Annotated in this window: 93 protein-coding genes and 1 tRNA gene (1 of these 94 running past the window's edge); 48 read left to right on the forward strand and 46 right to left on the reverse strand. The window is 44.0% G+C overall.

Annotated elements, in window-relative coordinates; genetic code table 11:
• Positions 1-385: 385 nt before the first annotated feature.
• Together EGI32_RS02155 and EGI32_RS02160 are read right to left on the reverse strand one after the other, a co-directional pair.
• Positions 386-853, reverse strand: a complete 468-nt coding sequence (locus EGI32_RS02155; protein WP_255153716.1) for a hypothetical protein — start codon at positions 851-853, stop codon at positions 386-388.
• A 378-nt stretch (positions 854-1,231) separates the two neighbouring features.
• On the reverse strand, positions 1,232-1,846 hold the full coding sequence (locus tag EGI32_RS02160) for a hypothetical protein (protein WP_255153717.1): 615 nt from the start codon (positions 1,844-1,846) through the stop codon (positions 1,232-1,234).
• A 121-nt stretch (positions 1,847-1,967) separates the two neighbouring features.
• Between EGI32_RS02160 and EGI32_RS02165 the strand changes: the two genes are divergently transcribed.
• Positions 1,968-2,246: a helix-turn-helix domain-containing protein gene (locus EGI32_RS02165; RefSeq protein ID WP_255153718.1), complete on the forward strand. Its 279-nt coding sequence runs from the start codon at positions 1,968-1,970 to the stop codon at positions 2,244-2,246.
• A gap of 41 nt (positions 2,247-2,287) precedes the next feature.
• Here EGI32_RS02165 and EGI32_RS02170 read toward each other — a convergent pair whose 3' ends face one another.
• The 10 genes from EGI32_RS02170 to EGI32_RS02215 all read right to left on the reverse strand — a co-directional run bounded on the left by EGI32_RS02170 (position 2,288) and on the right by EGI32_RS02215 (position 14,417).
• Positions 2,288-2,719, reverse strand: a complete 432-nt coding sequence (locus EGI32_RS02170; RefSeq protein ID WP_255153719.1) for a hypothetical protein — start codon at positions 2,717-2,719, stop codon at positions 2,288-2,290.
• Between the two features lie 10 nt (positions 2,720-2,729).
• Positions 2,730-7,055 (reverse strand): DUF6443 domain-containing protein, encoded by a 4,326-nt coding sequence (locus EGI32_RS02175; protein WP_255153720.1) that lies wholly within the window; start codon positions 7,053-7,055, stop codon positions 2,730-2,732.
• An 18-nt stretch (positions 7,056-7,073) separates the two neighbouring features.
• Entirely contained in the window at positions 7,074-9,746 is a 2,673-nt protein-coding gene (locus EGI32_RS02180) for a hypothetical protein (protein ID WP_255153721.1), read from the reverse strand.
• Positions 9,629-10,936 carry a hypothetical protein gene (locus tag EGI32_RS02185; protein ID WP_255153722.1) on the reverse strand — a complete coding sequence of 436 codons (1,308 nt, stop codon included), beginning with the start codon at positions 10,934-10,936 and terminating at the stop codon, positions 9,629-9,631. The genes EGI32_RS02180 and EGI32_RS02185 overlap by 118 nt, the downstream gene beginning before the upstream one ends.
• A gap of 22 nt (positions 10,937-10,958) precedes the next feature.
• Positions 10,959-11,678 carry a hypothetical protein gene (locus EGI32_RS02190; RefSeq protein ID WP_255153723.1) on the reverse strand — a complete coding sequence of 240 codons (720 nt, stop codon included), beginning with the start codon at positions 11,676-11,678 and terminating at the stop codon, positions 10,959-10,961.
• A gap of 9 nt (positions 11,679-11,687) precedes the next feature.
• Positions 11,688-12,392 (reverse strand): hypothetical protein, encoded by a 705-nt coding sequence (locus EGI32_RS02195; RefSeq protein WP_255153724.1) that lies wholly within the window; start codon positions 12,390-12,392, stop codon positions 11,688-11,690.
• Between the two features lie 220 nt (positions 12,393-12,612).
• Positions 12,613-13,005: a hypothetical protein gene (locus tag EGI32_RS02200; protein ID WP_255153725.1), complete on the reverse strand. Its 393-nt coding sequence runs from the start codon at positions 13,003-13,005 to the stop codon at positions 12,613-12,615.
• A 55-nt stretch (positions 13,006-13,060) separates the two neighbouring features.
• Complete coding sequence (locus EGI32_RS02205) at positions 13,061-13,249, reverse strand: hypothetical protein (protein ID WP_255153726.1); 189 nt, start codon at positions 13,247-13,249, stop codon at positions 13,061-13,063.
• Complete coding sequence (locus EGI32_RS02210; RefSeq protein ID WP_255153727.1) at positions 13,249-13,440, reverse strand: hypothetical protein; 192 nt, start codon at positions 13,438-13,440, stop codon at positions 13,249-13,251. Before EGI32_RS02210 ends, EGI32_RS02205 begins: the two co-directional genes overlap by 1 nt.
• Before the next feature lie 230 nt (positions 13,441-13,670).
• On the reverse strand, positions 13,671-14,417 hold the full coding sequence (locus EGI32_RS02215) for a hypothetical protein (protein WP_255153728.1): 747 nt from the start codon (positions 14,415-14,417) through the stop codon (positions 13,671-13,673).
• A 192-nt stretch (positions 14,418-14,609) separates the two neighbouring features.
• Here EGI32_RS02215 and EGI32_RS02220 point away from each other — a divergent pair, with 192 nt between their 5' ends.
• The 6 genes from EGI32_RS02220 (at position 14,610) to EGI32_RS02245 (ending at position 18,437) form a co-directional block, all read left to right on the forward strand.
• Positions 14,610-15,395, forward strand: a complete 786-nt coding sequence (locus EGI32_RS02220) for a nucleoside 2-deoxyribosyltransferase (protein ID WP_255153729.1) — start codon at positions 14,610-14,612, stop codon at positions 15,393-15,395.
• 16 nt (positions 15,396-15,411) lie between these two features.
• A complete protein-coding gene (locus EGI32_RS02225; RefSeq protein WP_255153730.1) occupies positions 15,412-16,257 on the forward strand; it encodes a nucleoside 2-deoxyribosyltransferase in 846 nt (281 codons plus the stop codon).
• Positions 16,258-16,549: 292 nt separating this feature from the next.
• Complete coding sequence (locus EGI32_RS02230) at positions 16,550-16,846, forward strand: GNAT family N-acetyltransferase (RefSeq protein WP_255153731.1); 297 nt, start codon at positions 16,550-16,552, stop codon at positions 16,844-16,846.
• Positions 16,847-16,864: 18 nt separating this feature from the next.
• Positions 16,865-17,122, forward strand: coding sequence for a VOC family protein (locus tag EGI32_RS02235; RefSeq protein ID WP_255153732.1), 258 nt, complete (start codon positions 16,865-16,867; stop codon positions 17,120-17,122).
• Entirely contained in the window at positions 17,095-17,817 is a 723-nt protein-coding gene (locus EGI32_RS02240) for a ring-cleaving dioxygenase (RefSeq protein WP_255153733.1), read from the forward strand. The genes EGI32_RS02235 and EGI32_RS02240 overlap by 28 nt, the downstream gene beginning before the upstream one ends.
• Positions 17,818-17,819: 2 nt before the next feature.
• Positions 17,820-18,437 (forward strand): alpha/beta hydrolase, encoded by a 618-nt coding sequence (locus EGI32_RS02245; RefSeq protein ID WP_255153734.1) that lies wholly within the window; start codon positions 17,820-17,822, stop codon positions 18,435-18,437.
• Positions 18,438-18,508: 71 nt separating this feature from the next.
• Here EGI32_RS02245 and EGI32_RS02250 read toward each other — a convergent pair whose 3' ends face one another.
• The 10 genes from EGI32_RS02250 to EGI32_RS02295 all read right to left on the reverse strand — a co-directional run bounded on the left by EGI32_RS02250 (position 18,509) and on the right by EGI32_RS02295 (position 42,763).
• The gene (locus EGI32_RS02250) at positions 18,509-20,929 is read right to left on the reverse strand and encodes a TonB-dependent receptor (RefSeq protein WP_255153735.1); all 2,421 of its coding nucleotides are present in this window, start codon (positions 20,927-20,929) and stop codon (positions 18,509-18,511) included.
• 162 nt (positions 20,930-21,091) lie between these two features.
• On the reverse strand, positions 21,092-29,776 hold the full coding sequence (locus EGI32_RS02255) for a glycoside hydrolase family 94 protein (RefSeq protein WP_255153736.1): 8,685 nt from the start codon (positions 29,774-29,776) through the stop codon (positions 21,092-21,094).
• 321 nt (positions 29,777-30,097) lie between these two features.
• The gene (locus tag EGI32_RS02260; protein WP_255153737.1) at positions 30,098-32,452 is read right to left on the reverse strand and encodes a GAF domain-containing protein; all 2,355 of its coding nucleotides are present in this window, start codon (positions 32,450-32,452) and stop codon (positions 30,098-30,100) included.
• 2 nt (positions 32,453-32,454) lie between these two features.
• Complete coding sequence (locus EGI32_RS02265; RefSeq protein ID WP_255153738.1) at positions 32,455-36,075, reverse strand: metallophosphoesterase; 3,621 nt, start codon at positions 36,073-36,075, stop codon at positions 32,455-32,457.
• 6 nt (positions 36,076-36,081) lie between these two features.
• Positions 36,082-36,939, reverse strand: coding sequence for an SdiA-regulated domain-containing protein (locus EGI32_RS02270; protein ID WP_255153739.1), 858 nt, complete (start codon positions 36,937-36,939; stop codon positions 36,082-36,084).
• 6 nt (positions 36,940-36,945) lie between these two features.
• Positions 36,946-38,964, reverse strand: a complete 2,019-nt coding sequence (gene ppk1, locus EGI32_RS02275) for a polyphosphate kinase 1 (protein WP_255153740.1) — start codon at positions 38,962-38,964, stop codon at positions 36,946-36,948.
• 12 nt (positions 38,965-38,976) lie between these two features.
• Entirely contained in the window at positions 38,977-40,188 is a 1,212-nt protein-coding gene (locus tag EGI32_RS02280; protein ID WP_255153741.1) for a Pycsar system effector family protein, read from the reverse strand.
• A gap of 311 nt (positions 40,189-40,499) precedes the next feature.
• Positions 40,500-41,033: a YceI family protein gene (locus tag EGI32_RS02285; protein WP_255153742.1), complete on the reverse strand. Its 534-nt coding sequence runs from the start codon at positions 41,031-41,033 to the stop codon at positions 40,500-40,502.
• 18 nt (positions 41,034-41,051) lie between these two features.
• Positions 41,052-41,942 carry a pirin family protein gene (locus EGI32_RS02290; RefSeq protein WP_255153743.1) on the reverse strand — a complete coding sequence of 297 codons (891 nt, stop codon included), beginning with the start codon at positions 41,940-41,942 and terminating at the stop codon, positions 41,052-41,054.
• Between the two features lie 239 nt (positions 41,943-42,181).
• Positions 42,182-42,763: a Crp/Fnr family transcriptional regulator gene (locus EGI32_RS02295; RefSeq protein ID WP_255153744.1), complete on the reverse strand. Its 582-nt coding sequence runs from the start codon at positions 42,761-42,763 to the stop codon at positions 42,182-42,184.
• Positions 42,764-43,002: 239 nt separating this feature from the next.
• Here EGI32_RS02295 and EGI32_RS02300 point away from each other — a divergent pair, with 239 nt between their 5' ends.
• The 5 genes from EGI32_RS02300 (at position 43,003) to EGI32_RS02320 (ending at position 46,634) form a co-directional block, all read left to right on the forward strand.
• Complete coding sequence (locus tag EGI32_RS02300; RefSeq protein ID WP_255153745.1) at positions 43,003-43,806, forward strand: DUF5668 domain-containing protein; 804 nt, start codon at positions 43,003-43,005, stop codon at positions 43,804-43,806.
• A 111-nt stretch (positions 43,807-43,917) separates the two neighbouring features.
• The gene (locus tag EGI32_RS02305; RefSeq protein ID WP_255153746.1) at positions 43,918-44,277 is read left to right on the forward strand and encodes a DUF4288 domain-containing protein; all 360 of its coding nucleotides are present in this window, start codon (positions 43,918-43,920) and stop codon (positions 44,275-44,277) included.
• 164 nt (positions 44,278-44,441) lie between these two features.
• Entirely contained in the window at positions 44,442-45,500 is a 1,059-nt protein-coding gene (locus EGI32_RS02310; RefSeq protein ID WP_255153747.1) for a sensor histidine kinase, read from the forward strand.
• The gene (locus tag EGI32_RS02315; RefSeq protein ID WP_255153748.1) at positions 45,481-46,218 is read left to right on the forward strand and encodes a LytTR family DNA-binding domain-containing protein; all 738 of its coding nucleotides are present in this window, start codon (positions 45,481-45,483) and stop codon (positions 46,216-46,218) included. Before EGI32_RS02310 ends, EGI32_RS02315 begins: the two co-directional genes overlap by 20 nt.
• Before the next feature lie 119 nt (positions 46,219-46,337).
• Positions 46,338-46,634 carry a carboxypeptidase-like regulatory domain-containing protein gene (locus EGI32_RS02320; RefSeq protein WP_255153749.1) on the forward strand — a complete coding sequence of 99 codons (297 nt, stop codon included), beginning with the start codon at positions 46,338-46,340 and terminating at the stop codon, positions 46,632-46,634.
• Positions 46,635-46,921: 287 nt separating this feature from the next.
• Here the strand turns inward: EGI32_RS02320 and EGI32_RS02325 are convergent, their stop codons facing one another.
• Entirely contained in the window at positions 46,922-48,265 is a 1,344-nt protein-coding gene (locus tag EGI32_RS02325) for a PAS domain-containing sensor histidine kinase (protein ID WP_255153750.1), read from the reverse strand.
• Positions 48,255-49,613 carry a sigma-54 dependent transcriptional regulator gene (locus EGI32_RS02330; RefSeq protein ID WP_255153751.1) on the reverse strand — a complete coding sequence of 453 codons (1,359 nt, stop codon included), beginning with the start codon at positions 49,611-49,613 and terminating at the stop codon, positions 48,255-48,257. Before EGI32_RS02330 ends, EGI32_RS02325 begins: the two co-directional genes overlap by 11 nt.
• Before the next feature lie 229 nt (positions 49,614-49,842).
• Here EGI32_RS02330 and EGI32_RS02335 point away from each other — a divergent pair, with 229 nt between their 5' ends.
• From EGI32_RS02335 to EGI32_RS02370, 8 genes are all read left to right on the forward strand, one after another.
• Positions 49,843-51,099 (forward strand): HlyD family efflux transporter periplasmic adaptor subunit, encoded by a 1,257-nt coding sequence (locus EGI32_RS02335; RefSeq protein WP_255153752.1) that lies wholly within the window; start codon positions 49,843-49,845, stop codon positions 51,097-51,099.
• Positions 51,100-51,144: 45 nt separating this feature from the next.
• Entirely contained in the window at positions 51,145-51,336 is a 192-nt protein-coding gene (locus EGI32_RS02340; protein WP_255153753.1) for a hypothetical protein, read from the forward strand.
• Positions 51,337-51,380: 44 nt separating this feature from the next.
• On the forward strand, positions 51,381-52,058 hold the full coding sequence (locus tag EGI32_RS02345; RefSeq protein WP_255153754.1) for an ABC transporter ATP-binding protein: 678 nt from the start codon (positions 51,381-51,383) through the stop codon (positions 52,056-52,058).
• A gap of 79 nt (positions 52,059-52,137) precedes the next feature.
• On the forward strand, positions 52,138-54,552 hold the full coding sequence (locus tag EGI32_RS02350; RefSeq protein WP_255153755.1) for an ABC transporter permease: 2,415 nt from the start codon (positions 52,138-52,140) through the stop codon (positions 54,550-54,552).
• Between the two features lie 27 nt (positions 54,553-54,579).
• Positions 54,580-57,009, forward strand: a complete 2,430-nt coding sequence (locus EGI32_RS02355) for an ABC transporter permease (RefSeq protein ID WP_255153756.1) — start codon at positions 54,580-54,582, stop codon at positions 57,007-57,009.
• A gap of 25 nt (positions 57,010-57,034) precedes the next feature.
• A complete protein-coding gene (locus EGI32_RS02360; RefSeq protein WP_255153757.1) occupies positions 57,035-59,461 on the forward strand; it encodes an ABC transporter permease in 2,427 nt (808 codons plus the stop codon).
• A gap of 23 nt (positions 59,462-59,484) precedes the next feature.
• Complete coding sequence (locus EGI32_RS02365) at positions 59,485-60,147, forward strand: ABC transporter ATP-binding protein (RefSeq protein ID WP_255153758.1); 663 nt, start codon at positions 59,485-59,487, stop codon at positions 60,145-60,147.
• 19 nt (positions 60,148-60,166) lie between these two features.
• Entirely contained in the window at positions 60,167-61,594 is a 1,428-nt protein-coding gene (locus EGI32_RS02370) for a TolC family protein (RefSeq protein ID WP_255153759.1), read from the forward strand.
• Between the two features lie 331 nt (positions 61,595-61,925).
• On the opposite strand, the gene EGI32_RS02375 is transcribed toward EGI32_RS02370, so the two are convergent.
• On the reverse strand, positions 61,926-62,981 hold the full coding sequence (locus EGI32_RS02375; protein WP_255153760.1) for a nucleoid-associated protein: 1,056 nt from the start codon (positions 62,979-62,981) through the stop codon (positions 61,926-61,928).
• 219 nt (positions 62,982-63,200) lie between these two features.
• Between EGI32_RS02375 and EGI32_RS02380 the strand changes: the two genes are divergently transcribed.
• Positions 63,201-63,464 carry a hypothetical protein gene (locus tag EGI32_RS02380; protein WP_255153761.1) on the forward strand — a complete coding sequence of 88 codons (264 nt, stop codon included), beginning with the start codon at positions 63,201-63,203 and terminating at the stop codon, positions 63,462-63,464.
• Positions 63,465-63,519: 55 nt separating this feature from the next.
• Here the strand turns inward: EGI32_RS02380 and EGI32_RS02385 are convergent, their stop codons facing one another.
• Positions 63,520-64,260, reverse strand: a complete 741-nt coding sequence (locus EGI32_RS02385; protein WP_255153762.1) for a rhomboid family intramembrane serine protease — start codon at positions 64,258-64,260, stop codon at positions 63,520-63,522.
• Between the two features lie 167 nt (positions 64,261-64,427).
• Positions 64,428-64,688, reverse strand: coding sequence for a hypothetical protein (locus EGI32_RS02390; RefSeq protein ID WP_255153763.1), 261 nt, complete (start codon positions 64,686-64,688; stop codon positions 64,428-64,430).
• A 130-nt stretch (positions 64,689-64,818) separates the two neighbouring features.
• Between EGI32_RS02390 and EGI32_RS02395 the strand changes: the two genes are divergently transcribed.
• Positions 64,819-64,891: transfer RNA gene (locus EGI32_RS02395), tRNA-Met, on the forward strand.
• Between the two features lie 268 nt (positions 64,892-65,159).
• Here the strand turns inward: EGI32_RS02395 and EGI32_RS02400 are convergent.
• Positions 65,160-65,531: a hypothetical protein gene (locus tag EGI32_RS02400; RefSeq protein ID WP_255153764.1), complete on the reverse strand. Its 372-nt coding sequence runs from the start codon at positions 65,529-65,531 to the stop codon at positions 65,160-65,162.
• A 156-nt stretch (positions 65,532-65,687) separates the two neighbouring features.
• Here EGI32_RS02400 and EGI32_RS02405 point away from each other — a divergent pair, with 156 nt between their 5' ends.
• The 6 genes from EGI32_RS02405 (at position 65,688) to EGI32_RS02430 (ending at position 72,906) form a co-directional block, all read left to right on the forward strand.
• A complete protein-coding gene (locus EGI32_RS02405; protein ID WP_255153765.1) occupies positions 65,688-66,308 on the forward strand; it encodes a hypothetical protein in 621 nt (206 codons plus the stop codon).
• 46 nt (positions 66,309-66,354) lie between these two features.
• Positions 66,355-67,671, forward strand: coding sequence for a cytochrome ubiquinol oxidase subunit I (locus tag EGI32_RS02410; RefSeq protein WP_255153766.1), 1,317 nt, complete (start codon positions 66,355-66,357; stop codon positions 67,669-67,671).
• A gap of 170 nt (positions 67,672-67,841) precedes the next feature.
• A complete protein-coding gene (locus EGI32_RS02415; protein WP_255153767.1) occupies positions 67,842-68,852 on the forward strand; it encodes a cytochrome d ubiquinol oxidase subunit II in 1,011 nt (336 codons plus the stop codon).
• Positions 68,853-68,975: 123 nt separating this feature from the next.
• On the forward strand, positions 68,976-70,760 hold the full coding sequence (locus EGI32_RS02420) for a carboxypeptidase-like regulatory domain-containing protein (protein ID WP_255153768.1): 1,785 nt from the start codon (positions 68,976-68,978) through the stop codon (positions 70,758-70,760).
• Between the two features lie 74 nt (positions 70,761-70,834).
• Positions 70,835-71,374, forward strand: a complete 540-nt coding sequence (locus tag EGI32_RS02425) for an RNA polymerase sigma factor (protein ID WP_255153769.1) — start codon at positions 70,835-70,837, stop codon at positions 71,372-71,374.
• Positions 71,371-72,906, forward strand: a complete 1,536-nt coding sequence (locus EGI32_RS02430) for a hypothetical protein (RefSeq protein WP_255153770.1) — start codon at positions 71,371-71,373, stop codon at positions 72,904-72,906. The genes EGI32_RS02425 and EGI32_RS02430 overlap by 4 nt, the downstream gene beginning before the upstream one ends.
• Before the next feature lie 46 nt (positions 72,907-72,952).
• Here the strand turns inward: EGI32_RS02430 and EGI32_RS02435 are convergent, their stop codons facing one another.
• Positions 72,953-73,435: a hypothetical protein gene (locus tag EGI32_RS02435; RefSeq protein WP_255153771.1), complete on the reverse strand. Its 483-nt coding sequence runs from the start codon at positions 73,433-73,435 to the stop codon at positions 72,953-72,955.
• Between the two features lie 154 nt (positions 73,436-73,589).
• Between EGI32_RS02435 and EGI32_RS02440 the strand changes: the two genes are divergently transcribed.
• Entirely contained in the window at positions 73,590-74,870 is a 1,281-nt protein-coding gene (locus tag EGI32_RS02440; RefSeq protein WP_255153772.1) for a hypothetical protein, read from the forward strand.
• Positions 74,871-75,105: 235 nt separating this feature from the next.
• Here the strand turns inward: EGI32_RS02440 and EGI32_RS02445 are convergent, their stop codons facing one another.
• Entirely contained in the window at positions 75,106-75,705 is a 600-nt protein-coding gene (locus EGI32_RS02445) for an LURP-one-related/scramblase family protein (RefSeq protein WP_255153773.1), read from the reverse strand.
• Positions 75,706-75,794: 89 nt separating this feature from the next.
• Here EGI32_RS02445 and EGI32_RS02450 point away from each other — a divergent pair, with 89 nt between their 5' ends.
• Together EGI32_RS02450 and EGI32_RS02455 are read left to right on the forward strand one after the other, a co-directional pair.
• A complete protein-coding gene (locus EGI32_RS02450) occupies positions 75,795-76,883 on the forward strand; it encodes a transglutaminase domain-containing protein (RefSeq protein ID WP_255153774.1) in 1,089 nt (362 codons plus the stop codon).
• 354 nt (positions 76,884-77,237) lie between these two features.
• On the forward strand, positions 77,238-78,431 hold the full coding sequence (locus EGI32_RS02455) for a glycoside hydrolase family 88 protein (protein ID WP_255153775.1): 1,194 nt from the start codon (positions 77,238-77,240) through the stop codon (positions 78,429-78,431).
• Positions 78,432-78,512: 81 nt separating this feature from the next.
• On the opposite strand, the gene msrA is transcribed toward EGI32_RS02455, so the two are convergent.
• The 6 genes from msrA to EGI32_RS02485 all read right to left on the reverse strand — a co-directional run bounded on the left by msrA (position 78,513) and on the right by EGI32_RS02485 (position 88,618).
• On the reverse strand, positions 78,513-78,998 hold the full coding sequence (gene msrA / locus EGI32_RS02460) for a peptide-methionine (S)-S-oxide reductase MsrA (RefSeq protein ID WP_255153776.1): 486 nt from the start codon (positions 78,996-78,998) through the stop codon (positions 78,513-78,515).
• Positions 78,999-79,010: 12 nt separating this feature from the next.
• Entirely contained in the window at positions 79,011-79,370 is a 360-nt protein-coding gene (locus EGI32_RS02465) for a methionine-R-sulfoxide reductase (RefSeq protein WP_255153777.1), read from the reverse strand.
• 430 nt (positions 79,371-79,800) lie between these two features.
• On the reverse strand, positions 79,801-82,995 hold the full coding sequence (locus EGI32_RS02470) for an efflux RND transporter permease subunit (RefSeq protein ID WP_255153778.1): 3,195 nt from the start codon (positions 82,993-82,995) through the stop codon (positions 79,801-79,803).
• Between the two features lie 39 nt (positions 82,996-83,034).
• Positions 83,035-84,180: an efflux RND transporter periplasmic adaptor subunit gene (locus EGI32_RS02475; protein WP_255153779.1), complete on the reverse strand. Its 1,146-nt coding sequence runs from the start codon at positions 84,178-84,180 to the stop codon at positions 83,035-83,037.
• 38 nt (positions 84,181-84,218) lie between these two features.
• The gene (locus EGI32_RS02480; protein WP_255153780.1) at positions 84,219-85,595 is read right to left on the reverse strand and encodes a TolC family protein; all 1,377 of its coding nucleotides are present in this window, start codon (positions 85,593-85,595) and stop codon (positions 84,219-84,221) included.
• A 548-nt stretch (positions 85,596-86,143) separates the two neighbouring features.
• Complete coding sequence (locus tag EGI32_RS02485; protein WP_255153781.1) at positions 86,144-88,618, reverse strand: DUF3971 domain-containing protein; 2,475 nt, start codon at positions 88,616-88,618, stop codon at positions 86,144-86,146.
• A 94-nt stretch (positions 88,619-88,712) separates the two neighbouring features.
• On the opposite strand from EGI32_RS02485, the gene EGI32_RS02490 reads away from it, so the two are divergent.
• Both EGI32_RS02490 and EGI32_RS02495 read left to right on the forward strand, forming a co-directional pair.
• Positions 88,713-89,186, forward strand: coding sequence for a 23S rRNA (pseudouridine(1915)-N(3))-methyltransferase RlmH (locus EGI32_RS02490; protein ID WP_255153782.1), 474 nt, complete (start codon positions 88,713-88,715; stop codon positions 89,184-89,186).
• A gap of 119 nt (positions 89,187-89,305) precedes the next feature.
• The gene (locus EGI32_RS02495; protein WP_255153783.1) at positions 89,306-89,956 is read left to right on the forward strand and encodes a rhomboid family intramembrane serine protease; all 651 of its coding nucleotides are present in this window, start codon (positions 89,306-89,308) and stop codon (positions 89,954-89,956) included.
• Here the strand turns inward: EGI32_RS02495 and tilS are convergent.
• Complete coding sequence (tilS, locus tag EGI32_RS02500) at positions 89,945-91,321, reverse strand: tRNA lysidine(34) synthetase TilS (RefSeq protein ID WP_255153784.1); 1,377 nt, start codon at positions 91,319-91,321, stop codon at positions 89,945-89,947. The two genes, EGI32_RS02495 and tilS, sit on opposite strands and share 12 nt — an antisense overlap.
• Positions 91,322-91,442: 121 nt before the next feature.
• A complete protein-coding gene (locus EGI32_RS02505) occupies positions 91,443-91,757 on the reverse strand; it encodes a lipopolysaccharide assembly protein LapB (RefSeq protein WP_255153785.1) in 315 nt (104 codons plus the stop codon).
• 232 nt (positions 91,758-91,989) lie between these two features.
• On the opposite strand from EGI32_RS02505, the gene EGI32_RS02510 reads away from it, so the two are divergent.
• From EGI32_RS02510 to EGI32_RS02545, 8 genes are all read left to right on the forward strand, one after another.
• Positions 91,990-92,733 carry an electron transfer flavoprotein subunit beta/FixA family protein gene (locus EGI32_RS02510; RefSeq protein ID WP_255153786.1) on the forward strand — a complete coding sequence of 248 codons (744 nt, stop codon included), beginning with the start codon at positions 91,990-91,992 and terminating at the stop codon, positions 92,731-92,733.
• Between the two features lie 6 nt (positions 92,734-92,739).
• Positions 92,740-93,222, forward strand: coding sequence for a four helix bundle protein (locus tag EGI32_RS02515; protein WP_255153787.1), 483 nt, complete (start codon positions 92,740-92,742; stop codon positions 93,220-93,222).
• Between the two features lie 67 nt (positions 93,223-93,289).
• Entirely contained in the window at positions 93,290-94,252 is a 963-nt protein-coding gene (locus EGI32_RS02520) for an electron transfer flavoprotein subunit alpha/FixB family protein (RefSeq protein ID WP_255153788.1), read from the forward strand.
• A 249-nt stretch (positions 94,253-94,501) separates the two neighbouring features.
• Positions 94,502-95,095 carry a bifunctional nuclease family protein gene (locus tag EGI32_RS02525; RefSeq protein WP_255153789.1) on the forward strand — a complete coding sequence of 198 codons (594 nt, stop codon included), beginning with the start codon at positions 94,502-94,504 and terminating at the stop codon, positions 95,093-95,095.
• Positions 95,096-95,099: 4 nt separating this feature from the next.
• The gene (locus tag EGI32_RS02530) at positions 95,100-96,209 is read left to right on the forward strand and encodes a carboxypeptidase-like regulatory domain-containing protein (RefSeq protein ID WP_255153790.1); all 1,110 of its coding nucleotides are present in this window, start codon (positions 95,100-95,102) and stop codon (positions 96,207-96,209) included.
• A 116-nt stretch (positions 96,210-96,325) separates the two neighbouring features.
• Entirely contained in the window at positions 96,326-97,147 is an 822-nt protein-coding gene (ispE, locus tag EGI32_RS02535) for a 4-(cytidine 5'-diphospho)-2-C-methyl-D-erythritol kinase (protein ID WP_255153791.1), read from the forward strand.
• Between the two features lie 207 nt (positions 97,148-97,354).
• The gene (gene rocD / locus EGI32_RS02540; protein ID WP_255153792.1) at positions 97,355-98,587 is read left to right on the forward strand and encodes an ornithine--oxo-acid transaminase; all 1,233 of its coding nucleotides are present in this window, start codon (positions 97,355-97,357) and stop codon (positions 98,585-98,587) included.
• Positions 98,588-98,708: 121 nt separating this feature from the next.
• The gene (locus EGI32_RS02545; protein ID WP_255153793.1) at positions 98,709-99,416 is read left to right on the forward strand and encodes a VIT1/CCC1 transporter family protein; all 708 of its coding nucleotides are present in this window, start codon (positions 98,709-98,711) and stop codon (positions 99,414-99,416) included.
• A 32-nt stretch (positions 99,417-99,448) separates the two neighbouring features.
• Here EGI32_RS02545 and EGI32_RS02550 read toward each other — a convergent pair whose 3' ends face one another.
• Complete coding sequence (locus EGI32_RS02550) at positions 99,449-100,030, reverse strand: methyltransferase domain-containing protein (RefSeq protein WP_255153794.1); 582 nt, start codon at positions 100,028-100,030, stop codon at positions 99,449-99,451.
• A gap of 105 nt (positions 100,031-100,135) precedes the next feature.
• On the reverse strand, positions 100,136-101,125 hold the full coding sequence (locus EGI32_RS02555; RefSeq protein ID WP_255153795.1) for a cation diffusion facilitator family transporter: 990 nt from the start codon (positions 101,123-101,125) through the stop codon (positions 100,136-100,138).
• Positions 101,126-101,333: 208 nt separating this feature from the next.
• On the opposite strand from EGI32_RS02555, the gene EGI32_RS02560 reads away from it, so the two are divergent.
• From EGI32_RS02560 to EGI32_RS02580, 5 genes are all read left to right on the forward strand, one after another.
• Entirely contained in the window at positions 101,334-102,488 is a 1,155-nt protein-coding gene (locus EGI32_RS02560) for an acyl-CoA dehydrogenase family protein (RefSeq protein WP_255153796.1), read from the forward strand.
• A gap of 142 nt (positions 102,489-102,630) precedes the next feature.
• Positions 102,631-103,404 carry an ABC transporter ATP-binding protein gene (locus tag EGI32_RS02565; protein ID WP_255153797.1) on the forward strand — a complete coding sequence of 258 codons (774 nt, stop codon included), beginning with the start codon at positions 102,631-102,633 and terminating at the stop codon, positions 103,402-103,404.
• A 1-nt stretch (position 103,405) separates the two neighbouring features.
• Positions 103,406-105,070, forward strand: coding sequence for a hypothetical protein (locus tag EGI32_RS02570; protein WP_255153798.1), 1,665 nt, complete (start codon positions 103,406-103,408; stop codon positions 105,068-105,070).
• A 1-nt stretch (position 105,071) separates the two neighbouring features.
• Complete coding sequence (locus tag EGI32_RS02575) at positions 105,072-105,743, forward strand: YggS family pyridoxal phosphate-dependent enzyme (protein ID WP_255153799.1); 672 nt, start codon at positions 105,072-105,074, stop codon at positions 105,741-105,743.
• The gene (locus EGI32_RS02580) at positions 105,740-106,504 is read left to right on the forward strand and encodes a TSUP family transporter (protein WP_255153800.1); all 765 of its coding nucleotides are present in this window, start codon (positions 105,740-105,742) and stop codon (positions 106,502-106,504) included. Before EGI32_RS02575 ends, EGI32_RS02580 begins: the two co-directional genes overlap by 4 nt.
• Positions 106,505-106,743: 239 nt before the next feature.
• On the opposite strand, the gene EGI32_RS02585 is transcribed toward EGI32_RS02580, so the two are convergent.
• Together EGI32_RS02585 and EGI32_RS02590 are read right to left on the reverse strand one after the other, a co-directional pair.
• Positions 106,744-107,892, reverse strand: a complete 1,149-nt coding sequence (locus EGI32_RS02585) for a hypothetical protein (RefSeq protein WP_255153801.1) — start codon at positions 107,890-107,892, stop codon at positions 106,744-106,746.
• An 18-nt stretch (positions 107,893-107,910) separates the two neighbouring features.
• Positions 107,911-108,471, reverse strand: coding sequence for a helix-turn-helix domain-containing protein (locus EGI32_RS02590; protein ID WP_255153802.1), 561 nt, complete (start codon positions 108,469-108,471; stop codon positions 107,911-107,913).
• Between the two features lie 241 nt (positions 108,472-108,712).
• Between EGI32_RS02590 and EGI32_RS02595 the strand changes: the two genes are divergently transcribed.
• Positions 108,713-109,534 (forward strand): hypothetical protein, encoded by an 822-nt coding sequence (locus tag EGI32_RS02595; RefSeq protein WP_255153803.1) that lies wholly within the window; start codon positions 108,713-108,715, stop codon positions 109,532-109,534.
• A gap of 146 nt (positions 109,535-109,680) precedes the next feature.
• Here the strand turns inward: EGI32_RS02595 and EGI32_RS02600 are convergent, their stop codons facing one another.
• From EGI32_RS02600 to EGI32_RS02615, 4 genes are all read right to left on the reverse strand, one after another.
• Positions 109,681-110,133, reverse strand: a complete 453-nt coding sequence (locus EGI32_RS02600; RefSeq protein ID WP_255153804.1) for a YciI family protein — start codon at positions 110,131-110,133, stop codon at positions 109,681-109,683.
• Positions 110,134-110,270: 137 nt separating this feature from the next.
• Positions 110,271-113,246, reverse strand: a complete 2,976-nt coding sequence (locus EGI32_RS02605) for a prolyl oligopeptidase family serine peptidase (protein ID WP_255153805.1) — start codon at positions 113,244-113,246, stop codon at positions 110,271-110,273.
• 115 nt (positions 113,247-113,361) lie between these two features.
• Positions 113,362-113,856 (reverse strand): phosphatase PAP2 family protein, encoded by a 495-nt coding sequence (locus tag EGI32_RS02610; protein ID WP_255153806.1) that lies wholly within the window; start codon positions 113,854-113,856, stop codon positions 113,362-113,364.
• Positions 113,857-114,157: 301 nt separating this feature from the next.
• The gene (locus EGI32_RS02615; protein ID WP_255153807.1) at positions 114,158-114,745 is read right to left on the reverse strand and encodes an RNA methyltransferase; all 588 of its coding nucleotides are present in this window, start codon (positions 114,743-114,745) and stop codon (positions 114,158-114,160) included.
• A gap of 89 nt (positions 114,746-114,834) precedes the next feature.
• Between EGI32_RS02615 and EGI32_RS02620 the strand changes: the two genes are divergently transcribed.
• Positions 114,835-115,343: the beginning of a M13 family metallopeptidase gene (locus EGI32_RS02620; protein WP_255153808.1), read on the forward strand. The gene runs 1,522 nt beyond the window's last position; 509 of the gene's 2,031 nt are visible here — the first part of the coding sequence; the start codon lies at positions 114,835-114,837; its stop codon lies beyond the right edge, outside the window.

The raw sequence follows: 115,343 nt of genomic DNA on the forward strand, positions 1-115,343 counted from the left end.
CATTGATAATAAATAGTTATCCTTTATTTGAAGTAAAATACTATAAATTATTGAAATAACGTATAATCAGAATATGAATCGGAGCGTAACTATGAGGAATATGCAATGATTTTTTTAAATCAAATCTGCTGACTCTATGAAACCTTCGACAGGTCCATATCGGACTTGTTATAAAAAACTAAGCCATTCAGAATCAATGCTTTTATTTTTTCGGTCTATTTTTTAGTCTATCAATGCGGAAATTATTCAAGAAATCTTACCCTACTGACGTAAAATAGAAAAAGGGACTATTTGTATTGATAGTCCCTTTCGGAAGTCCATATTAGCCTCAACAAATAAACATGCGCAAATTTCTTGTCGGGACCTGCTAAAAAATAGTGAAAAATTACTTGCAGATTTCTAATGTAATATTTCGATTATCCCGTCGCACTAAAACAGCTTTTCGAATTTCCCCATTTTCAATTGATACATTAAAACCGACTTCAGTTTTTTTATTACTGTTCCATCGGGTGTTTTCTAACAACCTGGAAATATCCTGCACAAAACCAGGAAGTTGATTTTTATTCAAGCTCTTTGATAGTATACGAGACGCATGACCATTCGCGTCGATCAATACCCAAAATCGAATATTTTTCCATTGGAGATTATTGGCAGGCCATGTTTTTTGCTCTTGTTCAGCCAACTTAATTTTTCCAAGTTTTGTACAAAAAAGAGAATCGTTTATTAAAGGAATTGATTTTATACTTTTTAAGTTTACTGTAAACAATTCGCCTTCGGGATTAAAATCTATTAATTCTGCGCTTGTAAATTTATTTTCAAAATTAAAGTCCCAGGAAATATTGGTGTTCTTCAACGAAATAACTTTTACCCTTTGTCTCCCCGTATTGATACCCAATCGTCTTTCCGGCTGTAAAATGATACAAGCAAATATTTTTCTTTCAATACTTCATAATAAGCAGATGAGTCGACGGGAAGATTTGCAATTATTTTTTATTTTTTAATAATTGGCCAGTCGAATCCAAGTAAAAATTATCTCCTTTTAAAAGGAAAAAAATACTTTGCGCTTTGGGTATCCTGAACAAAAAATTGTGATAGTGATTTTATTGTTTGCGAGCAAACGGAGTTAATTGAAAACGCACATATTAATAACAACAGATTTTTCATACGCATTTATGACTTGCCGAATTCCTCATATAGCATTCAAGAAGGCAGTATTTAATTCTCTAAAAAACTAATGAATACTTGCCGTAATAATATTTTCCCGCACAAGTTTAATCTTTGACCTTTTCGGATCGAACCAGCGCAGCGCCTGGCTGGTATGCCATAGGAAATGAAAATCCCAGTGTTTACCATAATGATTTAAATCATATACAACCACACGCTCTTTTTGCTGGCGTTCAACAGGAAGAGGAGAATATTGCTTTTGAAATGGATACATACTGAGAAAAACATACCTATCTGCATAAACTTCAATTTCAAATACCGAATCCTTGGGAACTATAAGCAGTAAAGAATCATTCAAGTAAAGTCTGTTATGCTGATCATAGGCAAATTTTTGCTTAACAATTTTGAAATCTTCCCGATAATTCTCTTCGTCGTAACTCACATAGTATTTTCCAATTGAAACTAATTTTTGGCCAATGGCCCAAAGACCCGCTATTTGAAAGGCCAGAATACAAATGACATAACGTAACATAAAATATTTATTTATTTTGAGGTGTGTAATATGGACTTCCCCCACCAATTCCTGTTGGCGGCCCATAATTAAAAATTGGTGTAGGCACCCCTGATGCTGCTCCTGCTTCAAATCTACCTTTTGGGCCATATCCATTTTTGCTACAAACATAAACGGTACCTGTTTTATATCTTAGCAAAAACGTAGCATAGTGTGAAGTTCCTCCGGATTTAGTTCCGTCTGTGGGAAGTTTATTATTATAACTTTCCTGCATGTCCTTAGTTTGTTTATCTTGACTGCCATAGGTGTGCATCACTCACAGATCGGCAGGTATGAAAAAGGAGAAGCAAGCCCCGCCGCAAACGTACTCAAAAAAATGGCCAATACCCTGGATGTTTCCACTGATTATTTAATCAACGGAACCACCGCCGACCTGGCAGCAGAGAACATTAACGATAAAACACTCATTAACCAGTTCAACAAAATCAGTGAACTGACAGAAGAAAATAAAACAATAGTTTCTAAATTAATTGATGCTTTTCTTTTCAACAGGAGATCAAGCAAAAACTGACGCAATAAATAAAGCCACTCGATTGAGTGGCTTTATTCGTTTTATTTGTAAATAACTTCGCTATAGAATTGCTTTTTAACCACTGTATCCTTATCTAAAGTATAGCCATTGTAGCTATCACCTTTCTTAAAAAGAACTTCGTTAAGATTCACATGAACCGTCGTATTTTTTTTTATACTATCTCTTACAATACTACAGGACGCTGTGTCCAGTCCGCCATTTACAAAAAATGTCAACTTGATTTCATCCCATTTTACAGGTTGGGTTATTTTAAACTCTGTATAACTAATTTGCTCCTTATTTCGTTTTACGATGTGTTTCGCATACAATGTATCACTTACATTTGTAACGATTTCAATAGCAGGTCTTGTGTCACTATTATTTTCCAATAGCACAGTAATATAACCCGAACTATTATTACAGGAAGAACCAACCAATATCAGTATAGAGTATAAAAAAAATTTGTATCGCATAATATTTAGTTTAGTTATTAACTATTAATGGCATCCTTGCTCCTTTAGATATATTTTTATAATACGGCTCTTGGTTCGAAGAAGTGTTGTAAAACCAATTATTAGTACTCTTGATGCTGTGTTGACTATTAGCCCCCTTGTTAAGTGCGCCATTCTTAGATCTATTGAACATCTGCATTATCTGTAGTCCATCAAATTTAGAGCCGCCGCCGTTAGAATAATCATAACTCATTGCATTACCAGTTCCTTTTGGCTCATGTGACAAGCCCATATTGTGTCCAATCTCATGAACACTGGAGTTAATCAACCAGTTCATATTGCTTGAGTTTTCGGTATATGCAATTTTACCATTTAAGGCTGATACTCCTCCGGCACTTCCTCCCCCTAAAGATGGGTCTGCCTTTCCTGTTACATCATCAACAACAACTAACAAATGGTCAGATGACGAGACATCATCCATACTATTTGCCACCGTATATTGTGCATCAAAATTGTAAACGTCAGTGACATTTCCGTTTACGGACATTGTTGTACTTGAGTTAAGTTTGTTATTAATACCCGACACAAGGTCGCCTACAGCGTTTCGGGGACTAGAACAGCCGCCGCCGCCTTGTTTAACACCTGCCAAGTCTAAAACCTTTCCTGTGATATGGGTCGTGTGTGTGATTATAGTGCTACCGTCCTTTTGTTTTACGGTAGTAGTGGTTGTCCAAGTACTATCTCCATTAACATCAATATTTTTTATTGGGTCATTCGCAGCATACTGATAAGGAGACATCGAAGCATATTTATCTGCAAACCTATCTTGTGTGAAAAAACGCCCTACTTGTGCATCGTACATCCTTGCCCCATAATCCATCCAATCCAACCCACTACCCTCGCTGAATTCATTACGCTGCTCTTCCTTACCATTATACTTAGACTTATTTTCCATCCTACCCGCTGCTTTGCTGCTGATAGCAGTCATAATTAGTCCAAAAGGATAATAATGCGTTTCCTCAAGGAGCGGGCCAGCAAGATGATCCACTTTCAGGTCGTCAAAATAAACCTGACCCTGGCTTTCATTACTTACATATACATAAAGATATCCATTCTTATTTACAGTAATGTAGTCGCCATTATTAGCCAGCAGTGTTTTTTTACTGTCACCGCTATTAACGGTCGGTATCGTCATAGCACCACAATTGCCGCTCACCATTTTGAACTGCTCTTCATCGAGCACCAGCCAGGTTAAGTAGGCTTTGGGCTGATTAAGTGCTGGTGTGGGTTGTATCCGCCAAAGCTCATTAAGAGGAGTATTTAGCATGTTACTATTGCCCAATGACGTCCCGCTTATTTTTCCTACCCCCGCAATACCTTCACTCAAAATACTTACCAGGCTGGTTACAATGGACGAAGCCCCTCCAAGCTCCTGTGTATTTGTAGCACCGGGTTGGTACCACCCAAATACACTCGCTTTAAATTTGTCCCCGGCCATCACCTTCAGCAATACTCCAGGACCAATCCGCCGGTCAGCACTTGCAGAATTGTTTACCATACTCACTTTTGCATTGCCCCCATCAGCGTCAAATCCTGATGGTTTGTTATATTCAGTCGCGGTTACTTTTGTAAATAACTGATCTTCAAAACTACGGGTAACTGTTTCCATAGTAGCTTTATATAATGCTGCTGGTTTAACTTCATCAGTAAGAGTCATTCGCACATTACCCAAATGATCCTTTATAAAATAATCGTATTGCCAGGAGGCTGTTGTGGCACCTTCTGCGGGGACGTAACGGATGCGCCCTTCCTCATGACTGATGTATTGCTGAATATCCTGTAACGGCGCAATTGGACCAGAGCCGTTAAAATACTGTAGGGATTGATAAACAATGTTGTTGAGGTAAGTAGTGGTGGTTACTTTCCAGGTTGTTCGGCCTGAACTTTCTGTAACAATTTTACGCAGCTTATTTCCGGCAGCATCGTATACGTATTGTATGGTTCCTCCACCAATATAGACTGATTGAGGTGATACAGAAATCTCTATTTGTTCGGGTAAATTGAGATAATTATACGTGGTCGAATAGATACGTTTGTTGGCATCGGTTAGCATATTCCCGTTATCGTCGTAGGTGTAATCGGTACTGGTTTTTGTTGACGGACTATATTTAAAATCTCCCAGCTTACTATCGTTGTCATTCTTAGCATCTGTCACTAATTTTAGGCGGTTGGATAATCCGTTGGGATCCGTGTAAGTGTATGATAACTGATCAATCCAGTCACTTGCGCCGAGCAATAAACTTTTTTGCCACATTGATTTTATATTACCGTTGGCATCATAGGCAGAAGAGGCTGTTTCACCATCGCCCATCTTCACGCTGAAATCTACATTTTGTGAGTTTACCCATGTTCCGTTATGTTGTGTGAAGTCTGCTTTTAACAGGCGGTTCGCCATATCATAATCATAGCCAAAGGCACGTAGTTCATTATCCCCCATACTGCGCCAGGTGGTACCACTGATATTACCGTTGTATTGATTTTTTGTAAAGCCGAAATCGTAGCTAAGGGTAAAACCAAATTTACTAGTAGTGTTGACCGCATTTACATAATCTTTATTAACTCCGGAGAGCCAACCGCGAAGATTATAATTGTAGGTAAGAGTTTCCAAGCCTGCGCCGCTATTATAGGCAGGCGAAAGATTTTTTGTTTTTAGCTGCCCTAATTCCGTGTAGGTATTTGCTGCAATTACTTTTGTAATACCATCGTCATTCAACTGTTTTGTAACCTGTTGTAAAGTACCATTGCTATTGTAGGCCATTTTTGTAAGTATGCGGGTCAACGGGTTCGAAGTCGATATTGGATTTGTCTGTTTTTGATACGAAGCTAATAGTTTACCGCTGAAATCATACCGGGAACTGGCTATATCCATTCCACCATTGATATTGTCGGCAAGCACCTGGATCACCCGGTTCTTTTCATCATAATAAGTGGTAGTAATAAGATATTGGTTGGCGGTTCCCAGCACTTTTGTTTTTGTGCCGGTCACTTTTCCTGTAGCCATCACCGCTTTCTGCACCGTTTCAGCAAAAGGGTTGCTGCCTGCATCCAACTTACTGATATCGGTATTGTCGAAGGATTTTGCTCCACTGTAACTATAATTATCGTAAAAAGTTTCAGTCAATACTTCACTGAGTGCCGGATAAGTAGTAAGCGATTGAAAATAGACCCGGTCATTACTACTGTTGACGAAGCCTGTTGCTACTGGACGGTCAATTTCGTCGTATTGTGTGAGCAGCCATTTTTGCCCACGCATATTGGCATCCTGTGTCATTACAACACGGTCACGTTTATCATACACCATCCACACTTCGCCCGCTCCAGGCACTTTCTTGATGATCATGCGGTTACGGTTATCATACTCGTAGCGAAAGCATTGTTCGTTTAACAATGTAGTAGTGAGAGTCCAATTAAGTTGGCTATGCATATACTCTACTCCACGAGGCTGGATAACGCAACGCAGGTTGCCAAAATCATCGTATATGTAGTAGGTACTCAACCATCCATCGTAGTCGGCACCCGGCGAATTGCCCAGCGCTACCTTTTTCAACAATATCTTGCCTTCCTTATCCTTAAATTCAACTACTTTCCCATTTTGTTCATCACGGGAAATCGTCTTGTAAAGTCGCCCGGCCGGATATTCACCTGAGTTGGATGGTATGCTTCCGATGGCTTCAGCTATTGACCATATTTTTACTTTATCCGCAACCGTATTTAATTCATAGGTCATCAAGACACCACGATTGCTTCCTGCCCATGTGTTACCCGCTGGCATTGTTTCCTTTACCCGGCCGAGTGGAGCTTGTTCAAAAACCGTTTTACTGTAATATGCTTTTTCATTTACATATTGCGGATCGGTACTATAAAAAGACTTTTGCTCGGCGTAAGGATTAGTTTTAAAATATCCATCAGTTGCAGTACCCGGATAAGAAAGGTATTGGACTGATTCGCGACCATATTGATCGAATACTTTATAGCTGACCATATCTTTTCCCTGCGGAGAGGCTTGTTTGATAACTGTCTGTACGGTACGGCCAAGCCCATCAGCATACATGGTGGTTACTTTTACATCGCTTAAGGGCTGCGAAGCGACTAACAAAGGGTCGGTGATCGGTTTCCAGGGCTCCCATTGTCGCACATAGTTGATCTTGGCATCGCCGTTATTGGCTACAGGCATACTTAGTAAAAACTCCGCAGGGTATACTGTCCATGTGCTGGGAACATTTTGCGCAGCGGCATTTATAGAGATCACAGTCCCCAATAAACAAAAAATTGATTTATGCATTCTGCTTTTATACATTGCTAAACTTTTAAAGATTTATAGCTCAACGAGACCGCCTAAACATTTTGTCGAGCCGGTTGTTAAGAATGTAGCACTTTCATATCCATCGCTCCACACATATTTCCACGTACAATACCAGGTGTTACCTGATTTTACCGAACTCACCAGTGTCTTCACACCAGTTTCGCAGACACCGTTGACTAACCGCTTATCTGCACCGGTGCAAGTAACTGTATTTACACATTCCCCTACACCTGTTGTAGTGGCTGTCCATCTGAGGCTCAGATATGTAGGACTGCAATTATTTTCATCCCGCTCTTCTTTTTCTTTTGCTCCTGTGTACACGTTATTAGAGTTGGTTAGGCAACGGGTATTACCTGTAGGCAACCAGTTGGCAATTTTATTGGCACATGGTGTTATTGCCTGGTTATACTGGTAATCGTATTGCTTTAAGATATTTCTGTCAATATCACGTACCCTCAAGAGCCTGTTTAAACCATCATATTCATAGTATTGGATATTGTTTACAGGATCCGTTATCGTTAAAGTTCCAACAAAAGGAATATAGGTGTAACTGGTCATAAAAGCACCTGCGGGATGCAATCTTACTTCATCCATCTGGTTACATTGAACCGCAACGCTACTCACTCCGGTTACATTCCATTTGTATAAGTTCCAGCTACCCTTAGTTAATAGTAATGTTCCGGCGAGGTTGTTGACAGTGGGTGTATTAGAACCGGATTTGGCCCACAGCGTGATTGTATAATTCTTGCCTGGCGAAACAGTTTTGGTAATTTTCCCTCCAAACGAACGTTTGCCTGTAAGTGCATCGGTGTATGTTGTCCAGTAGTTATTGAGGTCGCTGCTTCCTGCAGGTAAAAGGGTGCCCGTCAAAGTCCAGTTGCCCGTACCGGCAGGGGTTTCAAAACTGCTATATGCGATATCAGTTACCTGTGCATTTTTCACTTCTGCGATGGCCATCGTATTTTCATAATCCCACACATAAGACATCCGTATACCATCTTCTTTAGCAACCTCAAGTGCATTACCGTTGGATGTCATAGCATAATAATGAAGACGCGGCTCTTTATTTGCAGGATTGCTGCCTTTCTGCATATTTACTATTTCGGGTCGATAGATCTTACCACTCCAGTTCTTGTAGTCCGTTTTAACGATTGCCATAACATTTCCTGCCTTGGAAGATTTTGATTCGATCACAGGACTTATTATGTAGTCCGCTACCATAGCTGTGTAAGGTAGAGTTGCATAATCTGCCGGATAAGTGGATTCCTGAACCAATATTTCATTTTTACTATTAGTAGTGGTAATTTTGGTAGGTTGGGTATGTTGAATGTTATTGTATTCATAGCTGGTGCTGGTGACCATAGGATTTTGCCCGTCCTGATCATATTCGGTTATAGAAATGTTATCGAGATGAAACCATATGCTATTATATTTATACTCCCCACAATCGAATGCAAGCAGTTTTTCATTGTTTGGTAAAGTGCCGATTGGCTCCCATTTTTGTCTATTAACATAGCTCGTGAAAGAATAAGATACTCGATTGTCAACACTGTAGGTGCTTTCACTTTTTTTGAGGGTAGTGAACCCTGTTCCATTCTTTTTAAACCAAATTGTTTTTTCTTCTATTCCATTTCTATCCGCATATAGATTTCGGGGCGCTGAGGGCATGATGCTTCCTAACTTTGGCAATGGCCTGCTATCATTTAATTCTGTATAAAAGGAATGCTGAATGCCTCCGTTGACAAACGCCGCATCATCAGACTCGATTACATCTGTATATGCGACTGATGACCCACCAAAACTGATGGTGCCGGAAATGCTGCTGGAGCTAAATTGGGCCAGGTTATTACATAAGATCTGTGAATAAATTACGCTGCTACCTGTTGTATAAGATGCACAAGTACCCCCGCCTTCATAATGTTGAGACAGATCAGGAACCAACATACCCATACCGGTACTTTTCTGCAGATTGGTAAGGCCTGCATATTTGTAATATCGGGTTGTTTGTTTATTACTGACTGGATCAAATGAAACGATGTTATTCACGCGTAAGCCGCAGGCAGGATTATTTTGCCAACGAGCGGTGAGCACCGGACTATGTTCAATAGTAAGAGTGGCCTTGGTATTAATCAAAAATATTTTTATTTCGGCCCGATATTCGGTAAACGGCTGAAGATAGAAACTTGAATAGTTTTGCTTGAACTCTCCATACTCTTTCTTTTTAAGGATGGGGCCAATTGCAGTAGTGCCTTGATATAGCTGAAATTCAAACAGCATATGATTATCCTCGGGAATATTCGAAGTGTATCCAGGGTTTATCTCTGACTTGATGGTCGTTTTTGCAAATGGTATCGCACCTGTGGTGAAAGTGATAGTCTTCATAGTATACTGAGTGATATTCGAGTTTGGTCCCGTTCCCTCAGTGCTAACTACTGTAAAACTGCTGTCGTATACCTGCTCGGGCAAAGTATGTTGCTCGTAATTGAATTCTTCGGAACCTCCTGTCGGATAAATTACTTTTTTAAGCACCCCCTTTTGCATGCTGGTAAATTCCGGGGTACGGTTCGTCACTTCTCCAGGACTTCCATACATCCAACCGTTATCCACCGGCGCAAATCCAGTATTGTTGGTAGCTCCGTTGAAGTAACCATAATAATCCTGGGCATACGACTTTTGGGAAGGCAATGAACGGTCGTTGTATTCAAACTGATGTACAAGCGTTGCATCTGGTATCCCCCTACGAGGTTGGTAGAATAGGTATACAGTTTTTTCAGGTAAAAACGCTGATTTTTGTCATTTGCTATGTTGAAACTTTCATATTCAAAATGATATCGTTTTAGTGCCGTGGCAACACTGGTAGCCCCCTGCGAAATAGAAATATCATCAAGCCGTTTATCCCCACCAAGGTCACCGCGTGAACTATAAGTAAGGGAAAGCATCAGTCCACTGGAAGTAGTAATACCAGTTAGATAAGAGGTGGTATATTTAACCTCATTCATCATAGGCGCTGTCCATCTTCCTACGCAAGGATTGCCTGCATTACAGATTGCGTTATAGGAATTACCTGCCGATGGAGTTACTATCATAGATTGGCTGGGGCCCTGGATAGTTTCAATAGTAACCGGCAGATAACTGAAGTTAATTAAATCACCTTCCGGTGTTTCTACTTTCCGAAGAAACCACCCTGTCTGGCTCGCTTTATTATTACGTCCTATACCGTTGGTCGTATAACTAACTGTGTATTCCTCAAAGCTGTTTGGAGACGTTGCAGCATCTCCGAAAATATAACGTGTTCCCCTTCCATCGGTTAGTGTGAACACTTTTCCGCTTTTTTCTATTTTGATGTTGCTATGGCTCATCATCCTGGGAATATTATTTTCATCCATAAAAAATTTCCCTGACATACCATTTACAGAAAATGAATATTCATCACGTTCTGTATCATAATTATCCTTATTGGCATAAAAAGCATAATCATATGTTGCAGCAGCATTTCCGAAGTCCGGAGGACTTTTCCAGGTCACTGATGGGTCACCATCGGCCTCATCGTGGATGGTACGGGTTATACTTCCTCCGGCAATGAGGTTCCAACCAAGTCCTACCCGGCTTGCGATATCGTTCACTTTTACCCCATTGGTGGAATACGAAAGTGCAAGCGACATTTTTACGCCACCAGCCGCAACGTCGAAAAGCGGGATACTTACATTGGCTGCACCGGTATGTAACCCAGCGCTCAACTCACCTATCTTTGCAAGCGATGCTAGTTCCGGAGATGGAGGTACTATGACGGGGAGGTCGTTGGGTGCCTGGCCCTGGGTCATCGTTGCTGCTAGCCCCATTGCTGCGCAGCAAAATAATCGTTTGAAAATTCTCATGTTACACTTTACATTTAGTCTGTTAGAATCCGTATCCTACCCTGAATAGTATTGGCTGACTCACCGGTTTGTGGGTACGATATAAAAAATCGTATAATATTTGAAATCGGGTTGTTTTTGTAAACTTTGATTTTAGTGGTAATTTTTTCATCAGGCCTACCAGCCCGGCTACTTGCCAGTTCGCTTCATTTTGTAATTGGCTGAATTTCCTGAATTCACTATTATGGTTTAGTTCGCCACCACCACTTACAAAAAGATTCTTCTTTATCTTCCAATCAACGTAACTTCTCAAACCTATCCCCTGATGGCTAAAACGGATATGTTGGAATGATCCCATACCTAATTTGTAGCTTATCCCAAGGCCTGCGCTGCTATTATCATTTATTTTATACCCGGCTGTCACCGCGATATCTGCTATGGAAGGCAATAGGTTACTCTTTGCAAATTGTATGTTCAATCCATATTCCATTCGCTGGGCAAAAGTTTTTGAACGTTGGTTGTTTGGCTTAAAATCCGGGAACTCATCATCTGTACTGGTACCACCTTTCGTTAGTTTTTGTTTCATTTTTGATAGCTCTGCCTGTGCGGCCTGCAGTTGCTGTTTCATCATATCTTGTGCATTTGGTCCACCGGCGGCGATACGGCTTTGCAGTAGTGTATTTACGCTTGATCGCGTCTGTAATCCGGCAAGGCTCTCGGGTGAGCCATAATTTTCGGGCACGCCAAAAATTGAAGCCAACATGCTATTCTGTTATAGAAACTTCTTAAAGGCCGGTATTTTATTCAGCAGTTCTTTAGCCGTGGCTTCTGCTTTTTTTGAATCGGAAAATATCTCCTTGTAATTTTTAAGTGTCTCGGTATAGTAATAACCTTCTTTATTGATTTTAGCCAGGTATTTGCTATTGCCGATATATTTCAGCGATTCCTTAATGAGCTGCTTTTTTCTTTCACGAATGAATTTTTGCACCGCTTCGCTTTGCTGTACATCTTTTTCCAGCGACTCCATTTTTTGAGCAGCTTTATTCACAGGTTGATTCAAAGAAGAATCGAGCAACTGCTTTTGCTGCATCACAAATTGCAGGCTCATGGTGAGATTATCGCGATATTCATTATACTGGGCGGTATAGCCTTCAGCGACTACTTTTCCCTGTTGCAATTTTTTCTGTAAACCAGCGAAGGTCATTTCTTCGTTCGCAAACAGACGTTGTTCTGTTTCCGGACTTGGCTTGTGCAGTAATGAGCGGATTTTAGTTTCCCATCGCGTAAGTTTTGCTACTGTTTTTTCAGTTTTGGAAGTGAGGCGGGTACTGTACTTGGTAATTTTTTTATCAGCCTGAGCAAAATATTTAGAAGATAACTGCTGTAAAGATTTTAATGAAGAGTCTGCCTGAGCATTGATTTGCAGTGTACAGACCGTTGTTATCAGGATTAAAAGACTGAGCTTAGGGCGGCTCATAAAGTTAGTTTTTAGTTATCGAAGGGCAAAGCAAACCTAAGTATTTAATTTAAAAGAAAAACATGAATTGGGCTATTTAGAAGAATAATAATTTACACTTGCACTGAAAAACAACAACGACAAGACTTATTAAAAATAAAAATATCTGAAGATAGGCCCAGATGAAGAAGATCTGATAAGCAAAAGCTATTTTAACTGTTCGAAAAGTGGGTGCTTGTTTTTATCGCCTATCTTCTTTAAAAAGCAACATATTCAACTGTATCGCTACATCGATCTGAGCTTCTAGAGCATTACGCAAAAACTCGAGTTTTACAATTTCTACACCGCTATACAATTCCCTATCGGATCGGCGTACTCTCTTAGCAGGAACCGACTTTCCCGCAGGAAGATCTTCGGTATCGGATGCAATAACGAACGGTACTGCTGGCGGCTTTGATTTTGGGCAAGATTTCTCTTTCTGCACTTTTGCCTTTCGATTTTTTTCCAGAGCGTATTCCAGCTTTTCTACAAGAGTATTATGTTGCGAGCAGAGTCGGGATAATAAAGTATCCATGCAGTGCCTGATCTCACTATACTCGTCTACTGTATTAATTTGTTCCAGATCAAAATTCATACTATTGATTTTTTAAAAAAAAGGCCGCACACTTGTATGCGGCCTTAATATTCATTCAGCGTTTCCACCACCGAACAAACGCACGCAAACTCAACGAGATTACAAAACTTACTACAGCACCAATAGCTGCCAGTAGTATAGTTTTGAGAATATCATTGGTAGCGATGTTGATCAGCAAGATGGTGAGAAAACCTCCTGCCGTTCCGGCTTTTGTGGAAGCGCAGAAGAAGGATTCGTTCAACATCAATTATCGCGTTTTACTGCGGTTTGACTTACCGCGGTGGCTACACCTCCCGCTACGGCCAGGTATCCCGCTATTTTGATGATCACGGCTGGAAGCGCTACAGGTCCCGCCATAATAGTGGCGCTTACTGCTGCAAGCCCAAGCCCGATGTTGCGGAGCTTTTTGAAAAAGACAGGTGTCTTTTTGTTCATTCGTTTTATAACTGTGTTAATTTTTTTTTTGAATGTAAAAAAATGAAGTTGCCTGAGGTATTTCTTTGGATATGTTGATGAATAGATCTGATTGGCATGGCAAGAATCATGTGCCTTAGAATTTGTGAAGTCTGTAAGCAAAAGAAAGTTTGTTGATGATGCAGACGACCCAACAAGTGCAATAAATTTTAATGTTCAGATTTCAACTGTGAGAAGCCAAACTGTTTATGCTATCCCTTTGCAGGATCAGACTGTTCAGGTGCAAAAAATCCACTATCAATTAAATGCTTGCTAACTAACTGATAATATGATATCCCCAATTTGTGATGTTTATTATTTCCATAGACTTCAGCATGAAAGTTTAAAGCTTGTTTAAGAATTTCTAACTTTATAGTGCAATTGAAAGACATCAACACCCCTGTTAAATCTTTATTGAACTTTTTGTGAGGTGAAATGTTTATAGAACTACCATCAACAGCTTTTAACGCTATGTACATTTGCTTCCTTTTTGTCGGATGTGCCAGGTCATTGAAAAAGCCATACATCATACGATAACCTGCCGAGCCGTTTTTTGGGTTAGGAGTTTCGCCATCTTTATCCTTCCCATCTGTGATTTCCTGCAACCGCACCATCATTTCATAGTCCTGTTTTAAAGTTGCAGCAGCCTTAATGTAACCACCTTCAAAAATAAGTTGTGATGCCATATCGATGCCCTGCAAATACGCAGCCATCTGCAACATTTTCAACTTTTGCCTCCTATTAACCAGTCGGTCATTTTCAATCATATCCGTAACTAGAAAAATGATGGTTGCATCTAAAATATGCAACGGTTGAAGTAATTTTTCTTGTTTCGAAAACTCGATTGACTGCTTTAAAGTTTCATTTCCTTTTTGATTGTATTGCTTTTTGATGTTATTGTGATGGGCAATGAACTCATTGATTTCTTTTGAAAATAAGTCAGTTGACTTTTCACTCATAAGGGTTTTTTATTCTAAGATAGACAATTTCCCATTTGAACATTTTTAAAGGATAAAGCCTTTAATGAGTTCACGAAGCCCAATACTCTATACTGAACATTCTTGGGAACTATTCCATATACGCCGAACTTAGACCAGAGAAGATTTTATATTGAAAGTAAACAGTATATTAGCGAAATTTAATTTCGTACCATGGAAAGATGCTTTGTTATTCAACCCTTTGATAGGGCAAAGTTTGATAAAAGATATGTCGATATTTTTAAACCTGCGATCGAAAAGGCTGGTTATGAACCTTATCGTATTGACAATGATTTAAGTGTTAGGGTGCCCATAGATGATATCGAAAAGGGTATTTCAGAAAGTGATATCTGTTTTGCGGAAATCAGCATTGACAATCCAAATGTTTGGTATGAATTGGGGTTCGCTGTTGCCTGTGGTAAAGACGTAATTATGGTATGTTCGGACGAGCGGGCGGGCAAATTTCCATTTGACATTCAACATAGGCACATAATTACTTATCAGACAAGTTCATCTAGTGATTTTGCAGTGTTAGGCGATACGATAACAAGAAAAATATTAGCATTTAGAGAAAGAGCGAAAACTGTTAAAAAACTACAATCCACTCCGGTTTTAGAAACTGAAGGTCTGACTAGTCATCAAATCGCATTGCTGATTTTGATTATGGAAAGTCAATTGACTTCTGACTACGGTGTAGCTATACATGACTTGCAAAATGAAATGAATAAAGCAGGTTACACAAACATTGCTACAACCGTTGGTATCTTAACGCTCACGAAAAATGGAATGGTTGAAACATTCAAACAATCTGACGATTATAGCAATAATCAAGAATACGCCGCATGTCGTTTAACCTCTCTGGGACAGGACTGGATTTTATCAAATCAGAACTTATTACAGTTTAGGCAACCACCAGGGCAAACTAGTCCCGTGGATTTAACTGATGATTTACCTTTTTAAAACTCAATATAATTTAATGCAAACTAATACTTCAACAAAACCTTTTGTTTTTACTTTGATGCCTTTTCATACTGACTTTAATGACACATGGAAGTTGGGAATTAAAGCTGCGTGTGAAGATGCAGGTACTTATGGAGAAAGAGTAGATGAACAAATTTATGAAGAAAGAATGCTTGACCGGATTTACAATCAAATCAATAAAGCTGACATTATTGTAGCTGATATGACAGGTAAAAATCCAAATGTTTTTTATGAAGTTGGATATGCACATGCACTTAATAAACGTGTAATACTTATTATTCAAGAAGCTGCTGACATCCCCTTTGATTTAAAACATCATCCTTTTATCGTGTATAACAAAAGTATAAGCACTTTAAAAAGTGAGTTAACAAAAAAGCTTCTATACTTTATTCAAAATCCAGAAGTGCCGGCTATCCCCGATAACACTGAATTAGTATTTTCTGTAAATGGCACTCGAATTACAGAAGACAGTGTTCTTGAAGTGAAAGGGAATTTTTATGGTCTTACTGAAATTCCGCTACCCATAGACATTTTAAACAAATCACAAAATGTTGTTTCTAATATCAAGTTAGGTCTTCTAACAGACGAAGGATTTGTGGGTGATGATAGTCCTAACAAAAGATTAATTCCTACTGAAGAAGGTTATATTCTACATTTTGATACTGAGTCAATCATTGACCTTTATCCTTCATCATATCATAGGATAGACTTCATACCACATAACAATCGCACAGAAAAACTCGAAGGGCAGTATAAAATGGTTTTGCAAGTATTCACTGCTTATGGAGTAAATTCAGTTAATTTCATAGTTGATGCAGTGCAGCCAATTAACCCGTTTTAAAAAGCAATGAATGAACATTCCAAATGAGTTACTAGTAACCCTGCGCAAGATTCAGTGATAAACCTTTATCAAAATAACAACAACTGCATTGACATCTCCTTGATATTTTTATCAAAAATTGATTTTAGATGTACTTCAATTGTGCTGCTGCTTTTATGCCACATTGCATAGGAATGAACGATACAGGTGTACCATTCAACTTCAAAAACAGTGATAACAGCCCCTTAATAATCCAGCTTTAAGCACTCAAAAAAATAATGTAACTTGTATTTCTTAAACCATTTTAGAAAGTATGGCTTCAATATCCCTCGATCTCAACGAAAAAAATCACGGTGCTTTCACTGCGCTGGAAGACGGTAAAAAACTAGGTGAAATGGTGATCAGCATCAAAGATGCGCTGCTGACTGTTTACCATACAGAAGTAAACCCTGAAGCCGAAGGCAAGGGCATTGCAAAATTGCTGCTGGCCGAAATGGTGAAACATGCCCGCGAGCATCAACTGAAAGTATTGCCCCTTTGTGCGTTTGTGCATGCCCAGTTTAAAAGGCACCCCGACGAATATGCGGATATCTGGCAAAAAGAATCATAATTCATCAACCCCGTTTATATGGAAAAACTCATCACAGGTATCCATCATGTAACGATCGTTGCGGGTGGCGCCCAGGAAAATATTGATTTTTACGCCGGCTTCCTCGGGCTCAGGCTGGTAAAAAAGACCGTTAATTTCGACGCCGAAGATGTGTATCATTTTTATTACGGTGATGAAACCGGCAGCCCGGGCACCATCCTTACTTTTTTCCCTACAAAGGATTGCAGAGCGGCCGCCACGGTAAGGGAATGCTCAACACCACCAGCTTTTCGGTAGCGGCTTCTTCACTGGATTACTGGCTAAGCCGGTTTGAAAAACATGGCATCACTTACAAAAAACCTTCAGCAAGGTTTGATGACGAAATGGTGGTATACTTTGAAGACACCGATGGCGTGGGGCTTGAGCTTGTATTCAATGACCGCGACAAGCGCCCCGGATTTACCTACGGGCACATACCACCGGAGCATTCCATCAAGGGATTTTACAATGTGGAAATATGGGAAGAAGGTTATGAGCGTACCGCGGGCTTGCTTACCGAGCAACTCGATCATGTATTGATCAGCGAAAAAGGGAACCGTTTCCGCTTTGCGGCAAAAAACGAACCCGGGAATTTTGTAGATATCGTTTGTTCGCCTGATAGTTTGAAAGGCTTGCCTGGCCGTGGTTCTGTGCACCACATCGCTTTTGCCACCCCCGACAAAGCGACACAGGAAAAAGTACGTATCAGGATTTTGCAAAGGATGCTCAACACCACTCCTATCCTCGACCGCAATTATTTTACCTCTATCTATTTTCGCGAGCCGGGCGGGGTATTGTTTGAAGTAGCCACTTCGGGCCCGGGCTTCAGCGTGGATGAAGCGCCCGGTCATCTGGGCGAATCGCTGAAGCTTCCACCGCAATTTGAACCGCAGCGGGACTCGATCGAAAAAGCGCTTACACCCATTACGTTGGATATTACCAAATACGATTGAACATGCATACCAAAGACCTGATCTTTGCGGGGAAAAATATAGATGAAGCTACAAAAGCCCTGATCATGGTGCATGGCCGTGGCGGCAATGCGGAAGACATTTTATCGCTGGCGCAATACTTTCAGGTGAAAGAGTATGCGTTGATTGCGCCACAGGCGAAAAATAACAGCTGGTACCCGAATTCTTTCCTGGCCCCGCCTAAAAACAACGAGCCTTGGTTATCTTCTGCCTTGGAAGTTTTGAAAGAAACGGTAAAGGATATAGAAGAAAAAGGGATAGCTAAACAACATATTTATTTCCTGGGGTTTTCGCAGGGGGCCTGCCTTACACTTGAGTTTGTAACAAGAAATGCTGCAAGATACGGTGGCGTAGTGGCGTTGACGGGAGGATTGATCGGTGATAAAATATATCCCGATCATTATTCCGGCGATTTTGAAAACACGCCTGTATTCATTGGCAGCTCAAATCCCGATCCGCACGTACCGGTAGAAAGAGTGTATGCCAGCAGCAATATTTTGAGAAGCAAACATGCCGATGTTACCGAAAAGATCTACAACAACATGGGCCATACGATCAATGAAGATGAAATTGAAATGGCTAATAAGACCATATTCATATAAAAATTGCCCGGTTATCAACCGGGCAATTTTTATATGAATTATGAATTATGAATTATTAATTATTAATTGATCTAGTTTCCCCCTTTGATCCTTCCCGCTTCCGTTTCCAGCCCCGTCTTACGTTGCCTTGAACTGGCCACCTGGTTGCTACCGAAACGGTAGGTGAAATTCACCCTGAATGTCTGACTTTCCCAGCCGCTGCGCAACTTGATATACAGCCCGGAAAAGTCTGAATTACCTGCCCAGCGTGCCGTGTGGAATATATCGGTGTAGCTGATCTTAACAGTAGCTTTTTTCTTCATGAATTGTTTCTGCAACCCTATATCCGCCGCACCCATCGATTTTGAACGGATGGTACCATCCAGGCTTGGCCCATTGAACCAACCACTGAATTCTGCTGAATAATCTTTGCCCAACTGGAAGGTATTTTGCAGATAACCGCCATACCCCGTTACATCAAGATCAAGATCCGTGTTGGTCAGCTGTCCTTTGAAGCGCTGATAATTGCCATAAAAATTCACATACCCGCTCCACCATTTTGCAATGGGCAATGAAGAACCGATGCTGATGGAATAGATGGCCTGGCTCGCCAGGTTACGCTGTTGAATGAAGGTAGCATTGCTGTTAGTAGTATCCAGTATTTCCGACCGGTAATCTTTTACGTGGCTATACCCTACTGTTGTGGTGATGAGGCTCTTGAACGTATGTGCCAGCTCAATGTTGCCGGTATATTGCGGGCGAAGGAAGGCATTTCCTTTCTGATAGGTGAGCTCATCCAGTTTGTTTTCAAATGGGTTAAGGTCCTGGTAAGAAGGCCTGTCGATACGGCGGCTGTAAGTGAGGTTCAGCGTATGTTTCTCGCTGATATTGTACGTAAGTGCGGCACTTGGAAAGAAATCGAGATAGCTGCGTTTGATATTGTTATCCGCCTGTACGATACCGTCATCACGGGTCAGGTCGCCTTCGCTATTGGTTTGTTCCGCACGTAAGCCTGTCTGCAGGCTGATCTTTTTGGTGAGTTCACGCTGATAATTTACATACAATGCATTTACATTTTCAATGTATTCGAACCGGTTGCTGCGTTGCAGGTTTTTAACGGGCACACCGTTCTGATCGGTAAAAAATTCAAATGCATTGCGTGTTTTTACATAAGCCGCCTTTGCACCGAAACCGAATTTACCTTTCCATTTGTTCATTTCCACATCTACTTTTGCCGTGTAGATATCGATGTCGGTAGGTGTGTTATTGCGGTTGATGATGCTGTAAAGCGGGTTGCCACTCCCGTCGGTGTAATAGTTAGGCTGAAAGCTGCTCCCTGTTCCGCGGAATAACCCGTAATCCGCATCAGCATTGATCTCTGTACCGGTAGTATCTACAAAACGGTAATTGAGGTTACCATTGAAATTGGTTCGCTTACCCGCAATGCTATTGGTTGCATTCAGCGTTTTGGCATATGCTTTAGTTGGATCGTAGCTTACGATCGTCTGACTTTTATTATCCCATACACCATCCCCGATACTCACTGAAGCCATCACACCAAATGTATTTCTTTTGTCGATGAAGAAATCGGCGCCGGCTTTACCGTTGTAATATTTATTGGAAGAAATGCTGTTGCTCTTCTGATCGTAAATAGAATCGCTCTGAATGCGGTAGATATCCTGGTTGTTGTGATAATCCCCGATAAAGAAACCGGCATTACCAAACACGTTTACTTTTTTATCGCGGAAGTTCAGGTTGAGGCTTCCGTTGCCTTTTGGCGTAACACCCTGTACCAGCCCGGCATTCACCGAACCGTTGGTACCGTATTTTTTATTTTTCTTCAGGCGAATGTTGATGATACCGGCATTACCACTGGCATCGTATTTTGCGCTCGGGTTGCTGATCATTTCAATGGCTTCCACATCAGTGCTGTTGATACCTTTCAGGTAAGCCGCCAGGTCTTTGGCATCCAGTTGCGTCATTTTACCATCGATGTAGATCTTAACACCATTCTTACCCTTCATGCTGATGTTCTCATTATTGTCTACACGAACACCCGGGCTTTTCTGCAGGAGTTCCAACGCGTTACTTCCGGTAGCATTGATGCTGCCTTCTACATTGAAGATCGTTTTATCGGCCTTGATCTCGATCATCGGCTTTTTAGACGTAACGGTAACTGTTTCCAGTTTTTTTCCTGAAACTTCCAGCGTTATGTTGCCTTCAGGCTTTTCGCCTGCGGCATACCGCTTACTGTATTTTTCAGAAAAACCTGTCATGCTGAATAGCAGCAGGTAGGAACTGTCGGGTGACTGAAGTTCGTATTTACCATCATTGTCTGTGATGGAAGTCCTTAACAGGCTGCTGTCTTTAGCGTTGAGCAAAGAAACGGTGACTGCCCGGAGGGGCTTGCTGGATGGGTCTGTAACCGTGCCCGTTAATGGTGGATTGTTTTGTGCGGTCGCTTCAAAAAAGAACGAGAGCAACAATAAGGTAACGGTCAATAATTTTCTCATAACAGTTTCTGATTTTCTAGTCTTACGCAAAGAGAATAAGAAATGTTACAGTTAAAATAAAAAAAGATGTAAAAGAAATATTTCGCAGGATAAGCGGCAAACGGCCTCATACAAAAATGTGGTTTGTTAATATTTTTTTAACAAACCACATTTTGATCATTTTCATATTTCCACTTCCACAAGCCCGCCTTTGTTTTCCATTTTGAGCGCATGTTCCTTTTGTTCACCTGCTTTCAGCGAGATCATATAAGTAGTATCCATATACCTGTACTGGATCTTTATAGTTCCCCATTCGGCCGGCATGCAGGGTTTGAACCTTATAGTATCGCCTGTACGTTTCAACCCTATAAATGATTCGAGGATCAACTGGTACATCCATCCGGCTGAGCCCGTGTACCAGGTCCAGCCGCCGCGGCCTTTGTGGCGTGGCTCCGCGTATACATCTGCTGCTATTACATATGGCTCTGATTTATACACAGCTATTTTTTCCGCATCGATCCCGCGGTTGAGCGGGTTGATCATTTTGAGCAACTCCCAGGTACGTTCCGCGTTACCGGCTTCGGCAAAAGCCATTACCAGCCAGATAGCGGCATGGGTATATTGTCCGCCATTTTCACGCACACCCGGCACATATCCTTTTATATAACCGGGGTTCATCGATGATTTATCAAACGGCGGATCAAATAATTGTATCATGCCATCCTCTTTGCGCACCAGGTATTTATCTGCCGATGCCAGCGCCGTGAGCGAACGTTCCTTATCCCCGGCTTTCGACAATACCGACCAGCTTTGTGCGATGGAATCAATTTTACATTCTTCATTTTCTTTGGAACCAAGCGGTGTACCATCATCAAAATATGCACGCCTGAACCATTCGCCATCCCAGGCATTCTTATTGATCGACTGTTTCAACGCCGATGCCTGCGTACGGCATTTATCCGCGAAGGCCTGGTCATGGTGCGCTACAGCCACTATTGAAAAACGCTCCAGTATGTCGTACAGGAAAAATGCCAGCCAAACGCTTTCGCCTTTTCCATGCTGGCCCACTTTATCCATACCATCATTCCAGTCGCCGGATCCCATGAACGGTAAACCATGTTCGCCGAAACGAAGCCCATGCTCTATCGCCCTCACGCAATGCTCGTACAAACTGGCAGTTTTATCGGATCTGATAGGCAGGTCATAATAAGATTCTTCGCCGGCGTTCAATAAACGCCCTTCAATAAAACTCACCTGCTCTTCCAGTATCTGCTGATCGCCGGTAGATTGTATATACCTCGCGGTTACAAATGGCAACCACAGGTAATCATCGGAGCAGGTAGTGCGTACGCCCCTTCCCTTCGGCGGGTGCCACCAGTGCTGTACATCGCCTTCTATGAACTGGCGGGAAGCACATATTAATATCTGGTCTCGCACCAGCCCCGGTTTGGTATGCATCAGCGAAAGTACATCCTGCAGCTGGTCCCGGAACCCGAATGCCCCGCCGGATTGATAGAACCCGCTCCTGGCCCAGATGCGGCAAGATAAAGCCTGGTAATTCAACCAGCCATTGGCTAAAATATTGGTGGCGGTATCCGGCGTGTACACCTGCACGTTAGTTAGGGTTTCTTTCCAGAAATCTTCTACCTTTTTGAAAGCTTCTTTAGCCGCGGCATTCCCTTCATAGCGTTCGATGAGCGCAATGGCTTCATCCATATTTTTTCCGGCGCCGAGGCGGAACGTCACTTGTTTTTCTTCTTCTTCCACCAGGTCGAAAGCTACCTGTAATGCTGCACAGGAATCGAGCGCAGCGCCGGTTTTGCCAGAGAGCCTTACTTTATTCATAGCGTCGGGATTGGCCAATGTTCCGTTGCGGCCTATAAATTCTGTACGGTCGGCAGTAAAGGAACGCCCGGCATCATCCACATCAAAAAAAGCAACGCGGTGCTCAAACTCTGTACTGTAAGCATTTTGCGCCAGCAATGCACCACTGCGTTTATCCATTTCCGTTATGGTATGCATCTGCGCTTTGGAACGCAGGTCGCCCAATACCCATTCCATATAACCCGTGGCAGACACCCGCCTTGGCCGGTTGGAATTATTACGCACTGTAAGTACGATGAATTTAATGGTGGCATCGATGGCCACATATACTTTCATGGATGAATAGATACCATCTTCACTATGTTCGAAAATGCTGTAGCCAAATCCATGGCGGGTGATGTAGGGGGAATTTCCTCTTGCAGGCAAAGCCGATGGCGACCAGAACCGGCCACTTTCTTCATCCCGCAGGTAAAACGCTTCTCCTTTAAGATCCGTTATGGGATCATTGTTCCAGGGTGTAAGCCTTATCCCGTGGGCATTTTCAACCCAGGTATAGGATTGGCCGCTTTCGGATACAACAGTACCGAACTGCGGGTTACCCAATACATTTACCCATGGGGCCGGCGTAGGTTTGCCCGGCATTGTCTTGATGACATATTCTTTTCCATCTGCGGAAAACCCGCCGAACCCATTGAAGAACTGTACGCCTTCCGGAAGCTGCAGATCGTTGATCAGCGTAGAATCTACAGAGGTATGGAATTTACTCGGTTTGAAAACCGGTATGGTATTTTTTGGTTTAGCGCCCCTGTTCACCTGCTCTTCAAGCGTACCCAACCTATCGGAGATAACAATATGCGCCACGGTCTGGAATAAGATCCTGTCTTCATTGGATATCTGTTCGGTAGACCGTATGAATATACCGCCTGGCTGATCTTTAAGATTGGCAGAAGACCCCGGAACGATCAGTGCGTGAATGCGATCGTTCAGTTCCTGGCGATAGCCACCATGATCATCGTTCCAGATGATAAGATCAACGATGAGCCCTTTCAGGCGCCAGTAGGCATGTGCCTGCACCATCTGTTTTACAAGATCGAGGCTCGATGATTCTTCTATCTGCAGCAACACGATGGGAAGGTCACCGGATATGGAATAAGCCCAGAGGGCAGACTGGCCGCGGCGGTTCTTGATGATGTTGGCCGGATCGGTTCGTAAAGCACCGTTACCAAAAATAATGGAGCCTGCCAGCCGGTTGTATAATTGAGCATCCGCTTCTGTGGCATTGATCTGCCGCAGGATCACCTGGCTATGAGTCCATGCCAGTTCCAGTCCGCGGTTAGCGATGTGTTTGTCCTGGTATTTTTCTATCAGGGCATTGCTGCCTTCTTTTGTATCTGCCGCACCGGTGATCACATCTACTATCACTGATTTGTAGGGTTCGATATAAATGCGGTATTGAATAGCGATAACAGGATCCAGCACCGAACCGCTTTCGCCACTCAGCCCTTTTGAATTGTAGATCATGCCCGGCTGATGAATAGTATTTCCTCTTCCGATAAAACGATCCCTGTCTGTTTCATAGGTCACTTGTTGTATTTCCGCTCCATGCGCTTTCATCAGGTGAAAAAGATAAGGAGTGGTTTCATCGGCTGATCGCGGCCTTCTTGTACAGATGATCGCATGGCGCTGTTCATTTATTTCTGTCTGTACAAAAAGATTGCTGAAAGCCGGGTGCGCTTCATCTGAAGCTGCCGATGCCATTACTACTTCCGCATAACTCGTAACTTCTATGAACCTTCTTTTGCGGGAGCGGTTGTTGATATGGATGCGCCGCAATTCAACATCATCTTCGGGAGAAACGATCACTTCCGTATGTGTTTCTATATTATTATCCTTGCGGCGAAACTCGGCCCTGCCCTGTGAAAAAACGGCTTCGTAATTTGTGCCTTCATTGAGTGAAGGCTGGTATGCCGCCGACCAGAAAGCATTATTTTCCAGGTCGCGGATATAACAGAATGTACCCCAGTTGTCGCAGGTGGCATCTTCGCGCCAGCGATTGATGAGCAGGTTTTTCCAACGGCTGTAGCCGCCACCAGAATTGGTAAGCATCACATGGTACCGGCCATTGGAAAGCAGCTGTACTTCGGGAATGGCCGTATGCGGCGTGTTGATCACACGCATGGATTCATTGCCCCCGGCAAAAACCGTAGTATCCGATTCGTGTACCGTTGGTGAATAAAAAGTAGTGATCCTCGGTATCCTTTCCTGCAATAACAACAAGGTGGCCTTTACCTGCACATCCGCTTCAAATCTTTTCTGCATCGGCTGATCAAACATGAGGAAGCCGATAGAAAGAAATGCCATTCCCTGGTGATGGGCCATGAAGGACCGTATCACGTTGTGGGTAGTACGCCGTGGCAATCTTGCAGCCGTGTAATCGATGGCTTCGTAAAATCCATAACGTCCTTCAAAACCATCTTCCTTCATCACCTGCAGGTTGTTATACGCATCCGATGGCGCTACCATCAATGCCATGATGGTGGCATATGGCGCTATCACCAGGTCGGAAGCCAGGCCACGCTTGAATCCCAGTCCGGGAACCCCAAAGGCCCTGTATTGATAATTGAGGTGTGCATCCACATTGCTGTATCCCGATTCGGAAATACCCCATGGGATATTGCGGCTTCGGCAATAGTCCATTTGTTTTTTGATGACCGATTTGTTTGTCTGATCAAGCAATGTATTTTCATACGTTGGCATCACCAGCAATGGCATGAGGTATTCAAACATCGATCCGCTCCAGGATAATAAGATGGGATCGGTACCGAGGTTCGTCAGCTGCCTTCCTAAGGCGAACCAGCTCTGCTGGGGCAATTTGCCTTGCGCAATGGCAACAAATGTCGTTAACCTTGCTTCGGATGCCAGCAGATCGTAATAACTGTTGTCGGCCCTGTGTTCATCGGCATTGTAGCCGATTGTGAGCAAGTGTTGTATTTTATCGTATAAAAAATCATATTCCACGTGGGTGAATTCATCGCATTGCCGGGCCAGCACTTCGGCACGCAACTGTAATTGTTTTGCGAACCTGGCAGAATCTGTAATAGCTGATCGCAGCTGGTTCAGCCATTCATTTTCAGCAGCCGAATTTTCCGGCAGATAACAAGCCACTATCTTATGCAACAAGGATTGTTCGATGCGTGCCAGCTGGTTGATAGTAGGCACAGCAGGAAGATCGGCAACCAGGTGGCTGAATTTTTCTTTCGCCGCAGGTAAACCAAGCCATGGAAAAAATGTGTTCAACTGGTGCTGCATATTTTTGATATGCTCCATGGTTTTTTCGGCCCACCAGTCGTCTTCCATATCAGGGGTGAGGTCGAGTTCGACGAGAATATTTTTCAATTGCGCCTCGATCGCCGAAAGATATGTATTGAGCTGATGCAGGTCATGGATATGCTGTGGCCATGTATTCCGCAGGGAATCCATGAACCCGGTAAGCGCTTTCTTTTCATTTGTCTTCTCGATCAAAATACCCAAGGCATCTTCGAGCCCTTTGAAATCATTTTCCGAAATTATTTTTTTATCCGGAACCGACATCAGGCCTTGCTTGAGCGTGATCACATGCCCGATGAAATTTCCACTATCTACTGTAGAAACATACCGCGGCGCCAGCGGTGCCAATGAGATCGTATCGTACCAATTGTACAGATGGCCGCGGTATTTTTCCATCGACTGCAGGGTGCGGAGGGTGTTGCCGGTTCGCTCCAATAATGTTTCGTGGGTGATGTAGCCAAAATCCCAGGCAGTGAGGTTCGACAACATCGACAGCCCGATATTGGTAGGCGACGTGCGATGGGCGATGCGTTCTACGGGTTGCTCCTGGTAATTGTCCGGCGGCAGCCAATTGTCTTCCTGGCCTACAAACACTTCAAAGAACGACCATATCTTACGGGCAAGTTTACGCAGGTAAATACTCTCCGATTCGGTGATCTCCGTTTTCTTTTCAGCTCCCGGTTTGCTGATATACCAGGTTACCAGCGGCGCCATCAGCCAGGCAATGATAAACGGGGATGCCGCGATGATGGAGACCGGAGAATATAACGTGAGAAAAATGAATATACCGATAGAGAATACCGGCGTAAACCACATATAGGCATACGTACCCGCGACGGTGCGCTTTAAAACGCTGCTGCCATAAGGGTTCCATTGCAGCAGCTTCCTCCGTGAGATATAGATCCTCCAGAGGGTAAGCAATATTCCCTGTGTGAAAACGAAGGCTTCAAAGGGCAGGCACATAAGGCCAATCACCTGCTGCTTGAGATTATCTTTTAACGAACGGTTGGCATAAATGAGGTGCTGAACAAAAGTGACATCTTCGGGTTTTCTGAATGTTTCCCATAAAAAATTCACGATTGATGGAAGGAATACTATGCCCATCACCACCAACGTCCACGATGCCGGATTATTCAATATGGCCCATCCTGCTATCATCAACGACAGCAAAGCCAGTGGTACCAGGCTTCTGCGGAGGTTGTCGAATATCTTCCATTTGGATAAAGCCGATAATTTATTGACATGTAATTTTTTATCCTGCCCGGGGGCAAATGGTGTAGCCCAGGAAGCTATCTGCCAGTCGCCACGGATCCAGCGGCGGCGGCGTTGTACATCGGTGAGGTAAGCGCCCGGGTATTCTTCATACAGCTGCACATCCGTGATCAATGCCGATCTGGCATAGGATCCTTCCAGCAGATCATGGCTCAAAATCCTGTTCTCCGGAAATTTATCATGGAAGGTGCGCTCAAAACTTTCGATATCATAAATGCCTTTACCGATGAAAGAGCCTTCTTTGAAAAGATCCTGGTACACATCCGAAGTAGCACGGGTGTATGGATCGGTGCCGGGTTCGTTTCCGTGTATCCTGGCGTAGATTGAACTTCCATTACCGGGCAGGCTGTTGGAAACCCTTGGCTGGAGTATGGTGTAACCGGCAGTGACCCGCTGCAGCTTTTCATTATAAATAGGCTGATTGAGCGGATGCGCCATATTACCTGCCATCTTCCAGGCTGTTTCGCGGGGGAGTTCCGTATCGGAATCCAGGGTGATGATGTATTTTACTTTGCTGTAAATTTCTTCTTCACCAATGATGACTGAAAAGTATTCTTTTCCTGTGCCTTTGATCAGTGCATTGAGCGCACCGAGTTTTCCGCGTTTGCGTTCGTAGCCCATCCATACATTTTCTTTCGGGTTCCACCTGCGTGGACGATGAAAGAGAAAGAACACATCATTACCGGCGCGTTCGTATTTTTTGTTGAGGGCAATTATTTTGTCAGAAACAAGCTGTATCAAAGCTGCATCTTCTTCCAGCACTTCCTCGCCGGCATCTTTAAGATCCGTGAGCAAGGCAAATGAAAGATGATCATTCCTGTTGGCGAGGTAATGCACTTCAATGTTCTCTACCAGCGAACTGATGGCAGTGCCGCTGGAAATGATCGTGGGGATCACCACCATCGTGCTGCAATCCTGGGGAATACCTTTTGAAAAATCCATCCTCGGCAGCAGGCAAGGCCTTGCCATCAATGTGATGAACCAGTTGACCACGCTGCCTGCCAGCTGGCTGGAAGCGATGAGGATCATGATACCAAAACCGATGAGCCAGCCATCGCGAAGCCCTTCCAGTCCGGCTTTTTGAAACAGCCACCACGTGAGCAACCCTGAGATGAGGATGATGGCACCAACATAACTTACGAGTGGGATACGATTGGCGAGCCGGCGGCAACTTTCAAACCCCGAGTGTTTCATCGCTGCCTGTTTTTCCAACTGTGCCACCCCATTACCGATCAAAAAATATCCCACGTGTGCACTGTGCCTGTTGAGGGAATCTTTATTGGCCTCAGCCGCGGAGATCGCCATGGTGGCTATTTCCTGTTCTGTATGATCGCTGTGTTTTGAAATACGCTCGATGGTATGCCGGTACATGTCCCTGGTAAAAAAATCCATTTTTTCATACACACCATCTGTATCCTTGCGCAAAATATCTTCTACGATGCTGTTGCTTTCTACAAATGAACGCCAGTTGGTGGTGGCTAAAAAACGAAGACTGCTGATACTGTTGCTGATGGACAACTGATCGGCAGCCTGCTTCTGATTTTCCTGCTGGATCAGGATCGATGTGCTCAACCCTTCTTCCGTCAGCCGTTGTTCGATCCAGTTGAGCGCCAGCGCCAGCATATTTCCTTTTTCCTGCAGCCGCCGGGTGAATTCGGCGATGAAGGCGCTTTCCATCGGGGGTTCGGAACGGGCCATATCCGCGAGCACCAGCACCAGGTTCTTCGGATCGTTTTCCATCGTATCCATCATCAGGTCGGCCCAGTAAGCCGCCAATGTTTTATTCTGTATGTCGAGGGAGATCTGCACGGAAAGCCGGCGCAGATTTTCGAGCAACGCGAGCCTGAGCATGATAGGTGCAGCCCATAATTCACCCAGTTGCAGGTAGCGCACTTTTTGATAACCATTTATGAACCTGTTAAGGCTTCGCAGGTTGACATGCCCGTCACTATGAGAAATTATTTCCACAGCTATATCATAAATACGGGGTAAACCAACCGATGGGCCTTTGGAAAGTTGCGGCAAGCCCTTGCTATATCCTTTGGGTAAATGTTTTTTCCCGATATAGATCTGTTCTTCAATCAAATAAAAATTATCCAGCAGCCATTCACCCGCAGGCACCACCCTGTTATTTTTCCTTACGGTTTCTGTAAGCAATTCGTGTACTTCCAGAAGGATCGCTTCATTGGAAGCCAGGCGTTTCAGCAATTGTTCGGATTGATCTTTCTGTACCAAAACATGCCTTCCGGCAAGGTCTGTAGCATATTGCTCGAGTTGCTCTTCTGTAAACAATTCGGCCCTGAGCGGCGAACGTTCGTCCTTATTTTTTCCATTGGGGCTATCGCCCATGAATGGCTCGATTATATTTTTCTTTAATGCACCTATCGCCTGTGGAAGCATTTCCAAAACACCCGTTTCCTTATCTTTTCTTTGGTTTACTTTCATACTCGTCTCTTGAATTTATTCAGCTATATCCACTAAAAGTGACCGTGGTAATTTTTTCCTGTTGAATACTACCCAAAAATTATGCTGTGTTTTGGTAATGAGGAATATAAGAGGGTTTAAATGAGGATCGGAAGGCGATTGTCATCAGCTATGCCCTTTGGAATTCAGGCAATCATTCAGTTAGTGAATAGTCAATAGTGAATAGTCAAGACTTTGCCGTTTATAACAGTAACGCCCCTTTTTTCAAAGGGGCGTTACTGTTATAAGTGCTTTTAAATTTCGCTTTCGTGTAATTCGCGTAATTCGTTTCAATTCGTGTAATCATATAACCACTCCTACCCTCAATGCCCTCAATCCATTCACACCCTGCATTTCTTCGAGCTCCAGGTCTTCGAGGTCATTTTTCAACAAACCCTGTTCCTGCAGGTAATTGATGTAGCCACGATATTCATCCGCTTCCTGCCTGGTGAAATAAACGATGGCGATCTTGTCGGGTTGCGTCAGGCGTTCCGCAGAAGATTTGATATGTATCTTATCGATCCTTTTCTTTACGATATGATAACGGATATTGTAGGCGCCTTCCACATCAAACCGTTTTTCATCCTTACGGAATTTGATATCGATCGGGTTGGAATGTACGAAGATGAGCTGCGTGGTTTCTACCGGCACCGGCAGGCTGTCGATAAGCGAGTGCGCATATTTTGCGATAGCAGCCATGGAGCTCACCTGCAAAAGCCGGAGATTTTTCAGGTAAATATCGCTGAACGGTTTATCGGGCGCAATCGACTGGCCGATGTAAATATCATACTCCACACCATCCGTCCTGAACTTTTCAAAATAAGAAGGATAAGCCTGCTGGATCTCCCCCTTCATACTTTCCAGGTAAAAATTAACTGCTGATATCACGGTGGTCATCGAAGATTCCAACGACCGGCGGTTGTAATTGGCGATACCGGAGGCTTCATCGATGGCCTCAAAATAACGGGCACTTATTTTTTCATATACCGGGTTCCCTTTTTGAAAATGTAACAGGAAAGGCACGATGTTATTCTCCAGGAATTCATTGAGCCTAACCTCTTCGTAAAACCCATCCGGTTCACTTACTTTTTCCAGCCATTTCTGCGTGAGATAAATTTTTTCATCGATCAATCCAAATCCGGAGCGTTCTTTCAATTCTTTCAATACTTCGATGAGTAAACCAAACTGCACCTGCAGATCCCTGCTAAGTGAGGCATTACGCTCTATGGTGGAATTGCGGATATCCACGGCTCCATACAACGGGTACACCGCTTTGAATTCGATGTCTTCCACTTCGGTGTTGGCGCTGCCAGAATGTTTATCACGCATATAATGCCAGGCGGCTTCGTTGAATTTCCATTGAACGGCCGGTTGTACGGAGGTGAATTTTTCTTTGATCACATGCTCGATCCCATCTTCAAACTGGTGAACGGCATTGTTGAGCAATTGTGACAACAAAGGCATGGCCACATCAAGATTCGTCATCGCCACATCGTCGAGTATGCCTTCTTTTTTGGAATACACTTCCAGCACCCCGCCCAGGGATTTATTAAAATAAACGGGCAGCAGCGCATAACTTTTTACACCAGATTTTTTTAATAACCGCAGGTACCCTTTCCGGTTTTCATCCGCTTTGGTGATCTCTTTATAAAAAATAACTTTAGGTTCGTCCAGGTATTTTTGTGCCAGCGCAAGGTAGGTTTCTTCCCCAAGCCCCTGTTCATGCGTGATACCGATGACCATGCTATTGGAGCACATCGATTTGTCGAACACCAGCTTGTTGTTGATCCTGAGTACCGGCAACACACCAAATTCAATTTCATTGTTGCCTACCAGGGCTTTCAGCGAACGCGTGATAGTATCAAAACATTGTTCCTCATCCATATCATATGTATTGAGGATGGCGTTTTTAATATTTTCAATCGCATATTGAGAAGTGATATCGGCAATCTGTGTTAATCCAAACCCTTCGAAACGAAACATATCCAGGGGCAAAATGCGCTGCAGCAAAGGCAACACATCCTGGTGATCGTAACTGGTACGGGATTTCAATGATTCGATATTGATATCGGGCAGCGGCTTCACGGTATGTACATCAATGAAACGGATATCCATTTTCATCTTGTAAAACCTGTTCATGCCGGTCTTTGCATCCGCCATTGAATGGATGATCTCCCTGTTGAAAAAAGATGGGATACCATAACATTTTTCAAGAATGAGCGAATACCGGAACTTGAGCTGATTGGTAACGATGTCTGCTATTTCTTTCGACTGCAAAACTTCCTTCCTGATGCTGCAGCTGGTGATATCGGCTATCAGGTTAAAAAACGCGTTGGTGCTGTAAAATAATACGGGCGACAGCGGCAGGCTCAGCGACCAGTAATGTTTATTCTCATCTTCTACGATCGGGGAAAGTGTATTGTAGATCAGTTGAAATTCATCGCCGTAGCGGTAAGCATCATTTACATCAATCTTATCGAGTAGTTCAGGTTTTTGTTCAAACTGCTCTATCACATAATTGATGTACCCGTTTTTTACGCCTTCTGTAGCATCGCGGCGTTTTTTCAAAAAATCTATGAAGGGCCTGAAAGTGAGCACAGTTTGTACTGCATCCCCCTGCGGTTTATCTTTTGTAAGATCAAGTATTTTTGTCTGCATAATTAAAAGCGTAAGCCCATTGTAAAGTACGGGTACCAGCCTTCGGTGGAATGTCCCATGACAAAACTGAAGGCAACCAGCGACGCAGGTGCAAAATAGATACCACCTCCTGCACCGTTGTGCCATTTAGCAGAATTGTCATGCTTTTCCCAAACTCTGCCAGCATCCCAGAAGCCGGTAATGCCAAACTGACCCGGCAAAATGTAATTGGCGATATCAGAAACCTTCACCCTCAGCTCGAGGTTATTGTAGAAACTATGTTGTCCGGCAAACCTGTATTGTCTGAATCCCAGCAGGTTTTCCTGTCCGCCGATAAAGGCCGACTGGTAAAAAGCTGGGTTGCCAATAGAAACCGTGCCGCCCATCCTGTTTGCCAGTATCACCGTAGACTTCGCATTCAGGTTTTTATAAAAAGCAAACTCCGGAATGATCTGCGCATATGACCTGGCGAATTTGCCCAGGCCTGCATACCCCTGGATCCGCACATTGAAATAACTTCCATACTGCGGCAATATCTTGTTGTTGCGTTTGTCCTGGGAGTAAATGAAAACCGCACCAAGGTGCATCTTGCTTTCCTGCAAAGTGAGGCTGTCGTATGAGCCGATGTTGGTAGTGCTGGTAATAAACCTTCCATCGTTATCATCTTTTGAATAGCGGTAATACTGCCAGGATGGGCCGATGCTTACGTAGGAAGTCTTGCTTTGTTTATTGCGCCAGCGAATGGCTGGATCCACCTGGAAAGTACTGAAACGCGTGCGGTAGAAACGCCTGTCGTTGCCGGATTTATCATAAGGCGTATTGTTGCCCACTCCAAAGAAATTGATGGTATTATTCGGGGCTCTCGCCAGTGCGTTGATGGTGATATCGGCAGTCTTGAAAACGTGCGTCCATTCGGAAGTGTAGCGTATCCTGTATGCTTTTGTAGAAAACGAATGAGCGGCAGTAAGCTGATGCTGACTGGCGAAAGGATATTTCCTGAACCCTTCCTGGTGGGTATACTTGATGCCACCACCGAGGATGAGCCCATCGTCATAGTTGAGGCCGATGCTGGTAAGTGGCTGCCAGATATTGTATAAATTAACAGGAGTGAAAACGGTACTCAGGCTATCGTTGGATATCCTTGTTTTGAACTTAGTGCTATCGCCGCTGAAAGTACCGTTATGGCGACGCTGGTATAATTTTATTCTGCCTTTGGAAGCAATCACATTGTAGGCTTTTTCATCTGTCTGCCCGATAAGGCGCAGTTTGATATCCGATGTTTTATTATTCACTACAATGCTGTCATTGCCATTACCCGCATATATCCTGATCTCTTTTGTCAATGAACGGTCGTAGGTTTTATTCATCAGTTCATCTTCTATTGCCCCGTTTTTTGAGATCTTATGGACTTTCACATTCAGGTCGCCGTTTTCAACGCCCGTGATCTCGATCAGTTCATTCTTATCACTTGTTTTGATGTCAGCGATCTTCTGTATGAAACGGTAATAAGTTTCCATCGCTTCCGGCATGGCTGAACGTCTTGCTTTTAGTTTTGCCAGAAATTCGTCGTGCCGTAATTTGTAAGACGCTTCCGGTAACCTACGCAAACCCGCTTCCAGCACAGAATCCGTAATAGCGGCTGTAAAGAGTTCCACTTGCTTCGTCCATTCATCGTGGCTCAACTGCGCTTCCGGGAATGAATTGGCAAACCTGGTTTCGTTGATGAGCCATTTTGGTTGTTCGAGTGTATTTCCAAAATCCGCCAGCTCGGGAATGATGTATTCCCTCGAAGCGATCTTCGGCACCACTCCCTGTATCAGGTGAAAAACCTGGTCACGGTCGCGGGGAATGGCGAGATAACTTTTCGATTTTCCATTGGCCGTATCTTTCCAGCGCCATTGGTCTTCGTGCCTGTCCCAGTCGGCAATGTACATATCGAGCATACGTGCCCGCAGAAATTCTTTTGCATCGATGCGGTTATCATTATCCTTTTGGATATTGCGCTGCATTTTGGGGGTGTTGTCCGATTCGCCCAATGGTTCACGCTCTTCGAGCAATACCACTTCATTGGTAAACAACATCCCATATACACCCAAAGCCTTATCGGGCGCCACTACACCTATGATGGGTGTTGAATGCGGAACATTCGCCGCTTTGGCGATCGGCGGCACCACCAATGCGGAAAACGGGTGCTGGGCGCTGGTGGCATCATCGAGCCAATCCCTGGCAAAAGTTTCGCGTAAGGCAGGTGGCAAAATATTCGAAGCATTTTTCTCCACGCTGCGTATCACCCACTCCTTACCGGTTTTATCTTTCAGGCGCAATGATTTCGATTGTTTACCACCTCCCAACTCTGTAGGGGTAAGCCCCCCGTTGAAATCAGAAATTCGTATAACCGGCAACGTTACTTCCTGCGCCCAATCCTTGCGGTAATTTTCGCCAAACATTTTCCGGTGCAGTTTGCTGTGTTTGTCATATTCAGGATGTACCCTTACCGTTATGCTATCCCCGGAAAAAGCCTTGTACATTTCCACCGAATATTCAGGTTGTTTTTTATAAGGCAATGTATAAGTGAATGCCTGCCTGATGGTATCCGGAACATATTCATAGTAGTTGAACTGCATGCTGTTGTCGGGCATCAGATCGGCTGTAACATACCCCTGTGTTGCTTTTGCAAACAATGAGTACTTAGTTTTAACCGCATTGGTATGTTTGGCACCGGCACCGCTTACGATCTGTATCTTGTTCTGTTTTCCTTTGATGAACTGCAATCCATGCTCGTGACCGGCAACATGCACAAGATTGGGAAAGCTGTCAAACACCGCGTCAATGCTGTTGATCATGTTCCTGTAACGTGGATGCTTGATATCTTCCTGGTTGTAAAAAGTGGTGCGCAACAAAGGATACAGTGAACCTACCACGGGTAACGGGATATACAAATGCCTGTTGAGAATGGTAAAGGGAAATACATGGTCTTTAAAAGAATACTTTCCGCCATGCTCGCCATAACTCTGAAAAGGATGATGCGAAGCCAGCAGGATTATTTTATTACGGTGCTTATAGCGCAGCAATGCCAGCTTCTCAAGTATCTCGGTCTGTGTCTGGCATTCACATTCTGGATTTTTTTTATCGAATGGAAAGAGCCACCATTCGCTGTCGAATGCTATCAGCACAAGGTTTTCGTTAATTGGCACCTCTACAGGATCGGGACAACCATTTGCCGGAATAAGTTTTAAAAGGGAATCCCCGCGGCTTTCGATATAGCGCCATTGGCGCTGAATTTTAGCTAACCCATTTACCCCGGTTTTATCCCAGTCGTGGTTGCCGGGAAGAAAAAATACCGGCGCCCCTTTTTTTCGCATAGGCTCGTATTGCGACCGGAGTATCGCATAATCTTCCCGTTTGTCGTCGGCCGTAGCATCGCTTAACCCGATGCCCCTCGGGTAAACATTATCACCCAGGTACATCACCATCGTCTTTCCGGTGATGATGTGGTTGGCGGCATGGGTCAGCGCCTGTTTTTGTGTCGCGTTCATTTCGCCGGCATCGCCAATAAATATGATCCTGTATTTTATGCTGTCCTGTGCGGTAACAGTAAAAGCGGTAACAGAAAGGATCAAAAAAAGAAATAGAGATCTGATCATCGTAAATTATTTTGCCGACCATGTAAATTTTAAAATATTTCCCTGCGTAAGATCATCGCCCTCATTGGAGATGTACAGGTTACCGCTTTTGTCGAATGCGATGCCTTCAGGCTGGTTGAAGCGGTTGCCATTGAGTTCCACACTTTCTATCACCTTCCAGTTGCTATCTGTAACCACCATGAGTTTATTAACTGCTGAAATGATGTACCAGTAGCCATTCACCGGATTTTTCGCTAACGCGGATGGGCGAAAACCGCGTTTAACCTTACCCGTTAGTGCCTTGATCTGGTCCACATCAATGCTGAAATTCCCCGCCGGCGCCAACGAGTCCCCCATGTGGTAGATGTAGCCTGTTACCGCCTGTTTCTTATCATCGCCTGCGCAATTCTTGCAGATGATATAAATATTATCGGTGCTGTCATCGCCATACATACCTTCGTATTCACCTTCGGGTAATATCTTTTTCCATTCCCGGGTGCTGTCTATATCTTCCACAAAACGGTCGGCAAAAGGAAAAATATACAATGAGCCATTGCTTTTTAATACCACTACTTTGTCATTCACAATAGTTACGTCCTCGTAATCACCTTTCTTCCCAAACTTGCTGTGATACTGCTTCTTGACACCCCAGGCCAAACGAAAGAATTTCCCTTCCTCATCCTGTATGGCATACACCGTATCCGGGTTATTTTTATAAAAAGCGATACCCGATATCTCAAACAGGCTTTCAGGCATCAGGAATTTTGAGGGTAATGACAGGTTATAATTTTTCGGTGATTGCTCCTTTTGTCCGGAAGCTTTGCAGGCAGCAAGTACCAATACCATCGCCAGCAAGCCTATCATTAAGTGTATTATTTTTTTCATATCATTTTATTCATTGATCAATGTGCGCAAATATTCCCGGATGGCCTCCTGCGATCTTACCGCCGCATCCTCATTCATTACAGGTTTATTGTCCAGTTCCTTATTGATGTAAACAGCCTGCACATTATCTCTCCATTGCAAGTCCAGGATATGTCTGAGCTGCTCACGGATATTTTCATCATATACCGGAAAACAAACTTCTATGCGCCGGTAGATATTCCTGTTCATCCAGTCTGCAGAGCCCATGAAAACCTCCGGCCGGCCATTATTTCCAAAGACAAACACCCTGCCATGTTCGAGATAGCGGTCTACAATGCGTTTTATTACAATGTTTTCACTCTGCCCTTTTATACCCGGCACCAGCCGGCAAATGCTGCGTACCACCAGGTTTATTTTCACCCCGGCATTGGATGCTTCATACAACTTCGAGATCATCACTTCTTCTTCGAGGTTGTTCATTTTTATCATGATTTCAGCAGGAAGGCCTTGCTCCGCAAAATTTATTTCGCGGTCTATCAGCTCCAAAAATCTTGACTGAAGATTAAACTGTGCTACCAGCAGGTGCCTGAAATCGATCGCGTCTTCTTTGTCGACTTTTTTTCTTTTAGCCAAAAAGCTGAACAGTTTCTGCATTTCAGCCAGCATCGGCTGATGCGCCGTCAGCAGGATATGATCGGTATAAAACCGTGCGGTAGTTTCATTCAGGTTCCCGGTTGCCAGCAAGCCGATGTAAGGCTCTTTTTTATCCTTACGGATCACCAATGCTATTTTAGCATGTACTTTCAAAGCATTGCTGCTGTAACTTATTTTTACCCCGGCCGCTTTCATTTCTTTTGCCCAGTGAATATTATTCGCTTCATCAAACCTTGCTTTCAATTCTACCAGTACCGAAACTTTTTTTCCATTTTTCACCGCACTGATCAAAGCGAACGCGATCCTCGAATCTTTGGCGATGCGGTACATGGTGGTATAGATTTCTTCCACCGAAGGATCGATGGCAGCTTCGTTGAAAAAACGAAGGATCGTGTCATAAGACTGGTATGGGGCATGCACTGCCCGGTCTTTTTTCAAAATGGAATCGAACAGGTTCTCCCCGGGCAATTTATTATCCTGTAATGCCGGCCACGGCGGATAAGAAAGTTCCGCGTTTCTTACCGGTATGGATGAAAGGTCTTTCAGGTTGTGATGCAGTCCGCCTTCCACGATCGATGCTTTGTGCAGATTGAAAAGATGGATGATGGTCTGCTGCAATCTCAGCGGCAATCCCGGTGAATATAAAAATCGCGAGGCAAAACCGAAATCGCGTTTCGCCAGTTGTTTTTCAATTTTATCTGCCAGGTCTTCGGCATATTCGTCCTGTAATTCCAGTTCCGCGTCGCGGGTGATCTTTATGGGATAAGCGCCATTGATCTCCGCTGCAGGAAAAAGCTGTTGGAGGTGCAGGATGATGATGTCTTCCAGGAAAATGATATAATCGCCTTCGGGCTGTGTCGCTTTATAAAAACGCGGCACCTCATTTACAGGAACGTTTACCAGGTACAATTGCTCTGCCTGTTTTTTATTCCGCACCGTTACCGCTATGTACAACTGGTTGTTGGCAGGAAAGAATGCAGTACCCTCTTCCAGCAACACAGGGCTCATGAACCCGGCTATGGCCGTGAAAAAATAATTGCTGACATCCGGCAATAATTTTTCCGGTACAGGATCTTTGTACAGCAGGAATATATTGTGTTGCCGCAAAGACGGGATGATGGAATCAATCAAAATCCCGCCGAAATGTTTTTGCTGAATGTCAATGATATCCACGGCTTCATCATAAACGGAGGAATTATCTTTCTGTATCTTATTCAGCGCCAGCAAAGCGGGTATGCGTACCCGGTAGAACTCATCAAGATTGGAAGAAAATATAGAAAGAAAATTGATACGTTCGAGCAGGGGTACATTTTCCCTGGCTGCCTCTCCCAATACCCGTCCGTTGAAAGAAAGCCAGCTGATATCCCTGTTAAAAAAAAGCAGATCCTCCATGGAGATTATAGATTAGTGGCCGAATATCATCGTACTGACTACGAACGCCAGCACCGCCACGATGATTCCAAACATGAAAACATTATAGCCGATCCTCAGCAGCCGGTATTTTTTCCCCAGCACAAGCCCCTGCGAATACACATCTTTGGTAAGACTGCCATATAAAAACTCCCTGTCTTTCATCATCGCGTTTACCCCCTCGGCATATTCTTCATAACTCATCCGGTAGAAATTACCGAAGAACAACAGGTTTACTTTTTTTTGCGCCACATCGTCGTGGGTGAAACGCCCGTCGGGAATGGCCGGCCTGGTGGCCAGAATGGAAAAAACCATGGTCACTACACAGACTGTGAGCATGATCATGGTGGGGATCACCAGGTGTGGATTGTCTTCCAGCTTACGCAAAAGCACACTCAGCAACACCGAGAGGATGATGGAAGTGGTGGTGATCATGATATGGGCCTTATTATCGGCCATATCGCTCAAACGCTGATGATTGCTGGAACTGATGCGAAACATGGTTTCAATTCCACGGTTGGGGCGATCCTTTTTGGTAGTTTTTGAAAACACTTCCGGATCGGGTGTCTTCTTTTCCTCTTTTAATATTTCTTTTGGTGAGATCAGTTCATCATCATCTTTGGCTTTCAGTTTTTCAATGTTGAAGGCTTTTTTTGCATCCAGCAATTCCTGTGCGTAATCGGTCTGGTAGTGATGCGCCTGCAACAGTTGAACAGTTTTATGCCTCCATTGAGATTTTGGTATCTTATTGCCTGTACGCCATTCGGCTTCCTTACGCATCAGTTTGTTGCGCTCGGCAAAATCATCGGTTCCAAAATGATACAGGTCCGCATCGGCAATGATCTTTTCCAGTAAAGTCTGCGGGCTTTGCGGCAGTACCGTTGCCATGATACAATTGCGTACGGCGAGGATGACATCTTCTTCGGCCCCATTTTCCCTCAGGAAAGTTTCGGCCATTGCCGCTCCCCTTTCCTCATGCCCGGTAGCGCCTCCGTTGAAATAACCGATGTCGTGGTACCAGGCTGCTACCATTACAATGAATGATTCCTTGTCATTCAACTGGTAATGATTGAGCAATTTTACCGCATGCGCCACTACTTCCTGTGTGTGCTGAAGATTGTGATAAGTAAGTCCGGGTTCCTCCCTTTCCTTGTAAAAACGGATCACTTCATGTTTCAAATGCTCCAGTACCTGTGAATAGTTCATAAAAGTAATTTTGTAGCGGGATAAGATGTGCTGATTTTTCCGCTAATTTACTTGTATTTGAAACAAAATCCTTTCCAGTTTTGGAAAAGATACCACGCAACGCTGATTATTATGATGATTATGATAAATTAAGATGAAATCTTTAGATTATCATATGGGATGACCCGAAAGAAATATTTACGATCACCTTAGAGAAAAAACGGAACGCAGATTAGTATGATGATTATGGCAAATCCGGTTATTGGACCAACATCTTAATATATCATCATCATAACCATCTGCGTTCCCTATCAGATCACGCGAAGCGGGATTTACGCTTCTTTCACAAGCTGGATATTCGCAATCACCTTGATGTCTTCTCCCAAAGCCAGGCCGCCGGCGTCGGTAAGTGCATTGTAGGTCAACCCGAATTCTTTGCGGTTTACTTTTCCGGTTACTTCAAAACCGTATTTGATATTGCCGTAATTATCTTTTTCGGATCCGCCGAACTCGACATCCAGTTCTACAGGTTTAGTCACGCCCTTCATAGTAAGGTTACCGGCCAGTTTATACTCATCGCCACCGGCTTTTGCAAAAGAAGTGGACTCAAAACTGATTTGAGGAAACGCGGCAGCATCAAAGAAATCGGTGCCTTTCAGGTGTTCGTCGCGCTGTTCCTGGTTGGTATAAATGCTGTTCACATCTATGTTGAAGCTTATTTTACCATCTTCAAATGAATCGGTAGCGGAAACTACTTCACCACTGAAGGTTTTGAAAGAACCTGTAACGGTAGATATTACCAGGTGTTTCACTTTAAATTGTAATTCGGAATGTGCGGGGTCTATTACCCATTTTGTTGTTGACATTGTATTAGTTTTTAATGTTTATTTTAAAATTGATGTTTTATTATAATCGATCGTTCCATATTTTCCCAGGTGAAAATCGCGGTAGGCTTCGCCGATCTCCTGGCGGGTGTTCATCACAAACGGCCCTTCTGCCACGATAGGCTCTGCATAATATTCTCCGCCGAAAATGATCACGTCCGCAACGGTAATACCGGGGTTGGAAAGGATGATATCTTCGCCATCGGCGCCAAAGGAAATGAATTCGCTTTTCGCGAAGGATTCGTCATTGATCTTTACCGCTTCGTCGGGCACGAGTGCCGCGTATTCCATGCCTGGCTTTGCCCGGAGCACAAAAGTTGATTTTGCATTCAATTTGAGATGGTACAGGAATTGGGGAGAATAGGTCTTTACCGGGGAGAAATGATCGCCAAAACTTCCGATCACCACCCGCAGTTTTCCTGCCTCATCCGGCAGGTGCACTTCAGGAATATCCGCCGCCTGAACTGCCAGGTAATCGGGCAATTCGGCTTTGTTTTCCGCAGGCAGATTGATCCAGAACTGCAGCCCGTGCAAAAGGCCGCCTTTTTCCTGGAATGCAGGACTGTTATGCTCATCATGGATCACTCCATTACCCGCTTTCATCCATTGTGCGCCACCGGCTTCCACGATACCGTGATGGCCATAACTATCGAAATGTTCCAGCGCGCCGCTAAACAAATAACTGAAAGTGGCAATTCCGCGATGCGGATGTGCAAACTCTCCGTTAGGCGCTTTAGGTATTGCAGGCTTGATATTGGCAGGATATAAATGATCGAGAAACACGAATGGGCCCACTGCATCTACATACCGGTTGGGAAGCAACCTGTTTACCAACAGTTCCCCCACCTTTGAATTTGCGCCGCCATAACTTGTGCTGATGATCTTTTCCATCGTATGTTCCTTTTTTTGATAAGGCAAAATTGAAACATTCCCGTACGGATAAAAATGACAAACGACAATAAATCGCGTTGATAAAAGTCAAGAGGCAGAAGGCCGAAGGCCGACGACAGACCACGGACGACAGACTACCGACAGGTCGTAATAGCAGGAGTTCAATCGTATCTGCAACATTGTAATCAGGAGACTTGACCGTGATCGGTCGTCCGTGGTCTGTCGTCTCTCGTTTCTCGTCAGTGGTCTGTCGTCCGTGGTTTCTTCCTGATACGGCTCAATGTTTCGGCAGAGATACCCAGGTAGGAAGCGATCATATTTTGCGGAAAACGCTGAAACAAGGCGGGATTGGATTCCAGCAGGCTGAAATAACGCTCTTCTGCGGTCAGGCTGATGGCGGAATGTATACGCTTCTGGTTGGCGATCGAATTGCGCTGATCCATGGTGCGGATCATGTTATTGATGGCGGGGATCTTATCTACCAATCCCTGAAATGCTTCACTGGTGGTAACGAGGATATCCGAATCTTCTACCGCGTCGATATTGTATCTGGAAGGGGTGAGCATGGTAAAACTTTCCCTGTCGCCTACCCACCAGTTTTCGGTGCACAGAAAAATGATATGTTCTCCCCCTTTTTCATCCACACTATATTGCCGCATGGCGCCTTTTACAATAAAAGCCATATTCTTGCTTACATCACCTTCCTGGAGAAAATATTGTTTTTTGCGCAAATGTCTGGGCCTGAAAGATGCTGTTACCAATGCGAATTCTTCTTCAGTAAGTGTGGAACCTGAATATTGTTCTATGTATTTGCGGAGCATTTCGTGCATTTTGTAAAACTAGGAGATTCCACGCAAAGGTGCAAAGGAAAGCAAAGGCGCAAAGGTGATGATAAAAAAAATGTTTGCTTTGCGACTTTTGCCTTTACGCTTTGCGTCTTTGCGGGAAACCTCCGCTTACCGACCTTTCCCCTCCGTTTACCGGCAATTTCCTTCGCAAAGCCTAAAGGCTCTTGCATGCTGTGTTTTCTCAGAGTAGATTTGTTTAAAATTCAGCAATCATGATACAAGATGAACACATGCGGAACCGCTTTGAAAGAAGAGCGAGACGTTTTGAAAGAAGGAGTGCGAAAGGCCGCGTTTTTACAGGTTTGGTTTTATCGGCCGTAGGTGCCATTTTATTGATACAGAAACTAAGCGCCCCATTTCCCCAATGGTTTTTTACCTGGCCGGTAGTGATGATCGTTTTAGGCCTGTTCATTGGAATCCGCAAAAAATTTCGTGGGCCGGGATGGCTGATGTTCACGCTGATCGGCGGTTTGTTCCTTGTAGCCGACCTGCATCCTGAATGGAATATCAGGGTATATACCTGGCCGATACTGCTGATCTTCATCGGGCTCGCCTTCATTTTTCGCCCAAGGCATAAAAGCTTCAACGAAAAATTCAGTAACTGGGCCGGATGTGATGATTTCGATGAAAAAAAAAATCCCGGTTCGTTCAACAGTAGTGACGATGCAACCCCGGGATCAGAAGCCCCTTTAGAGATTGTAAGCATTTTGGGCGGAACCAAAAAAGTCATCTTATCCAAGGATTTCAAAGGCGGTGAAGTCACCAGTTTTTTAGGGGGCACAGAACTCAACCTCAGCCAGGCCGATATAAACGGAAGGGTCACGCTTGAACTGACGCAGGTGTTGGGCGGCACCAAACTGATCGTGCCTGCTCACTGGGATATACAACCCGAACTGGTGTCATTTCTCGGCGGGCTCGAAGATAAACGCCATACCACCGGTGTGGTAGACCCCACGAAAGTATTGGTATTAAAAGGCACTTCTGTTTTCGGCGGAATTGAGATCCGCAACTACTGAATCAATTACGAATGTCAAATTACGAATTACGAATGAAGATTCGTACAGTCAGTAACTTGAATTCGTGGTTGTCATTCGTCATCCGTAATTCGTAATTTTTAATTGATCTGTATGAAATGGTATCTTGCAAAAATAGTTTTCCGCATCATTTGCGGTGATGGCGACCACAAAGCTCAGTTTGATGAACAGGTAAGGCTGGTGCTGGCGGAGAATGCCGATGAGGCTTTTGAAAAGGCACACCAGATCGGCGAAGATGAACAGGATAGTTTTATGAACCATATTGAGCAACTCGTGCAATGGAAGTTCATCAATGTATCGGAACTGTATCAGCTGCATGATATGATCCACGGGGCTGAAGTCTTTTCACGAATCGAAGAGCATGAGGATGGCGAGAATTATACCAACATCGTGCACAATAAAGCAAGGCACACGAGAGAAAGAAATGCGTTGATGTTATTCGAACAAGTGTAAAGCACAATGAATCATCTGAATGGATAATGTAATAATGGATAATGTTTTCTGTTCCAACTTTATGTTGTTTCAGGAAGTTGATATCGTTCAAGCCTAAAAAATTATCCATTATTCAATTTTCCATTATTAATACCTATTTCAAAATTGTCTTCAATTAACTCCATTTGGCCCGTTCACCACTTTCAGTTGTAAAATTCTTAAAGGTATTCGTTACCTGGTGGCTGGCCTGGTCTGCCCTGCATGCCATTCTCTTATGGTGGCTGGGGCTCTACTGGCAGATAGCGCTCACGGATAGCGGCGTGTACAACGGACTTTCGGCATTCGCCTGCCTCCTGCTTTGTTATGTGATGCAATTTTACCTGCCACAAAAAGAACGTTATTGGTATATCTTTTTTATCAGCCTGTTGCTGAGTTCGCTGATAGTTTTTACAGGTAAATATCTTTTGCAAAATATTTATGAAGGAAATAATGCTTACCTGCTTTCGCTGAAATATTCTTTACCGATACGCTGGGGAATTGCGTTCTTATTGATCGTGTGCATGTCGATGATCTGTGTGCTGTGGTACAGTTTCCAATACCAGCAGGAAACGGAACAAAGAAAAAACGACGCGGAAGCCTTGAGTAAGGAAGCGGAATTGTTTGCCCTCAGGAGACAGCTGCAACCACATTTTTTATTCAACAGCCTCAACTCGATCAGCGCACTGGTGGGCACGAGGCCGCAGGAAGCGAGGAATATGATCCAGCAACTGTCTGACTTTTTGAGGGGGACGATCAAAAAAGATGAAAACAAAACAGTAACGCTTGCTGAAGAATTGCAACATCTGCAATTATACCTGGGCATTGAGCAGGTTCGTTTCGGCCACCGGTTGGATACACAACTGACCAGCAGCGATGAAAGCCTTTCGATGAAGATACCTGCGTTATTATTGCAGCCGATCGTGGAAAATGCCATCAAATTCGGGCTGTATGATACCATAGGACAAGTAACCATTCGTATACAAACGCTTACAAACGAAAACCAACTGATCGTGGTCATCAGCAATCCGTTCGATCCCGATACGGCGCAGCCGCAAAAAGGGGAAGGGTTCGGATTGAGTTCTGTAAAAAGAAGATTGTATCTTTTGTACGCACGCCACGACCTGGTGGAAACAAAAGCCGCCGATAAATTATTCACTACCACCGTTAAAATACCACAACTGATCTATGAAAGTGCTGATAATTGATGACGAACCACTGGCGAGACTCATAGTAACCGAGTACCTGCAGGATTTCCCCTCCCTGGAGATCGTACAGGAGTGCAGCGACGGATTTGAAGGACTGAAAGCAATTCAGCAGCATCACCCCGACCTCGTATTCCTGGATGTACAGATGCCGAAGATCAATGGATTTGAAATGCTCGAACTCGTGGAACATCCGCCTGCGGTGATCTTCACCACTGCATTTGACGAATATGCCATCAAGGCTTTTGAAGCGCACGCAGTTGATTATTTACTCAAGCCATTTAACAAAGAGCGTTTTGCCAAAGCCATACAAAAGTGGATGGATACCACGCAACACTCTGCTGCCGCGAATACAGAAGCTTTGCTGAATGATGCTGCGCAATCGCCTTTGCAAAAAGACAGGATCGTGGTAAAAACCGGCAGCAAGATCAAGATCATTCCCATGAATGATATACTTTACCTGGAAGCTGCCGATGATTATGTTAAGATCCATATTGCCGAAGGCGCTTTTCTGAAGAATAAAACGATGGCCTATTTTGAATCGCTGCTGGATCCGGGTTCCTTTGTCCGCAGCCACCGCTCCTATATTCTGAATGTACAACAGGTGACCAGGATCGATGCTTACGAAAAAGATAATCACCTCGCTATTCTCAAAAACGGGGCAAGAATCCCTGTCAGCAGGAACGGATATACAAGGTTGAAAAAGCTACTGGATATATAATAATGGATAATTGTACAATGGATAATATTACCCACCGTACAATTAACCATCAAATAATAGTCTACTAATTTGGTAGATTAATAAAACTCTCCTACTTTTGATCCGGAAATCGTTACTGTATGTATTTATTATTTCTGACGCTCCAATTATTTATTTCAAAACCGGTATTTGAAGCCAATGAGGTATCGGGTACCATAATCAGTGAAGAAACAAAGTCGCCGATAGATAAAGCATATTTATATGTGGTAAAAGGAGAAGAAGAGGCGACTACAGATGCGAATGGAAACTTTCGTTTTACAACCTGGCAGGATAAGCCTGTAAAGATATTCATATCGCATAAAAATTTTAAAAGCAGGGTGATCACGCTCAATGGCGTCTATCGCAATTTAAGAATAGTATTGGCTAAAAGTCAATGATATATAGTCTCGTGGCCGAGTGGTTAGGTAAAGGTCTGCAAAACCTTCAACGGCGGTTCGAATCCGCCCGGGGCGTCAGTTTATAAAACGGCAATCAATCGAAAAGGGGCGGCATTTCTATGCTGCCTTTTCATTTGAATGTATAGTTATAATGGATAATTGTACAATAGATAATTTCTACAGTGGAAGCATATTAGTGTTCGAACGTACTACAAAGTAATAGTAATTGACCATTATCCATTGTACAATTATCCATTATCCATTATCAATTATCCATTGCATATTCTTTAAAACTGCAATAAAAACACTGTCCCTTCTCCTTCCACCGACTGCACCTGGATATTTCCTTTGTGCAACATCATGATCTGTTTGCAAAGGCTAAGCCCGATCCCGCTCCCACTCTTCTTGGTACTGAAAAAAGGAATGAATATTTTTTCCATCACATCCGGCGCTATGCCGGTCCCGTTATCAGCCACTTTGATCACCGGTTTTTTACTGATATCCCGGTAAGCCGATAAAGTAATGGTAGGTTCCGGGCTATCCCTGATCGCTTCAATGCTGTTTACAACAAGGTTGATCAATACCTGCTCGATAAGGCTGGTATCGATTTCCAACATCATACCCATATCTTTCAGCACTATATCGAGACTGATGTTTTTCTGATCAAATGTAGGCTGCATCAGGCTGTTGATGTCTTCAAAGAGATCACGTACATACACCGTCCTCACACTCGGCGCACTGATCTTGTTGAGGTTGCGATATGTTTCGGCAAATTTCAGCAACCCTTCGCTGCGGCGTTTGATCGTATCTATTCCTAATTCCAGATCATCCACACTGCCGGCATCATTGTTCAAATGGCTCATGGATTCTTTCAGGCGATGCTTTAAAGTATCCGCCAGTGAAGAGATCGGCGCAATGGAATTCATGATCTCATGTGTCATCACATTTAATAATTTTTCCCAGGCTTTCGCTTCCGTTTCATCCAATGCTTCATCCACATTCTGAAAAACAGCCAGGTTATATTTTTCTCCATCCGTCTGAAACGTAGTGCCCGCCAGGATCAGCTTGAATGAACCATTTTCCAGGTGTGCTGTCGCGATCTTGCTGCTGCCACTCTTCAGCGACAAAATATCATTGTACAAGGCTTCGTCCCTGCGCTTGAGCGAACCGATCGTTTTAAGATATGGCAGTTGCAGCATCTTTTTCAATGATTCATTCATCCAGACCACTTCGCCGGTGGATACTTTATAAGAAATGATCCCGGTATCCACGAGCTCCAGTATTTGCTGCAGGTATTGATACTGGGTTTCTTTTTCCTTACTCATCTGTTTGAACGCTTCGATGATATCATTAAAACCTTTTCTCATCGGTTTCATATCTGCCGAAGCGCCCGCCACATCGAAACTGCGGGAGAAATCCCGGTATTGTACCGACTTCACAAACTGGTTGAGTTCGTTGTAGGCCGTACGTTGCAGGCGAATGAATAATATCACCTGGTAAACAATCACCGGCGTAAGGATCACCAGGTACACCCATGCATTCCTGACCGCCAGGAACGCTGCCAGCACCAGTGTTGCGAGCAATAACATCACCCGCCAGATGATCTTCCAGTCTGAATTTTTAAATGTCATATTTATTCAATCTCCTGTAAAGAGCCGTTCTTGTGAGCCCCAGTTCTTTGGCGGCTTTGGAAATATTTCCATGATGTTTTTCAATCACTTTTAATATTGTATTCTTCTCCACCACACTCAGCGTAGTTTCATCTATCTTTTCCGTTTCCGGCGTAAAAGTTTCTATCGGTGAAAAAATAATGTCATTTGCCTGCAACACATCACCATCGGCCATGATCACCGCACGTTCTATCGCATATTGAAGTTCACGCACATTACCCGGGAAACTATACTTCTCTAATTTTTCTGTAGCAGACTTATCAAATTTCAACACAGGCTTCAGGTATTTGTTGCTGTATATCCTGCTGAAATGATTGGCCAGCAAAACGATGTCTGTACTGCGTTTCCGCAAGGGCGGCAAAATGATCTCCACCGTATTTATCCTGTAAATAAGGTCCTTACGGAAGCGGCTTTCATTGGCGAGCGCACTCAACTGCACGTTGGTAGCACATACCAGGCGAATGTCGATGGACCTCGGAAGATTATCTCCAAGCCGCATCACCTGCCGGTTTTGCAGCACGCTCAATAATTTTGATTGTTGCTGCAAAGAAATATTCCCTATCTCATCCAAAAATAATGTTCCGCCATCGGCTGCTTCAAACCTTCCTGCCCTATCCTCACGGGCATCTGTAAACGCTCCCTTTTTATGGCCAAAAAGTTCGCTTTCAAAAAGGCTTTCGGTCAATGCACCTACGTCCACTTTTACAAAAGGTTTTCCGGCGCGCAGTGATTGTTCATGGATCGCTTTCGCGATCAGGTCTTTACCGGTACCGTTTTCACCAAGTATTAAAATATTGGCATCCGTAGGCGCTATCTTTTCAATCTTGTAAAAGATCTCCTGCATCGCTTCCGAAGTACCCAGAATTTCCTTGTTGAATGTGGCGCCATCATCAGCCGATTTTTTTGACGCCACTTTATCATTGTTTTTATTAAGCACATCTTTCAGCGAAGTGATCAGGCGCTCATTGTGCCATGGTTTTACCACAAAATCTGCAGCCCCTTCTTTCAGCGAACGCACTGCCAGGTCTATATCTCCGTAAGCGGTGATCATGATCACCGCAACAGACGGCTTGAGTTCTTTTATTTTGCGCAGCCAGTAAATCCCTTCATTTCCGGTGTTGATAGAACTATTGAAGTTCATGTCCAGCATGATCAGGTCGAACGAATGTTTCGCCAGCAGATGCTTTATATTTTCAGGATTTTTTTCCGTGAGTACCTCTTTCACTTCGGTTTTCAGCAGTAGCCTGACAGCAGTCAGCACATCTGTATCATCGTCGATGATCAGTATTGAAGCATTCTTTAATAACATAATGTATAATATATGATCCGGTATTGAACTACAAGTATACCATAAATCTAAAGCTATGACAACTAATATTTTAGATATTGGAAGCGGTGGCATGTGTATCAAAAGCGGACACTTGTTGTATTGTTTGCGGACAAACGGACAGTTGAGATTTTTTATAACTAACTGGTAATCACATATGATAGTTTATGGCACACTTGTTATCTTATCTCTTGTACAAAAAAATCATACCGTGGACAGAGTTATAGAAAAAAAGAAATGGAACAAAAAAAGGGTGCTGACGATCGTGGGTGTTGCAGCACTGGTTGGGCTTGTTGTGGCAAGCTACCTCCTGACTTCCGGGAAGAGCAGGTTGAATGTTGATACCAGCCGCATTACAGTGAGTGAAGTTACCAAGGGGCCATTCCAGGAATTTGTGCCCGTGAATGGCATCGTGCTTCCGGTGACCACCATTTACCTGGATGCTTTGGAAGGTGGACGAGTGGAAGAAAAATATGTGGAAGATGGCGCCATGATGAAAAAAGATCAGCCGATCCTTCGCCTGGCAAACACCGATCTTGAACTGAGCCTTGCCAACCAGGAAACCCAGGTGTATGATGTATTGACTCAGATGCAAAACACCCGCAACAATGCTGATCAGAACACCATTGGAAAATTAAACCAGATGGCGGATGTAGATAACGCCAGCATTGAAGCCGAAAGGGTTTATAAATTAAATAAGACGCTGTACGACCAGAATGCGATCGGGTCGCAGGAATTCAAGGCTTCTGAAAATAATTACAATTACCAGTTGAAAAGAAAAAAACTCACCCAGGAAACCCTGGAGAAAGATATGGCTTCCGGTAAACTGCAGATCAGCCAGGCGGGACAATCTTATTCTAGAATGCAAAATGCATTGGCATTGATGCGCAAAAAAGTGGGTGACCTGATTGTACGGGCTCCGGTAGATGGCCAACTTACTTCACTGGATGCAGAGATCGGCCAGTCGAAAAACAAAGGCGAAAGACTGGGGCAGATAGACGTAACAAGTGGTTTTAAGGTACGTGTAGATATTGATGAACACTACATTTCAAGAGTTTTCATCGGTCTTATGGGTAAGTTTACACTGGCAGGAAAAGACTACAAATTAAAAATAAAAAAAGTATATACGCAGGTTACGAACAGCAGGTTCCAGGTGGATATGGAATTTGACGGAGCTGCACCGGAAGGGGTACGCAGGGGACAAACTTTACAGATCAGGCTGGCACTCAGTGATGAAACACAGGCGATACTGATCCCTACGGGCGGTTTCTTTCAGCAGACCGGCGGCAACTGGATCTACAAGTTGAACGAAAGCGGCACCATCGCTTATAAAACAGATATCCAACTCAATCGCCAGAGCCCGGATTTTTATGAAGTAGTGAGCGGATTGAAACCAGGCGAAAAAGTGATCACATCGAGTTACGAAAATTACGGAACGATGCAGGAGCTCATATTGAAAAAAGAATAAGACCAATGATGAAGTAAAAATTAAGAATTTTAAAAAACCGAATACATGAAAAAGCAATTAACAATATTGTTGACCCTATCTGCAGTTGTTTTCTGGGCGCTGTTGCACCGGCAGCAAAATGATGTTACCGGAAAAGATAAAACTTCATTTCCGAAGAGTCATGAAAAGCATCAGGAACAAGGGGCTTCTGTAAAATTGCCGGGATACCGCATCATGAAAAACCTTTCAGTTTATTAACACCTGCCCTATATAAAATTTAAAAAACGAATAAAAATAAGATCATGATAAAAATTTCTCAGCTCGAAAAAGTTTACCGTACAGAAGACGTAGAAACTGTTGCCTTGAACAAACTTTCTTTTGAAGTAAAGGAAGGTGAATTTGTAGCAGTGATGGGGCCTTCCGGTTGTGGAAAATCAACGTTGCTCAACATTCTCGGCTTGCTGGATGACGTGGATAAAGGCAGTTTTCTTTTTAACGGAACAGAGATCGCGGGATTCAATGAAAGGAAACGTGCCGACCTGCGGAAGAAAAATATCGGTTTTGTTTTCCAGAGTTTCAACCTGATCGATGAGCTGACTGTTTTTGAAAATGTAGAACTGCCATTGATCTATCTCGGTATCAAAACAGCTGACCGCAAACAAAAAGTGGATGAGGTATTGGAAAAGATGCAGATCATGCATCGCCGGAACCATTACCCACAGCAGCTTTCGGGTGGACAACAACAGCGTGTGGCAGTGGCAAGGGCAGTAGTAAACAATCCCAAACTGATCCTCGCGGATGAACCTACCGGTAACCTCGATTCATCCAATGGTAATGAAGTGATGCAATTGCTCACCGACCTGAACGAACAGGGAACTACTGTGGTGATGGTAACGCACAGCGAACACGATGCACGTTACAGCCACAGGATCATACGCATGCTCGATGGACAGGTAGTGACCGAAAATATCCTGGTTTAAAATGTAGTTGCGGAACATCATATCCGTCCGAACGATGTCAGACGGGCGGGCATCTCAAATCATACATCATACATTTATCATGTTAAAGAATTATTTCAAAATAGCATTCCGGAATCTGCTGAAGCATAAAGGTTATGCTGCGATCAATATCACCGGCCTCGCCATCGGTATTGCGTCCTGCCTTTTATTATTCCTCGTAGTACGTTATGAAATGTCGTATGACAAAACACAGCCTAACTACAAGAACCTTTATCACGTGGTTACGCAAAATAAATATGCAGACCGCACCAACTATACTTCCGGCATTCCAAACCCCGCTTTGGAAGCGCTTCGCCTGCAAATGCCGAATACTAAATTCACAGCATTGAACTCATTGTATGGCGCACAGGTTTCCGTGGTGAATAATTCCGGAGGAGCTGATAAAAAATTCATTGAAGATTCAGGGATGTTCTTCTGCGAGCCAACATTTTTTGAACTATTCAGTTATACCTGGCTCAATGGATCGCCGGCGGCTTTGAAAGAACCTAACACCGTGGTGCTGACAAAAAAATACGCGGAAAAATATTTCGGCAACTGGAAAGATGCTGTAAACAAAATGTTGTTGATGGACAATTTCGTCCCTTTGAAAGTTACCGCCATTTTAGATGATGTGCCCGCCAACACTGATTTTCCATTAGGAGCCCTGGTATCCTACGAAACAGTAAAAAAATATGGTGATCATTATAATTTCAATGCGACCGAATGGGGAACCACTTCCAGCAATTACCAGATATTTGCATTGCTACCAGCTTCCATGACGCAAGCGGAAGGCGACCGGCAACTTTTAGAATTCAGCAAAAAGAATTATACGGGCAGAAATGATAAATCAGAAAAGATCAATTTCCTGCAACCATTGAAAGATGTTCATTTCGATAAAAGATTTGAAACATTCGGCGATCACGTTACAGAACGCTCTACCCTGCTTACACTTTCGCTCATCGGTTTATTTATCATCATCATGGCCTGCATCAATTTTATCAATCTTTCCACGGCGCAGGCTGTAGGCAGGTCGAAGGAAATCGGGATGCGAAAAGTTTTGGGCAGCAGCCGGAAACAGCTGTTCCTGCAGGTTATGGGCGAAACCGGGTTGATCGTACTGATCGCCGGAATACTCGCCATCATTATCGCCATGCTTTGCCTTCCTTACATCAAACACATCGTTTCCATACAGGAGAATCTTAGCCTTTTTAATGCGCAAACACTTGTATTTGGATTGCTGACAGGGGCAGTCGTTACATTATTTGCCGGGTTATACCCATCATTGATACTCTCAGGATTTAAGCCTATCATGGCTTTAAAGAACAGGATCACCTCCGCGAAAGTGGGTGGCATTTCATTGCGGCGTGGATTGGTGGTAACTCAATTTGTCATCTCACAGGTATTGATCGTGGGAACGATCGTTGCAGTAATGCAGATGAATTTTGTTCATAACGCTGATCTTGGATTCAATAAAGAAGCAGTGTTGTTAATGTCTACAAATGCTGACAGCAGCGTGATACAGCAATACGGTGCATTCAGGGAAAAACTTTTGCAGACGCCAGGTGTAGTAAATGTTTCGTTCAATGCTGACGAACCATCTTCTGACAATAACTGGAGCAGCAATTTCGCTTTTGATCATAAGGATGATGAACCGTATCCTGTTTCGTTGAAATTTGCAGACGAAAATTATTTCAAAACTTTCGGGCTGGAATTTATTGCAGGACGGCCTTTCGAAAAAAGCGATTCTGTCAGGGAAATAGTCATCAATGAAACACTGCTGAAAAAGCTGAACCTTAAAAAACCAGAAGACGCATTAAGTAAAGATATCCGCATCGGTGGAGCGCCCTGGAAGAAAATCGTAGGTGTTGTAAAAGATTTCAAAACCAATTCCCTGCGGGACGCCATCAATCCCATCCTGATCATACAAAATTCGAACTTTTATGGCAAAACGGCGATCAAGATAAGCTCCAGTAACCTGGCCCAAACACAGTCTGCCATTGAGAATACCTGGAATAGTTTTTATCCTTCTTATGCTTACAAGACTGCTTTTATGGATACCAAGATCAATGATTTCTACAAGCAGGAAAACCAGCTTTCGCTTTTGTATAAAATATTTGCAGCACTTGCCGTGTTCATCTCGAGCCTCGGATTATTCGGCCTGGTTTCTTTTATGGCAGTACAAAAAACAAAAGAAGTGGGCATCCGCAAAGTCCTGGGCGCTTCTGAAAGAAATATCGTCTACCTGTTCTCAAAAGAATTCACTGTACTGATCCTCATCTCGTTCGTGATCGCCGCGCCATTGGCCTGGTACATGATGAATGGCTGGTTACAGAATTTCCAGTACAGGATACAGCTTGGAGCGGGAGTTTTCCTGATAGCCATCCTGATATCCATAATGATAGCGTGGATAACAGTCGGTTACAAAGCGATCAAAGCGGCAGTTGCCAACCCGGTGAAAAGCCTGCGTACAGAATAACCGATCGATCACCATCATACATTATTTATGTTTACCAATCATATCAAACTCGCGTTTCGCAACCTGCGCCGCAACAAGGTTTTCTCTTTCATCAACATTACCGGTCTGGCGATGGGGATTGCCGCTTTCCTGTTGTTGCTGGAATACATCAGCCTGGAGCAAAGCGTTAATAAATTTCATGCCAACCTGCCATCGATGTATCGACTCATCAACGAATCTCCGGATGGTAAAACCTGGCCTGAAGTAGAGCCGGGATGGGCAATGCAGGCCAGGCAACGCTACCCGGAGATAAAAGAATACTGCCGTTTTGAAGAAGGAATCGCACAAGGCATCGTTACAAAAAATGACAATAGCAATACCAGCTACCGCGAATCAGGCATCGGGTACGCTGATGGAAATTTCTTTAATTTATTCAGCTTTTCATTATTGAATGGCAATGCCACAGATCTCGAAAAACCAAACACGGTCTACCTTTCCGCATCTACCGTAAAAAAATATTTTGGCAAAGAAAACGCGATAGGAAAAACGTTGGTATTGAATAACCAGTTTGGAAAAGCTGTATATACAGTCAGCGGCGTATACGAAGACATGAAGGAAAATTCAGATATCCGTTACGATATGGTGTTTTCGCTGGAAACACTGAAAGATCCGGCAAATCTCAACAGCAACGATTGGGCTGCTCCCGACAATCTGAATTCTCAATACATCAATACTTTTTTCCTGCTGAATAAAAATTCAGACGTCGCCGCTTTAGAAAAAAAGCTGAATACCCTAAGGGATGAGTTAAAAAAAGATAAGGATGGCGTACGCTTCAGGCTACAGGCCTTTTCAAATGTACACCTCGGAACTTCGTTGGGCGACAGCTACCCTACTACCGGAAACCTGAAATACATCTATGTGCTGGGTGGAATTTCCCTGCTGATACTGGTTATAGCCTGGTTCAACTATGTCAACTTATCAACTGCAAACTCCTTCAAACGTGCAGGCGAAGTAGGCGTACGCAAAGTGATTGGTGCAAGCAGGAGCAACCTCGTTTTGCAATTCATGGGGGAATCTTTGCTGATCAACCTTCTTGGCTTTTTATTCGCAATCGTATTGATCCTTTTATTACAACCCTTATTCAACAAACTGGTAGATAAACCTCTTTCGCTTCAAACCATTACCAGTTCTACCTTGTGGATATATGGCCTGTTATTGCTTATGCTCGGCTCCATATTTTCCGGAGGATATACCGCGTTCGTTTTATCAGGTTTCAAGCCTCTTGATATCTTAAAAGGCAAGGTGAGCAAAACCTCAAAAGGCATCTTTTTGCGCAGATCACTGGTTGTTTCACAATTCGTTATTTCAATCGCACTCATCATAGCCACGCTTACCATCTTCGGCCAATTGCGCTTCATGCAGAATAAAAACCTTGGCCTCAATACATCGGAACTACTCGTATTACGCGGCCCCGAGGTAGGCAAAGACAGTACTTATAAAAACAGGAAAGAGGCATTCATAAATACACTGGCATCCAAAAGTTTTGTGCAGGATTACTGTGTATCCGGCAGTGTGCCCGGCAATTTCTACAGCTTTGTTACAGGCGGGTTTACACAGCCTGCCTCTAAAAAAGGCGATGAATTAAAAAACTATTCATTCGCCATCATCAGTGATCGCTTTTTGAAAACCTATGGAATACCATTGGTGGCCGGAAGAAACTTTACTGCACAGGAATGTGCGGTTGAATGGAATGATAACAGTAAAGTGTTAATGAATGAACAGGCGATCCGGCAATTAGGTTTCAAAAATCCTGAAGAAGCTTTGCATGTGAATGTTCAGTGGGATGAGCGGCCATTGCAGATAATTGGCGTAGTAAAAGACTATCATCACCTGGGAGTACAACATGCCATCGACCCGGTGATATTTTATCCTCAAAATACGAGCAGTTATTACACCGTAAGATTATCGCCAGGCAACACTCCCGAAAAGATAGCATCGCTTGAGAAGGCTTACAAAGAGAGTTTTGCGGGCAACCCGTTCGAGTATTTTTTTGAAGATGAAAAATACGATAAGTTGTATGCATCCGAAAAACAGTATGGGCACATCTTCACCACAGCATCCATATGGGCCATCTTCATCGCATGCCTGGGGCTTTTCGGCCTGGCATCTTTTACAGTGGAATCGCGTGTGAAAGAAATAGGTGTACGAAAAGTATTAGGCGCGGGTGTGGGGAGTATAGTGACTTTGCTCTCAAAAGACCTGCTGCGACTGGTGCTGATCGCTTTTATTATCGCATCGCCGATAGCCTGGTATTTCATGCATAAATGGCTGCAGGATTTTGCGTATCATATAAATGTTGGCTGGTGGTCGTTTTTACTGGCCGGCTCCATCGCCATCCTGATCGCATTGGCCACAGTGGGTTTCAGAGCAATGAAAGCTGCCCTCGCAAACCCCGTAAAGAGCCTTCGGACCGAATAAAATTGATTACGATCAAAACAACAATATGTTTAAAAATTATTTTAAAATAGCTGTCCGGCACCTGTGGAAGAATAAAACTTTCACTGCCATCAATATTTTCGGGCTTTCGATAGGTATAGCATTTACATTACTGATCGGTGCTTATATCTGGAGCGAACTGCAGGTGAATAAAAATATTTCGCATAAAGACGAGATATTCCTCTTGCAAAGCAAATGGAAGGACCCTTCCATGGGTCTCGATTTTGCTACACTGGCGCCGCTTTCCAAAGCCCTCAAAGAAAACTACCCCAACCTGGTAGAAAATTATTATCATCACGATGGCATCAGTTCAATCGTATCAAAAGGTGATAAACATTTTACGGAAGGCCTGCAGGTAGGTGATGCCAGTTTCCTTGAAATGATGGGGTTCCCGTTAATATATGGAAATGCTTCCACTGCGTTGGACAAACCAACTTCGCTTGTGCTTACCGCATCCAAAGCGATCAAATATTTTGGCACTACTAACGTAATAGGGCAAACGCTTACCATCCAGTCTTTTTCAGGAAGCAAACAGGATTTTGAGATCACGGGGGTAATGAAAGATCCTCCTCAGAATACTATCAACAGCTGGGGCAACGGCATCAATAAAGGGACCAATGAATTTTTCCTGCCCGCTTCCAGCCTGCGTTTCTTTGGCAGGGATGCCGCTTTTGAAGCCTGGCAAAATGCATTTGTACTGAGTTATGTGCAACTTAAAAAAGGGGTAACCCCATCACAACTACAGGCTCCTATTGCACAGCTTATAAAACTGAATACAGAACCGTCTGTTCAAAAAAACCTACAGGTATACCTCACCCCTGTTAAGGATTATTACCTGCAATCCAACAATGGTATCGTTTACAGGACAATCTGGGCTTTGGGCGCCGTGGCACTGTTTATCCTTTTCATGGCGATGGTCAACTTCGTAAATATTTCCGTTGGTAATTCCGTAAGCCGCTTAAAAGAAATCGGCGTCCGTAAAGTTATGGGTAGCGACAAACGCCAATTGATCATACAATTCCTGACGGAATCAATTGTGCTGGTGGCATTTTCCGTGATCGTTTCTTTACTGTTATACGCAGCAGCAAGGCCGTTCTTTGGTAACATGCTGAATAAAGAACTGACCAGGTTATTTTCTTTTCCTTTGCAATTCGCGTTCATACCCATCATCCTTACCCTGCTGATCGGCGTAATGGCGGGCATTTACCCTGCGTTCGTTTTATCAAGGCAACGATCACTCGATTCCTTGAAAGGAAAATTACAAACCGTAAAAGAAAAAATATGGTTCAGGCATTCATTGATAGGTTTACAGTTCGTTACTGCAATTGTAGTATTCGTGGCGGCTGTATTTATCAATGAACAGGTTAAATTCTTCCTCACCAAAGATCTTGGTTATAAAAAAGACCAGGTCATCACGGCCAAAGTGCCGCGTGACTGGACTCCGGAAGGTGTGCAAAAAATGATATCTGTGCGCAATCAATTTGCTTCTCTTCCGGGTGTCATCAGTTCCAGCTTTTCCTATGAAATCCCGGATGGCGCGAGTGCGAGTATGAACAACAACCTCTACAAAGCAGCGCAGGATTCTACAAAAGGAGTTGTGGCTGTCTCTTTATTTACGGATGAAAAATACAGGGCCACCTATGGTATACCGATGGCAGCCGGAGATTTTTTTAATGAAAAAGGTGGTAACCCCGATTCGCTTGGAGTAGTATTGAATGAGACTGCCGTAAAAGCATTGGGATGGAAAAATGCGCAGGAAGCAATCGGTCAGCAGGTAAAGTTTGAAGGCAATCCACAGGCATCCATTGTTGGAGGCGTGGTGAAGGATTTCAACTTCGGCACTTTGCATGAGAGCATCAAACCGATGTACTTCATCCATGTGCAGAATGCTCCATTGTTCCGTTATCTCTCGTTCAAGATCAATACTGCCGACACAGAAAAAAATCTTGCCTCCATACAAAAGAAATGGTCTTCGCTCCTGCCCGGTGCCCCGTTCGAATATGTTTTCATGGATGATACGCTGGCCCGCCTTTACAGCACCGAACGCCAGATGAAACTAGCTTCAGGCACTGCTACCGGCATCGCTCTGGTCATTGTGTTGCTGGGTGTATTGGGTATAGTAACGCAAACGATCACACGCCGTACCAAAGAAGTAGGCATACGAAAAGTGTTGGGCGCTTCTGTTGCACAGGTATTGTTATTATTCGGAAAAGAATTTTCGATACTGCTGATCATCGCAAACTGCATCGCATGGCCGGTTACCTGGCTATTTGTAAACAGATGGCTGACAAATTATGCGTACCGGATCGATGTGACATGGTTTCCATTCATCAGCGTTGGAATTCTACTGGCCATATTGACCGGGATCGTAATCGTTTTGAAAACTATAAAGATCGCTTTTTCCAATCCTGTAAAAAATTTACGGACAGAATAAAACTCACTCATCAATCATAAAAAATGATACAACTACAACATATTTCAAAATGGGTAACGCAAGGTGGATCAAGGATCTTCCTGCTGAAAGATATCAACCTGGAAATACAGGAAGGACAATTTATCTCTATCATGGGGCCTTCAGGTTCGGGAAAATCAACTCTCCTGAATGTGATCGGCATGCTGGATCAGCCTGATGAAGGCGATTACAATTTCATGGGACAGGAAGTGTTCAAGCTGAAAGAAAAACAACGTTCGGCTATTTACAAAAGCCACATCGGGTTTGTATTCCAGGCCTATCACCTGATTGACGAACTCACTGTTTATGAAAATATTGAAACCCCCTTATTGTACCAGGATGTGAAACAATCGGAACGAAAAGCATTGGTAGCAGATATGCTCGATAAGTTCAACATCGTTGGTAAAAAAGACCTGTTCCCTTCGCAGTTATCCGGAGGGCAACAACAGCTGGTAGGGATAGCGCGTGCCTTGATAGCTTCTCCGAAACTCATACTTGCAGATGAACCTACGGGCAACCTCAATTCAAAACAAGGCGAAGAGATCATGGAACTTTTCAAGCAGTTGAATGACGAAGGCGTTACGATCATACAAGCCACGCACTCAGAAAAAAATGCCGCTTACGGCTCCCGTACCATTCATATGCTGGATGCGAGAATTGAACTTTAAGAACAGACAAATCAGAAAAATGAAAAAGACGTTAATAATATTATCCGGGATAATGATGAGCTGCATACCGGTATTGGCACAAGATAGCAGCACTTTTAGCCTTAAGAAATGCGTGGATATCGCATTCGAAAATAACCTGCAGGTGAAACAATCCAATTTACAACTGGAGCGTTCAGGCATCCTGCTCAACCAGGCAAGATCAAACCGGCTTCCGGACCTGTTGGCTGATATCAATCACGGCCTTAACCAGGGACGCAGCATCGATCCATTTACCAACTCGTATATTAACCAGGAAATTTTTTACGGCCAGTATGGCCTTGGTACCAATGTTGTCCTGTTCAATGGAGGACAGTTGAAAAACCTGGTAAAACAAAATCGACAAAACGAAGAAGCCGGAAAAATGGATGTACAACAATCCAAAGACAATCTCATGCTGAATGTTTTGCTGGCATATCTGCAGGTATTGAATAATGAAGAACAATTGCATCAGTCGCAAAACCAGCTTGTGCTTACGAAGAAGCAGGTGGAAAGGCTTACACAGCTTAACAATGAAGGATCGATCATTCCGGCCCAGCTTTATGAACTAAAAGGCCAGCAGGCAAATGATGAACTGGCCGTTGTAAACAATAGCAATGCCGTGGAAACTGCTAAACTTGCGTTGTGCCAGTTGATGAACATTCCTTACAATAAAAACATGAAGGTAGAACAGGTATCCGCATCGGATTATGCTACTAAATACCTCGCTGATCCTGAAAGCATTTACCAGCAGGCCCTGGAGTTCATAGCATCGGTAAAAGCTGCCGATCTGCGCACCCGGAGTGCTGCTTCCGCAGTAAAAGTTTCCCGCGGCGCGTTTTATCCGCAGGTAAGTTTTGGCGCGAATATCTACACAAATTATTCCAATGCGGCACAAAGCCAGCTTTTCCTCAATACCACGCAGGTTGAATCGGGCGACTTTGTAACTGTGGGGACCGATAAACTACCGGTCATCACTACACGAAACAATTACCTGACACAAAAGATCGGTTATACCGATCAATTTAAGAACAACTACAATACTTCATTCGGGTTGAATGTACGGGTACCGATCTTCAACAGAAATACGGCAAAAAACAATCTGTTGCTGTCGAAAAACACGCTCCGGAACAATGAATATATCCTTGAAACTACCAGGATCCAGTTAAAACAATCCATCGAACAAGCTGCATTAAACATGACTGCGGCTTATGACAAATACACCTTACTGCTTCAGCAGGTGAGTGATTTCGATGCAGCTTTCAGGATTGCCGATGTGCGCTACAAAGCAGGTGTATCAACACAAGTAGACTACCTGATAGCAAAAAACAATTCCGATCGTACCGCGATCAACCTGATACTGGCGAAGTATGATTATATTTTCAGAACAAAGATCTTAGATTATTATCAGAATAAACTCAACCTTCAATAATTACGAATTACGAATTACGAATTACGAATTACGAATTACGAATTACGAATTACGAATTACGAATGATTGCGAAGAATGAAGCGAAGGGGGATCGCAGATTAAAAAAGGATGAAGGGGATTGCACAGATTATTTTTACTTCGTAAAAACAGAAATGCAGTTTATAAATTTGAGAACTTTTATTAAAGCTTCAAAATTTATAAACTGCATTTCCGTTTCTGCTTTGCAGAAACCAATCTGTGAAATCCTTTTATCTCTTTAAAATCTGCGATTTTTCTATCCGCTTCATTCTTCGCAATCATTCGTAATTCGTAATTATTAATTCGTAATTGACTATTGTTCTTCCCGGAAATAAACCTTATAAAAATTCATATTCATTCTTTCATCAAATCCTTTTTCAATCAGCTCATTATTTCCATGAATATAGATATGGAAGTTTTTATCCAGTTTTAGCACGCTCTTGAAAACACGGGCCTGTTTTTTTACAGCGGCATTATTTATTTCAAAAGAATCCGCGATCATATTGCCCGATTCCTCTTCGTAGGTAGATTTAAATGTTTTGAACGCTTCTATCCCCTTTTCATTATTGATCACTTCAAAAGCGAATTCGTCGAGATCGAAATTGTCTTTTTCTTTAAAATATTTCATCGAACGGTTGAGCAGATCGATCTTATCCGTTTTGGTAAGGTCAAATGATTCCTCCAGTTTATCCGTGACGAATTCTTTGTAAATGCTCAGCGTGTTGGAAGTCTGGTTGTAATTATCATTGCGCACTTTCAGTTTCAAAAATTCATCCACCCAGTATTGGGCATCACCATTGCGATTGGTCTGATCAACAATCGCGACCTTATACCCTTCTTCTTTTTCTGTATCGAATATCAGGCAACCTTTGTCCAGCTTTTTAATATTGATGGCTTCTTCTTCGTAATCGACCTGGTATTTATTTTTCTTAGCCGCTACTTTCAGGTATGGTTCTTTACTTTCCGATTTGAAAATACCCACTGCTTTGTGCAGGGCGCCTTCTATCTGTAACTGCTCAAAATAAGCTACGTACAGTTCGCCACTTTTTATTTTAGGGTGATTAGAAGTATCGTAAAGATGTTTGGTCAATTGCTCGCTATTTGCATGAAAAGTTTCAGCATCATCAAAAATTGCGGAAACAAAATGATAGACCTCATTCAATCCCAGATCATCAGATGGATGATATAATCTATAAACCTCATTCGTTTTTTCAAAAGGCGTCAAAAAATATTGCTTCAGCAATTTTTCCAGCACATCATCCTGGATCTCATAAGGGGCTTCAGATAAGACGTATTTTTCATCCAGCAATTTATTGCCTGCCTGGTGTATGGATAATTGTAGGAGGCTGGCTTCGGTATGATAGATCATTCAACGCAATTTTTGGTATGAGCCGCGAAAATAGTGAAGAAAATAGTGTCAATGACTGTCACTGCTTCAAAAAGATGGATGATATGTAACTCATTTTACCTTACCCATTGATACATATTGTTTTTATAGATATCTTAAAAAGACTGCTTCACCTGACATTTTTCCCCATTTTCAAATTGTAGTATAATTATTGCAATAGGTCGGGTTTAAACATATCTCATGAAATTTGACTTTGTGCGAAATATACAATTCACTAAACTTTTGAAGGTAAACGGGCAATTGAAGGAATTCAACTTCCGTAAGGCCAATCCCCATAACGATGGAATTTTCTCTGTAGATGTAAGTGATGACAGGGGGAACCGTGTAATGCTTCAGATGCAGAAAGATGACGGTACCTGGAAGATCATCACCCCGGGATTGCCAAAATGGGTGCAGGAAAAAGAGGTAATTTTTAATGAAGTGATAGAGGAAGAACTCAAATAGTTAAAGGATGATGGTTCAATGGATAATGAATAATTGATCATTATCCATTGAACAGTTATCCATTATTCTTTTCTTTTTTCACAAAACTCTTCACCAGCAATAATCCTGCGGCAAACCCGCCGATATGGGCCGCATAAGCGATCCCACTGGCTTCGCTTCCGCCAAGATAACCGGTACCATTTGCTATCTGCAAGGCAATCCAGAAGCCAAGTACGATGAATGCCGGTAGCCGGACGAGCAGTATAAATATCAGTACCTTGACTTTTTTGCCCGGAAACAAAAGCAGGTAACCACCCATCACACCCGAAATAGCTCCGGATGCGCCAAGACTTGGTACCAGGTGATCTTCCCCGAAAAGATAATCGGTGCCAACATGCGTAAGAGATGCCAGTACACCACACAAAAGATAAAATAGCAGATAACGCAGGTGCCCCATCCTGTCTTCAAGGTTATCGCCGAAAATAAGCAGGTACAACATATTTCCTGCTATATGCCCGATCCCGCCATGCATGAACATTGAAGTCAGCAAGGTAAGATAAACACTGAAAGGAGTCGGGCCAAGGCCGGGCACTGTCACATCCCGCCCACTGAGAGGGTCATTGACTGTTATAGGAGAAGTAACGATATCTGTTCCGCTCATGATCTCTGTCGGCACTGTAGCATGGCTGAAAGTAAAATCCAGGTCTGTCCCCCACTTCTGGTAGATAATAAAAACGATGATGTTAATAGCGATCAATATGATATTGACAAACGGAAATATCTTGCGGTCTGAGTTATCATCACCAATGGGCAGCATATTTTTTATTTGAAGTAAATATACAGGACTGTGGCAAATAGTTTTGAACTTGTGGAAATCTAAGTCCTTTATTGAATACACTACTACCCACAGTCTGATAGATGAAAATATATCATTTACCTGTCTAAAGCATTATGCGCATATGCATCAACGTTAGAAAACAATTTTCAACGCAATGATCTTTGCCGGATGATAAAAAAGGAATATTTTTTTCCGAGCAGCACTGCCGCTTTTTTTACCAACCCACTCACTTCCTGCAGGCCGATATCGGCAAACCTGCTGAACCTGCGGCTTCCGCCATAATATGGCACCACTGCGGAGGTGTGGTTTTCTGTTTTGAAATACATTTTCGACATCGCATCCTCCAATGTTATATAATCCGCTTCCGCGGCGTTCTCCACTTCAATGTTTACAATATACTTTGCCATGTTCAATAATTTTATTTGTGTGAAATGGCATACAAACGAATCGGCTTCGTTTTCAAAAATACATAAAAAATAATTAGTCTACCGTTTTAGTAGGATATTAATTTTTATCGTTTATATTTGTAGTATAAATGGTCATGTGACTGAATGGTGAGGTACAGGTCTCATACTACTTGCAACGCCGGTTCGATTCCGGCCATTGGCCACAGTCTACTGAACAAACTCCTTGTTTGTCAGAAAAACGGGTGATGTGTCTACATTACCCTTTTTATGCTACCATTTTTTGACAGTTTTAACTTACTCATTAAAAAGTCTTGAACAGATAATACCGTTACAACTTTTTTTTAAAAAAAAGTGTAACAGGAATGGAGGGGTAGAAATAATTGATGTGCAACAGAGGTACATCAAAAATAAAAAGGCTTGTAAAAACAAGCCTTCGCATACAGCATACGCTGTGGTTGAAATATACCTTCTTTAAAATATCCTTGTAAGATCAGCGCCTATCACCAATGCAGCAATCATCACACCGATATCCACCAGCACTGCCAGCGCAAAAACCGGGATGGTGATCTTTGTTGGCAATGCCGCAAGATTGGTGATAAAAGTGAGCACTAATGCTGCGATGATCGGGATAAAAAGGGAGAAATGGATCCCGGCGAGCAATGCGATGGCCAGTGTTGCCGGCGCGAGTATACATGCCTGCAATGGCAGGATGATCCCCATCCACATCAGGCGTTTACCTTCCTGCTTTGTACACCAGGTAAAAAAACGGGCGATGATATTCGTTTTTATGTGTTTGTTAGTATAAGTGGTAGTTGCTGAGTGAAATAAAGTGGTGGTTGCCATGATGTTTAATTTTATAACACAAATCTCGCTCAATCAACCCTGCTGCAAAATGACCGGCACTATATCTGAATATGATTTTTATCATTTTTCAAAAACCGGTTATTTCTTAAAAAATGACTTGAAAAGAATCGGCGCTTTGCGTAATTTTAAAGCACAATGGAACTTAAAGAAACATTCCTTCACCTGGTTGGCCGGTATGCCGCCGGCAGCGACGTTGCGGCAACACTCTGGCAGCAAATAGAGAAACAATATTCCGCCAAGAAAAGGCATTACCACAACTTTGCTCATCTTGAAAATCTGCTGAAAGAACTCGTTGAAATCAGGCAAGGGGTAGAGGATTGGGATGCTGTTTTGTTTACCATATTTTACCATGATATCGTATACAATCCTTTGAGGAGAGATAATGAAGATAAAAGCGCCGCGATGGCAGTGAAAGTTATGCAATCGCTACAGGTTCCGGAACCGGTAGTGTTGCATTGCAGGGAAATGATCCTCGCTACCAAAAAACATCAGCATTCCCCGGACAACGATACCAATCTTTTCACCGATGCCGACCTATGCATATTGGGCAGCGAACCGGAGGAGTACAAAGCTTACAGCCTGGCAGTAAGAAAAGAATACACCGGGTTTCCCGATCTTTTATATAAACCCGGAAGAAAAAAAGTACTGCAAAATTTCCTGCAGATGGAACAGATATTCAAGACGCCTCATTTTTTTTCCCTATATGAAAAACAGGCGCGAAAAAACATCCAGGAAGAATTAAGAAATAAAAAATGATACCCGTTTTCAGCATACCTTTGCGGCGGATAAAAAACTGTTTCTTATGGACGATTTTATCGCAGCCCGCTCCCAGATGGCCCTCTCTCTCGGATTTCACATTATTTTCTCCTGTATAGGTATGGTGATGCCTTTTTTCATGGCAGTTTCACATTACTACTGGATCAAGACAAACAACGATGTTTATAAAAATGTAACCAAAGCCTGGAGCAAAGGCGTAGCGATCTTTTTTGCTACCGGCGCTGTTTCCGGAACTGTTTTATCTTTTGAACTCGGATTACTTTGGCCCACATTCATGAAACATGCAGGGCCTATTTTCGGCATGCCTTTTTCCCTGGAAGGAACGGCTTTTTTCATTGAAGCCATCGCACTCGGATTTTTCTTATATGGCTGGGGACGCTTCAACAAATGGTTCCATTGGTTCACCGGCGTAATTGTCGGCATCAGCGGGTTGATTTCAGGAATACTCGTAGTGGCGGCCAATGCCTGGATGAACAGTCCCGCCGGGTTCGATTATGTCGACGGACAATACATCAATATCGATCCCATCAAAGCCATGTTCAACAAAGCATGGTTTTCACAATCCCTGCATATGTCGCTCGCGGCCTTTGCTGCTACCGGTTTTGCGGTGGCGGGCATACATGCGTTGATGATATTGAAAAACAAAAATGTTTTATTTCATACCAAGGCTTTCAAGATAGCAGCGGTATTCGGGTGTATTGCAGCATTGCTGCAGACTGTCAGCGGCGATCATTCCGCGAAAGATATCGCCAAAAGGCAGCCGGCAAAACTTGCAGCGATGGAAGCGCATTTCAAAACTGAAAGTTCGGCATCTCTTATCATCGGCGGCATTCCCAACGAAAAAACCAAAACAGTCGATTATGCCATACGTATACCGGGTGCATTGAGTTTCCTGGCGCACGGCGATTTCAAAAGTGAAGTGAAAGGCCTCGACCAGATCCCTGCGGATGAACAACCGCCGGTGGCCATCACGCATTACGCTTTCCAGGTGATGGTTGGCCTCGGAACTATCATGATGCTCATCGCTGTGCTGTATTTCATAGCAGTGCTGCGCAAAAAGAACTGGCGCAATAGTAAATGGCTGCTCAAACTTTTTGTGCTGGCCACCCCCATGGGTTTCATCGCGGTAGAAGCCGGCTGGACCGTTACGGAAGTGGGCAGGCAGCCATGGATCATCAACGGTGTGATGAAAACCAAAGATGCTGTTACCCCGATGCCGGGCATCGCTTATTCATTTTATTTATTTACCGCCGTATATTTTTCGCTGGCGCTGATCGTGATATATATGTTGTACAGGCAGATAAAGATGGTGGGGAAATTATACGATGTTGATAATGGATAATGGGTAATGGATAATGGATAATGGAATAATGGATAATGGGATAATGGATAATGGGATAATGGGATAATGCATCCATGCGGACATTTTTTAAAAGATTAAAGAACATACAATTTGAAAACATTGTCCATTATCCATTATTCAATTATCCATTTGCCTTAAAAATATTGATCATGCTTTACGTAGTCATTGCATATTTATGGGTTTCCGTGCTGCTTTACCTGCTGATGGGCGGGGCGGATTTTGGCGCGGGCATCATCGAATTGTTCACTTCCAAAAAGAACCGTCCGCGTACGCACCGCACCATGTACCGTGCGATCGGCCCTATCTGGGAAGCGAACCACATGTGGCTCATCATCGCCATCGTGATCTTATTCGTAGGTTTTCCGGAAATATATTCTACCATGTCGGTATCGTTGCATATCCCGCTCACCGCGATGTTGCTGGGTATCATAGCCCGGGGAACGGCATTTACGTTCAGGCATTACGATGCAGTAGTCGACGATATGCAGGTGATCTATCGCCGCATTTTCATGTATGCCAGTTGCATCACCCCACTCTTCCTGGGCATCATCGCCGGCAGCGCTGTATCGGGAAAGATCGATCCCGGTGCGCATAATTTCCTGGAGGGTTATATTTTCAGCTGGCTCAATCTTTTTTCTGTAGCAGTAGGAATTTTTACGGTGGCTATCTGCGGCTTCCTGGCGGCAGTATACCTCATCGGCGAAACGGATAACGAAGAAGATACGCAGCGTTTTATAGCCAAAGCCAGGACCACTAATATTATTGCGGCAATAGCTGGAGTACTTGTTTTTATCGCAGCAAAAATTGACGGCATCCCGCTGAAAGAATGGGTGTTTGGCAATGCCGTTGGCATAAGCGCCATCACCGCCGCATCGCTTTCACTGGTATTATTCTGGTGGCTGGTAAAAAAAGGAAAACGGTTTATCCTCCGCGTTCTCGCGGGCTTCCAGGTAACGATGATATTACTGACTACTACTTACAGGCATTTCCCGGATATCGTTTTGCTCAAAAACGGCGCACACCTTTCCTTACTTGAAAACAGCGGACATGAAAAAACGATCTACTCGTTAGGTCTTGCTTTGCTGATCGGTAGCATTTTCATCCTGCCCGCCCTGTTCTACCTCGTATATGATTTCCAAAAGAAAAAAATCAAGAGCTAGGCATCCCTTCACCCATGACCTTACCTTTCGCATTCGTAATTCGTAATTTTTAATTTTTAATTTTTAATCGTGTTCAGGCAACAGATCCTCCCCATCCCGTATCATATATGAAAAACATATAGCATGCGCTTTAACCGCTTATTGATCTTATTTCTGGCAGCTTTTTTATCCCTTACCAGTTGCAAGAAAAATTATTCAGAGGAAGAATATATCGGGCTCCCGACGGAAGTACCCGCCGATCCTTCCATCAAAGTGAATGCGTCTGTGGCGGGGTTTATCATGGATGAAAATAACGAACCTGTTGGTGGCGCGAGGGTGACCGCAGGAAACGGCCAGGCTTTTACGGATGCGTTCGGTTATTTCAGGATCAATAATGTATTACTTGCAAAAATGGCCGGCTTCATCACTATCACCAAAACAGGTTATTATAAAAGCATCCGCACTTTTCAGCCGATGGCGGATAAAGAAACATTTCTACGCACAAAATTGCTCACCAAAAATGAAACCGGTTCTTTCGCCGGAACTTCGGGTGGAACTATCACTACGGCTGACGGAGCGAAGATCGTTTTTTCCGAAGGCAGCCTTATCGCCGATTCTACGAACCTGCCCTACACAGGAACGGTGCATGTAAGCGCCCGTACCATCGACATCAACAAAACAAGCGACATGCAGCTCTACGCCCCCGGCGATAACCGCGGCGTGGATACGGCCGGGCTTTTGAAATTATTAAGATCGTATGCCACGATAGCGGTGGAACTGACCGGCAATAACGGCGAGAAGCTGCAACTTGCTCCCGGTAAAACCGCCACATTGACCATACCGATAGCAGCTTCCGTTACCGGCACCACTCCTTCAACTATTGCACTGTGGTCGGTGAATGAAGCAACAGGGCTCTGGAAACAGGAGAGTACGGCCACCAAAAACGGGAATGCTTACACCGGGAATGTCAGCCACTTTTCGTTCTGGGAAGGGGCCGATCCTTCGTCGCTGGTAAGTTTTACCGCACAGGTGGTTAATACCGCTTTGCAGCCACTGGCCAATGTGCCGGTACGCATCAGCCAGGCCGGTGCTCAGTCTTACAATTCCGGGTTTGGATACACAGACGCCAACGGAATGGTAAATGGCTCTGTGCCTGCCCATACACAACTGGTCCTCGACATCGTAACACCATGCGCCATTGCAGCTTACTCGCATAATTTCACCACAGCCAACAGCGATATAGATCTTGGAACACTTACCGGCAACCTCGGACAAAACCTGGTGACAATTTCGGGAACTGCCAATAATTGTTCCGGCCAGCCGGTAACTAACGGTTATGTACAAACGTACGACGGAGGATTTTACAACAGGATCAATATCGTGAATGGCAGCTTCAGTTTTGCCGGACTTGCCTGCACCAATCTTCCGGTGAATTATATAGTGGTGGATAAAACAACCAATCAGCAAAATCAACCGCAGACCTTCAACCTGGTGCCGGGTGCGAATAACCTGGGTGTAAATACCGCCTGTGGGATAAGCAGTGTGAGTACGCTCTCCTATATTTTTGATGGCGTTACCCGTGTGGTGACGGAACCCGCGGATACGATGGCCGCATTTTCATTCAATAATCTTTCTACCAATATTATCCAGATGCTTCCCAGCGGCACAAGCGGAAGCCCCGCGATCAGCTTCGAGATAAGCGGCGGTTATTCATTAGGCAGCAATCATTTTACCAGCGATATCTGGTTCCCCGATTTCCCGAGTGGCCGGGGAAAGCTGGCGGGGCCTGCCACCGTGACTATAACGGAATATGGGAATACAGGCGGGTTCATATCCGGCAGTTTTTCGGCGGACAATGTACAGGATTTTAATAACGCATCAAGCGTTCATGCGATAAGCGTCACCTTCAGGGTGAGAAGAAACAATTAACGATGGGGATTCAATAATAAGGGCGGGTATCTACCTGCTCTTATCTTCGTTAAACAAAACATAGTTTATAGGAATTGACAGAAGAAGAACTGATACAAGGTTGTGTAAAAAAGATCAGTAGCCATCAGCGCTTACTGTTCGACCGTTATGCCGGCAAAATGATGTCGGTCTGTCTTCGTTATGCCAACGACCAGCATATTGCACAGGATATCCTGCAGACAGGTTTCATCAGGATCTTCGACAATATTCATCAGTTCCGGCATGAAGGTAGCTTTGAAGGCTGGATGAAACGTGTATTTGCCAACGTGGCGCTGCGCCATCTTTCAAAAAAGAAACTTGATTTCCGGGAGATCGGCGAACATCATGTGGATGCCATATCCGAAGCTCCATCGGTATTGTCGAAGATCTCCGAAGCCGAGATCCATGCAATGATCCGCATGCTGCCCGACGGCTACCGCACCGTTTTTAACCTCAACATCATAGAAGGATACAGCCACGAAGAAATAGCGGCGATGCTGAAGATACAGCCTGCAACGTCGCGGACACAATTATTAAAAGCCCGGAAGATGCTCCAGGGGCTTATTTTGAAAAGTTTTAATTTGATCACGGTATGAAAGACGATTTATTTGATAAGCTGATACAGCAAAAAGCCGGAGGCCATGAAGCTCCCGTACCGGCAGATGCCTGGGCAAATATCTCGGGGAAAAACAAGAAGCGAAGATATGTGGCCTGGTGGTGGTTTACCGGAGTTGTGCTCCTGGCAGGCATCACGCTGGGTGGGTATTACCAGCTGAAAAATAATGATGAACCCGCTGCTGTAGCTTCTGTAAAAAAGAACGCAGGTGATGAGGTGAAGCGAGTTCCGGAGAGTGATCCATTTACCAGAAAAACAATTGAAGACGGTGGTAGTACGAAAGATAATTCCATCACCGGTACTCAGAAAAATGATCGCCGTACTGATACCGGAACGGTGCAAAGTACCGCGCTTAGCGGAGTTAGCAAAGGCCATACAACAGGTGTTACCACAAATAAAAATCCGAAAGGAACAGAGGCTTCTGTTTCAAAAAACAGCATAACATCCCGTGATGAGAACGATGGCATCGCCTTAAACAAACGCACTAAAAAAAGGATCGCCGGCCGCAGCAAGGTCACTATCACCAACAGCAATCCTGTTACGCCGGATGAAGCGGATGAAGTACCGGAAAATGGTTTGCTTTCCACCAATAAAAACAACATACCGGGAACCGTGCAACCAAGTCCTGTGGCCCGCGGACAAGTTGATTCAACCGGGAAAGACAGTGCATCAGCCATCAGTAAAAAAATAGATCTTTTGCAAATGACGCCGGAAACGGGCCCTGAAAACAATTCAGTAGTAGTCGCAAAAAAAGACTTGCCGGGCAAAAAGAGAAGCGGGCTTTACGCCGACCTGTCTATAACGCCCTACATCGCTTTTTACAAAAACGACCCGCTGATCTCGGTGAAGCGCATAACGACCACGCCTATGCGCAAAACGGAATTTACGGCAACGGATATACGCAGCTCAACCGAAGCTGCTTTTGCGTATACGCTGGCATTGCGAAAGCATATCAATAAAAAACTGGCTGTCGGCACCGGGATACAATATTCTTTCATCAAAGAAAATGTACGGCTTTCCGGCCTGGAGACGAGCACCGATTTCAACGTAATTAAGCGGCTGAATCCCAACAATGGCGCACCATTCCTCTTTGACGACACAGTTTCTTCCATCAGCACGGGGCAACGTATCATTCATGCTACCAACAGCTACAGCCTTGTAAGCATCCCGGTGTTGCTGCATTACGAATTGTACAACCGGGATAAATGGGCTTTTTCATTTGTTGGCGGAACCTACCTGAATATCAGCACCCGCTACCATAACAGTATCAGCGGTGAATTGCAACCTCTGTATAAAAAAATGGAAAGCGGCAGCCGGAGCGAATATAAATTTACTGCGGATCTTTTTGCGGGGTTTCGATTTTCCCGCCGCATCAGCAACAAATATGTGGCATTTGCGGAACCGGGATTGCGCTACAGCCTGATGAAATACGATATGCAACGTGTTGTAAACAACAAATACATTCACCGGGCGGGGTTGTCGTTCGGGGTATCATGGAAACTAAGCCAATAAAAAAAGGGCACTGGGTGCCCTTTTAAATTTTATTTCGCTCCAACAATTATTGCTCGATCTTAAATCCATTTGCGCTGGAGTATTTCAGCTGGGCATTTTTGATGGCGGCCATTTCAGTTGTTTTTTCGTTAACAATGTCCCTCAGTTTGGTCATTTCTTCGTTCCTGGATTCATCGGTTTTGGCATAGCCAAAATTCTTATACCCGGTATACATGCTTTTGATAAAAGAGAAGTAGCGTACACAGGCTTTTTTGAAATCTTCACTGCCCGGTACATCCGGCGCCGGAGAATCGTTTATCTTCTGCAATTGTGCATCTATCAGTTTTTCCATGTGCGCACCCGCCGCCCCGATACTATCAAACTGTTCGCTTGCCAGGAATTTTCTAACACTATTCTCAGTCTTTGTCATTTCCGGCATCAATTCTTTTTCTTTCTTTACAAAGTCCTCATTGTAGTTGAAAGCGGTTTTGGTTTTACAGCCCACAATGGCCAGCAACAGCATGGAAGCAAACAGTATTTTTTTTAGCATAGCAGTAGGTTTTATTTTAAAGATAAAAAAATCCAATACAATTGTTAATTGATAATGCATAATTAATAATTCAGTAAAAGACCGGTACATGGCTTCCTGCATCAGGTATCCTGCTTTCGAAGAAATTTCGTATTTTACTTTACCATTATATATTATGACCTCTACAAAACATCGGATTCACTTCATATTCAGCCTTTTTATAGTAGTTGCAGGCTTTATTCCGCAGCAGGTTTTTGCGCAGGATATAACCGGGATCTGGAAGGGAACTATTACCACCACCGAAAAAGAATTGCCGTACGAACTCGCCATCAGCGAGGCCGATGGTAAACTGGTCGGTTATTCCTACGTAAGATTTACGGTAAACGGAAAGGAGATGTCTGCCGTAAAATCCATCAAGGTGAAGAACAACGACGGGCAGGTGACGGTTGAAGATGACGATCTCATTTATGATAATTTCCAGCAATCTGCCCCTAAAGATGTAAAGCAGGTAAGTAAACTGGTGCTGAAAGTTGAGGGGGATGTGATGACAATGGCAGGGCCGTTCAAAACGAAAGCCACCAGGCAATTCAGGGTATTGAGCGGAAAGATCACGCTGCAGAAAGTGGACACGTCGGCCCCTACCGCGTTGCATCCTGCGCTGGATTCCATGAAGCTCTGGAAAGACCTTTCGTTTCTTCAGCCGGAAAAACCTGTGTTTGGAGCTGTTGTAAATAAACCAGTCGCCAAAACAGATCTGCGGAATTCACTTCCTAAAGACAGTACCGGTTCCGTTGCCAAAATGACCATTCAATCTTCCGGCGTGGCAAGAAAAATTGAAACTGAGCCGGTAGTGGAAGAAAAAGCAGTGCCGGCTACTCCGCCTCCTGTGGCAGTTATAACACCACCCGTTGTAGCCTCCCCGGTTGTAAAGAAGCCACAGCCAGTGGCTACCCCACCCGTTGCGGTAGCGAAACCTGTAACGCAGACCCCGCCACCGGTTCAAAAATCAGTGGTGACTGCACCTGTTGCTTCGGCTCCCGCAAAACCTGCCCCGGTGCTGGTAAGGCCTAATATAACCGGGCCGGACTTTACCGCCAATCTTGCGAAACGAAGTATAGAAACGATCAAGACACTGGAAATAAAAACAGATAGCCTTACGCTTACGCTATATGATAATGGGGAAGTGGACGGCGATACGGTAAGTGTGATCCTCAACGGAAAAATACTGATGGCAAAACAGGGCCTGAGCACCAACGCCATTAACAAAACGATCTACATCACCCCCGAAATGGGCGATTCCATACAATTGGTCATGTATGCCGAAAACCTTGGAAGCCTGCCGCCCAATACCGGGTTGCTCATCATCAGGGATGGGGCGGAAAGGTACGAGATACGCTTTTCGGGCGATCTTACGAAAAATGCGGGGATCACTTTGAGAAGAAGGAAAAGTCAATAGTGAATAGTGAATAGTGAATAGTGAATAGTGAATGGTGAATGGTCAAACCTTCGAAGGTTGTTAGAATTCGCCGGTTTATAAAATCACAGATTATTTTTAAAGGAAAAGGTCAACGATTTTCGTTGACCTTTTCCTTTATTATTTTACAGCCTTCCGCAATTACCAATGTTCAGCAAACAAAACCATTTCGAAGATTTCACCATTCACCATTCACTATTGACTATTGACTATTGACTTACTTGCTTTCCTTCAGCACCATATCAATCGTGATGGCCGTAGAAACGATCGCCATCTTACGCCTGTTTTCGGCATATTCCGGTACAATGGAAACGATATATTTATCGGCAGTAGTAAATGCTTCTTTCAGAATTCCGTTCCACTTTTTGGTGATCGTGCCGATGTTTTGCTGGCGTTCATCAACGATGGCAAAATTCCAGCCCTTCCAGTCGCCGGTGATATCGGCGATCTCGGTGTTGGTCTCATCCAGTATCTTGAAAGTCGGTTTCAGGAACTTGAATTTCTGTTTGATCGATCCGACCGGATTGCCAAAACCATCTGTCAGCGTGATCTTCGACATCCAGAACGTCCAGCCACGGCGGATCGTCACCAGCACATTGCCATCCATATCACACACTTCCAGCATGAACGGCAGCATGGCTTTGTTGAGCAAAAGGCGGAGCGCTTTTTGGCCGGCCGACAAACGCTGGCGGATAAGGCCTATCTCCATGCCCGTTTCGTCGTACACCCGATAAGCATTGGTGAACTTGAAAAAAGCCAGCTTTTCGTCGATAAAATAATTATTGGTTTCAAAAAAATCAGGGAAAATAACAGACATAAGGCAGGTTAGTTTTGGTGGAACACAAATCTAAGCTGTACGAGCCAATATTAGCTTTTTTTTCAGACGGATTAATTTATCTTAGTCAGATGAAAACTGCCCTGCTTCTTTTCCTGCTGACAGCGTGCAGATTTGCCGGGGCACAGGAGTTGAATATTCCTTACGATTCTACTTTTTCTTCCACTACGATCGCTAAATATGTGGTCGACAATTTCCGTTCGGAGGAAGCCAGGTTTCGTGCAATCCATACCTGGACGGCCACGCATATTCAATACAGCCGCGATAGCATGTACCTGATCAACTTCAACCCCGACCCGGCGATGAAAGTGACCGCAGCTCTGAAAAGGCGTAAGGGTGTCTGTGAAAATTTCGCTGCCGTATTTACCGATATCGCACAAAAAAGCGGGCTTACCGCTTATGTGGTCAATGGTTACACCCGCCAGGGCGGACGTGTAGACCGCACAGGCCATAGCTGGTGCGCCGTTTCCCTTTCCGGTCAATGGTACTTCTGCGATCCCACCTGGGATAAGGATAATTTTCCGGCAACCCGTTATTTCCTGGTAACCCCGGCGGAATTCATTCAAACGCATATCCCTTTCGACCCGTTGTGGCAATTGAGCAACGAGCCGGTATCGCACAAGGATTTCATCAATGGCTCTTACAGCAGCAGGCAGCCGGGGATTCCGTATAATTTCAAAGATTCGCTTGCGGCCTACCTGCAGCTGAATGAGTTGCAACAATTAAGATCCGGTATCGCCCGCATAGAAAAGGCGGGGGTTCTGAATGATATGACAAGAAACGACCTGGCTTTTTTGAAAATGAATTCGGAAATGATCCGCGAAGAAGAGGATTCGGACAACTACAACGATATCGTAAATAATCTGAACAAAGCAACAGTGCAATTAAACGCGTTTATCACCTATAGAAACGCACAATTTTCGCCTGCGAAAACCGATAGTGAAATGAGAGCACAATTGAATACGGCGAAAAAATTACTGGGCGTTGCGCAGCAAAAAATTGACAGCCTGGCTAAGTCTGAAGCCAAAGTTCAGCACGATACAGACGTACTTCGTGAACAACTTGAAAGGGTGAATAACAAACTCTCCAGCCAGGAAACCTTCCTGGACAAATTCCTTTCGGCCACACCGGAAGAAAGGCTTGCATTGTTGTATAAGTGAGCAACGGCGGGCATTTGCAACAAAATAAAAAAGCATCAAGTCCTTGGTTCTTTACTGATTGCTCAAGTATCAAACTTTGCACCCGATGCTCTTTTCGAATTGCAGTCGCATCTATTAAAGTTACTTCTGCGTTTCAAACTTTCTGAAATGCTCTCTACATTAACTGTATTGCTTTTTTCATAATTGTACAGCTAAGATAATATCCTGAAGCAGTGTTTTCCAAATTTCTACCACTTCATTTACGCACAGTTTTCGCACCGCATCCGCAGGTTTGCTGTATAAATTCCGAATACTGTTTTTGTATAAATTTGTATATTCCTCAAAAGAGGGCTACTCATTTAATTCATTTGCTTTATGCCGACATTACGCATTTCCCTGTTATTATTTTTTGCAGCTTTCTCTTTTAATTTTTGTTGTGCCCAGGGCAAAAAAGTGAAGCCTCTCAGTCAGAAAAAGATCGCTGCACTCCTGCATGATGCCGCAGAAAAATACCGGCTGATGGATCAGTCATTACAACCCGACCAGTTTCCACGAAGCCTTGATACCAGTGGAAACCTGGTGACCAATAACCGTGGCTGGTGGACCAGCGGATTTTTTCCCGGAAGCCTCTGGTATCTCTATGAGTTTACAAAAGACAGTGCAGTAAAAAACGCCGCGATACGCCGTACAAAAGCTGTTGAAAAAGAAAGCCTGAATACCGGCGACCATGATATCGGCTTCAAGATATGGTGCAGCGTGGGCAATCAATTAAGGATCACAAAAGACACCGCGGCTACTTTACCTGTTATACTCGATGCGGCAAAAAGTTTGTCGGAAAGATTCGACCCTACGGTAGGGCTTATACGCAGCTGGGGCAAACTCGATGACCCCAAAGAGTTCCTCGTGATCATCGATAACATGATGAACCTCGAACTGTTATTTGAAGCGACAAAACTGAGCGGCGATTCTTCATTTTACAGGATCGCTATTTCGCATGCTGATAAAACAATGACCAATCATTTCAGGGCCGATGGCAGCAGTTATCACGTAGTGAATTATGATGGCAAAACCGGGAATGTGATTGTGAAGCGCACTGCACAAGGTTTTGCGGATAACAGTGCGTGGGCACGCGGACAAGCCTGGGGATTATATGGTTATACAATGTGCTACCGCGAAACGAAAGATAAAAGATACCTGGAGCAGGCGAAAAAGATAGCAGGCTTTTTGCTGAACCACCCCAACCTGCCTGCTGATAAGATTCCATACTGGGATTTCAATGCGCCTAATATTCCTGCTGCTTTAAGAGATGCTTCAGCAGCCTCCATCATAGCTTCCGCGTTGCTGGAACTTTCAGGTTATGCTACACCTGGTGAGGCTGAATTATACAGAACGACTGCCAACACGATCGTATCAAACCTTGGCAGCGATCAGTATCTCAATAAAAAAGGGGAACAACATCATTTTATCCTCAAACATAGTGTGGGGCATCTTCCTGCAAAAAGCGAAGTGGATGTACCGTTGAGCTACGCGGATTATTATTACATAGAAAGTTTGATGAGATTGAGATAGTTTTAGAGATCAGAGTTTAGGCACCCATTAAAGGAAACGCTAAACACTAATCCCTAAGCCCTGATCCCTCTCTAAACTCAGCTAAAATTTCTTCACATACCGATGGCAATAAGGACTATGTCCGTTCTTACCATAATAGTCATGATGATAATCTTCTGCCGGGTAAAACGTGGTGGCTTTCGTTACTTCGGTCACTACTTTATATCCTTTATCTTTTAACTGTTGGATCAATTCTTCCGCGGTTTGTTTTTGTTCATCATTGAGATAAAAAATGCCTGAACGGTATTGCGGGCCAATATCGGGGCCCTGGCCATCTACCTGCCCTGGTTCATGAGTTTCAAAAAACAATTTTGTAAGATCGCTGTAAGATATCTTTTCAGGATCATAGATCACTTCCACGGCTTCCGCATGGCCGGTACGACCGGTACATACGTCCTTGTAGGTAGGGTTTTCCAGAGTACCACCAATATAACCCGGTGCTGTGGAAATGACGCCTTCCGCTTTTTTCATGTAAAACTCGGTGCCCCAGAAACATCCTGAGGCGAATATTGCTCTTTCTGTATTCATCTGTTTAATTTTTTAAGCTGGTATAAATTTCATCGAGATCGAATTCACGCAGTGCCTGGTATTTTTAGCGGTAAACCTTTCTCCGACAAATACATGTCCGAGATGTGCATCGCAATTGGCACATACGATCTCTGTACGATGGCCATCCGCATCAGGCACATGTTTTACCGCACCAGGGATCTCATCATCAAAACTCGGCCATCCGCAATGCGAATCGAATTTATCTTCTGATTTATATAAAGGTGCGTTGCAACGCCTGCATACATAAGTTCCGGCCTGTTTATTATTGTTATACTCGCCGGTAAACGGCATTTCTGTGCCTTTTCTTACGATCACATATTCTTCTTCCGGGGTTAATTTGTTCAGTTCCATATGTTTGATTTTTTTGTCAGAACGTGCCTTGTGGCGCGTTCACTTATTATTACAAATAGTATGCAAGTATTTTAAAAACTATCGGGTTGTCATTTTGGCGGTTTATTGTTAAAGCAAATTAAACATCTGTGGCGTTTTTACTTTATTTCGTGGCTATCTTATAAAGGTATTCCGTTATACTCCACGCCCGTCGGGTCGAATGTTTGCGCTCCCCACAGTACTGTGCGGGACTGCACCCGCTGGTTTGGAATAGATGGCGCTTCGCGATCCATTCCAATTTCGCCTACGGCGAAACCCCACCGGCTGAGGCCGTTCTACAAACGTTGATACTTTAAAAGTATGGCGGAAATAAATTATAAAATTTTCGATTTTAAATGAAAAGACCCCGCAACAAACGGGGCCAAATTCGTAATTTTTAATTCGTAATTGTTTATAGTCCTGAATTTATGATCGTTTCATCCACCTTATCTATCTCTGCTTTTTCTTCTTTTAGTTTTTTGATCTTTTTACCATACGATATTTTGGTGATCAGTACAAACAGTACCGGCACTACAAATATCGCCAGCGTTGTGGCCGACAGCATCCCTCCAAATACGGTCCAGCCAATGGTTTTACGGGATTCAGCGGCAGCGCCGGTAGCAAAAGCCAGTGGCAATACACCAAGGATGAATGCCAGTGAAGTCATAACGATCGGGCGCAGACGAAGGTTTACCGCCTGCAATGTTGCCGCTATGATGTCCACACCATGGTCTACCCTTTCTTTGGCGAACTCAACGATCAGGATGGCATTTTTTGCCGCCAGGCCGATCAGGGTGATGAGACCGATCTGCGCATAAACGTTATTGGTAAGTTTCGGCAGCAACAATAAGGTCAGGATAGACCCGAATGCCCCGATAGGAACCGCAAACAATACAGAGAAAGGTATCGACCAGCTTTCGTACAAGGCTGCCAGGAACAGGAATACGAAGATGATCGAGATCGCGAAGATGATCACCGTACTGTCCCCGGCGGCAATTTCTTCACGGCTCAGACCACTGAATTCGTAACTGTAACCCACGGGCAACGATTTAGCGGCCACTTCTTTTAAGGCATCAATTGCCTGTCCGCTACTGAAACCGGGCTTTGGCCCACCATTGATCTCAATCGCCCTGTAAATATTGTAATGCGAGATGAGCGACGGGCTTTCCACCACTTTCGTGGATACCAGCGTGCTCAGCGGGATCATGCTGCCCTGGCTGTTTCGCACATAGTATTTCCCCAGTTCACTGATAGAGGAACGGTACGAGCTATCCGCCTGCGCCATCACCCTGAAGTTTCTTCCATAAAGGTTGAAATCATTCACATAACTACTTCCGAGTAATGTACTCATCGTAGCATATACATCCGACACAGACACACCCATTTTCTTCGCCTGTTCTTTATCTACATCCACCTGGTAACTTGGCGTGTGCGTAGTGAAGAAGGTATAAGCCATCCCGATCTCTTTGCGTTGGTTCACTTCCGCGAGGAAATTACGGGCAACTGCTTCAAATTGCTGGATATTATCGGTACTGGTTGTTTGTTGTAATTCAAATGTGAAACCAGCTGTTTGCCCAAGTCCGGGTATTGCAGGTGGCGCGATAGGCAATATCCTTGCTTCCTTGATGTCAGCCGTAGCTTTCTGGATATTCGCGATGATGCTTTGCAACTGCAGCTCTTTCGATTTCCGGTCGTCCCATGGTTTGAGGTTCACGAACATCGTACCCACATTGGATTTATTGGAAAAGCTGATGATGTTTAATCCCGCAAGCCCGCCTACTGTACGCACACCCGGCACTTTTTGCACACGCCCCATGATATCGAGCAACATGGCTTTACTCCTGCTGGTAGAAGCACCTTCAGGCATTTCGTAGGTAACATATAACCTGCCCTCATCTTCCGAAGGAATGAACCCGGATGGTTTGGCTTTGAACATGAAGAACAATCCTACGAAAAGGCACACCAGCATGATGAGCACCAGCGGTGTGGCACGGATCCATTTGGCGACACCCCTGGTATAGGCACGGTTCATTTTACCAAACTTATCATTGAACCATGCAAAGAATTTTTCCAACACATTCTTTTTCGCATTTTCATCTTTGGATGGTTTCAGCATGATGCTGCACAATGCCGGTGTGAGTGATAAGGCTACAAATGCCGATATCATTACGGATACCGCGATGGTGATGGCAAACTGCTGGTACAAGCGGCCTACGATACCTGGAATGAACCCTACCGGTACAAATACCGCGGCAAGGATCAATGCTATCGCAATCACCGGGCCCGAAATATCCCGCATCGCTTTACGCGTGGCTTCCTTCGGGGATAATTTCTGATGATCTATATAATGCTGCACGGCCTCCACCACTACGATGGCATCATCCACCACAATACCGATGGCCAGTACGAACGCGAACAATGTAAGCGTATTGATGGTGAACCCGAATGGTATGAAAAAGATGAACGTACCGATCAATGAAACCGGGATCGCCAATACAGGGATCAATGTCGCTCTCCAGTTTTGCAGGAACAGGAACACCACCACTACCACAAGGATCAGGGCTTCTATGAGGGTATGCAATACTTCTTCGATCGAAACTTTTACTACCGTAACGGTCTCTAACGGCATCGCATAGTCGATATCTTTCGGGAAAGTCTTTTTGATCTCCGTCAGCGCCTTTGTCAACCCTTCGTATGTGGTCAACGCATTGGCGCCGGGCGCCTGGTAGATCAATACGAATGCGGCGGGCTTGCCATCCACATAAGCGTTACTACCGTAATCAAATTTACCCAGTTCTACCCTTGCCACATCTTTCAGGTAAACGATCGTTCCGGTTTCAGGCCGTGTACGAACGATTATATTTTCAAATTGTTCTTTTGTATTCAGGCGGCTGTTGGTAAGTACGCTGTACTCGAAGCTTTGCACATTGGGTTGCGGATTACCACCGATCGTTCCTGCGGCAACCTGAAGATTTTGTTCCGACAATGCAGCAAGGATATCGGAAGTGGTCATTTCCAGGGCGGCCAGTTTCTCAGGATTGAGCCATATACGCATGCCGAAATCATCCGCACGCGAAACGATATCACCCACACCCGGTACCCTTTGCAAAGCATCTTTCAGGTAGATGTTGGCATAGTTGCCGATGAAGGTAGCATCGTGCGTTCCATTCGGGGAATACAATGCCAGCGCCACCATGATACTGGGGTTACGCTTTCTAACGGTAAGACCTAAACGCTTTACCGCATCGGGTAAGGTAGGTTGCGCAACACTCACCCTGTTCTGTACATCCAGCGCCGCAATATTGACATCGGTGCCGATATCAAAGTTCACGTTGATGCTGCTCTGTCCGCTGCTGGTACTGTTGCTGCTCATGTAAGTCATGCCCGGCGTACCATTGATCTGGGTTTCTATCGCAGTTGTTGTTGTCTGTTCTACAGTCTGTGCATCCGCACCGGTAAAGTTTCCCGATACAGTCACCGTTGGTGGGGTGATGTTCGGATATTGTGCAATGGGCAACACGGTCATGGCGATCAAGCCCACCAGCACGATCACCACTGAGATCACGATTGCCGTTACAGGTTTTTTTATAAAAGTTTCTGCTATCATTTGTCGTTTTTTCGGCTGCTTACCAGCCTATACATGAATCTATTTTTTTGGTGCTGCAGCGCCCGCTGCCGCAGGCGCACCTATCGTTACTTTAGTTCCTTCCCTGAGATTTTGAACACCCTGGGTAACTACTTTTTCGCCTGCCTTCAATCCATCTTTTACAATAATGTCAGCACCAAGCGCTTTCCCCAGCACAATTTTTCTCTGAGAAACCTTGCTGCTATCGCCCGGTACATACACAAAATATTCGCCGAGCTGCTCTACCACTGCTTTGTAAGGTATCACCAACGCCTGTGTGGCGCTGTTGTTTTTTACCCTTACTGTTCCGTTCATACCGGCTTTCAGCAGGTTTTCTTTATTAGGGAAAACGAGCCTTGCCTTGATAGTACCGGTTTGCGGGTTCACCGCCCTGTCTATCAATGCCAGTTTACCGGGCTGAGGATAAACTTCCCCTTCAAATGCCAGTGTAAAAGTAGAATCGCCTGCTTTCGGCTTTTCATTCAACATGTTGGCGAAACGGAAGATATCTTTTTGTTCTACGTTGAAATCAACCGCCAGTTCACCATCAGCCGAAACTGTATTGAGTAACGTTTGTCCGGCAGTAACCGCCGCACCGGTTTTAACCAATGAAATACCGATGATACCATCAAACGGCGCAAATACTTTTGTATAACGCACGCTGGTAGAAACGGCCTGTATATTCGCTCTTGCAGCAGCAGCCTGGCGTTGAGCCACCTGTACAGCCGCATCGGCATTATCCACCAGTTGTTTCGCTACGGCATCCGCACGATCAAGTTCGTGATAACGGGCTGCGTCTTTTTCTGCTTTATTGAGATTGGCTTCCACTACCTGCAGATTGGCGACCGCTTGCTGATAATTGGCAGAGTACAATTGCGCATCTACCGAATAAAGCAATTGGCCTTTTCTCACTTTTGCGCCGTCGGCGAAATGAACACCTGTGATGAAGCCACTTACCTGCGGACGAAGTTCTACCTGGTTCAACGGAGTGATGGTAGCCGGGTATTCATCAAAATAAACAGCATCCGTAGCCCTTACTTCTTCTACAGTAACATTGGGTGGCGGTGGTGGTGGCGGTGTGCTGGCTTTATTGCCACAAGCTGCCATCAGCAGCAATGAAGCGATCCCGGTATATCTGAAGAGTTGTTTTGACAATGTATGATTCATATTTTCTTATTGTAATGTTGGAGAATTATTCTTTATAATTAATAGGCGATCTGACCCAGCGCCTTCTGAACATCTGTTTTGGCGGCCAGCACCTGGTAGAGCGAATTGAAATAATTGATCTGTGAAGTACGCAGGTCAGTTTCCGCGGTGATCACTTCGAGATATGTTTTAATACCCGAACGATATTGCAGGTTGATCACATCGTATACTTCCCGGGCAACCTGTACGTTTTCTTTCAATGCGAGATAATTTTCGAGGTTGCTTTGGTATACCGCCAGGGCCTGTGCATACTGGGCATTTACATTGTTTTTCAACGCAGCGATATCGTAGCTGTTGCGTTTCAACTGCAATTCAGCAGTTTTGATATTCGCCTTACGTTTTCCTCCCTGGAAAATAGGCACGGCCAAAGTCAGCGCAGCAAATGAGTTGGGAAAATTGGTGTTGTATAATTTACCAAAATCATTGTTCTGAAAGTTGAGGTTGTATGCACCATTCACAGAAACAGACGGAAGATAACTCCAACGGTTATACGAAACATTCGCACTCAAAAGTTTCTGTTGTGTTTCCAGCAACCTGTACTCGATACGTGATTTGTAATCCGGTCTCTGTAAGGTATCCAGCGCTATTTCGTTTTCCATCGCGGTGCTGTCGTACACAATATTCAGCGTGCCCGATTCAGGATAAGCCATCAAAGACTTCAAATATTCCAGCTTGGCTTTCACCAGCTCCTCATTGCTGCGTTTGGAAGCCTTCAGGTTGTTGAGCGTGATCGTTGCCCTTTTGTAATCGATCTTATCGGTGATGCCCGCCTTGTATTGCGCAGTAGCATCTTTAAGGCTACGCTCCACCCTGGTAATATTTTCAGTGGCTACTTTTATCTGCTGGGTAGTGGCCAATACATCATAAAATGCTTTGGTCACATTTACCGCAAGGTCTATCTTATTGCTTTCGGTAGTTTGTCTTGTCTGCAGCAATACATCAGATTTTGTGCGGCGCGCCAGTAAAACATCCCTGTTGAAGATCGTTTGTGATGCGGTGAATTGTCCTGCGGAAGTATTATCAACACCAAGCCGGATGGCGTTTCCACCGATCACACTTGTCTGCAATAAAAAATTATGCTGTAAACTGTAGGCGAAATTCACCTGGGGGTACCAATCTGCCAGTTTGCTGCGCACAGTAGATGCGGTGATCTCTTCATCCAGCAAAGCCTGCTGTATACGCGGTTGATTTTTGATGGCATACTCAACGGCTGCTTTCAACGTCACCTCATTGAGCAGGCTATCCTGTGAGTTTGCCTGGGCAGACACCGCAAAAGGCGACAGGCAGATCAACATCGCCACACCCAACACAATTTTTCCCGGCCTTAAATTTCGCTCCTCCACAGGTGCAGGCCCGTTCATTCTTTTGTTCCTCATTACTATCACTTTATTCTTAAATTAAATGCCCTGGCTACATGGGTATGCAGGGCAACACTTCAGTTCGTGTTTCAAGGCTGGCAATCGAACTATGGCTATCGTGGTATGATCTGAACGATGAAGAACCGCAGGCAGGGATCAAAGCTAAGTGCAGCCGTTGCTGAATGTTTGTAATGCATTCATTTTCATTGTAATAATAACCCTTCAGGTTCCCTTCATCCAAGGCCCGGTATGGCATCCGGAACCACTGTTTTCATCAAATACCCAATGATACATTGAAGATGCAAATGTATTATTTATTTTGAAATTAAACAGATGTTTAATTTTTTAAACGGTAATAATTTCCGCTAATCGGAAATATGGTGGCGAGTGGCGGATGCGGGTTATTGATCGTTAGCGAAATTATCTCTGCGAAGTTTGTTTTTCCTTGGTACTCTGCGGTGAAGCAAGGTTTCTTAAACCGCAGAGAACAGGAGTTAAAGGAGTTTTCGCAGAGAAAACGCATTTTAACTACCCTCATACGATCACCAACCCGTCAACCGGCACTATTAAGATACCTTCTTATCTTTTTTGTATCGTTGAAAAAGATCCAGTTTGAATTTGATATTTCCATCAGGCCCTGGCTGCCCGCGAATGAAAATGCTTCTGCCGCCTTTTGCATCGGTACCGATATTTTCAGGCACATAATCGGCCTTGCGTTTTTTGAGGTTATTCAACGGCACCTGTATACTTATATCGGTATTGCCGCGGTTGCTGAAAATGCCTTCCACAAACATCGACAGCACACTCGATTGAATTTCCATGCGGTTGATGGTAATGTCCTGATTGTGTACGACCAGCCTGTCTTTCAATTCCGCGAAGCGGATGTTGTCAAAATCCCGGTTCTTGAAAATGAAATTCTGTAGCTTCTTAACGGGTTCATAATTATTCAATGCACCGTTCTTCAGGGAAAAATCGATGGTGCTTTCGATACTTGCCGGCATCACTTTACCCGCATCACTGATGAGCATAGATGCCGAAAGCTTTGTATCCAGCGCTCCTTCCAGGCTTTGCGCCGTAATACCATCCTGCCCGAAATTATCAAACGCGGTGAATAATTTCTGAACATTCACCCGGCTCATATTCACATCCAGATTGGCTTTACTCCGGCCATTTGGCTGGTTGAGCAAAGCCCCCTTCATGCTGATATTTCCACCCGCATGCACCATACTTACATTATTGATCACATACCGATCCTGCAACAGGGTGATATCTGCCACCACTCCATCGGCCCTGAATTTTTTGAAGTAAAGGGTATTGGCTTTCAGGTTTACATGGAGATTACCTTGTTCCAGCATCTTATCGATATTATCGGCGGCCTGTGCCCGTTTTTGTTTGGAGGTTGCTCCGGAAGTTGATTTACCCCTGCTTTTTAAAAGGTAAGTGAAGGCGCCCAGGTTGAGTGAAGGCGAAAAGATGCTAAAATCTATATTCACTTTTCCAGGTTCGGTATTGATGAGGGTGAGAAGATTTTTCGCAGTGCCATTCATGACAATGCTGTTTCCTAACACACTCGCCTGGATATTCTGTATAAAAAGATCCGAATTTTTAAACTGCAGGTTACCATTCACGTTCTTCATTTCAACATTGCGTGGAGCATACAGCACATTTCCATTCCGGAATGAAATATTTCCATCCAGGAATGAGTTGGTATTGTTGTTTCGCTGTATCGGCCCCTGGTATTTCAATTCCACAGTTCCATCGCCCGATTGCAAACGGATCGCCTCGCTGCCGATGAGCTCGTTGAGTTTTGTCAACGGGAAATTTGCCGTAAGGTCTGCCGTAAGCAAAGGCGTCTGCAGATCGAGTATCTCGATACTTTTTGCCGTCATGGGCAATCCGTGCCATTCGGCGGAAAAACCCGTGACGAGTATTTTGGAATTCGGATCTTTTCTTGGAAACCCGGCTATCACTTCATTGGTATAATAACCATTAAAAGACGTTTTTTCAAAATCCATGAAAGGCGTGGCCAGGCTGGCATCTTTGGTGGAAAAATTCACTTTAAGCAATGGTTCGCCGCCTTTCAGCGGGCCAGTGATCGTTGCCGTTGCGTCCAGCTTTTTGTCGAGTTGAACAATGGATAACGATCGGGCGATCTTTTCCGGCAGCAATGCTTTTATTTCTTCATAACCCGCACCTTTTGTATAAAGTTTCAGAAAAAATTGTGGCGAGACAGCGCCCAGATCGAAACTACCGGTGATATTGAAACGCTGTCCCTGCAACTTCACATCCACGCTGTCAAATTGAAGCTGGTTCAGCTTTTTATCATACCGCATGCTGAGATCACTCTTAAAAGTTTTTCCCTTCAGAAAACTCCCTTTAATCAGGTTGAATGCAAGGCTGTTGACCAATATATCGGCTTTGGTATGAAAGACGGTTTGTGTAGCTTCATCGTCCAGCTTCACATCCAGCTCCTTTACCAGAAGATCGTGCAGCTTTTCTTTCCGCCGGTCATCGATGACGATATTGATATCATTGAGCCGGATATTTTTTAATTCGTTGGTGTTGGATGCAGATTGACTCTGCGCTGCAGGTGCCGTTTTTTTGGGTTTTAACAGATAGGTATTGGTATATCCTGAAGTGTCGGTGTACAGATATATCCGTCCATTATCCAGTCGCAAACCATTGATGGGCGTCTGTTTCTTCAGCAGTTTGCTGATGCTGAGCGTTGCATACACTTCCTTACATTCAAAAAAAACATGTCCATGCGAAGTAAACATGGTGTCGGTGATCCTTACACCGCTCAATCGTACCGCCACTTTGGGGAAATTTTTGAAGAAACTGAGGTCAGCATCGGCGATATCCACTTTACCGCTGATCTTGGTGCTGATGGCTGCCGTCACTTCGGCGAGGATCTTTTTTTTATTGGCTGATACATATATATATACAGCAACAAAAAGCACAACAAACACCAGCAGCAGTATCCTGAGGACCTTCCATGTATAACGGAACATTTTTTTCAATGCCGGTGAGATTGTTTGCATGAATCTACAAATTTTTTATCGGGTAAACTGTTGTTACTTTGCAGGGTAGTTCATCAAACTTTGAACCAACAATTTTTCACCAACAACAGCGGCAATGAAATTGCAATTATGGAGCGTGGGAAAGGCGCACGAAAGCCACGTCAGTGAAGGGATAGAGCTATTCACCAAAAGGATTGGCAATTATTTCCCGGTACAATGGACCTTATTACCCGCTCCAAAAAACGCGGCTTCGCTGAGTGAAACAGACCTTAAGATCAAAGAAGGGGAACTCATACTGAACCAGCTGAAAAAAGAGGATTATCTCGTGGTGCTCGACGAAAGAGGGAAATTGCTCAACAGTGAAGGGGTGGCTGCTTTTCTCCAACAAAGGGCAAATGAAAGCGAAAAGAACATCGTTTTCCTCATCGGCGGCGCATTTGGAGTAAGCGCCGATGTACTGCAAAGGGCAAATTTTAAATGGAGCTTATCACAGCTGGTTTTTCCGCATCAACTGGTAAGGTTCATCCTGGCCGAGCAAATATACAGGGCGTGTACGATCATGAGGAATGAGAAATATCACCATTCATGACAATTACGAATTAATAATTACGAATTACGAATGTGTTTAATTGTTGCCTTACATGACTCCGAAAAGTATATACCTTTACGCCTCGTAATTCGTAATTCGTAATTTTTAATTCCTTTTATATGGATTTTTCCCAGTCCCCCATCACCTTCATCCTGATAGCCATAAACGTCATCTTTTCTATCATCGGCTTTAGCAACGATTCTTTTGTGAGCAAAACCATCCTGTGGCCTTACGGTATCAAAAGAGAAAAACAGTACGGTCGTTTTATCACATCAGGCTTTTTGCATGCAGACTGGGGCCACCTGTTCTTCAACATGTTCACGTTCTTCTTTTTTGGTCAGCAGGTGGAGCGGGTGTTTACTTATTATGGATTGGGCGGCAAGATCGCTTTCATTCTTTTATACTTCCTGGCATTGATCGTATCGGATTTGCCCAGTTATTTCAAGAACAGGGATAATCCTTCGTATCGGGCGCTGGGTGCGTCGGGAGCCGTTTCGGCAGTAGTGTTTGCCGGTATACTTTTCAACCCATGGGGAAGGCTGTATATTTATGCGGCAATTCCTATTTCGTATACATTATTTGCGGTATTGTATATCGTGTATTGTATCTATATGAGCCGCAGGGCGAGTGATAATGTTAACCATGATGCGCATTTATACGGCTCTTTATTCGGGCTCTTGTTTACCATCCTCTTAATCGGTATCATGAACCCATCGCTGATCACGCCGATCATAGAGCAGTTTAAAAATCCGAGCATTTTAGGAAGGTAAAAATTCAAGACGGAGAGCTGCTGCTGAGGAATTACGGATCTTAAAACGATCATCGATGCGTAATCCTGCGATCCAGATTATTTTTTTATCACTCTCCACCACCCAGGTATTTTCTTTCTGGTTGAGCGATAATTTCTGGTCGATAAAAAAACGGCTCAGCTTCTTTTTTTTCTGCATGCCCAACGGGTAAAAATAATCGCCTTGTTTCCACTTGCGGATGATCAGCGGATATTTCAACTCTTTGGCTGATAACTGCGCCACCAATGGCGATGCGTCTATCGTTTGAGTAAAAGGTAATTTTGTACTGACCAGTTTTCCGCCGGGAAAAACCAGTTGCGTATCATTCCCTTCCAGCAAATAAACAGAATTATCCGTTTCTGCCAGCGGCGAAATGATCAGCCATTTACGGTTACGCAAAATGCGGTGAGTACCGGATTGCACATATTTTCCGCTTTCGCTTTCCAGCAGCTTCAGCACTTCTTCTGCCTGGGCGGCGGAGAAAGAAAAATCTTTCACGATCTCATACAGCACCGTATGAAGCGCCGGAGTTTTTGCCAGCTTCAATACAGGTATATGCCGTTCGTTGCCCACCTGTGTAAGCAATGACTTTTTAGTGGCATCAATAGCAGATTTATAAATAGTATTGATCTCCCTGAAACGGATGGCATTGTCCAGCAGGTTTTCTTTTACCTGCGGAAAAATTTCTTGCAGTGCCGGGATCAATTGGTTGCGAAAATAATTGCGGGTGTATTTATCACTGGCATTGCTGCTGTCTTCGCGATACGATAAATTATTTTCTTTCGCATATGCGTGGATATCTTCCTTTGTGGCAAATAACAAAGGCCGGACGATATTGTGATGCTTTGGCAAGATCCCTTTCAAACCATTGATACCACTGCCTTTGAAGAAGTTCATCAAAATGGTTTCCATATTATCATCAGCATGATGAGCGGTGAGGAGAAAGCCCCTCCGCTCCCCAAGGGGAGTGTTGAATGTTGCAATATTTTTATCTTCTTCAGATTGTTGAAGTAGTTCGTTGAACCAGGTATAACGCAGTTCTCTTGCGGCTACCTGTATGCTCACTTTATTTTCGGCAGCATATTTTTCTGTATCAAATCTTTTCACCCGAACCGGCACTTCCAGTTCTTTCGCGAAAGCTATTACGAATGCTTCATCGCCCTCGCTCTCCTCATTGCGCAGCTGGAAATTGCAATGCGCTATAGAAAAATCGTAGCCCGCCGATTTACATAAATGGCACAACACGATACTATCCACCCCGCCACTAACGGCAACGAGCAGACGATCTTTTGGAGAGAAAAGATGATGTTGTTGTATGAAACTTTTAAATGATGATTGTAAGTTCATGTTTGTAATGGATAATAGTAGAATGGATAATGGATAATGCATTAACGTTGAAGAACTTTCGGCACTGGTATGTATTACGGGTTGAAAACATTATCCATTATACCGTTATCCATTGTCCGTTTTATTCTTCAATATCCTCCAGGGCTCCCTGCAGTTCATTATAACTATGGTTATCGCCCGCCTTTTTAGCTTCCTCCATTCCCCGTTTATAAACCCTGATCGCCCGCTCATAATCCGCTACCCTTTCCAGCAATTTGCCCAGGTGATAATAAGAGCCGATATAGGTAGGTTCGCGGAGCAATATCTCGTTGAACAGTTTCCTGGCTTCCTCATCGTTCCCGATCTTGATATATTCCAGCGCCAGCGCATGCTGCAGGAAGCTGTCCTTGTCGGAAGTCTTCATAAATTCCAGTAATTTTTGTATCCTGTCACTCATTTTTCTAAATTGATCTTTTTGTTAAAATATCAGTCAGCCTGAGCCTGTCGAAGGCGGATCAGGATACATAATTTCGCCTTCGACAGGCTCAGGCTGACAGCGAAAATCATTTTGTAATTTTTTTTAGCTGCTTGCGCCAGTTATCTTTGTAATCCTATATATTTGCATATAGTTGCATAAACAACTTTTATTTATAAGTCGTCGCCAACCCTGGTGATATAAAAATTGTAGTATGAAAATTTTGGTTTGCATCAGTAAAACGCCCGATACAACGGCAAAAATAGCTTTCAGCGACAACAATACGAAATTTGCCGAAGCCGGCGTGCAATGGATCATCAATCCTTACGACGAATGGTATGCCCTGGTAAGGGCGATCGAATTAAAAGAAGCCGATCCTTCCACGGTGCTTCACCTGGTAAATGTTGGCGGCGCCGACAGTGAGCCGATCATCCGCAAAGCACTTGCTTTGGGTGGTGATGAAGCGATCCGGGTAAACAGCGACAATGCTGACAGCTTCAACATTGCATCCCAGATTGCCGCTATCGCAAAAGACGGCGCTTACGACCTGATATTTACCGGTAAAGAAACCATCGATTACAATGGTTCTTCCATCGGCGGTATGGTAGCCGAACTCCTCGACCTGCCCTATATTTCCCATGCAGTAAAATTTGACCTCGAAGGAGGAAAAGCTGTAGTGGTACGTGAGATCGAAGGAGGTGAAGAAACCGATAAAGCGGCACTGCCATTGGTAGTGAGCTGCCAGAAAGGGATGGCGGAACAACGTATCCCGAACATGAAAGGCATCATGGGCGCCCGTACCAAACCTTTGAAAGTGACTGAACCTGTAGCAGCTGAAACGTTGACTGCCGTTGCTTCTTTTGATCTGCCCCCGGCAAAAGCAGGGGTTAAATTGGTTCCTGCGGATAACCCGGAAGAACTGGTGAGGTTGCTTCATGAGGAGGCGAGGGTGATATAATGGATAATGGATAACGGGACAATGGATAATGCTTTCAGGCTGAAATCTGTTGGGAAAAACAACAGTTTTTATCGGGGAAATAACCTTGGTAGACAATTCAGGAAATCTGAATATTGCTTTTCAATCGTTATCATGAAACCCAATATATTAAAACAAAAAAGTTTTGCTTTTTCTGTACGGATGGTTAATTTATACAAGTTCTTAAAAAGTCGGCACAGGGAATATATTATTTCTCAACAGGTAATGAGATGTGGAACTTCTATCGGAGCACTTATTCGCGAATCTGAACAAGCCGAGAGTGTGAGGGATTTTATTCATAAACTTAGCATTGGTTTAAAAGAGGCAAACGAATGCGATTATTGGCTCGATCTATTGAGTGCGACCTTTTACATAACCGAAAAAATGTATCGTTCTTTAAAGAGAGATTGCGAAGAGCTATTAAAAATACTTACTGCCAGTATAAAGACAAGTAAGTTGCGAATAAAATAAAATTAAAAAAAAGATAAAGCACCAGTTGAAAGCATTATCAATTATCCATTATTAAATTATCCATTATATGAGCGTTTTAGTTTTTTTAGACCAGGCAGACGGACATATCAAGAAGTCTTCATTTGAAGCTGCGTCTTATGCTTCAAAAGTTGCAGAACAAATTGGCTCTACGGCTGAAGCCATAGTTTTAGGGAATGTTTCAGATGATCTTTCCTCAGTGGGAAATTACGGCATCAAAAAAGTACATACAGTGGCCGATGCTACATTGAACAATTTCGATGCACAGGTTTTTGCAAAGATCATCGCACAGGCAGCGGAAGCTACCAATGCCGATGTGATCGTATTCAGCAACAATATCGCAGGAAAGGCCGTAGCGCCACGTTTGAGCGTACGGTTAAAAGCCGGACTGGTTTCGGGAGCAGTAGCCTTACCGGACACCAGCAATGGTTTCGTGGTGAAGAAAACGGTTTTCAGCGGTAAGGCATTCGCCAATATTGCTGTAACCAGCGCCAAAAAGATCATCGCACTGAACGTAAATTCATTTGCCGTAACAACCGGCAGCGGAACTGCAGAAGTGGCACCATTTGCTGCTACCATCGACGCGGCTAAAGTGGAAGTTGCTTCTGTAAATAAAGTGGTAGGCGAAGTGCCATTGAGCGAAGCGGAAATCGTGGTGAGCGGTGGCCGTGGACTGAAAGGGCCTGAAAACTGGGGACTGGTGACCGACCTGGCAGAATTGCTGGGTGCCGCCACAGCCTGCAGCCGCCCTGTAGCCGATATTCACTGGAGGCCGCATCATGAGCATGTTGGACAAACCGGACTCGCCATTGCGCCAAACCTATACATTGCCATCGGTATCTCGGGAGCCATCCAGCATCTTGCGGGGGTTAACCGTAGCAAAACCATCGTGGTGATCAACAAAGATCCGGAAGCGCCCTTCTTCAAAGCGGCGGATTATGGTATCGTAGGCGACGCATTTGAAGTGATGCCGAAGATCATTGATGCCGTGAGAAAGCTGAAGGGAGCGTAAAGATGACGGGCCATAGACCACCGACCACGGACCACAGTACATTTATGATGATTGACCTTAATACATCTATTACAGTGGTCGGTTGTCGGTTGGCCTTCGTCAGTAATATATTGAGCCGCAGGTGTAAACGCATCTGTGGCTTTTTTATTCAGCCTTGCCCCTTTTACATTTTTTCTTTGCGCCTTTGCGTGAAAACTTCCAAAAAACAATGATTTCAATAAAAAAATTGTTTTAGTTTCGTACACAATTATGAAGAAAATAGAACTGGAAATAGTGGCGCTTTCGCATAGCATTACTCAAACTCATTCATATGCAGTAGTATTGGGCGAAGTTAACGGCTTAAGGCGGTTACCGATCGTGATCGGCGGATTTGAAGCCCAGGCCATTGCGGTAGCCCTGGAAAGGATGAACCCAAGCCGCCCCCTTACGCACGACCTGATGAAAAATTTCATGATCGCTTTTAATGTGGAACTGCACGAGATCGTGATCAACGACCTACAGGAAGGTATATTTTATTCAAAACTCGTGTGCAGCTCGGCCAATGATACCGTAGAGATCGACAGCCGCACTTCCGATGCATTGGCACTGGCCGTGAGGTTCGGTTGCCCCATTTATACATACGACAACATTCTCGACCAGGCAGGCGTATTGATGGAAGACGATCACAAAAAGACCGATATTCCGGCCGCTTCTTCTACCCTCACTTCTGAAACCGGTGGCAAGGAAAATCTCCAATCTCTCAGCCTCGAAGAATTGAATACCTTGCTCGCCGAAGTATTGGAGCAGGAAGATTATATCAAAGCTATCGCAATCAGGGACGAGATCAAAAGCCGGGGCAAATAATTCATTGCTCCGTAAAATATTCCATATCGTATTTTTTGTATTGCTTTCCTGCACTGGTTTTGCGCAGGCAATATTCAAAGGTAAAGTCGTGAATGAATCCACCGGCGAAGCATTGGCTGGCGCCAGTATTTATTTCAATAACACTTCTTACGGAACTACCACCAGCCAGAATGGTGAATTTTCCATTCCATTCCCCTCCATCCCGCATCCGGAACTCATTATTTCCTCCGTGGGTTTTGACATCATCAGCTACCGGCCTGCTGCCGGTGAAGACATCAATCGCCGGTATGTTTTTAAACTGATGGCAAAGCAATCGCTGATGCAGGATATAGTGGTGCTGCCAGATGCCACACGAAGGAAATACCTGAAAATATTTTCCGATAATTTTTTAGGTATCACCCAGGAAGGTGCTACCAGCAAGCTGAAAAATATTGATGGTATTTATTTTACCAAGGATCCGGCCGACAGGTACGCCTTCAAAGCGTACTGTGATACCCCGTTAGTGATCGTGAACAAACTCCTCGGCTACAGGGTTTATTTTCAGCTGCAGGAATTTTATTACAATGAAAATACCGGTGCCACTTCCTTTTATGGTTTCACCCGTTATGAAGAAATGGGTGATAAAAAACGCTGGGTGAAACACAGGCGTAAAGCCTATTACGGAAGCACGATGCATTTTTTCCGTTCACTCATCAGCCATAAGCTGAATGAAAATTCCTTCAAAGTATTTTTTGTACGGACGGACTCCATTAGAAAACCGGATGGGCAGATACAGGCGATGGATATGGCCATCCCAACAACCGATTCGGCATTGGTAAGAAAAGACAGCAGCGAAACGGAAGTAAAATATATTGCCAGCTGGAAAATCAAGCTGATGGTACAGTATAACAAAGACCCTGCGTCGAAAGCTTACCTGCGTCAGAACACATTACTCAATGGCTCACTGCCAGTAGGTTTCAGGGCGTACATGATCTTTAAGGCAGGAGAAGACAAACTGGAGATCGATAGCAACGGCATCCTCGTCAACCCCATGAGCATTTCTTTCAGCGGCTACTGGATCTATGAAAAAGCAGCGAACTTACTCCCTTATGATTACAATCCCGATGCCAATTAATAATTAATAATTAATAATTCGATTAAGTGCATGTTGGATCACTACAGAAACTGTTTATCTTTATTACTTACCGCTTTCGTAATTATTCATTATTAATTATAAATTATTAATTAAACGTGGTTGTTTTTCCCAATTGCAAAATAAATATCGGGCTGCAGGTAACCGGAAAAAGAGAAGATGGTTTTCATGATCTTGAGACGGTCTTTTACCCGCTGGCAATAAAAGATGCATTGGAGATCGTACCGGCAACAGGTACAAGCTCGCCTGTTTCTTACACTTCTTCGGGAAATGAAATTGATGGTAACATCGATGATAACCTTTGCGTACGTGCTTATTATTTACTCAAAAAAGATTTCCCTTTACTGCCACCGGTGCAAATGCATTTACACAAAGCCATACCATCGGGGGCCGGATTGGGCGGCGGTTCGGCAGATGCGGCATGCACGCTTCAGTTGCTGGCAAAACTTTTTGAGTTAGCCATTCCTGATGAACGGCTAGCAGGATATGCATTACAGCTAGGTAGCGATTGCCCGTTTTTTTTGGTGAACAAACCGGCGATCGGAAAAGGCCGCGGGGAAAACCTGGAGCCCGTTTCGCTTGACCTGGGCCGTTACAATATCCAGGTGGTACACCCGGGCATACATGTAAATACCGGGCAGGCTTTTTCTTTGCTGCGCAAAGATGGGTCGAAACATACCGATCTCCGGGCAGCCATCGAAAACCCGGTGGAAACATGGAAAGAACAGATTTTCAATGATTTTGAAACACCTGTCTTTGCTACTTATCCCGAAATAAAAAAGATTAAAGATTATCTCTACGATATCGGCGCCCTCTATGCTTCATTGAGCGGCAGCGGCAGCAGCGTATTCGGCATTTTTGCAGAAGGGCGCAAACCGGCCGTGAATTTTCCGGCGCATTACTTTTGTAAATTGGTTTAAAACCATATCTTCGTCCCATCAAAAATATTTCTGCCATACCAGCATTCCTGAGATCCAACCTGGATCTGCTCAACCATCGAAGATAATAGCTACCTTCTTTTGAATACGTATGCCTTTTCGTATTCAGTTTTTCTAAATGATATAAAAATCGCGAAGCCGGCACACTTCACTATACATTCACCCATTCACCCATTCACCCATTCACTCATGCAATCAACTATCCAGGCATCAGCCAATACGCAATATTTTTTAGACCTCGAAGACAGGTACGGGGCACACAATTATCATCCCCTGCCCGTTGTGATGAAAAAAGCGAAAGGCGTACATTTCTGGGATGTGGATGATAAACAATATTATGATTTCCTGAGTGGCTACTCGGCGGTAAACCAGGGGCATTGCCACCCGGTGATCCTCGATGCATTGCTGCAACAGGCACAGACACTAACGTTGACTTCAAGAGCTTTTTACAACGACCAGTTAGGTGAATACGAAAAATTTATCACCAGCTATTTTGGTTACGATAAAGTATTGCCTATGAATACAGGTGTTGAAGCCGTGGAAACCGCCCTGAAACTCAGCAGGAAATGGGGTTATGAAGTAAAGGGGATCGAAGCCGATCGGGCAAAGATCGTTGTCTGCAGCAGCAATTTTCATGGGCGCACATTGGGTGTAATTTCTTACAGCACCGACCCTACGGCCACTAAAAACTATGGGCCTTTCCTCGCAGGTTTTGAAGTGATACCGTTCAACGACCTGGTGGCTTTGGAAAAAGCATTGCAGGATAAAAATGTAGCCGCATTTTTATTTGAACCTATACAGGGCGAAGCGGGCGTAGTGGTTCCCGATGATGGATACTATACCGGGGTGCGGGCGCTTTGCTCCCAACATAATGTGTTGATGGTGGCCGACGAGATCCAGAGCGGGCTTTGCCGCACCGGAACTATGTTGGCGGTGGATATTGAAAATGTGCGCCCCGATATCGTCATACTCGGTAAAGCACTGAGTGGCGGCGTATTGCCGATCAGCGCCGTGCTGGCCGACGATACCATCATGCTCACCATTAAGCCGGGCGAACATGGCAGCACCTATGGCGGCAACCCGCTGGCGTGTAAAGTAGCGGTTGCAGCGCTCATGGTTTTGAAAGAAGAAAATATGGCTGCTAATGCGGAAGCCATGGGCAAAATTTTCAGGAGCGAACTCGAAAAACTGAATTCACCACACATAAAAACAATCCGGGGACGGGGTCTGCTGAATGCGATCGTGATCCGCCACGAAAACCCGGAAGCCGCATGGGAACTATGTTTGCAGCTCAAGGAAAACGGATTGCTGGCCAAACCTACTCATGGCGATAAGATACGATTCGCCCCACCACTGGTGATCACTGAAGAACAGATCATGGATTGTGTGGGGATCATTGCAAAAAGCCTGGAGAATCTGTGATCTGAGATCTATGATCTATGATATCTTTCGACTGGAATATTTTCCAGGAAATGGAAGTACTCTACTACTTAAGAAATCATAGATCATAGATCATACATCATAGATTCTTTATCTTTGCATCATGTCACAAACTACTCCCCACCCTCACGAAGAAAAACACCTCAGAAGTTCCGACATGCTCCGGGATGTGGTGATCGGTATGAGTGATGGGCTTACGGTTCCGTTTGCACTGGCCGCGGGCTTGAGTGGCGCGGTTTCCAACAGCAGTATCATTGTGATTGCCGGCATTGCGGAGATTGTGGCAGGTAGTATAGCGATGGGGCTGGGCGGTTATTTGTCGGGCAAGACCGAGCAGGATCATTACCACAGCGAGGTGAAACGTGAAGAATACGAAGTGGAACATATGCGCCATGAGGAACTTTCCGAAACAAAAGATTTTTTTGCCAACATCGGTTTGAGCGAAGCGGTACAACAGCAGGCTACCGAAGAGATCGCACAGGATAAAAAACGCTGGGTGGACTTCATGATGAAATATGAGCTTGGCCTGGAAAAACCTGACCCGAAACGTGCCACCAAAAGCGCCCTCAACATCGGCATCTCTTATATCATCGGCGGTATCATTCCGCTATCTCCTTATTTTTTCATTTCCAGCACACAGGAAGCCTTGAAATATTCCGTCATCGCTACCCTTATCTGCCTGTTCATTTTCGGTTATTTCAAAAGCAGGATCACCGGCATGAACCCGTGGTGGGGGGCGCTGAGAGTGACGTTGATAGGGGCTGTTGCGGCTGGAGCGGCCTTTGGGGTGGCGAAGATATTTTCCAATTAAACCCCGGCGGTTTCGAAGACCTCCCTGGTTTTTCAGCGTTTTATCAATTCAATAAACAACTCCGTGCCTGCCCTCGGGCCAATAGAATTGTAGCAGGGTGCCATTTTATGGATATCAAATTTATCTTTGAATAATGGCTCATACTCCCCTTGTGTTCCGCCAAATGGCGGGCCGCCTTCAAAATCCCTGTTGAATAACACTCCGGCCAGCCTGCCATTTTCATTCAACAGCTCCGCCATTTTATTTACATAATTTTCGCGTAGCGATGGGTCAAGTGCACAAAAGAATGTCTGTTCCAGTATGAGGTCGAATTTTTCATCCAGCTCAAAAAAATCACCGCAGATCACATCCAGTTCTTTACCAACAAAATCTTTCAGTTTTTCTTTTACAGCAGCCACGGGGAATGGCGAAATATCGATGAGTGTTACATTTGTAAACCCCTTCTGCAACAGGTATTCCGCTTCATAAGCATTACCACAGCCGGGAATCAAAACCCGCAGGTCTTTATCAGTCAGCCCATCCACATACCTTTTGATCGGGCCCGAAACATACCCGATATCCCAGCCGGTATCGTTTTGAGAGTAACGGGTATCCCAGTAGTTTTTATCTAACATAATTTGAATGGATAATTTGATAATGGATAATGGAACTAAGCGTAAAAACTCCCGATTCAGTATTGTAATTTCAAAATGTAAGAATTATCAATTATCAATTATCCACTATGTCTTCACATGATGTTTATTATTGATCCTGATATTGTCCACCGTCCACTCAACTGTCCGCTGATACGGATGTTTTCGCACAGGGCAATCGCCTTTGTGGCAGATCGGACAACTAAATTCCAGGCAGCCATCGGAGTGCACAAATAGCTCTACCGATTCGCCATAATCTTTTTTTACCAGCGCCGATAATTCATCGATCTCATGATGCGCTTCATGCACATTGAAATACCAGGGAACAGTCAGGTGGCAGTCGAGATGCAGGATTGCGCCGTATTTGATGATGCGTACATTATGCAGATCCACCCAATTGATCCGTCTTTGTTTATTGAGCGTATTCACAAGGTTTTTGAGCAATTCGTCATCCGCTTCATCCATGATACCGGCCACCGAGCTACGTATGATCCGCACACCTGTGTAGATGATGAACAGCGCAAATAAAATTGCGACAGCGCTATCTACCCAACCTATTTTGGTAAAATACAATAAGATCAACCCTATGATGATCCCCCCGGTAGTATAAGTATCTGTCTGCAAATGTTTACCGCTCGATACCAATGCCAGCGAATTATTTTTTCTGCCGATACGCACGCAGACCAATCCCGCTATGTAATTTACAATCGCCGTCACGCCTACCAACAGGATACCATAATCCAGTTTTTTTACCTCATGCACCACAAACAGGTTTCGCCCCGCTTCATATACAATGAATACACCCGCCAACGCTATGCAGGTTCCTTCTACCGCCGCGGAAATGAATTCGGCTTTTCCATGCCCGTAAGGATGATCGATGTCACGGGGCTTGGCCGAAATATGCAGGCTGTAAAGCCCGATGAGTCCGGCCACCACATTTACGATACTTTCCAATGCATCCGTTAGGATGGCCACCGAATTGGTGAGGTACCAGGCGGTGATCTTGATCAGGAAAAGTACAATGGAGATGCCTGCTATTAACCGTTGAACCTTAAAATTTTGCCGTGCTGTATCCAAGATGAGAGATTGAAGGGCAAAAATAGCGGAATATGTGTAATGGATAACGGAATAATGGACAATGGATAATGTTTTCGAATGGAAATGTCTGTAGGTTTAGGAAGAATCTTCAATTAGAAATCATTATCCATTATCCATTAACTAATTATCCATTAATTATTTTCTATTCTCCATTATCCATTACATTTGTGCCACAAAAAACTACCATATGGATTTTCAATTTTCAGAAGAACAGTTGATGATACAGCAGGCTGCCCGTGATTTTGCCCAGAACGAGTGTTTACCGGGTGTGATCGAAAGGGATGAGTTGCAAAAATTCCCGAAAGAACAGATAGAAAAACTTGCCGACCTCGGCTTCATGGGTATGATGGTTAAACCGGAATACGGAGGCAGCGGATTAGACACCATCAGTTATGTACTGGCGATGGAAGAGATCAGCAAAGTGGATGCGAGTGTAAGCGTTTGCGTTAGTGTGAACAACAGCCTCGTTTGTTATGGCCTGCAGGAATATGGTACGGAAGAACAAAAACAAAAATACCTGGTTCCGCTGGCGCAGGGAAAAAAAGATGGCCAACTGCACATCGGCGCATTTCTGCTGAGCGAACCGGAAGCCGGCAGTGATGCTACTTCACAAAGAACCACTGCGGAAGATAAAGGTGATCATTATTTATTGAATGGAACTAAAAACTGGATCACGAATGGTAACAGCGCAAGCACTTACCTGGTGATAGCCCAAACCGACATCAGTAAAGGCAGCCGTGGCATCAATGCATTCATTGTAGAAAAAAGCTGGCCGGGCGTTACTGTCGGGGCCAAAGAAAATAAACTGGGTATCCGCGGGAGCGATACGCACACCATCATGTTTACGGATGTGAAAGTTCCAAAAGAAAACCGCATCGGCGAAGATGGTTTCGGATTTAAATTTGCCATGAAAACTCTGGCCGGCGGCCGTATCGGTATCGCTGCGCAGGCATTGGGTATCGCCAGCGGCGCTTATGAACTGGCGTTGGCCTATAGCAAACAACGCAAGGCTTTTGGTACCGAGATCATGAATCACCAGATCATCCAGTTCAAACTGGCGGATATGGCAACCAGGATCGAATGTGCCCGTTTGCTTTGCCTGAAAGCCGCATACGAAAAAGATCAGAACCTTGATTATACATTGAGCGGCTCCATGGCTAAAGTTTTCGCCAGTGAAACAGCCATGTGGACTGCTACGGAAGCCGTGCAGGTACATGGTGGTTATGGTTTTGTAAAAGAATACCATGTAGAACGCCTCATGCGTGACGCCAAGATCACCCAGATATATGAAGGTACCAGCGAGGTACAGCGTATCGTGATCAGCAGGTCGATCCTGAAGTAATTTGCATACTAAAATAATAAGGATGTGCAAATGAGTCATTTCGTTTGCACATTTTTTTTTAAAAAGTTTAGAGATCAGGGTTTAGAGTTTAGAGAAAAAAACTCACTCGCCTCTAAACCCTAATCTCTAAACTCTAAACTCAATGGCAGTAATTGAAATCGTAAATCTCAAAAAACAATACGCCGGCAAATACGTCCTGCAGGGTATCAACCTGAGCATCGATGCCGGACAGGTGGTAGGTTACATCGGGCCGAATGGTGCCGGAAAAAGTACGACCATCAAGATCATCGCTGGTATCACCGATGAGTTTGAAGGTGATGTATCCGTGTTTGGAATGGATGTACGCAGGCATGCGCTGGAGATCAAACAACGGATCGGCTATATTCCTGAGCAGGCTGCTATTTACGATGTACTCACCCCAATCGAATACCTGCGTTTCATAGGGAGATTGTATGGCCTGAGTGAAGAGGTGATCGGTACAAAATCATGGGAACTGCTGCGGTTATTTGAATTATCCGACAAGGCTGAAACCCGCATGAATACTTACAGCAAAGGGATGAAACAAAAAGTATTGCTCATCAGCGGGCTGATACATAACCCTGAAATAATATTTCTGGATGAGCCGCTCAGCGGACTGGATGCCAATGCCGTGATACTCGTCAAAGAAATTTTATCGCAATTGAAACAGAGCGGTAAAACGATCTTTTATTCTTCCCACATCATGGATGTGGTGGAAAAGATCAGCGACCGTATTGTTATCATCGACAAAGGTGCCGTAGTGGCCGATGGAAGTTTTGAAAGCCTGCAACAACAGGCGCACCAGGGAACGCTGGAGAATATTTTTACTTCCCTTACCGGCGGCGATCAGCAGAATACCAGTACTGCCAAAGAATTCATCAATGTATTAAACAGCTGATATGGACAAACTGATATTAAAAGTGCTGCTTGGTATCATCCATGTGTTTACAAAAAAAGATGTGGACTTCGACCGGCTGAAGATCATTGCAGAAACGAAGATACTGATGGACAGGCGCCGCAGCCCGGCCAACTATCGCCAGAAACAACGCAAGGAAATAAAGAACCCATTGCTCATCACGTTGGTGATGTACGGTTTGCTGGGGCTTTTCATGGCGATGGTGATACTTGCAAGATTTCCTTTGCTCCTTGGCCTGGCAACTTTTCACGCCTATCTTTTATTCATGATGGCAATGACCCTGGTGACGGATTTCAGCAGCGTATTGCTCGACACTACCGACAATGTGATCATACTCCCGAAGCCTGTAAGCAGCCGGACGCTTTTCCTGGCAAGGGTTGTACATATTTTAGTATACCTCCTCCAATTCACGATCGCGCTGGCGATATTCCCACTGATTGCAATATTCATCAAATTCGGTATCATCACCGGCCTGGTCAACATTGTGATGGTTTTACTTACAGTAGCATTCTCGGTATTCATCACATACCTGTTATACGCCTTCATCCTTCGCTTTGCAAATGAACAGAAAGTAAAAGATATCATCAGCTATTTCCAGTTATTCATGACGATCTTTTTCGCGATCGGCTTCCAGGTATTTCCACGGATGATCAATCTCAACAGCATTCAGCTGAGTTTCGCATTGCATTGGTATTCCTATCTCGCTCCTCCCATCTGGATGGCCGTGGCTACCGAAGCTTTTCATGACCTGAATTTCGACCAGGTACATTTACTCATGCTGGCATGCGCTTTCATCATTCCCATCGCCACTGTATGGCTGATGATAAAATTCCTGGCGCCCTCATTTTCCCGCAAACTCGCGGCACTTAACAACAATACAGAAGTAACCAAAAAAACTGCTGCCGGAGAAAAAGCAGGCAAAGACATTTCAGAAAAAATATCTCCGCTGGTCTGCACGACAGGAATTGAAAAAGCAGGCTTTGAACAGACATGGAAGATAACGGGAAGGGATAAAGGCTTTCGGATGCAGTTCTACCCCAGCCTGGCTTACATCCTGGTGTTCATTTTCATCATTGTATTCAATAGCGGGAAAAATTTTACTGCTACCTGGCATAATTTACCCGATACAAAAAGGTTTCTTGCTTTTATTTATTTACCAATGATGAGCATCATATCGAGCCTCCCCATCGTGGCGTTCAATGACAATTATGTAGCAGCATGGGTTTATCAAAGTACACCGCTTACAAACCCCGGTGAAGTGATCACCGGAATGTTGAAATCATTATTAATAAAATTCCTGGTACCCATTTATGTAGTAATGTTTACAGCATGTTATTATGTATGGGGCGCTGCCATAATCGATGATTTTATTTTAGGGTTCTTCAACAATGCCTTTATATTTTTGCTGATGGCCTATCTGTCGGATCATTATTTACCATTCTCCCGGCAGGCGAATATCAAAATGCAGACAGGCAAACTGATACGTATGGTGATGCAGTTGATCATCATCGGCCTGCTGGTATTTGCTCATTACTCCGCATTGAAAATATATTGGTTACCATCCGCACTCATTCCTCTTTCAGCTTTTGGAGGATATATATTATTAAGAAGTATCAAAAGATTACCGTGGTCAAAAATAGCGATCTGATATGGCAGTAAATATAACAGCATATAAGGAAATTGTAAATGAATTAACGGCAAAGAACGTAACACTGGTGGCCGTTTCCAAGTTCAAGAGTGCAGAAGATATCATGCAATTGTATGAACTCGGGCAACGTGATTTCGGTGAAAATTTTGTGCAGGAATTGCTACTCAAGCAAGAGGCTTTACCAAAAGATATCCGCTGGCATTTCATCGGGCATCTGCAGAGCAATAAGGTAAAATACATCGCACCTTTTATTCATCTCATCCATGGTGTTGATAGTAAAAAGTTATTGGCAGAAATAAACAAACAGGCTGCTAAACTGGACAAGCAGATCCATTGCCTGCTGCAGGTATACATTGCCGAAGAAGAAACGAAGTTTGGTTTTGATCTACACGAATTAGGCGAATTACACGAATTGCACGAATTATCGAATATAAAGATCCAGGGTTTGATGGGTATGGCATCCTTTTCGAATGATGAACTCAAAATAAAAAAAGAATTCAGCAATCTTAAAAATGCTTTTGACCGTGCAAACCAACTTTCAACTTTCAACCATCAACTTTCAACCCTCTCCATGGGAATGAGTGGCGATTACAAAATTGCTGTTGAATGCGGAAGCACGATGGTGCGCATCGGCAGCCTGCTGTTCGGTAGCCGCAACCAGCCGGTGCAATGACGGGTGAGTTGATCATATTGTGTACAGCCGCGTTCTTTGCTGGTTTCATCGATTCGATTGTGGGTGGCGGAGGGCTGGTGCAAACGCCCGCAACGTTGGTAGTACTTCCTCAATATCCTGTTGCTACCTTGCTTGGCACTACAAAGATCCCGGCATTCATCGGCACTTCCATGGCTGCTTTTCAATATGCCAAACGGGTGATGCTGCAATGGAAACTTTTACTCTGGATGTGCTCCATCGCTTTACTCATGGCAATGGCGGGCTCGGCTACTGTTGCAAGGATCAGCAATAGTTTCATGAAACCGATGATCTTCATCATACTGATTGCTGTAGCGGTATACACATTTGCGAAAAAAGATTTTGGCTCGGCAGTCAGTAAAACTATTTCCGACAGAGAACAACTGATCTATGGAAGTATTTTCGCGGTCGTGGTGGGTTTTTACGATGGCTTCATCGGCCCGGGCGCCGGAAGTTTCCTGTTGTTGTTTTTCATTACAACACTCGGCTTCGATTTTCTGAAAGCCAGTGCTCACGCCAAGTTTGTCAACCTTGCTACCAATATGGGCTCGATCCTTTATTTCAGCGCCAGCGGACATATCCTCTACAAATTCGCTTTACCCATGGCTGCTTTCAATTTCGCCGGATCATACTTTGGTTCACGGTTAGCGATTCTGAAAGGGAATAAATTTATCAGGGTATTTTTTCTTTTGGTAGTGCTCGGCACGATCATAAGGTTTGGCTATGATATTTTTTTCAGGTAAAATAAATGCAATTAAACTAATGAGGAATCTATTAATTTTATTTTTTGCCATATCAATTTATTCATGCACACATGGCAATGACGAATGGAAAACTCTATGGAGTAAACATGAAAACGGTATCGGAACTCATATCCCCGACAGCATAGCCCCTTAGAACACCTTACGGTCATCTATCATAACTCTTTGTAAAATCAGACCGTTTTTATATTATTCCGTCAACCAAAACTATCAATTGTCAACTATCGGCTCCACCAGTAGTATACTTTTTTAGCAGTATCAACCGGTACATCATTCTGAAGATAATCTGGTAAAACAATATCTGACTTAAACATATCCTCAGCCCTCCGACGTATTTTTTTTCGGAGGTTCCTGTAAGCTACACAGGGATGTTCCCATATTTCCTCGATGACATTATATATTATGTGATCTTTGTCGGGCATGCAATTTTCCAAAGGAAGCCGTGTCAGCAAATTATCCAGCATCTTCGCACTTGAATCTGATTGCTGCGCAACCAAAGCTTTGATAAAATCTTCCGGATCAGCCCTGTCATAATAGGCTCCTGAAAAACCATTCCGGCTATGGCCGGTATACTTAAAGAAACTCCTGCGGTAATATTCGCGTAGCACGTCAAAATATGCCGTATCGGGGAACTCCCCGATCAGCCTGAGCGAAACATGACTCAGTTGCCAGCAGTTTTCCATCATTTTCTTTTTGATAACATCGATATCTTGTCTCTTCTTAAATTTTGCCAGGCCATAAAGGGCAAATTCCACTTCTCTGAATTTTGTTTCAAAACCATAGACTGAAATATCCCTTAATCTGGTGGCCATATTCTTAATGATGGAATAATACTTTTCCTGCGGCTGGATCATTTCAAGAATGAAATAGGCAGACCACAGGTAGTTGTGTTGCTGCAATACTTTTTCTATGGTTTCATCTCTCTTCGCCTTGCTTTCCCAGGTGGAATACAACAAAATATTGTCAGAGACCCTGTATTCCGCAACGCCAAATTCGCCATCATCTACCTGGACGAATGCCGTATCGTCTAGGTGGCCCATCACCACATCAAACTGATCGAATGATTTTCTTTTCAGCATTTCTGCAAAAGCAGAAGACCTTAACACGGGATGTTCGGATTGGCTGAGACGAATCAGTTCGTTATCCGTAGCCATATGCCTGAGTGCACTGTCAGAATACATGACGATACCTTTTGAAACTATTTTTTCAAGATATGGCTGCAAAGCAGGGCGGAAATCCCTTATGGCATAATGATATCCAGTATCTGGATTGCACGACCATAGTATCAATGGCAAAAGAATAAGCTGTAATTGTTGTAAAATACTCTTATGCCTGAATAAATTTTTTAGCGGCAAGAATCTGTATTGCATAGATGGCTTTTTTAAAGATCATATTGCATCAAGCAGCCGGTTGAGCCCTTCCAGTTTTTCATCTAAGCGCTTGCTTATAAATCGAAGCGCTTCTATTTCTACAACCAGTTTATCGATCATGCTTTGGGGCGCCTGCTTTAGTGTACGTCTTATATCTGATTCTGCTTTTTTTATGGAGAATAACTCGCCTTTTGTCAACGTGCTGATAACCCGTAAGTGACTGATCAGCGCCAGTGACATTTGAGCGTTGGTACGCTTTTCCTGCAGTGGCTCCAGTTTACGCTGCAGGGTCTGTAATTTGTACGCACAATCTTTACCGTATTTAAAAAGATCATTTTTCGTTTTCTGGTATTCCTGCTTCATAAACCTGGAATAATCCCCCGCATTATACGATGTTTCAGCTGACGGAGCATTTTCCGCGATATGTTCCAGTTCCCTGAATTTTTCCATCGCCCTGCCTGGCAATGCCCTTTTGCCGGTTTCTGCTAAGGCAAGTTGGGCCAGGTTAACATCCAGCAAGGTGGCCGCCACCTGCTGTGTAAATCCATAACGTGACCGAAGCGCTTTTAAACTTTCCATATGACGATATTTATATTATAAATATAATGTTATAAAACGACTTGTTATAATTTTATTTTATAACATTACAATTTATAACATTCGGGGATTTATTTGACTCTTTAAAAGAATGATGAGATTTGAATTCCAGAAGTAATATTTCTTTCTTTTTGTTAAAATTTCCCAATCTTTCCTATGCAATCCCCCGCCTTCTTGCATCCATTGGCCAAATTATAATAACTTTATCCCAATTCATTTATATATGAACATCTCAAAAAATTTCGAATCCGAAAAAAACAGGAAGGCGTTAATATACACCGGCATCATTTGCGGGGCTTTGCTGTTGCTCTTCATCCTCATCAGCTGGAAGATAGTGCCTCCGGTAGAACCAGTGCCGCTCGACCTGATTGAGGTCAACCTCGGTAATGAAAGCGAAGGATTCGGTGATGTGCAGCCGCTGATTAAAGGCGACAAAGGCCTCAAAAACCAGGATGAATCCGACAATGTAAAACAAACTGCTCCTCCACAACAGGAAGATGAAAAAGTGACTCCCGATGACAATGCGGAAACTGATGCGGCGCCGGTAACCAAAACGGAGACAAAAAAAGTGATCAAACCATCACCGGTTATCACACCTACAAAGCATGTAGTAGTGCCTACTCCAAAACCGGCCAAGGCTAAATATGAAATGACTGGTGGCACGAAACCCAGTAATGGCAATAACGCTACAGAAGATAATGGCTATAAAAAACAGGGAACCGACCCGAATGGAAATGGTGATAACGGTTTGCCCAATGGCAATAAAGACGCTTATGGTAACAATCCCGGTGGAAAGACCGGCGGAAAAGTAGCGCCACCAAGAATTACACGTTATTATTCGTTCAATGGTGATCTTCCTAAAGCTACCATTTTCGCCCTGGTGAATGTTTCGGGAGGAAGGGGTACTTTGATAAAACTGGTAAAACCCAGTACCAGCTTCGAAAGCCGCTATGCCGACGCTGTAAGGAATTACCTGCGAAATATGGAATTCGACAAAAGCCAGGAAGGAACAACCACCGTTCCATTTAATTTTAATGTAAAATAATAAACGCTGATTAAAAATGATTTCGCGGATAACGCAGCTCATTTATAAAAAATGCGGTTTGTAAGACAATTCAACTTCTTACAAACCGCATTATCAATTATCCATTATCCATTATCAGTTATCAGTTATCCATTATCAACTATCCACTAAAATATCTTTTTTCTCTGTATCTTTTTATGAATTCCGTTGATCTCCTGCACCGCTGCGGATGCATACCACTGAATATATTCCGCATCAAACAGGCCGGCTTTCACCGCAGGATCAGTAGCCACCAGTGACTTCGCTTCTTCTACTGTGGATACATTAAAAATAAAAAGCCCCCGGTAATTGAGCTCATTCTTTTCAAAAGGCCCTGCCAGTGACAATTTCCCTTCATCTGCCAGGCGGATGATGTTATTGATATGCCCTTTGAATAAACTGTCTCTGTCGGCTTTGGGGAGATCTTTAACAGGACCTGTTTTAAGGATCACCAATACATACATTTTCATGCCACGCTCGTCGGCATTTAACTTTTTTGCCAGAATAGAATCGTAGGCATTTTCCTGAGCAGATGCTCGTACGCTGAGGAGGAGCAAGGTGAAGAAGAGGATTTTTTTCATGATGAGATCTTTTGAATTAATAATGAATAATTAATAGTGAATAATTAATAGTGAATAATTCTTTCAATTGCAATAACTATATACATCGGATAATCTTTAGAATCCGGGGCATAATCAATTATTAATTATTAATTATTTTACGGTGTTTCTAATCCCCAATCCCTTCCCTTATCAACCGCTGGTACTCCCTCTGTAATCCATCTTGCCGGTTTGGCACCTTTGAGGTAATAATCGAAAAATTGCGCCAGCCTTACAGAAAGGTCTTTACGGTTCTTTCTTTCCACCAGATTGTGATCTTCACCATTGTATTCAAGCATCCAGACTTTTTTGCCCAACCTGCGCAAAGCAGTAAAATATTCAATCCCCTGGTACCACGGCACGGAGCCATCCGCATCGTTGTGCATCAGCAGTAAAGGAGTCTTTACTTTGTCGGCATAAAACAACGGTGAATTTTTGATGTACAGATCCTGGCGTTGCCATAAAGTAGCGCCGATCCTGCTTTGAGTTTTCTCGTATTGAAACTGCCTGTTGAGGCCTGTTCCCCAGCGTATACCACCATAAGCACTCGTCATGTTTGCCACAGGCGCACCTGCTCCCGCGGCCCTGAACATATTGGTACGGGTGATGAGGTAAGCTACCTGGTAGCCTCCCCAGCTTTGTCCCTGTATAGCCATCCTGGTACTATCAATGAACGGCATTTTGGCCAGGAATTTTGCAGCGCTAACCACGCTGTTGTAAGCGCTCTGCCCGGGCTCACCGGTTTTGTAATAAATATTAGGGTCGAATACGATGTATTCATTGCTCACAAAATATGGAATGTTGACTGTCGAAGCGCTTGGTGCCGGGACCTTATAACTGAACAACCCGTCGGTATTGCGTTCGTAGAAATAAAAGATGACAGGATATTTTTTCTTAGGGTCAAAATTCTGCGGCTTGTATAAAATACCTTCGCTCATTTTTCCATCAAACATTTTCCAGCGTACAAGCTCTGCCGTTAGCCAGTTATAGGCGTCCTGCTGTGCTGCAATATCCGTAAGCTTTACCGGATTTCTGAGGTCTGCACCGGCATATAATTCCGAGGCCGCGATGCTTGTTTTCTGCAACAGATAAATATTGGCGTTATCTGCTTTCAATGTGCTCAGGTAAGCATTCGGACCAGTGACAATCTCTGTGGGATCCGCTGTTTCATTTACTTTTTTTATAAAAAAACCATTGAATTTATTCACTTTGTTCAACGACTGGAGCAGGATGGTTTCATCCTTATCGATGAACCGTTTTTCCTGGTCGAGGCGTACATAATTAAACTCCGTCTTGTTCTTTTTACCATAGCCGTTGGTGATGTTTTTCGGGGAAACCGCTCCTGATGGGTCTACCTGCCAGATATCGAATTCATCTTTGATCAAAAAATACTGATCATCCGTAGTCCAGCCGATCGTTCCGGCAGGAGATGGGAAATCAGGCACATCGTTTTCGGTATCGTATAAAGGTTCTTTGATCTTGTCCGTAATATTTTTTATTATACCCGTTGTTACATTATAAGTGAAATAGTCTTTCTTTTCCGGATTGTACCAGTATACATATTTACCATTCGGCGATGCCTGGAAAAATCCGTTATTATTGGCAAGGATAATTTTGCGCTGGCCATTACTTGTATTCACAACATAGGCGGTATACTTCTGGCGGCCTTCCCATTGCGATGCGATCCTGTTGCCACGGGTGCTCTGAGCCAGCGCCCAATCGGCATTCCCTTCATTTACGGTAGAAACGTTTTCAGCATCAAAAGCACCGATCTGGATCATTCCCGGCTGTCCGATGTTGATCACAGATACGTAACTGCGCTTCTGCTCCTGGGCGAGCTGCCTCAGTTGCTGCGGCTGCAGGTAATCATCGTTGTAATGCCACACATCGAGTCTCGCCAGTTCAAAATCTACCAGGTTGGTATCTTTCGCCGGCTGGACCGGCGATACGCCAAAAAATAATTTGCTGCCATCTTTACTGAAATCCATCCAGGCATTCTCACTAACGGTATAGCCTAACTGCATTCCGGGTGTATTCTTATCGGATAAGGCAATAGCCGAATCTTTGCCATTGCTGTAATACCAGAGTTTGTAGAATTTCTGCAAGGCCTTTGTGCTGCTGTCACGCTCCGCAACAAACCCTAGCTGATTGCCTGCTTTATCAAATACAAAATTTCTGGCGTCGTTAAAACCTTTCATGACCGTATCGATCCTGGATGTGGCCAACTCATATAATAGTACCAGTTGTTTGCTGTTGCTATCCTTCGCATTCTTTGTTATTTCAAGCAACAGTTTCGTTCCTTTTTCATCAAATAAATATTCGCTCACGCGTGCAAATGTTTTGCTCTTATTACCGCTAAGCTCACGGATAACCAGGTCTGTACCTTCCGTTGCAGCACCACCCGGAGCATCATCTCCTTCTGCATCGGTGAGCGATTGTTCGAGTAGCAGATCATCCGCTTTTTTATAAATTTCTTTCACCGCTTTTTGAGCAGCCACGATCACTTCTTCTTTTTCAATTTTACCTTTTACAGAATCGATGGACCTGCGGATCACAGAATCTGCCAGCTTTGTCAGCATATCTATCCTCAACTTCAATGAATCAGGTGAAAGTTTTTTCTTCGAGGTATCCGGCAGTGCTTTTTCCATCTGGTAAGCCACCCAGCCAAAACCTTTTTTAGCCGTTTTATAAGATTTGATCCTCGCGATCTTCGTTACGCTATCTGCCCCAAGCGTTACGATCGCGAGCGAATCTTTCGGCATTTCATCCGGCTTTTTCTTTTTGATCCGTGCCTGGCGTGTATCCTGGTAGACCGGCTTAATTTTGAAGATTGCAAAACGACTGTCTTCTGTTATCACAGCACTATATCCACGTGGCACTGCGAGTTTATAATTGGTAGAAAGATTTTTGATCACCAGTTCACCATCCCCCTCCTGCGCATTGATCGTATACAATACATATTTACCATCGTTGCTGATGGTACGCTCGCCTGCCGATTTCCAGTTGTCGTATACGGAATGATCGATCGGTCTTTTAACCTGCCCCGAAACAATTGCAGAGATCAATAATAAAACAGGAAGAAATATCTTGTGCATAACCAGAAAGTTTTGCCTAAAGATATTAAAAGAGAGCGGAAATTGTTTACCGTTCATAATCCTGTAGGTACATGCCTTTGACGCGTACTTCGCCGTACGCGTCAAAGGCATGTACCTACACAATTTTGTTGAAGCGGAGGTTGCGCCTGTTCTCCACCTGCCGTAAGATCACGAGTGTGATCACCATCCACATGAATCCCATGCAGAATCCCGCGATCACATCGCTGGCATAATGCACGCGAAGATAGATCCGGCTGATACCTACGAGTAGTGTTACCAATATAAAAATTATAACGGCGAGGTATCTTTTCCAACCCTTGAACCGGGATTTGTAAATAAGATAGATCACTATCCCAAAAAATGTAAAACTCATGAAAGCATGGCCGCTCGGGAAACTCAGCCCCTTCACTTCATGAAGCAAAGGCATATCCGGCCTTGGGCGCCTGAACAACATTTTCAGGCCGAACATTACGCATAAACTGCTCAATGAAACCACGGCAACCCTGATGCCATTCCAGTTATTTTTTCTTACAAAAAAATAATAGGCCATCAACAGAATAAAAGCGGGTATTAAAAAATATTGCGAGCCCAGCAGCGTAAAGAATTCCATGATGGAAGTATTCTTATCAGAAACATGCTGCTTCAGATAAATGAATATACGCTGATCGAAAGAATTCTTCTTTAAGAAGAAAATTCTTTTAATAAAAAAAACTACAATTACTAGTGCGACTAAAAAAGATATCATGGTCGCACATATCTTGAATGTGATAGTACGCTTCTTTTTTTGTGTGACAGTATGATATGGCTGTTGCAGTTCGGGCATATTCGGTCTATCGATCCGGCTGTGATAATGTTTTGAAGCTAAAAGGCATGGAGAAAATATCATACCAATGCATTTTTTAACCCCATTGTTATTCCTCAATAAAACCCCATGAAGCCCTGAGTTCCGCCATGTGAGCGGGTTCCAGGCGGGCAGACTCATAATGCCCCGCGATTGTTTTTTGCCGGAAGGCTTCATAAACACTGACAGCACACGCTACAGAAATATTGAGCGATTTAATGATGCCCACCTGTGGAATAATGAAGTTTCCATCGGCCAACCCGATAATCTCGTCGCTGCACCCGCTATGCTCATTGCCAAATACCAGCGCTACTTTTTGCGTAAGATCAAGTTCGTAAAGGCCAACGGCATCAGTGCTGAGGTGGGTGGTATATATCTTATCAAAACGTTTGCGAAGCTCTGCAAAACAGGTAGCGGCATCTGTAAACTGGTGTACCGTCAGCCATTTGGCTGCGCTGGAAGAACTTTTGGCTCCCCATTTTTTATGGTTCTCTATTTTCGAATTGAGTATGTAGATGTCTTGTATCCCCACTGCATCGCAGGTGCGCATTACTGCTGAAATATTATGCGGGTCTGCCACATTTTCCAATACCACGGTAAGCCCTGGCTGCCTTTTTACCAAAACATTCGTCAGGCGTTCATTTCTTTCTGGAGTCATGTTGCGAAAATCTGCATAAACTACCTTTCATCAAAATATTTTTTGCGTCAGCAGATCATTCCATACATTTAACGATAAATCATTCCAACATGAAAAAGTTAGCTTTCTATGCCATCAGCTGCTGTTTGCTGGCATCCTGCAACAATGCAGACAAAGGAAAGGACGGTTCCAAACCTGATATCCTTGCTGCCAACCTCGACTCGACCGTGAGCCCGGGAGAAGATTTTTTTCAATACGCCAATGGCGGATGGATAAAACGCACGCCAATCCCCGGAGCCGAAAGTGGCTGGGGAATCGGCAACATGGTGCAGGATGAAATATATGAAAGGCTGAAGAAGATCAATGAAGATGCTGCAAAAGAAAAAGCGGCGGCGGGAAGTATCTCACAAAAGATTGGCGATTATTGGAAAAGCGGGATGGATAGCGCAGCAATAGAAAAAGCAGGTTTATCGCCTTTGCAGGCCGATCTTAAAGCAATTGATGCTATCAGTAATACAGATCAACTGATCGCTACGGCTGCCAATCTTCATAAAAAATCTGTTGGCGGATTTTTCGGGACTTACGTAGGGCAGGATGATAAAAACAGTGAAGTGATGGC

Source organism: Ferruginibacter sp. HRS2-29 (genome assembly GCF_024343615.1).
In the GTDB taxonomy this organism is placed as follows: domain Bacteria; phylum Bacteroidota; class Bacteroidia; order Chitinophagales; family Chitinophagaceae; genus Ferruginibacter.

Bases quoted from the DNA above. Each gene is read 5' to 3' on its own strand.
- EGI32_RS02435 (WP_255153771.1), bottom strand. From the start codon at position 73,435: ATGCTAAAAAAAATACTGTTTGCTTCCATGCTGTTGCTGGCCATTGTG.
- EGI32_RS02405 (WP_255153765.1), top strand. From the start codon at position 65,688: ATGGAACTTAAAGAAACATTCCTTCACCTGGTTGGCCGGTATGCCGCC.
- EGI32_RS02445 (WP_255153773.1), bottom strand. From the start codon at position 75,705: ATGTCTGTTATTTTCCCTGATTTTTTTGAAACCAATAATTATTTTATC.
- EGI32_RS02270 (WP_255153739.1), bottom strand. From the start codon at position 36,939: ATGAAAAAAATAATACACTTAATGATAGGCTTGCTGGCGATGGTATTG.
- EGI32_RS02510 (WP_255153786.1), top strand. From the start codon at position 91,990: ATGAAAATTTTGGTTTGCATCAGTAAAACGCCCGATACAACGGCAAAA.
- EGI32_RS02305 (WP_255153746.1), top strand. From the start codon at position 43,918: ATGAAATGGTATCTTGCAAAAATAGTTTTCCGCATCATTTGCGGTGAT.
- EGI32_RS02245 (WP_255153734.1), top strand. From the start codon at position 17,820: ATGCATACCAAAGACCTGATCTTTGCGGGGAAAAATATAGATGAAGCT.
- EGI32_RS02200 (WP_255153725.1), bottom strand. From the start codon at position 13,005: ATGAATTTTGATCTGGAACAAATTAATACAGTAGACGAGTATAGTGAG.
- EGI32_RS02345 (WP_255153754.1), top strand. From the start codon at position 51,381: ATGATAAAAATTTCTCAGCTCGAAAAAGTTTACCGTACAGAAGACGTA.
- EGI32_RS02560 (WP_255153796.1), top strand. From the start codon at position 101,334: ATGGATTTTCAATTTTCAGAAGAACAGTTGATGATACAGCAGGCTGCC.
- EGI32_RS02355 (WP_255153756.1), top strand. From the start codon at position 54,580: ATGTTTACCAATCATATCAAACTCGCGTTTCGCAACCTGCGCCGCAAC.
- EGI32_RS02515 (WP_255153787.1), top strand. From the start codon at position 92,740: ATGGATAACGGGACAATGGATAATGCTTTCAGGCTGAAATCTGTTGGG.
- EGI32_RS02215 (WP_255153728.1), bottom strand. From the start codon at position 14,417: ATGAGTGAAAAGTCAACTGACTTATTTTCAAAAGAAATCAATGAGTTC.
- rocD (WP_255153792.1), top strand. From the start codon at position 97,355: ATGCAATCAACTATCCAGGCATCAGCCAATACGCAATATTTTTTAGAC.
- EGI32_RS02475 (WP_255153779.1), bottom strand. From the start codon at position 84,180: ATGAATCATACATTGTCAAAACAACTCTTCAGATATACCGGGATCGCT.
- EGI32_RS02505 (WP_255153785.1), bottom strand. From the start codon at position 91,757: ATGAGTGACAGGATACAAAAATTACTGGAATTTATGAAGACTTCCGAC.
- EGI32_RS02250 (WP_255153735.1), bottom strand. From the start codon at position 20,929: ATGAGAAAATTATTGACCGTTACCTTATTGTTGCTCTCGTTCTTTTTT.
- EGI32_RS02260 (WP_255153737.1), bottom strand. From the start codon at position 32,452: ATGCAGACAAAAATACTTGATCTTACAAAAGATAAACCGCAGGGGGAT.
- EGI32_RS02230 (WP_255153731.1), top strand. From the start codon at position 16,550: ATGGCTTCAATATCCCTCGATCTCAACGAAAAAAATCACGGTGCTTTC.
- EGI32_RS02340 (WP_255153753.1), top strand. From the start codon at position 51,145: ATGAAAAAGCAATTAACAATATTGTTGACCCTATCTGCAGTTGTTTTC.
- EGI32_RS02375 (WP_255153760.1), bottom strand. From the start codon at position 62,981: ATGATCTATCATACCGAAGCCAGCCTCCTACAATTATCCATACACCAG.
- EGI32_RS02590 (WP_255153802.1), bottom strand. From the start codon at position 108,471: ATGGAAAGTTTAAAAGCGCTTCGGTCACGTTATGGATTTACACAGCAG.
- EGI32_RS02470 (WP_255153778.1), bottom strand. From the start codon at position 82,995: ATGATAGCAGAAACTTTTATAAAAAAACCTGTAACGGCAATCGTGATC.
- EGI32_RS02370 (WP_255153759.1), top strand. From the start codon at position 60,167: ATGAAAAAGACGTTAATAATATTATCCGGGATAATGATGAGCTGCATA.
- tilS (WP_255153784.1), bottom strand. From the start codon at position 91,321: ATGAACTTACAATCATCATTTAAAAGTTTCATACAACAACATCATCTT.
- EGI32_RS02455 (WP_255153775.1), top strand. From the start codon at position 77,238: ATGCCGACATTACGCATTTCCCTGTTATTATTTTTTGCAGCTTTCTCT.
- EGI32_RS02465 (WP_255153777.1), bottom strand. From the start codon at position 79,370: ATGGAACTGAACAAATTAACCCCGGAAGAAGAATATGTGATCGTAAGA.
- EGI32_RS02565 (WP_255153797.1), top strand. From the start codon at position 102,631: ATGGCAGTAATTGAAATCGTAAATCTCAAAAAACAATACGCCGGCAAA.
- EGI32_RS02280 (WP_255153741.1), bottom strand. From the start codon at position 40,188: ATGAACTATTCACAGGTACTGGAGCATTTGAAACATGAAGTGATCCGT.
- EGI32_RS02315 (WP_255153748.1), top strand. From the start codon at position 45,481: ATGAAAGTGCTGATAATTGATGACGAACCACTGGCGAGACTCATAGTA.
- msrA (WP_255153776.1), bottom strand. From the start codon at position 78,998: ATGAATACAGAAAGAGCAATATTCGCCTCAGGATGTTTCTGGGGCACC.
- EGI32_RS02385 (WP_255153762.1), bottom strand. From the start codon at position 64,260: ATGCTGCCCATTGGTGATGATAACTCAGACCGCAAGATATTTCCGTTT.
- EGI32_RS02490 (WP_255153782.1), top strand. From the start codon at position 88,713: ATGAAATTGCAATTATGGAGCGTGGGAAAGGCGCACGAAAGCCACGTC.
- EGI32_RS02600 (WP_255153804.1), bottom strand. From the start codon at position 110,133: ATGAAAAAAATCCTCTTCTTCACCTTGCTCCTCCTCAGCGTACGAGCA.
- EGI32_RS02550 (WP_255153794.1), bottom strand. From the start codon at position 100,030: ATGTTAGATAAAAACTACTGGGATACCCGTTACTCTCAAAACGATACC.
- EGI32_RS02190 (WP_255153723.1), bottom strand. From the start codon at position 11,678: ATGTTGGCTTCAATTTTTGGCGTGCCCGAAAATTATGGCTCACCCGAG.
- EGI32_RS02325 (WP_255153750.1), bottom strand. From the start codon at position 48,265: ATGACATTTAAAAATTCAGACTGGAAGATCATCTGGCGGGTGATGTTA.
- EGI32_RS02520 (WP_255153788.1), top strand. From the start codon at position 93,290: ATGAGCGTTTTAGTTTTTTTAGACCAGGCAGACGGACATATCAAGAAG.
- EGI32_RS02380 (WP_255153761.1), top strand. From the start codon at position 63,201: ATGAAATTTGACTTTGTGCGAAATATACAATTCACTAAACTTTTGAAG.
- EGI32_RS02420 (WP_255153768.1), top strand. From the start codon at position 68,976: ATGCGCTTTAACCGCTTATTGATCTTATTTCTGGCAGCTTTTTTATCC.
- EGI32_RS02225 (WP_255153730.1), top strand. From the start codon at position 15,412: ATGCAAACTAATACTTCAACAAAACCTTTTGTTTTTACTTTGATGCCT.
- EGI32_RS02605 (WP_255153805.1), bottom strand. From the start codon at position 113,246: ATGCACAAGATATTTCTTCCTGTTTTATTATTGATCTCTGCAATTGTT.
- EGI32_RS02585 (WP_255153801.1), bottom strand. From the start codon at position 107,892: ATGCAATACAGATTCTTGCCGCTAAAAAATTTATTCAGGCATAAGAGT.
- EGI32_RS02545 (WP_255153793.1), top strand. From the start codon at position 98,709: ATGTCACAAACTACTCCCCACCCTCACGAAGAAAAACACCTCAGAAGT.
- EGI32_RS02235 (WP_255153732.1), top strand. From the start codon at position 16,865: ATGGAAAAACTCATCACAGGTATCCATCATGTAACGATCGTTGCGGGT.
- EGI32_RS02195 (WP_255153724.1), bottom strand. From the start codon at position 12,392: ATGAGCCGCCCTAAGCTCAGTCTTTTAATCCTGATAACAACGGTCTGT.
- EGI32_RS02160 (WP_255153717.1), bottom strand. From the start codon at position 1,846: ATGTTTGTAGCAAAAATGGATATGGCCCAAAAGGTAGATTTGAAGCAG.
- EGI32_RS02450 (WP_255153774.1), top strand. From the start codon at position 75,795: ATGAAAACTGCCCTGCTTCTTTTCCTGCTGACAGCGTGCAGATTTGCC.
- EGI32_RS02615 (WP_255153807.1), bottom strand. From the start codon at position 114,745: ATGACTCCAGAAAGAAATGAACGCCTGACGAATGTTTTGGTAAAAAGG.
- EGI32_RS02400 (WP_255153764.1), bottom strand. From the start codon at position 65,531: ATGGCAACCACCACTTTATTTCACTCAGCAACTACCACTTATACTAAC.
- EGI32_RS02210 (WP_255153727.1), bottom strand. From the start codon at position 13,440: ATGAACAAAAAGACACCTGTCTTTTTCAAAAAGCTCCGCAACATCGGG.
- EGI32_RS02300 (WP_255153745.1), top strand. From the start codon at position 43,003: ATGATACAAGATGAACACATGCGGAACCGCTTTGAAAGAAGAGCGAGA.
- EGI32_RS02610 (WP_255153806.1), bottom strand. From the start codon at position 113,856: ATGGAATTCTTTACGCTGCTGGGCTCGCAATATTTTTTAATACCCGCT.
- EGI32_RS02410 (WP_255153766.1), top strand. From the start codon at position 66,355: ATGGACGATTTTATCGCAGCCCGCTCCCAGATGGCCCTCTCTCTCGGA.
- EGI32_RS02415 (WP_255153767.1), top strand. From the start codon at position 67,842: ATGCTTTACGTAGTCATTGCATATTTATGGGTTTCCGTGCTGCTTTAC.
- EGI32_RS02485 (WP_255153781.1), bottom strand. From the start codon at position 88,618: ATGCAAACAATCTCACCGGCATTGAAAAAAATGTTCCGTTATACATGG.
- EGI32_RS02265 (WP_255153738.1), bottom strand. From the start codon at position 36,075: ATGATCAGATCTCTATTTCTTTTTTTGATCCTTTCTGTTACCGCTTTT.
- EGI32_RS02575 (WP_255153799.1), top strand. From the start codon at position 105,072: ATGGCAGTAAATATAACAGCATATAAGGAAATTGTAAATGAATTAACG.
- EGI32_RS02330 (WP_255153751.1), bottom strand. From the start codon at position 49,613: ATGTTATTAAAGAATGCTTCAATACTGATCATCGACGATGATACAGAT.
- EGI32_RS02170 (WP_255153719.1), bottom strand. From the start codon at position 2,719: ATGCGATACAAATTTTTTTTATACTCTATACTGATATTGGTTGGTTCT.
- EGI32_RS02440 (WP_255153772.1), top strand. From the start codon at position 73,590: ATGACCTCTACAAAACATCGGATTCACTTCATATTCAGCCTTTTTATA.
- EGI32_RS02360 (WP_255153757.1), top strand. From the start codon at position 57,035: ATGTTTAAAAATTATTTTAAAATAGCTGTCCGGCACCTGTGGAAGAAT.
- EGI32_RS02430 (WP_255153770.1), top strand. From the start codon at position 71,371: ATGAAAGACGATTTATTTGATAAGCTGATACAGCAAAAAGCCGGAGGC.
- EGI32_RS02320 (WP_255153749.1), top strand. From the start codon at position 46,338: ATGTATTTATTATTTCTGACGCTCCAATTATTTATTTCAAAACCGGTA.
- EGI32_RS02365 (WP_255153758.1), top strand. From the start codon at position 59,485: ATGATACAACTACAACATATTTCAAAATGGGTAACGCAAGGTGGATCA.
- EGI32_RS02525 (WP_255153789.1), top strand. From the start codon at position 94,502: ATGAAGAAAATAGAACTGGAAATAGTGGCGCTTTCGCATAGCATTACT.
- EGI32_RS02205 (WP_255153726.1), bottom strand. From the start codon at position 13,249: ATGTTGAACGAATCCTTCTTCTGCGCTTCCACAAAAGCCGGAACGGCA.
- EGI32_RS02580 (WP_255153800.1), top strand. From the start codon at position 105,740: ATGACGGGTGAGTTGATCATATTGTGTACAGCCGCGTTCTTTGCTGGT.
- EGI32_RS02295 (WP_255153744.1), bottom strand. From the start codon at position 42,763: ATGCTCCGCAAATACATAGAACAATATTCAGGTTCCACACTTACTGAA.
- EGI32_RS02240 (WP_255153733.1), top strand. From the start codon at position 17,095: ATGCTCAACACCACCAGCTTTTCGGTAGCGGCTTCTTCACTGGATTAC.
- EGI32_RS02175 (WP_255153720.1), bottom strand. From the start codon at position 7,055: ATGTATAAAAGCAGAATGCATAAATCAATTTTTTGTTTATTGGGGACT.
- EGI32_RS02495 (WP_255153783.1), top strand. From the start codon at position 89,306: ATGGATTTTTCCCAGTCCCCCATCACCTTCATCCTGATAGCCATAAAC.
- EGI32_RS02570 (WP_255153798.1), top strand. From the start codon at position 103,406: ATGGACAAACTGATATTAAAAGTGCTGCTTGGTATCATCCATGTGTTT.
- EGI32_RS02595 (WP_255153803.1), top strand. From the start codon at position 108,713: ATGAACATCTCAAAAAATTTCGAATCCGAAAAAAACAGGAAGGCGTTA.
- EGI32_RS02350 (WP_255153755.1), top strand. From the start codon at position 52,138: ATGTTAAAGAATTATTTCAAAATAGCATTCCGGAATCTGCTGAAGCAT.
- ppk1 (WP_255153740.1), bottom strand. From the start codon at position 38,964: ATGGAGGATCTGCTTTTTTTTAACAGGGATATCAGCTGGCTTTCTTTC.
- EGI32_RS02290 (WP_255153743.1), bottom strand. From the start codon at position 41,942: ATGGAAAAGATCATCAGCACAAGTTATGGCGGCGCAAATTCAAAGGTG.
- EGI32_RS02185 (WP_255153722.1), bottom strand. From the start codon at position 10,936: ATGAGAATTTTCAAACGATTATTTTGCTGCGCAGCAATGGGGCTAGCA.
- EGI32_RS02480 (WP_255153780.1), bottom strand. From the start codon at position 85,595: ATGAGGAACAAAAGAATGAACGGGCCTGCACCTGTGGAGGAGCGAAAT.
- EGI32_RS02285 (WP_255153742.1), bottom strand. From the start codon at position 41,033: ATGTCAACAACAAAATGGGTAATAGACCCCGCACATTCCGAATTACAA.
- EGI32_RS02220 (WP_255153729.1), top strand. From the start codon at position 14,610: ATGGAAAGATGCTTTGTTATTCAACCCTTTGATAGGGCAAAGTTTGAT.
- EGI32_RS02255 (WP_255153736.1), bottom strand. From the start codon at position 29,776: ATGAAAGTAAACCAAAGAAAAGATAAGGAAACGGGTGTTTTGGAAATG.
- EGI32_RS02390 (WP_255153763.1), bottom strand. From the start codon at position 64,688: ATGGCAAAGTATATTGTAAACATTGAAGTGGAGAACGCCGCGGAAGCG.